92 protein-coding genes (2 of these 92 only partly in view) are annotated in these 113,547 nt (G+C 71.3%); 47 read left to right on the top strand and 45 right to left on the bottom strand.

Annotation, left to right across the window (positions count from 1 at the left end; translation table 11 throughout):
- From KRR26_RS01305 to KRR26_RS01290, 4 genes are all read right to left on the bottom strand, one after another.
- On the bottom strand, nt 1-601 hold the 5' portion of the coding sequence (locus KRR26_RS01305; protein ID WP_120205165.1) for a pyridoxal phosphate-dependent aminotransferase. Its footprint begins 680 nt before the window's first position; 601 of the gene's 1,281 nt are visible here — the first part of the coding sequence; the start codon lies at nt 599-601; its stop codon lies off the left edge, out of view.
- A gap of 120 nt (nt 602-721) precedes the next feature.
- On the bottom strand, nt 722-1,204 hold the full coding sequence (dps, locus tag KRR26_RS01300; protein ID WP_120205166.1) for a DNA starvation/stationary phase protection protein Dps: 483 nt from the start codon (nt 1,202-1,204) through the stop codon (nt 722-724).
- Nucleotides 1,205-1,329: 125 nt separating this feature from the next.
- A complete protein-coding gene (locus KRR26_RS01295) occupies nt 1,330-1,854 on the bottom strand; it encodes a carboxymuconolactone decarboxylase family protein (protein ID WP_120205168.1) in 525 nt (174 codons plus the stop codon).
- Nucleotides 1,855-1,860: 6 nt separating this feature from the next.
- Nucleotides 1,861-2,412 (bottom strand): peroxiredoxin, encoded by a 552-nt coding sequence (locus tag KRR26_RS01290; protein WP_120205170.1) that lies wholly within the window; start codon nt 2,410-2,412, stop codon nt 1,861-1,863.
- A gap of 214 nt (nt 2,413-2,626) precedes the next feature.
- Here KRR26_RS01290 and KRR26_RS01285 point away from each other — a divergent pair, with 214 nt between their 5' ends.
- Complete coding sequence (locus tag KRR26_RS01285; protein WP_217078939.1) at nt 2,627-4,231, top strand: sigma 54-interacting transcriptional regulator; 1,605 nt, start codon at nt 2,627-2,629, stop codon at nt 4,229-4,231.
- Between the two features lie 6 nt (nt 4,232-4,237).
- On the opposite strand, the gene KRR26_RS01280 is transcribed toward KRR26_RS01285, so the two are convergent.
- Complete coding sequence (locus tag KRR26_RS01280; protein ID WP_120205173.1) at nt 4,238-4,840, bottom strand: hypothetical protein; 603 nt, start codon at nt 4,838-4,840, stop codon at nt 4,238-4,240.
- 105 nt (nt 4,841-4,945) lie between these two features.
- Nucleotides 4,946-6,184 carry a hypothetical protein gene (locus tag KRR26_RS01275; RefSeq protein WP_407931702.1) on the bottom strand — a complete coding sequence of 413 codons (1,239 nt, stop codon included), beginning with the start codon at nt 6,182-6,184 and terminating at the stop codon, nt 4,946-4,948.
- A 232-nt stretch (nt 6,185-6,416) separates the two neighbouring features.
- Between KRR26_RS01275 and KRR26_RS01270 the strand changes: the two genes are divergently transcribed.
- Nucleotides 6,417-7,883, top strand: a complete 1,467-nt coding sequence (locus KRR26_RS01270; protein WP_120205176.1) for an ABC transporter permease subunit — start codon at nt 6,417-6,419, stop codon at nt 7,881-7,883.
- An 8-nt stretch (nt 7,884-7,891) separates the two neighbouring features.
- Nucleotides 7,892-8,626 (top strand): amino acid ABC transporter ATP-binding protein, encoded by a 735-nt coding sequence (locus KRR26_RS01265; protein ID WP_120205177.1) that lies wholly within the window; start codon nt 7,892-7,894, stop codon nt 8,624-8,626.
- Between the two features lie 124 nt (nt 8,627-8,750).
- On the opposite strand, the gene KRR26_RS01260 is transcribed toward KRR26_RS01265, so the two are convergent.
- From KRR26_RS01260 to KRR26_RS01250, 3 genes are all read right to left on the bottom strand, one after another.
- Nucleotides 8,751-9,632: a 5-oxoprolinase subunit C family protein gene (locus tag KRR26_RS01260; RefSeq protein WP_120205179.1), complete on the bottom strand. Its 882-nt coding sequence runs from the start codon at nt 9,630-9,632 to the stop codon at nt 8,751-8,753.
- Nucleotides 9,629-10,918, bottom strand: a complete 1,290-nt coding sequence (locus KRR26_RS01255; protein ID WP_120205598.1) for a LamB/YcsF family protein — start codon at nt 10,916-10,918, stop codon at nt 9,629-9,631. The genes KRR26_RS01260 and KRR26_RS01255 overlap by 4 nt, the downstream gene beginning before the upstream one ends.
- A gap of 275 nt (nt 10,919-11,193) precedes the next feature.
- Entirely contained in the window at nt 11,194-12,618 is a 1,425-nt protein-coding gene (locus KRR26_RS01250) for a c-type cytochrome (RefSeq protein ID WP_236068171.1), read from the bottom strand.
- A 91-nt stretch (nt 12,619-12,709) separates the two neighbouring features.
- Here KRR26_RS01250 and KRR26_RS01245 point away from each other — a divergent pair, with 91 nt between their 5' ends.
- Nucleotides 12,710-13,849: an aminotransferase class V-fold PLP-dependent enzyme gene (locus KRR26_RS01245; protein ID WP_120205601.1), complete on the top strand. Its 1,140-nt coding sequence runs from the start codon at nt 12,710-12,712 to the stop codon at nt 13,847-13,849.
- 10 nt (nt 13,850-13,859) lie between these two features.
- Here KRR26_RS01245 and cysK read toward each other — a convergent pair whose 3' ends face one another.
- Both cysK and epsC read right to left on the bottom strand, forming a co-directional pair.
- Entirely contained in the window at nt 13,860-14,780 is a 921-nt protein-coding gene (gene cysK / locus KRR26_RS01240; protein ID WP_120205181.1) for a cysteine synthase A, read from the bottom strand.
- Between the two features lie 40 nt (nt 14,781-14,820).
- Nucleotides 14,821-15,666, bottom strand: a complete 846-nt coding sequence (epsC, locus tag KRR26_RS01235) for a serine O-acetyltransferase EpsC (RefSeq protein ID WP_120205183.1) — start codon at nt 15,664-15,666, stop codon at nt 14,821-14,823.
- Between the two features lie 181 nt (nt 15,667-15,847).
- On the opposite strand from epsC, the gene KRR26_RS01230 reads away from it, so the two are divergent.
- The 3 genes from KRR26_RS01230 (at nt 15,848) to KRR26_RS01220 (ending at nt 18,575) form a co-directional block, all read left to right on the top strand.
- A complete protein-coding gene (locus KRR26_RS01230; protein ID WP_120205185.1) occupies nt 15,848-16,096 on the top strand; it encodes a hypothetical protein in 249 nt (82 codons plus the stop codon).
- Nucleotides 16,093-16,854: a biliverdin-producing heme oxygenase gene (locus tag KRR26_RS01225; RefSeq protein WP_217078938.1), complete on the top strand. Its 762-nt coding sequence runs from the start codon at nt 16,093-16,095 to the stop codon at nt 16,852-16,854. Before KRR26_RS01230 ends, KRR26_RS01225 begins: the two co-directional genes overlap by 4 nt.
- Before the next feature lie 77 nt (nt 16,855-16,931).
- Nucleotides 16,932-18,575: an AMP-binding protein gene (locus KRR26_RS01220; protein WP_217078937.1), complete on the top strand. Its 1,644-nt coding sequence runs from the start codon at nt 16,932-16,934 to the stop codon at nt 18,573-18,575.
- A 44-nt stretch (nt 18,576-18,619) separates the two neighbouring features.
- Here the strand turns inward: KRR26_RS01220 and KRR26_RS01215 are convergent, their stop codons facing one another.
- Together KRR26_RS01215 and KRR26_RS01210 are read right to left on the bottom strand one after the other, a co-directional pair.
- Nucleotides 18,620-19,117, bottom strand: coding sequence for a TfoX/Sxy family protein (locus tag KRR26_RS01215; RefSeq protein WP_217078936.1), 498 nt, complete (start codon nt 19,115-19,117; stop codon nt 18,620-18,622).
- A 26-nt stretch (nt 19,118-19,143) separates the two neighbouring features.
- On the bottom strand, nt 19,144-20,052 hold the full coding sequence (locus tag KRR26_RS01210) for a LysR family transcriptional regulator (protein WP_120205191.1): 909 nt from the start codon (nt 20,050-20,052) through the stop codon (nt 19,144-19,146).
- A gap of 70 nt (nt 20,053-20,122) precedes the next feature.
- Here KRR26_RS01210 and KRR26_RS01205 point away from each other — a divergent pair, with 70 nt between their 5' ends.
- A complete protein-coding gene (locus KRR26_RS01205) occupies nt 20,123-21,499 on the top strand; it encodes an MFS transporter (protein WP_120205603.1) in 1,377 nt (458 codons plus the stop codon).
- A 15-nt stretch (nt 21,500-21,514) separates the two neighbouring features.
- Here KRR26_RS01205 and KRR26_RS01200 read toward each other — a convergent pair whose 3' ends face one another.
- From KRR26_RS01200 to KRR26_RS01190, 3 genes are all read right to left on the bottom strand, one after another.
- Nucleotides 21,515-23,173, bottom strand: a complete 1,659-nt coding sequence (locus KRR26_RS01200) for a M14 family zinc carboxypeptidase (RefSeq protein ID WP_217078935.1) — start codon at nt 23,171-23,173, stop codon at nt 21,515-21,517.
- A gap of 111 nt (nt 23,174-23,284) precedes the next feature.
- Complete coding sequence (locus KRR26_RS01195) at nt 23,285-23,794, bottom strand: hypothetical protein (protein ID WP_217078934.1); 510 nt, start codon at nt 23,792-23,794, stop codon at nt 23,285-23,287.
- Nucleotides 23,795-23,993: 199 nt separating this feature from the next.
- Entirely contained in the window at nt 23,994-24,314 is a 321-nt protein-coding gene (locus KRR26_RS01190) for a hypothetical protein (protein WP_217078933.1), read from the bottom strand.
- Between the two features lie 420 nt (nt 24,315-24,734).
- Between KRR26_RS01190 and KRR26_RS01185 the strand changes: the two genes are divergently transcribed.
- Both KRR26_RS01185 and KRR26_RS01180 read left to right on the top strand, forming a co-directional pair.
- The gene (locus KRR26_RS01185) at nt 24,735-26,417 is read left to right on the top strand and encodes a lamin tail domain-containing protein (protein WP_236068170.1); all 1,683 of its coding nucleotides are present in this window, start codon (nt 24,735-24,737) and stop codon (nt 26,415-26,417) included.
- A 138-nt stretch (nt 26,418-26,555) separates the two neighbouring features.
- Nucleotides 26,556-27,614, top strand: a complete 1,059-nt coding sequence (locus tag KRR26_RS01180) for a HEAT repeat domain-containing protein (protein WP_217078931.1) — start codon at nt 26,556-26,558, stop codon at nt 27,612-27,614.
- Here KRR26_RS01180 and KRR26_RS01175 read toward each other — a convergent pair.
- Complete coding sequence (locus KRR26_RS01175) at nt 27,599-28,486, bottom strand: tetratricopeptide repeat protein (RefSeq protein ID WP_217078930.1); 888 nt, start codon at nt 28,484-28,486, stop codon at nt 27,599-27,601. The two genes, KRR26_RS01180 and KRR26_RS01175, sit on opposite strands and share 16 nt — an antisense overlap.
- A gap of 291 nt (nt 28,487-28,777) precedes the next feature.
- Here KRR26_RS01175 and KRR26_RS01170 point away from each other — a divergent pair, with 291 nt between their 5' ends.
- Nucleotides 28,778-30,076 carry an EGF domain-containing protein gene (locus tag KRR26_RS01170; protein WP_217078929.1) on the top strand — a complete coding sequence of 433 codons (1,299 nt, stop codon included), beginning with the start codon at nt 28,778-28,780 and terminating at the stop codon, nt 30,074-30,076.
- A 41-nt stretch (nt 30,077-30,117) separates the two neighbouring features.
- Here KRR26_RS01170 and KRR26_RS01165 read toward each other — a convergent pair whose 3' ends face one another.
- The gene (locus tag KRR26_RS01165) at nt 30,118-31,515 is read right to left on the bottom strand and encodes a S28 family serine protease (RefSeq protein ID WP_328707038.1); all 1,398 of its coding nucleotides are present in this window, start codon (nt 31,513-31,515) and stop codon (nt 30,118-30,120) included.
- Nucleotides 31,516-31,942: 427 nt separating this feature from the next.
- Here KRR26_RS01165 and KRR26_RS01160 point away from each other — a divergent pair, with 427 nt between their 5' ends.
- Nucleotides 31,943-34,024, top strand: a complete 2,082-nt coding sequence (locus tag KRR26_RS01160) for a dipeptidyl peptidase 3 (protein WP_233576820.1) — start codon at nt 31,943-31,945, stop codon at nt 34,022-34,024.
- On the opposite strand, the gene KRR26_RS01155 is transcribed toward KRR26_RS01160, so the two are convergent.
- Nucleotides 34,010-35,095 carry an AI-2E family transporter gene (locus tag KRR26_RS01155; protein ID WP_120205207.1) on the bottom strand — a complete coding sequence of 362 codons (1,086 nt, stop codon included), beginning with the start codon at nt 35,093-35,095 and terminating at the stop codon, nt 34,010-34,012. The genes KRR26_RS01160 and KRR26_RS01155 overlap by 15 nt on opposite strands.
- 106 nt (nt 35,096-35,201) lie before the next feature.
- Between KRR26_RS01155 and KRR26_RS01150 the strand changes: the two genes are divergently transcribed.
- On the top strand, nt 35,202-35,615 hold the full coding sequence (locus KRR26_RS01150; RefSeq protein ID WP_120205208.1) for a DoxX family protein: 414 nt from the start codon (nt 35,202-35,204) through the stop codon (nt 35,613-35,615).
- 9 nt (nt 35,616-35,624) lie between these two features.
- Here the strand turns inward: KRR26_RS01150 and KRR26_RS01145 are convergent, their stop codons facing one another.
- The gene (locus tag KRR26_RS01145; protein ID WP_120205210.1) at nt 35,625-36,911 is read right to left on the bottom strand and encodes a threonine/serine exporter family protein; all 1,287 of its coding nucleotides are present in this window, start codon (nt 36,909-36,911) and stop codon (nt 35,625-35,627) included.
- A gap of 147 nt (nt 36,912-37,058) precedes the next feature.
- On the opposite strand from KRR26_RS01145, the gene KRR26_RS01140 reads away from it, so the two are divergent.
- The 4 genes from KRR26_RS01140 (at nt 37,059) to KRR26_RS01125 (ending at nt 41,095) form a co-directional block, all read left to right on the top strand.
- Nucleotides 37,059-37,859: a pseudouridine synthase gene (locus tag KRR26_RS01140; protein WP_217078927.1), complete on the top strand. Its 801-nt coding sequence runs from the start codon at nt 37,059-37,061 to the stop codon at nt 37,857-37,859.
- A 67-nt stretch (nt 37,860-37,926) separates the two neighbouring features.
- Nucleotides 37,927-39,387 (top strand): DNA-3-methyladenine glycosylase 2, encoded by a 1,461-nt coding sequence (locus KRR26_RS01135; protein ID WP_233576859.1) that lies wholly within the window; start codon nt 37,927-37,929, stop codon nt 39,385-39,387.
- The gene (locus KRR26_RS01130) at nt 39,384-39,863 is read left to right on the top strand and encodes a methylated-DNA--[protein]-cysteine S-methyltransferase (RefSeq protein WP_217078926.1); all 480 of its coding nucleotides are present in this window, start codon (nt 39,384-39,386) and stop codon (nt 39,861-39,863) included. Before KRR26_RS01135 ends, KRR26_RS01130 begins: the two co-directional genes overlap by 4 nt.
- A 62-nt stretch (nt 39,864-39,925) precedes the next feature.
- Complete coding sequence (locus tag KRR26_RS01125) at nt 39,926-41,095, top strand: low temperature requirement protein A (RefSeq protein ID WP_217078925.1); 1,170 nt, start codon at nt 39,926-39,928, stop codon at nt 41,093-41,095.
- A gap of 6 nt (nt 41,096-41,101) precedes the next feature.
- Here the strand turns inward: KRR26_RS01125 and KRR26_RS01120 are convergent, their stop codons facing one another.
- The 3 genes from KRR26_RS01120 to KRR26_RS01110 all read right to left on the bottom strand — a co-directional run bounded on the left by KRR26_RS01120 (nt 41,102) and on the right by KRR26_RS01110 (nt 43,337).
- A complete protein-coding gene (locus tag KRR26_RS01120) occupies nt 41,102-41,500 on the bottom strand; it encodes a cupin domain-containing protein (RefSeq protein ID WP_217078924.1) in 399 nt (132 codons plus the stop codon).
- Between the two features lie 86 nt (nt 41,501-41,586).
- A complete protein-coding gene (locus KRR26_RS01115; protein ID WP_217078923.1) occupies nt 41,587-42,417 on the bottom strand; it encodes a class I SAM-dependent methyltransferase in 831 nt (276 codons plus the stop codon).
- 8 nt (nt 42,418-42,425) lie between these two features.
- Nucleotides 42,426-43,337, bottom strand: coding sequence for a glutaminase (locus tag KRR26_RS01110; protein ID WP_120205221.1), 912 nt, complete (start codon nt 43,335-43,337; stop codon nt 42,426-42,428).
- A 229-nt stretch (nt 43,338-43,566) separates the two neighbouring features.
- On the opposite strand from KRR26_RS01110, the gene KRR26_RS01105 reads away from it, so the two are divergent.
- The 11 genes from KRR26_RS01105 (at nt 43,567) to KRR26_RS01055 (ending at nt 58,267) form a co-directional block, all read left to right on the top strand.
- Nucleotides 43,567-46,029, top strand: coding sequence for an efflux RND transporter permease subunit (locus KRR26_RS01105; protein ID WP_158611435.1), 2,463 nt, complete (start codon nt 43,567-43,569; stop codon nt 46,027-46,029).
- A gap of 120 nt (nt 46,030-46,149) precedes the next feature.
- A complete protein-coding gene (locus KRR26_RS01100) occupies nt 46,150-47,439 on the top strand; it encodes a GNAT family N-acetyltransferase (protein ID WP_217078922.1) in 1,290 nt (429 codons plus the stop codon).
- Entirely contained in the window at nt 47,421-47,933 is a 513-nt protein-coding gene (locus tag KRR26_RS01095) for a serine O-acetyltransferase (protein ID WP_120205226.1), read from the top strand. The genes KRR26_RS01100 and KRR26_RS01095 overlap by 19 nt, the downstream gene beginning before the upstream one ends.
- 118 nt (nt 47,934-48,051) lie before the next feature.
- A complete protein-coding gene (locus tag KRR26_RS01090) occupies nt 48,052-49,575 on the top strand; it encodes an oligosaccharide flippase family protein (RefSeq protein WP_217078921.1) in 1,524 nt (507 codons plus the stop codon).
- A complete protein-coding gene (locus KRR26_RS01085) occupies nt 49,572-50,567 on the top strand; it encodes a GNAT family N-acetyltransferase (protein WP_147422933.1) in 996 nt (331 codons plus the stop codon). Before KRR26_RS01090 ends, KRR26_RS01085 begins: the two co-directional genes overlap by 4 nt.
- Nucleotides 50,564-51,727 (top strand): acyltransferase family protein, encoded by a 1,164-nt coding sequence (locus KRR26_RS01080; protein ID WP_217078920.1) that lies wholly within the window; start codon nt 50,564-50,566, stop codon nt 51,725-51,727. The genes KRR26_RS01085 and KRR26_RS01080 overlap by 4 nt, the downstream gene beginning before the upstream one ends.
- Nucleotides 51,728-51,763: 36 nt before the next feature.
- On the top strand, nt 51,764-52,951 hold the full coding sequence (locus KRR26_RS01075) for a glycosyltransferase (protein ID WP_321202761.1): 1,188 nt from the start codon (nt 51,764-51,766) through the stop codon (nt 52,949-52,951).
- A gap of 44 nt (nt 52,952-52,995) precedes the next feature.
- Nucleotides 52,996-54,198: a hypothetical protein gene (locus KRR26_RS01070; protein WP_120205235.1), complete on the top strand. Its 1,203-nt coding sequence runs from the start codon at nt 52,996-52,998 to the stop codon at nt 54,196-54,198.
- Between the two features lie 37 nt (nt 54,199-54,235).
- Entirely contained in the window at nt 54,236-55,783 is a 1,548-nt protein-coding gene (locus tag KRR26_RS01065) for a hypothetical protein (RefSeq protein WP_217078919.1), read from the top strand.
- 93 nt (nt 55,784-55,876) lie between these two features.
- On the top strand, nt 55,877-56,788 hold the full coding sequence (locus KRR26_RS01060; protein ID WP_217078918.1) for a carboxylesterase family protein: 912 nt from the start codon (nt 55,877-55,879) through the stop codon (nt 56,786-56,788).
- A gap of 165 nt (nt 56,789-56,953) precedes the next feature.
- Nucleotides 56,954-58,267 carry an MFS transporter gene (locus KRR26_RS01055; protein ID WP_158611438.1) on the top strand — a complete coding sequence of 438 codons (1,314 nt, stop codon included), beginning with the start codon at nt 56,954-56,956 and terminating at the stop codon, nt 58,265-58,267.
- A 10-nt stretch (nt 58,268-58,277) separates the two neighbouring features.
- On the opposite strand, the gene KRR26_RS01050 is transcribed toward KRR26_RS01055, so the two are convergent.
- The 3 genes from KRR26_RS01050 to KRR26_RS01040 all read right to left on the bottom strand — a co-directional run bounded on the left by KRR26_RS01050 (nt 58,278) and on the right by KRR26_RS01040 (nt 61,696).
- On the bottom strand, nt 58,278-59,177 hold the full coding sequence (locus tag KRR26_RS01050) for an aspartyl/asparaginyl beta-hydroxylase domain-containing protein (protein ID WP_120205242.1): 900 nt from the start codon (nt 59,175-59,177) through the stop codon (nt 58,278-58,280).
- Nucleotides 59,174-60,853 (bottom strand): carboxypeptidase-like regulatory domain-containing protein, encoded by a 1,680-nt coding sequence (locus tag KRR26_RS01045; RefSeq protein WP_217078917.1) that lies wholly within the window; start codon nt 60,851-60,853, stop codon nt 59,174-59,176. The genes KRR26_RS01050 and KRR26_RS01045 overlap by 4 nt, the downstream gene beginning before the upstream one ends.
- 198 nt (nt 60,854-61,051) lie before the next feature.
- On the bottom strand, nt 61,052-61,696 hold the full coding sequence (locus KRR26_RS01040; RefSeq protein WP_120205245.1) for a TetR/AcrR family transcriptional regulator: 645 nt from the start codon (nt 61,694-61,696) through the stop codon (nt 61,052-61,054).
- 105 nt (nt 61,697-61,801) lie between these two features.
- Here KRR26_RS01040 and KRR26_RS01035 point away from each other — a divergent pair, with 105 nt between their 5' ends.
- The 6 genes from KRR26_RS01035 to KRR26_RS01010 all read left to right on the top strand — a co-directional run bounded on the left by KRR26_RS01035 (nt 61,802) and on the right by KRR26_RS01010 (nt 66,115).
- Nucleotides 61,802-62,596 (top strand): alpha/beta fold hydrolase, encoded by a 795-nt coding sequence (locus KRR26_RS01035; RefSeq protein WP_217078916.1) that lies wholly within the window; start codon nt 61,802-61,804, stop codon nt 62,594-62,596.
- A gap of 48 nt (nt 62,597-62,644) precedes the next feature.
- Entirely contained in the window at nt 62,645-63,646 is a 1,002-nt protein-coding gene (locus KRR26_RS01030; protein WP_217078915.1) for an extracellular catalytic domain type 1 short-chain-length polyhydroxyalkanoate depolymerase, read from the top strand.
- Between the two features lie 207 nt (nt 63,647-63,853).
- Nucleotides 63,854-64,423: a hypothetical protein gene (locus KRR26_RS01025; protein ID WP_120205250.1), complete on the top strand. Its 570-nt coding sequence runs from the start codon at nt 63,854-63,856 to the stop codon at nt 64,421-64,423.
- The gene (locus tag KRR26_RS01020) at nt 64,420-64,881 is read left to right on the top strand and encodes a BTAD domain-containing putative transcriptional regulator (RefSeq protein ID WP_233576821.1); all 462 of its coding nucleotides are present in this window, start codon (nt 64,420-64,422) and stop codon (nt 64,879-64,881) included. The genes KRR26_RS01025 and KRR26_RS01020 overlap by 4 nt, the downstream gene beginning before the upstream one ends.
- Nucleotide 64,882: 1 nt before the next feature.
- Nucleotides 64,883-65,704 (top strand): helix-turn-helix transcriptional regulator, encoded by an 822-nt coding sequence (locus tag KRR26_RS01015; RefSeq protein ID WP_328707037.1) that lies wholly within the window; start codon nt 64,883-64,885, stop codon nt 65,702-65,704.
- Nucleotides 65,705-65,767: 63 nt separating this feature from the next.
- Complete coding sequence (locus KRR26_RS01010) at nt 65,768-66,115, top strand: DUF3703 domain-containing protein (protein ID WP_120205254.1); 348 nt, start codon at nt 65,768-65,770, stop codon at nt 66,113-66,115.
- Between the two features lie 24 nt (nt 66,116-66,139).
- Here the strand turns inward: KRR26_RS01010 and KRR26_RS01005 are convergent, their stop codons facing one another.
- The 5 genes from KRR26_RS01005 to KRR26_RS00985 all read right to left on the bottom strand — a co-directional run bounded on the left by KRR26_RS01005 (nt 66,140) and on the right by KRR26_RS00985 (nt 70,717).
- The gene (locus KRR26_RS01005; RefSeq protein ID WP_217078914.1) at nt 66,140-67,561 is read right to left on the bottom strand and encodes a hypothetical protein; all 1,422 of its coding nucleotides are present in this window, start codon (nt 67,559-67,561) and stop codon (nt 66,140-66,142) included.
- A gap of 259 nt (nt 67,562-67,820) precedes the next feature.
- The gene (locus KRR26_RS01000) at nt 67,821-68,060 is read right to left on the bottom strand and encodes a hypothetical protein (RefSeq protein ID WP_217078913.1); all 240 of its coding nucleotides are present in this window, start codon (nt 68,058-68,060) and stop codon (nt 67,821-67,823) included.
- Between the two features lie 165 nt (nt 68,061-68,225).
- Nucleotides 68,226-69,155: a DODA-type extradiol aromatic ring-opening family dioxygenase gene (locus KRR26_RS00995; RefSeq protein ID WP_217078912.1), complete on the bottom strand. Its 930-nt coding sequence runs from the start codon at nt 69,153-69,155 to the stop codon at nt 68,226-68,228.
- Nucleotides 69,156-69,346: 191 nt separating this feature from the next.
- Nucleotides 69,347-69,814, bottom strand: coding sequence for a DoxX family protein (locus KRR26_RS00990; RefSeq protein WP_217078911.1), 468 nt, complete (start codon nt 69,812-69,814; stop codon nt 69,347-69,349).
- Nucleotides 69,815-69,877: 63 nt separating this feature from the next.
- Nucleotides 69,878-70,717, bottom strand: coding sequence for a peptidoglycan recognition protein family protein (locus KRR26_RS00985; RefSeq protein WP_217078910.1), 840 nt, complete (start codon nt 70,715-70,717; stop codon nt 69,878-69,880).
- Between the two features lie 421 nt (nt 70,718-71,138).
- Between KRR26_RS00985 and KRR26_RS00980 the strand changes: the two genes are divergently transcribed.
- Genes KRR26_RS00980 through KRR26_RS00970 form a run of 3 tightly spaced genes read left to right on the top strand, consistent with a single transcriptional unit; the run spans nt 71,139 to nt 75,935 of the window.
- Entirely contained in the window at nt 71,139-72,482 is a 1,344-nt protein-coding gene (locus KRR26_RS00980; protein ID WP_120205265.1) for a hydroxymethylglutaryl-CoA reductase, degradative, read from the top strand.
- The gene (locus KRR26_RS00975) at nt 72,479-74,731 is read left to right on the top strand and encodes an MMPL family transporter (RefSeq protein ID WP_233576823.1); all 2,253 of its coding nucleotides are present in this window, start codon (nt 72,479-72,481) and stop codon (nt 74,729-74,731) included. Before KRR26_RS00980 ends, KRR26_RS00975 begins: the two co-directional genes overlap by 4 nt.
- 1 nt (nt 74,732) lies before the next feature.
- On the top strand, nt 74,733-75,935 hold the full coding sequence (locus tag KRR26_RS00970; RefSeq protein WP_217078909.1) for a glycosyltransferase: 1,203 nt from the start codon (nt 74,733-74,735) through the stop codon (nt 75,933-75,935).
- Here KRR26_RS00970 and KRR26_RS00965 read toward each other — a convergent pair.
- A complete protein-coding gene (locus KRR26_RS00965) occupies nt 75,875-77,284 on the bottom strand; it encodes an FAD-dependent monooxygenase (protein WP_120205268.1) in 1,410 nt (469 codons plus the stop codon). The two genes, KRR26_RS00970 and KRR26_RS00965, sit on opposite strands and share 61 nt — an antisense overlap.
- A 71-nt stretch (nt 77,285-77,355) precedes the next feature.
- Between KRR26_RS00965 and KRR26_RS00960 the strand changes: the two genes are divergently transcribed.
- Nucleotides 77,356-78,399 carry a phytoene/squalene synthase family protein gene (locus KRR26_RS00960; RefSeq protein WP_217078908.1) on the top strand — a complete coding sequence of 348 codons (1,044 nt, stop codon included), beginning with the start codon at nt 77,356-77,358 and terminating at the stop codon, nt 78,397-78,399.
- Nucleotides 78,396-80,315: a 2,3-oxidosqualene cyclase gene (locus tag KRR26_RS00955; protein WP_328707036.1), complete on the top strand. Its 1,920-nt coding sequence runs from the start codon at nt 78,396-78,398 to the stop codon at nt 80,313-80,315. The genes KRR26_RS00960 and KRR26_RS00955 overlap by 4 nt, the downstream gene beginning before the upstream one ends.
- On the opposite strand, the gene KRR26_RS00950 is transcribed toward KRR26_RS00955, so the two are convergent.
- Together KRR26_RS00950 and KRR26_RS00945 are read right to left on the bottom strand one after the other, a co-directional pair.
- A complete protein-coding gene (locus tag KRR26_RS00950) occupies nt 80,294-83,098 on the bottom strand; it encodes a GAF domain-containing protein (RefSeq protein ID WP_217078906.1) in 2,805 nt (934 codons plus the stop codon). The genes KRR26_RS00955 and KRR26_RS00950 overlap by 22 nt on opposite strands.
- 187 nt (nt 83,099-83,285) lie before the next feature.
- Nucleotides 83,286-83,696: a hypothetical protein gene (locus KRR26_RS00945; protein ID WP_217078905.1), complete on the bottom strand. Its 411-nt coding sequence runs from the start codon at nt 83,694-83,696 to the stop codon at nt 83,286-83,288.
- A 239-nt stretch (nt 83,697-83,935) separates the two neighbouring features.
- On the opposite strand from KRR26_RS00945, the gene KRR26_RS00940 reads away from it, so the two are divergent.
- Nucleotides 83,936-84,481, top strand: a complete 546-nt coding sequence (locus KRR26_RS00940) for a hypothetical protein (RefSeq protein ID WP_120205277.1) — start codon at nt 83,936-83,938, stop codon at nt 84,479-84,481.
- A 6-nt stretch (nt 84,482-84,487) separates the two neighbouring features.
- Here the strand turns inward: KRR26_RS00940 and KRR26_RS00935 are convergent, their stop codons facing one another.
- The 8 genes from KRR26_RS00935 to KRR26_RS00900 all read right to left on the bottom strand — a co-directional run bounded on the left by KRR26_RS00935 (nt 84,488) and on the right by KRR26_RS00900 (nt 94,924).
- A complete protein-coding gene (locus KRR26_RS00935) occupies nt 84,488-85,312 on the bottom strand; it encodes an aminotransferase class IV (RefSeq protein ID WP_217078904.1) in 825 nt (274 codons plus the stop codon).
- An 8-nt stretch (nt 85,313-85,320) separates the two neighbouring features.
- Nucleotides 85,321-85,905, bottom strand: coding sequence for an anthranilate synthase component II (locus KRR26_RS00930; RefSeq protein ID WP_120205280.1), 585 nt, complete (start codon nt 85,903-85,905; stop codon nt 85,321-85,323).
- Complete coding sequence (locus tag KRR26_RS00925) at nt 85,902-87,356, bottom strand: anthranilate synthase component I family protein (protein WP_217078903.1); 1,455 nt, start codon at nt 87,354-87,356, stop codon at nt 85,902-85,904. Before KRR26_RS00925 ends, KRR26_RS00930 begins: the two co-directional genes overlap by 4 nt.
- A 38-nt stretch (nt 87,357-87,394) precedes the next feature.
- Complete coding sequence (locus KRR26_RS00920) at nt 87,395-90,757, bottom strand: ATP-binding protein (protein WP_217078902.1); 3,363 nt, start codon at nt 90,755-90,757, stop codon at nt 87,395-87,397.
- 20 nt (nt 90,758-90,777) lie between these two features.
- Nucleotides 90,778-91,788: a hypothetical protein gene (locus KRR26_RS00915; RefSeq protein WP_217078901.1), complete on the bottom strand. Its 1,011-nt coding sequence runs from the start codon at nt 91,786-91,788 to the stop codon at nt 90,778-90,780.
- Nucleotides 91,775-93,001, bottom strand: a complete 1,227-nt coding sequence (locus tag KRR26_RS00910; protein ID WP_217078900.1) for an endonuclease domain-containing protein — start codon at nt 92,999-93,001, stop codon at nt 91,775-91,777. The genes KRR26_RS00915 and KRR26_RS00910 overlap by 14 nt, the downstream gene beginning before the upstream one ends.
- 172 nt (nt 93,002-93,173) lie before the next feature.
- Nucleotides 93,174-94,109 (bottom strand): SDR family oxidoreductase, encoded by a 936-nt coding sequence (locus KRR26_RS00905; protein WP_120205289.1) that lies wholly within the window; start codon nt 94,107-94,109, stop codon nt 93,174-93,176.
- A complete protein-coding gene (locus KRR26_RS00900; RefSeq protein WP_328707035.1) occupies nt 94,106-94,924 on the bottom strand; it encodes a lysophospholipid acyltransferase family protein in 819 nt (272 codons plus the stop codon). Before KRR26_RS00900 ends, KRR26_RS00905 begins: the two co-directional genes overlap by 4 nt.
- Nucleotides 94,925-95,027: 103 nt before the next feature.
- Between KRR26_RS00900 and KRR26_RS00895 the strand changes: the two genes are divergently transcribed.
- From KRR26_RS00895 to KRR26_RS37560, 3 genes are read left to right on the top strand one after another with little or no spacing between them, the layout of a single operon-like run.
- Nucleotides 95,028-95,966, top strand: coding sequence for an ABC transporter ATP-binding protein (locus tag KRR26_RS00895; protein ID WP_217078898.1), 939 nt, complete (start codon nt 95,028-95,030; stop codon nt 95,964-95,966).
- On the top strand, nt 95,963-96,988 hold the full coding sequence (locus tag KRR26_RS00890) for an ABC transporter permease (protein ID WP_233576825.1): 1,026 nt from the start codon (nt 95,963-95,965) through the stop codon (nt 96,986-96,988). The genes KRR26_RS00895 and KRR26_RS00890 overlap by 4 nt, the downstream gene beginning before the upstream one ends.
- 58 nt (nt 96,989-97,046) lie before the next feature.
- Nucleotides 97,047-98,510: a methyltransferase family protein gene (locus tag KRR26_RS37560; RefSeq protein WP_217078897.1), complete on the top strand. Its 1,464-nt coding sequence runs from the start codon at nt 97,047-97,049 to the stop codon at nt 98,508-98,510.
- A 13-nt stretch (nt 98,511-98,523) separates the two neighbouring features.
- Here the strand turns inward: KRR26_RS37560 and KRR26_RS00880 are convergent, their stop codons facing one another.
- Nucleotides 98,524-99,501, bottom strand: a complete 978-nt coding sequence (locus KRR26_RS00880; protein WP_217078896.1) for a fatty acid desaturase — start codon at nt 99,499-99,501, stop codon at nt 98,524-98,526.
- Nucleotides 99,502-99,622: 121 nt separating this feature from the next.
- Nucleotides 99,623-101,140: a class I SAM-dependent methyltransferase gene (locus KRR26_RS00875; protein ID WP_217078895.1), complete on the bottom strand. Its 1,518-nt coding sequence runs from the start codon at nt 101,138-101,140 to the stop codon at nt 99,623-99,625.
- 73 nt (nt 101,141-101,213) lie between these two features.
- Here KRR26_RS00875 and KRR26_RS00870 point away from each other — a divergent pair, with 73 nt between their 5' ends.
- The 4 genes from KRR26_RS00870 to KRR26_RS00855 all read left to right on the top strand — a co-directional run bounded on the left by KRR26_RS00870 (nt 101,214) and on the right by KRR26_RS00855 (nt 109,480).
- Nucleotides 101,214-105,227: an SDR family NAD(P)-dependent oxidoreductase gene (locus KRR26_RS00870; protein ID WP_268905727.1), complete on the top strand. Its 4,014-nt coding sequence runs from the start codon at nt 101,214-101,216 to the stop codon at nt 105,225-105,227.
- A 112-nt stretch (nt 105,228-105,339) separates the two neighbouring features.
- A complete protein-coding gene (locus KRR26_RS00865; protein ID WP_328707034.1) occupies nt 105,340-107,388 on the top strand; it encodes an FtsX-like permease family protein in 2,049 nt (682 codons plus the stop codon).
- Between the two features lie 5 nt (nt 107,389-107,393).
- Nucleotides 107,394-108,692, top strand: a complete 1,299-nt coding sequence (locus tag KRR26_RS00860) for an ABC transporter permease (protein ID WP_217078894.1) — start codon at nt 107,394-107,396, stop codon at nt 108,690-108,692.
- Nucleotides 108,692-109,480, top strand: a complete 789-nt coding sequence (locus KRR26_RS00855; protein ID WP_233576828.1) for an outer membrane lipoprotein-sorting protein — start codon at nt 108,692-108,694, stop codon at nt 109,478-109,480. The genes KRR26_RS00860 and KRR26_RS00855 overlap by 1 nt, the downstream gene beginning before the upstream one ends.
- A 3-nt stretch (nt 109,481-109,483) precedes the next feature.
- Here the strand turns inward: KRR26_RS00855 and KRR26_RS00850 are convergent, their stop codons facing one another.
- Nucleotides 109,484-113,547: the 3' portion of a non-ribosomal peptide synthetase gene (locus tag KRR26_RS00850; RefSeq protein ID WP_217078893.1), read on the bottom strand. It continues 12,778 nt past the right edge of the window; 4,064 of the gene's 16,842 nt are visible here — the last part of the coding sequence; its start codon lies beyond the right edge, outside the window; the stop codon is at nt 109,484-109,486.

Below are 113,547 nucleotides of genomic sequence, written 5' to 3'. Positions count from 1 at the left end.
CGCCGACCCAGCGCGCCATCTCCTCGCCCTGCACCAGCTTGCCGGTGGGGTTGCACGGGTTGGAGAAGAGCAGGGCGGACAGGCCGCGCCCCTGCACCTCGCGCCGCAGGTCCTCGTGGGTGAACGCGTAGCCGCGCTCGCCCTCCAACAGGATGGGGATGGCGGTGAAGGCCTTGAAGACATCCAGCAGCTCTTCATAGGCCGTGTAGTCGGGGAGGAAGTGCCCCAGGTTCACCGAGCCCAGGCTCGCCGCGGCGCGGGTGAGGGCCGCGCGACCACCGCCGGACAGGCACACGTTCTCCGCGCTGTACTGGCTGGGCAAGCCCCGGCGATAGAGCCGGTTGTAGAGCGACGCGATGGCCTCGCGAATCTCCCAGAGGCCCGCCACGGGGGCGTACTCCTGGTCCGCCACGTCCACGGTGACGGTGTGGAGGCGGGGCGGGGCACCAGGCAGGTCGCCGGTCTCAGGCTGTCCCTGCCCCAGGTTGCACCACTCCGGGTCTCCGGACTTGTAGCCGCGGCGGCTGGCCTCGGCGGTGACATAGATGACGCCCGTGCGTGGCACGGAGCGGAAGGCATGAAGGGTCCCGTCGTCGCTCACGGCCGCGCACGCTAGCGGACTTGGGGGCCGGGCGCTGTGACTTCCGCTGGGCCTTCCCCGAGGGGAGGGCGGCCCGCCAACCTGTGGGCCACCCCCTCGCTCAACCTCGGAGCCTGGGACTCAGGTCTCCAGCGAGGCGCGCAGGAACCAGGCGTGCTTCTCGAACTCGGTGATGATGCCGGTGAACAGGTCCACCGTGTCCGTGTCCAGGTGGCCCTCGGCCAGCTTGCGGCTCTCTCTCAGGCCGGAGAGGTATACCTCGATGCGCTCGGCCAGGAGCTTCACGTGCTCCAGGTCTCGCGAGGTCTCCTGCGGGTACTCGGCCAGCCGGCTCGCCTTGGCCACGTGGCGGCTGGTGCCGTAGGCGCGCCCGCCCAGCGTGACGGCGCGCTCCGCGATGGAGTCATTGTGGTTGGCCAGGCTCACCGCGAACGTCTCGAACAGCGGGTGGAGCGCGGCGAACTGCGGGCCCTTGATGTTCCAGTGGGCGACCTTGATTTGCGAGTGCAGGTCCAGTCCGTCCGCGAGCCGCTCGTTGAGGGTCTGCGACAGCGCGGTGCGGGCCTGCTCGGGAAGGGGGCTCGGGCTCTTGTAGAGAGACATGGCGGGGTTTCCTTTGGCTTTCGTGAATGTGCCCGATTGGATGCACGGGGCCGGAAAAGGAAGCGCCCTTCGGTGCGAACACCGAAGGGCGCCAGGGACAGCGCACCAGGAGGTGAGGCCTGGCGTTACGACTCCAGACCCACCGCCGCGGCGTGGACGACGGACGCGATGCGGACCGCGTCGTGCACATGGTCCTCGGTCAGGCCGCCATCCAGCACGACCTTCTCGTGAGCGCGCATGCACATCTCGCAGCCGTTGATGGCGCTGACCGCGAGGCAGACCAGCTCGAAGTCCACCTTGTTCGTCAGCACCTGCGCGAGCCGGTTCATCCGCAGTCCCGCACGCTTGCTCGAGTAGGACTCCTTCCCGATCATGTGGCGGAACCGGTAGTAGACGTTGTTCATCGCCATCAGCGAGGCCGCGGCGCGCGCATCCTCGATGACGGGCTCCGGGTTCGTGAGGGCCTTCTTCGCCTCTTCGAGCATGGCCTCCTTCAGCCGCTCATTCCGAGCGGCGAAGGCGCATGCGACGGCCACGCCCCAGCGCTGCTCGGGCGTCAGGCTGCCCCCCTCCAGGACCGCGGAGAGGTTGAGGCGGGTGTCCTTGTGGGCGTCCGCGAGCTCCCCGCGGACGACTTCGAGCGAAGCCATGATGGATTACCCCGCCTTCATCTTCTGGGTCAGGGTCTCCTGGCCCTTCTCCCAGTTGCACGGGCACAGCTCGTCCGTCTGCAGCGCGTCCAGCGTGCGGACGGTCTCCTTGACGTTGCGGCCCACGGACAGGTCATTCACCGTCACGTGACGGATGATGCCCTGGGGATCCGCGATGAACGTGGCGCGCAGGGCCACGCCCTCCTCCTTGTGGAGGATGCCCAGCGCGGCGCTCAGCTCGCGCTTCACGTCCGCCAGCATGGGGAACGGCAGGTTCTTCAGGTCCGGGTGGTGCGTGCGCCACGCGTGGTGCACGAACTCGCTGTCGGTGCTCAGGCCGAGCACCTGCGCGTCGCGGTCCTGGAAGTCCTTGTTGTGCTTGCCGAACTCCGCGATCTCCGTCGGGCAGATGAACGTGAAGTCCTTGGGCCACGCGAAGAGCACCGTCCACTTGCCCTTGTACGTGTCGTTCGAGATCTCCTTGAACTCCTTGCCCTTCTCCAGGCTCACGGTGGCCTTGACCTTGAACTCGGGAAGCTTGTCGCCAACGGTCAGCATTACGACTCCTTGAGTGGGGGCCGGCCAGGAGGGACGGCCCAGCAGGTGTGATTGCGCTTTCTCTACAGCAGACACCGTGCCAACGCCCCTGCTTCAGTGATTCCAGGGACTTGACTCCAGACCCCAAAAGGTCAGTGTCGCTGGGGCGGTGAATAACGAAATACCGGTGCCTTCCGCCACTGCAATTTCGGTGGCCCGCTATTATCCGAGGGACATGTCGGATGAACGGATGGCGGGCCGCGCCGAGGTGGCGAAGGATGCTCGGGAGCTGGTGGAGCTGGCAACCACGGAAGAAGGCGTGGGGGAACTGCTCCGTCGAGGACTGGACTGGTTGACCCGGGTGGTGCCGTTCGACCTGGCGACGCTCTTCTTGCTGAAGGGGGGCCGGTTGGAGGCGGTGGCGGCGCGCGGCCCCCTGGCGAACACGCGGGTGCGGCAGCACGTGCTGGAGCTGGCGGACTTCCCGTCCCTGAAGCACGCGCTGGAGTCGCGGCGCGCGCGGGCCTTCACGGAGGAGGACCACGCGCATGGAGACGGCGACCCGTTCGACGGCGTGTTGGATTTGCCCGCGGGCCATTCGTGCATGGTGGTGCCTCTGTGCGCGGGGGAGCGCGCCTATGGCGTGCTGACCTTGGATCGCGCCGAGTGCGTGGCGTACCCGCCGCCGGTGGTGGACCTGGTGGAGGTGTACGGTCAGATGCTGGCCACCGCCATCCAGAGCGCCGAGCAGCGCGCCAACTTCGAGCGACTGCACCGGCAGGACCACGAGCACGCGAAGCTCCTCGAGTCGCAGCTCGGTGGGGACTCGGAAGGCATCCTGGAGACGTCGCTGAGTCAGGCCATGCGCGATTTGGCCATGCGCGCGCGGCAGGTGGCGGAGACGGACACGCCGGTGTTGATTCTCGGGGAGACGGGCACGGGCAAGGAGCGGCTCGCGCGTGCCATCCACCGTTGGAGTGCGCGAGCGGACCAGCCCTTCGTCACCATCAACTGCGCGGCCATTCCCGCGGGCCTGTTGGAGAGCGAGCTGTTCGGCCATGTGAAGGGCGCCTTCACCGGCGCGACGCGCGACCGCGCGGGGCGCTTCCAGATGGCGAACGGCGGCACGCTGCTGTTGGACGAGGTGGGCGAGCTGCCGGTGGAGTTGCAGGCCAAGCTGTTGCGCGCGCTCCAGGAGAAGGCCTTCGAGCCGGTGGGCAGCGACAAGACGGTGCGCGCGGACGTGCGCATCCTGGCGGCCACGCATGTGGAGTTGCAGCAGGCCATCGCGAACAAGCGCTTCCGCGAGGACTTGTACTACCGCTTGAGCGTCTTCCCACTGAGGCTGCCTCCGCTGCGAGAGCGGCGCGAGGACCTCCCGCAGTTGTGCGCCTTCTTGCTGGAGGAGCAGGCGCGTCGCACGGGGCGGCGAGGCATGCGGGTGACGCCGGACGGCTTGGAGCGTCTGGCGGCCTATGACTGGCCGGGCAACCTGCGCGAGCTGGCGAACGCGCTGGAGCGCGCCACCATCCTCACGAAGCGGCCCGAACTGGGGCGCGAGTCGTTCGACCTGCCCACGCGCGGAAGCGCTCCGGCTCCCGCGGAGGTCGCGGCGCCCGCGGCGGGGGCAGGCGAGCCCGCGCCGAAGACAGGTTCAGTGGCCACGCTGGCGGCGGTGCAGCGCGAGCACATCCTGCGAGTGCTCGGCCTCACGCGGGGGCGCGTGTACGGGCCAGGTGGGGCCGCCGCGCTGCTGGGGCTGAAGCCGTCCACGCTCCAGAGCCGGATGAAGAAGCTCGGCATCGCGCGGCTGGAGCAGTTCGTGGTCGATGAGGTGTGAGTCGCGTCAGTGCCGGTGGGCGCCGTCCTCGCGCAGCTCGCGGCGATCCTCGCGAAGCTCGGCGTGGTTCTGCGCTTGTTCGGCGCGCGCGAGCTGGAGCAGGTCGCCCATCAGGGCGCGCTTGCGCTGGAGACTGCCTGGGTCCGTGCGGCCGTAGAGCCCATCCAGCTCCCGGGCGATGGAGCGCGTCTGCTCCAGCGCGGCCCGCTCGGCTCGTGCGTCGCGCACGTCGTCTCGGCGGTCCCTGCGGTCGTCCGCGCGCGCGCCGGGGGAGCTCCAGCCGTTGCGGTCATCGCGCAGCTCGCGGTTGTCGCGTCGCACCTCGCGGACGTCCTTGGCCAACTCATGGTGGCTCTCGTCCAACTCGGAGGCGACGTAGGCGCGCAGCTCCGACTCCACGCGGTTCAAGTCGTTGCGGTCACGACGCGTGCGCGCGGCGTCGTAGCGACTGACCAGCGACTCCAGTTGGTGCAGGTCCCGCCGGTCATCACGGAGTTCCCGGCGGTCCTCGCGCAGCTCTCGGCGATCCTGCGCGCGCTCGAGTGGACCGCCTGCCTGCGCCATCATGGGGAGGGAGAGGGTCAGCGTTGCCAGCAGCCACTTCGACATGGGGGAACTCCTGGGGGCATGTTCTGTCCCGCTCAAACGCCCCCCGAGCCCCAGAATTCAACCCCGCCACGCGCACCGCCGCGGCGGGGTGGGTACAACTCCGACTCAGGCGACGCGGGGCGCCTCGGCACGCACCGGGTACTGGCCGCGCTTGCCGAACGGCGGGTCGAACAGGTGCGGATCCGACTGGCGCGAGCGGAACAGGTCGATGATGTAGTTCATCCGCTGGTCCAGGCGGCTCCAGTCCTTGGCGGCGGTGCCATGCAGGCTGTCCGGCGTGCGGTCGAGCTTGCCCATCAGCTCCCGCAGCTCCGGGTTCTCGAGCGTGCGCAGGTTCGCCGGGAACAGGTCCTTCTCCATGCCCGCGGGCGGCGGCAGGTCATTGCCGAGCTTCAGCGCGCCGCCGGGCACCGCCAGCTTCATCATGTGGTCCGTGGCGAAGCGGCGGAACGTGCTCGCCAGCCCGTCCACCACGGGCGACAAGGCCGCGTCCACCACGCCACTCTTGATGGCGGCCTTGGCGGCGAGGTTGGCGGGGAAGGGCAGGGCGTTGGCCGCCCCCTGGATGGACTGCTTGAGCAGGTCCCGGAACGTCTCCTTCACCGGCGTGTTCAGCGCCTTCTCCACGTAGGGCTGAAGCCGCGTCTGCTCGTGCAGGCCGATTTGATCATTGGCCAGCAACATCAGCTCGGCCTTCTTGTTCGGGTCCTTCTCGAACATGGCCTCGGCGTAGTGCCCGAAGGCCTGCTTCAGCAGCGGCTTGTCCGCGGGGAAGCTCTCCAGGTACTTCTGCGTCTTGGCCGCGTCGAAGGCCGTGTCGCCCTGGAAGGTCTCGATGAAGCGGGCGAACTCGGTGCCCACCTCGTGGAACACCAACTGGTTGCCATCGGCGATCGCCTGGCTGACGCTGTCGAGCGCCTTCGCGCCGGCCTGCGCGATGTCCGACAGGCCCGGCAGCGCGGGCAGCCCCACCTTGCGGAGGATGTCATCCACCTTGGCGAGCGGCCCCGTGACATCGCCCGCGCCGTGGAGCGCATCCACCAGCAGCTTGGGCATGTCCTCCTGGCGGATGCTCACCCCCGCTTGCTTGGACGCCCACGTGCCGAAGGTGGCCCAGCTCGCGTTCTCCGTGCCGAGCATCTGCCCCACCGCGCTGGACAGGTCTGAGTAGCCCTGGGTGATGGCCACGTTGCGGGCCACCGGATCCTTCATCGCGGAGATGGCCTCCACATCCCGGCTGTTCGGGTAGGTCCCGGGCGTGACGCCGGTCCCTCGCGACGTGGGCGCCGAGGCCGCGAGGGCCACGGGGCCGGCCGAGCGGGGCTTCGCGTCGAACCCGGACACGCCACGCTCATCGCGGAGGGGCGTGGCGCGCGCCTTCACGTCGGGACGTGGGGGCGGGGTCTCGGAAATGGGACGAGGCTGCGGGGCGACGCGGGAGCCAATGCGCGGGGGAGACATGTCCGGGATTCTCGGTGGGCGGCCGACCAGAGTTGCTAGCGGTGCGTCCGAGGACGGACGGGTACGAAAGCGCTTGCTCCGGGGGACGAAGCCACCGATGTAACACGGGGTCTCCATGCACCCGCGCTTCCTCCGTTTCCGACCCTCCGTCGCCGGGCTGGCCTTCCTCGGACTCCTTTGGGGGCTCGTGCTCGCTCCGGGTTGCGGGCGCAAGGAGGCCCCCTCCGCAACGGGGGACTTCCGTGGCCGCACGCTGCGCATCGGCACGGATGCCACCTACCCGCCCTTCGAGTCAGTGCACGACGGTGAGCTGGTCGGCTTCGACGTGGAGCTGGGCAACCTGGTGGGCGAGGAGCTGGGCGCCAGGGTCGAGTGGACGAACACTTCGTTCGATGGCGTCTTCCCCGCGCTGCTCGCCGGCAAGTTCGACCTGGTGATGTCCGCTGTCACCATCACGCCAGAGCGGCAGGAGCGTCTGGCCTTCTCGGATCCCTACTACACGGCCGGTCAGCGGGTGGCCGCGCGCCAGGATGACCTGAGCATCACGGGCATCGAGAGCCTGCGCGGCAAGGTCGCGGGCATTCAAATCAACACCACCGCCGCGCTCGTGCTCCAGAAGCTCCCGGACGTGCAGGTGCGCCAGTATCCGAGCATCGACCTGGCGTTGCAGGACCTGCTCAACGGCAACCTCGCGGGCGTCGTGGGGGACTCGCCGACGCTGCGCTACTTCATCCACCACGGCTTCCAAGGGCTGCGCACCACAGGGGACCTGCTCACCGAGGAGCACTACGGCATCGTGATGCGCCCGGATGACGTGGCGCTGCGCACGGCGGTGAACGGGGCGCTGAAGCGGCTGCGCGACAGCGGTCGGTTCGCCGCGCTGGAGGAGAAGTACTTCGGGGCCGCGGCGCAGCAGGCCAGGCCGGCGCTGTCGGGCGTGCCCTGGGGCAGCGTGGCGCGGCGGCTCCTGCGCGGCATGGCGTTGACGCTGGGGCTCACCGTGTTGGCGCTCCTGGCCGGTCTGCCCTTGGGGTTGGGGGTGGCGCTGGGGCGGCGCGCGAAGCCGAAGGTGGTCTCGTGGCTGTGTGGTGCCTATGTGGAAGTCCTGCGTGGGACGCCGCTGCTCGTGCAGATCATCTTCATCTACTACGCGCTGCCGCAGTTGCTCGGGGTGGACCTGGCGCCGTTCCTCGCGGCGGTGCTGGCGCTGACGCTCAACAGCGCGGCCTATGTGGCGGAGATCTTCCGCGCGGGCATCGCGTCGGTGGATCCCGGGCAGGCCGAGGCCGCGCGCGCCCTGGGCATGAGCTCCGCGCAGGCCATGCGGTTCGTCATTCTCCCCCAGGCGGTGCGCAACGTGCTGCCGCCGCTGACGAATGAGGGCATCGCGTTGCTGAAGGACTCGTCGCTCGTGTCCATCATTGGCATGGCGGAGCTGACGCGCTCGGGGCAAGAGCTGGCCAGCCAGCTCGCGGCGCCGTTGGCCATCTGGCCCTTGGTGGCGGTGTTCTACCTCTTGGCCACGTTGCCGCTGACGCGCTTGGCCGCGGCGCTCGAGCGGCGTCTTCAAAATCAACGCTGAGGAACGACATGGCGCTCGTCGAAGTCCGCAACCTGCACAAGCGCTTCGGGGCGGTGGACGTCCTGCGTGGCGTGGACCTCACCGTTCAACCGGGCGAGGTGGTGGTGTTCGTCGGCCCGTCCGGCTGTGGAAAGTCCACGCTGCTGCGGTGCCTGTGTGGCCTGGAGCTGCCGTCCGAAGGCGAGGTGATGGTGGGCGGAGTTCCCGTGCGCGATGACGCCGTGGCGCTCCAGGCGCTGCATCGCCGAGTCGGCATGGTGTTCCAGCGCTTCCATCTGTTCCCGCACCTGAGCGCGCTGCAGAACGTGACGCTGGCGCCGCGCAAGGTGCTGGGCATGCCCGACGCGGAGGCCGAGGCGCTGGGCCGGCGCATGTTGTCGATGGTGCACCTGGGCGATCGCGCGGACGCCTTCCCAGCGCAGCTGTCAGGTGGACAGCAGCAGCGCGTGGCCATTGCGCGTGCGCTGGCCATGAAGCCGGAGCTGATGCTCTTCGACGAACCCACGAGCGCGCTCGACCCTGAGCTGGTGGGCGAGGTGTTGGAGGTCATGCGCGAGCTGGCGCGCGAAGGCATGACCATGTGCGTGGTGACGCACGAGATGGGCTTCGCCGCGGATGTGGCTCACCGCGTGCTCTTCCTCGACGGAGGTCGCGTGGTGGAGGAAGGCACACCGCAGCAGGTGCTGCGCGAGCCGAAGCAACCGCGCACCCGCGAGTTCCTCTCACGCCTGCTTCAGCGCTGAGTGGTGCTCTGGCTTGCATCCGCGCCGAGGCGCGAGGTCCGTTGGCGCCTGCTTCTGCGCTGAGCCCCGCTCGCGGCCGCGCATGGACTGCGGCGCGTGGATTCACTGACCGCCGTGGTGGCGATCAGCGCTCCATGGAGAGGCCCAGCTCGGCGGCCCGGTGGCTCCAGGCTTCTCTTGCCTCCTCGACCGAGACGGAGGCGAAGCGGACGTGGGCTCCGGGGCGGCGCGCGGCGAGTCGTCCCCAGTCCGCGCGGATGACGACGGCGATGAGCGGATAGCCTCCCGTCGTGGGGTGATCCGGCCCGAGCACGATGGGCTCTCCGGACAACGTCACTTGGATGGCTCCTCGTGCCATGGGCCTCGAGGTGCCAGTGCCTTCGTCCCCGTGGGGAATGGCCGCGCCTCGAAGCCGCATGCCCACCCGGTCACTCACGGTGGACACGGTGAAGTCCGAGCCCACCAACAACGGCAGCGCCGTGGAGTCAAAGCGCTCCAGGTCTGGCCCCGGGGTCACTCGCACTGGAGCTTGTGCGTCCAGCCTCACTTCCGGGGACTGCGCGTCGGGCGGGCCCAGGGATGCGCCGAGCGGGAGAGAGTCTCCCGGGCGCAGCGCGCGGCCCTGGTGTCCACCCAGGTTCGCCACGAGCAGCGTGCCCCGTCCTCCCAACACCTCGGGCACCGCGATGCCCCCGTCCACCGCGATGTAGCGCACGGCGAGGGACTCGGGGGCGGGGACCGTGAAGGTCTCACCATCCGCCACGGTGAAGGAGCGGCCGTCCACGGAGATGCGCGCCGTGCGTCCGCGCACTCGCAGCGCCAGGCGCCCGTAGGATTCGAGCGCCGCCGCGCCTCGGGGATTGCCCACCGCGCGGTTGGCCGCCACGAGCAACTCCGGGACCAGGGGGCCGCCAGCGGGGACGCCGTGGTGCATCTGCCCGGGGCGCCCGCCATCCTGCACCGTGACCGGCGCGCCCATTCCGGTGATGTCCAGCCAGCCGTTCATTCATCCACCTGCTCGAAGCGCACCCGGTCTCCGGGCCGCAGCACCGCGCCCCGCTCCGAGTCGAAGGCCGTGAAGTCCAGCGCGGTCCCCACCAGATTCCATCCCCCCGGGGACGTGAAGGGATAGACGCCCGTGCGCGCTCCCGCGATGCCCACCGAGAGCGCCGGCACACGCGCGCGAGGCGAGGCGAGGCGAGGGCAAGCGATGCGTGGATCCACTTCGCCCAGGTACGCAAAGCCCGGCAGGAAGCCCACGCATCGGACGGTGTACTCGCGCGCCGCGTGCCGTCGCGCGACCTCGTCCACCGTCAGCCCACCATGCTCCGCCACCTTCGCCAGGTCGGGGCCGTCGTAGCGCACGCGCAAGGTGACGCGCGGATGCGGACGCTCCACCACCGGCAGCAACCGCAGGCGCGCGAGGACGAGCCGAGGCTCCTCCGGTCGCGCATCCGGAGCGAAGTACACGCTGACGTGGTCCTCGGTGAGGACGCAATCCACCACGTGAGGCAGGGCGCGCAGTGCTTCCTGGGCGTGTCCCCCATCCAGTCCCGCGGGGAGCGTGAGCCGCAGCGCGCCCTCGCCCAGCGGTGCCTCGTGAATCTCGAGCGCATCCAGCCCGGCGCGCACCTCGGTGGCCAGCGCGACCGCGCCCGGTGTGTCTCCGTGAACGCACAGCGTTTCGAGCCCACCACTTCCCGCCAGCCGCGCGGCGTTCTCCCGCACGCGAGCGATCTCCGTCAGCACGGCCCCGGGCTGACCCCTGGGGATGAGTGAGCCGTCTGGCCGTGTCCCTCGGTCCGCGAAGCCCTCGCGCAGATAGGCGAGGTCCGCCTCTTGCGCCGCGTCCCAGAGCGCTCCCTGTGGAGGTCCGATGAGGGTGAGGCTCGGGCCGAGCGCGCGAACGAGGCCCGCGACGACCGCGCGAGCGAGCGCCGGCGTGGCTTGCGCGGCGTGGTAGAGCGCGCCATGGGGTTTGGCGAACGCGACGCGCTGGCCTCGCGCGGAGGCGAGCCTCGCGAGTCGGCGGCACTGCGCCGCCACCTGCTCCGCGAGGACTTCCGGGGCGACGTCGAGCGCGCGTCGGCCGAAGCCTTCTCGGTCCTCGAACGAAGGGTGCGCACCCACGTGAGTGCCGTGCCGTTCACATTGCGCCAGCGCGTGGCGCATGGAGGCGTCATCGCCCGCGTGGCCGCCGCACGCGATGTTGGCCACGTGCGCCAGGGCGTAGAGCCGAGGGTCCTCGTCGGGCAGCTCGCCCAGGTCGATGTTGAGGAGGCACCCCGTCATGGGCGCCACGCTACACAAAAAAATCCAGCACTGGTCCGTGCCCTCCCGGTGGCCAGGGTCTCTGGTCGCGGCGAAGACACGGATGCCAGTGCTGGAACCGCGCCCCCGGAATAAGGGGCCGGCCTGATTCCGGAAGACGCGGGTGCCCCCCCGCCACCATGGAGGGGAAGGCGAACTGAACTACGAGGTGATTTGGAGGACTCCCCCCTCGTGCACCACCTCTCCCGGGATACGTGGCGAGGGGCTTTTCCTGGCAATTTCGTGTGAATCTTTTGTCAGCGCGGCGTCGCGAGGGTCGAGGGCCCACCCGCCTTCACCCACCGCACCAGGGCCAGCGCGGTGCGCTCGTCAATCAGCTCGGCGTAGGTGGGCATGGGCGTGCCCGGCAGGTACTTCTCTGGGTTGCGCACCCACTTCACCAGCTCCAGGTCCGGGCGGTGCGCCGCATGGGCGAGCCGGTCGTGGTAGCGCGCGCCGGGGGCATGGCAGCTCGAACACCCGTACTGAACGAAGAGCTTCGCCGCGTCCACCTTCGCGGGCGTCAGGACGGGCCTCGGCTTGCGCACCACGGGGCTCACCTGCCCGCTGGCCAACGTGCTCGAGGGCGTCGGTGTTGAGCCAACCGCGGGCGTCGCCGTGGGCGTGGCGGCGGGCGGAGGCGTGGCCGCGGGCGGAAGCGCCTCGGCGACAGCGGCCTCGGCGGCGGTGTCGAGCTGGGTCTCCGCGGTCTGCTCGCCCGCGCCCGTGTCGGGATTCACCCAGGCCGCACGGGCACTGGTGGCGGTGAGGCGGGGACGCGCGCCGTCCACCGCGTTCTTCCGTGGAGCCAAGGTGCGCAGGTAGTCATAGAGCGCGCGGGCCTCGGCTTCGTCGAGGGCGCGGAAGCGCGGCATGGGCGAGCGCAGCGCCGAGCCGTCCGGCGCGAGTCCATCGCGCAGCGCGCGGGTGAAGTCCGCGAGCGTCCAGTTCGCCAGGCCCGTGGCATCGAAGGTGAGGTTGCTGGAGTAGACCTTGCGTCCCTCGGGGTCCACGAAGGCCATGCCACCCGAGAAGGCCTCGTCGCCCTTCGTCTTGTCCGGGCTGAAGCCGTCCGTGTGGCACGAGGCGCAGTCGTAGACCTCGTGGGCCATGTAGCGGCCGTACTCCAGCGTAGGCCCCTTGGGCGGCACGGGGATGCCAGACGCGGGGCGCTCCGCGGGCGTGTTGCCGGTGACGAAGCGGAAGCCGATGCCTCCCACGAAGCTGAACTCGCACGCGGGCGCGGGCTTGGGATCCGCTCGGAACAGCGGGTCCTCCGAGCGCAGGAAGCCCAACACCGCCGCGAGGTCCGCGTCGCCCATGCCGTAGCTGGGCATCACCATGAGCCGCCCTTCGCGACTCACCGCGTAGCGGATGGCGCGCGCCAGCTCTTCATCCTTCGCCGCGCCGATGCCGCCCACTGGATCCGACGTCAGGTTCGCGGAGTGGAAGCGGCCCATGTACGAGGGCAGCTCGCGCAGCGGCGCGCCCGAGGCGGTGTCGCGGTCACCGCCGCGGTGACAGGCCTCGCAGCTCGCGTGGAAGATGGCGGCGCCGCGCGTGAGCGCTTGGGGGGAGCTGTCCGCGCGGATGGGCGGGTAGGGCGCATGGACGGTGCCCGCGCAGCCCGCGAGCAGCACGATGGTCGACATCACGGCAGCCAGCACGTCGCGGCGCATCATGGACTCCTCATCTCGGGGCGCAGGACGGATAGCGCACTTCGGGCCCTTCGTGGAGACCCCCTCGTGCGCCCTCGCGGCTACAGTGCCTCGAATGACCCGCCCCCTCGAGTCCTACCGCGCCGAGTTCCCTGTCCTGCAGGAGCAGCTCTATCTGAACCACGCGGGCGTGGCGCCCACGAGCCTGCGCGCCGCGAGCGCCGTGCGTGGCTGGATGGAGGACCTGGTGCACCACGGCATCCAGCACGAGCGCGGCTGGGAGGCCCACTGCGAGAAGGTGCGAGGCCTGGCCGCGCGGCTCATCGGCGCCGCGCCGGATGAAGTGGCCTTCGTGCGCAACACCAGCCACGGCCTGGGTCTAGTGGCCGAGGGACTCGACTGGCGCGCCGGTGACGAGGTCGTGGTGGCCACCAGCCTCGAGTATCCGTCCAATGTCTATCCCTGGCTCCACCTGCGCGACCGCGGCGTGGTCGTGCGGGACATCGAGACGCCCACGGGCGGCGTCACGCCGGAGGCGGTGGCCGCCGCGCTCACCTCCCGCACGCGCCTGGTGGCGGTGTCGTCCGTGCAATTCGCTACGGGCTGCCGCACGGACCTCGATGCGCTCGGCGCGGTGTGCGAGCGCGCGGGCGTGTTGCTGTGCGTGGACGGCATCCAGAGCGTGGGCTGCTTGCCCGTGGACGTGAAGAAGTCGCGCGCGCACTTCCTCAGCGCGGACAGTCACAAGTGGATGCTGGGCATCGCGGGCATCGGCATCCTGTACGTGGCGCGTGACGTGTTGCCGCGGGTGCGCCCGGTGCTGGTGGGCTGGCGCAGCACCACGGATGCGTGGAACTTCAATCGCAGCCACTTCGAGCTGCGCCCGGACGCGCTGAAGTTCGAGGAGGGCAGCGCGGCCTACACCGGCATCTACGCGCTGGGCGCGGCGCTGGAGATGTTGCTGGAGGTGGGGATGGACCGCATCTCCGAGCGCATTGGCCAGCTCGTCGCGCGGCTGGACGCCGGCCTTCGCGACCTGGGCTGTGACGTGGGGCCCGCGCCCGAACATCGCGCGGGCATCCTCACGTTCCTGCCTCCCGGCGCGGACGCGCGCGCGCTCAGCGCCTGGTTGTCCGAGCGCAAGGTGGCGCATTCCGTGCGGCGAGGGCGCATCCGCCTGTCGCCACACTTCTACAACACGCCGGAGGAGGTGGACCGGCTGGTGGCCTGGGTGCGCGAGTTCTCGCGCACCTGAGCCCCGAGCGCTACTGCGCGGGGAACAGCGAGTCGATGGAGAGGTAGCGCTCGCCCGTGTCGTAGCTGAAGCACAGCACGCGGCTGCCGTCCGGCATCTCGCCCAGCTTCTGATTCACCGCGGACAGCGAGGCGCCCGAGGAGATGCCCACGAAGATGCCCTCTTCGCGCGCGGAGCGACGCGTGAAGTTGAACGCGTCCTCCTCCGCCACCTGGATGGTGCCGTCGAGCACGTCCGTGTGCAGGTTCTTGGGGATGAAGCCCGCGCCGATGCCCTGGATGGGGTGCGGGCCCGGAGCGCCACCACTGATGACGGGGGACTTCACGGGCTCCACCGCGAACACCTTGAGCTTGGGCCAGCGCTGCTTGAGCACCTCGGCGACGCCGGTGATGTGGCCGCCCGTGCCCACGCCGGTGATGAGGTAGTCCAACCCGTCCGGGAAGTCGTTGAGGATCTCCTGCGCGGTGGTGCGCCGGTGCACCTCGATGTTCGCCGGGTTCTCGAACTGCTGCGGCATCCACGCGTTGGGCACCTGGGCCACGAGCTCGTTGGCGCGCGCGATGGCGCCCTTCATGCCCTGCGCGCGTGGGGTCAGCTCGAAGGTGGCGCCGTAGGCGGCCATGAGGCGGCGGCGCTCGATGCTCATCGACTCTGGCATGACGAGCACCAGCTTGTAGCCCTTCACCGCGGCCACCATGGCCAGGCCGATGCCGGTGTTGCCGCTGGTGGGCTCGATGATGACGCTGTCCTTGTGGAGGATGCCGCGCTTCTCCGCGTCTTCAATCATCGCCAGCGCGATGCGGTCCTTGATGCTGCCGCCCGGGTTGGCGCGCTCCAGCTTCATGTGGACGGTGACGCGAGAAGGGAACAGCCGCTGGATGCGCACATGCGGCGTGTTGCCGATGGTCTGCAGGATGGAGTCGGCTTTCATGGGTCCGTGGCGGGGCTGCGGGTGAGGGCTGTGCTGCGCTTCAAATGTGGTAGTCCAGCTCGTCGAGGCCGCCGTCGCCATTGCGCGGGCGGACCTCGCTGCGTCGGGTGACGATGGAGTTGCGCGGCACGCTCTGCGTGAGCCACGCGTTGCCGGCGATGATGCTGCCCTGGCCGACCACCGTCTCGCCTCCGAGGATGGTGGCGTTGGCGTACACCACCACGTCGTCCTCGATGGTCGGGTGGCGCTTCTTGTCCGCCAGGGCCTTCTCCACCATCAGCGCGCCCAGGGTGACGCCCTGGTAGAGCTTCACGTTGCTTCCAATCAGCGTCGTCTCGCCGATGACCACGCCCGTGCCGTGGTCGATGACGAAGCGCCGCCCGATGACGGCGCCCGGATGGATGTCCACGCCGGTGCGCTGGTGCGCGTGCTCGGTGAGCAGCCGCGGCAGCAGCGGGAAGCCCAAGCCGTGGAGCGCGTGCGCCACGCGGTAGATGGCGATGGCGAGGAAGCCCGGATACGTGAGGATGACTTCGTCCACGCTGCGCGCGGCGGGGTCCGCGTCGAAGATGGCCTGCGCGTCCTGCTGGAGCCACGCATACGTGTCCGGCAGTCCCGCCATGAAGCGCGCCGGGAGCGACGGCTCGGTGCGCGGGTAGTGCGGCTCCAGCAGCTCCAGCAGCCGGTGCAGGCTCGCCTCTACCGTGGTGACGTCGCGCCGCACCGCCGCGGCGCTGCACTCCAGCCGGTCCGCGAAGTGCGGGAACAACAAGCCCAGCACCTGTCCGACGAACTCCGGCGCCGCTTTGCGCACGTCCGGGGGAAAGCAGTGGCGCTGCCTCGCATCCAACAGGGCCGCTACCAGTCTTGCGTGAGGGTCTTCCATGGGGCGTTGCGTCAGATTAGCCGAAGAGGGGGGGCCTCTCCTTAACGCCGGCCCGCGTCATCTCGCACGCTGGAACGCGGGACCTTGGAACCCCCGCCGCTTGACCGCGGCCGGAGTCTTGGGTCATCATGAGTTTGATTTTGAGAATCAAACTCAAAATTTGAGCCCAGGCGAGGACGCGATGTCTGCTCAGGAATGCGGAAAGACAGTGCTGGCGCGGGGGCCGTGCGCCGAAGTCACCCGATGCGCCTGCGGGCACATCCACCTGGCAGTGGGGCCGGTGACGCTGCGGCTGGACGAGGACATCCTGCGGGCGCTGGGGCTCACGCTGGCCGAGGCGGTGCGGCGGCTGGCGGGGCCCGCGGAAACCGAGACGCCGGCGATGGCGGGCGCGCCCCACGGGGTCACCACGGGCGGGTGGAAGCAGTGACGGTCACGGGCGTGTGGAGGGGCCCGCGTCCGGAGACCTCGGCGCGTGAGCGGCGACTGTCCGTCGCGTCGCAGGCTACGGGGCTGGCCACGCGGCTGGAGGAGGAGACCGTGGAGGCGCGCCTGCGGGTGGAGCGCTCGCTGTTCCTTCAGTCGCTGTTCTGCGAGCCCTGGGAGGGCGGCGTGCTGGGCGAGTACGTCCGCGCGGCGCACTACACGGCGTATCTGCGCCAGCTCCATGTCCTGTACTCGACGTTCGAGTCCTTGCTGCCGCGGCTGAGGGACGTGCCCCTGGCGCAGGTGTTGTGGCTGCCGGAGCTGCGGCGCGCGTCCGCGCTGGAGGCGGACCTCGCGTGGTTCTGCGGCGATACACGCAGCGAGCCGTTCGCGTGCGAGGAGACGCTGCTGCACGTGGAGCGGATGCGGGAGGTGCTCGAAGCGGCGCCGCACCTGCTGCTCGCCCATGCGTACACGCGCTGCGTGCTGGACCTCTACCCGGGGCCGCTCAAGGCGCAGCTGGTGGCGGAGTCGTTCGAGTTGGAGGACGGCTCCGGCACGGCGTTCTACAATGCGCTGACGCTGGGCGAGGTGCCGGCCTTCCGCGCGCGGCTGCATGAGCGTCTGGAGGCGCTGCGTCTCAGCGAGGACGCGGTGGAGGAGATTGTTCAGGAGGCGCGCCTGGCCTTCCGGCTCCATGCGCGGCTGTGCGAGTCCCTGGCGCGGGGAGGACCCGCGGTGGTGCTTGCCGCGCCGCGATAGTGAATGGCGGACGGACCGGCGAGCCCCTCGGTCGTCGGTCGCTTGTGGAGCACGCGGTGTCCTGGGGACGATGGGGCATGACCGCTCCCTCTTATGCCCATGGCACGCGCCCGACCTCGCTGCTCGGGGAGACCCTCGGGAGGAACCTCCAGCGCACGGTGGAGGCCCATGGCGAGCGGGAGGCGTTGGTGGTGGTGTCGCAGGGCTACCGCGCGACGTACCGCCAGTTCTGGGACGCGACCACCGAGGCGGCCAGGGGACTGTTGGGGTTGGGCGTGGGCAAGGGAGACCGGGTGGGGTTGTGGTCGCCCAATCGCTTCGAGTGGGTGGTGAGCCAGTACGCGGCGGCGCGCGTGGGCGCCATCCTCGTCAACCTCAACCCGGCCTACCGCACGGCGGAGCTGGAGTACGCGCTCAATCAGGCGGGCGTCAGCGTGTTGCTCTTGGCCAAGGGCTTCCGACAGACGGACTACCGGAAGATGCTCGAAGAGGTGCGGCCTCGGTGCCCGGCGCTGCGCGTGGCGCTGGTGCTGGATGAGGACTGGGCGCTGCTGGCGCGCACCGGGGCGCACGTGAGCGAGCGGACGCTGGCGGACCGCGAGGCCTCGCTCCAGTTCGATGACCCCATCAACATCCAGTACACGTCTGGGACGACGGGCTTCCCGAAGGGCGCCACGCTGTCGCATCACAACGTGCTCAACAACGGCTTCTTCGTGGGGGAGTTGCTGGGCTACGGGCCCGAGGAGCGCGTGTGCATCCCGGTGCCCTTCTACCATTGCTTCGGCATGGTGATGGGCAACCTGGCGTGCACGTCCCATGGGGCGTGCATGGTGATTCCCGGCGAGGCCTTCGAGCCGCTCGCGGTGTTGCAGGCGGTGCAGGTCGAGCGCTGCACGTCGCTCTACGGCGTGCCGACGATGTTCATCGCGGAGTTGGATCATCCGCGCTTCAGCGAGTTCGATTTGAGCTCGCTGCGCACGGGCATCATGGCGGGTTCACCGTGTCCCGTGGAGGTGATGAAGGCGGTGCAGTCGCGGATGCACATGCGCGAGGTGTCCATCTGCTACGGCATGACGGAGACCTCGCCGGTGTCGACGCAGACGCTGCTGGAGGACACGCTCGAACGGCGCGTGGCCACCGTGGGGCAGGTGCATCCGCACCTCGAGGTGAAGGTCGTGGACCCGGACTCGGGGGGCGTGGTGCCTCGGGGACAGCCCGGGGAGCTGTGCACGCGGGGCTACAGCGTGATGCTGGGGTATTGGGACAACGCCGAGGCCACCGCGACAGCGGTGGATGCCGCGGGCTGGATGCACACCGGCGACCTGGCCACGATGGACGCGGAGGGTTACGTGCGGATCGTCGGTCGCATCAAGGACATGATCATCCGAGGCGGCGAGAACGTGTACCCGCGCGAGGTGGAGGAGTTCCTGCACACGCACCCCGAGGTCAGCGAGGCGCAGGTCATTGGAGTTCCGAGCGCGAAGTACGGCGAGGAGGTGATGGCGTGGGTGCGCCCGCGCCCGGGGGTGAGTCTCACCGAGGCGTCCTTGCGGGAGTACTGCACGGGGCGCATCGCGACGTTCAAGATTCCCCGCTACTGGAAGTTCGTGGAGTCGTTCCCCATGACGGTGACGGGCAAGGTCCAGAAGTTCCGCATGCGCGAGCTGTCCGCGAGCGAGCTGGGACTCCAGCCGCTCGGCCTGGGGACGCCACCGCGCTGACGCCTCGGCGGAGCGGGGGGAGGCGAGACGCTGGAGCCTGTTGTCTAGGCGCGAGCGCGGGGCTTCCTCGCGGCGGCCTTCTTCGAGGTGGCCTTCCTGGCCGCGGTCTTCTTCGCGGCAGGCTTCGTCTCAGCGGCTTTCTTCTTGGCGGTCTTCTTCGCGGCCGCCGCGGCTCTTCGCTCCGCGGTGGCTTGCTGTGCCTGGGACTTCTTCACCGCGGCCCGCTGCGCGGCTTCCACGGCTCTTCGTGCCCAGGGCAGCAGCTCGCGCGCGTCGTCGGCCGCGTCCGAGGGCGGTGTCCAGAAGCGCAGCGATACCGGATGCGTTCCTCCGCCGTAGACGAAGGGCTGACCTCCGGCGCGCTCGAAGGCGTCACGCGTGAGCTCGTCGACCTTCAGGTAGAGCTGCCCCTCTGCGATGAGACCGAACATCCGACCGCCGTAATAGACGCCCCAACCCCCGAACATGTGCCGCACCTGCACCGCACCCAGTGGCTCGAGCAGCTCCACCACGTACGTCACGTACCCGTCCTGCCGCGCCATGATGATTCCTCTCCTGTGCGCCGAGCCTACTTCGCCTTGCCGCGCGTGGACGGTCGCTTCGCGTGCTCGACGATGAATGCCTTCAGCGCTCGCGCCGCCGCCGTCAGGTAACCCTCGCCTCGGTGCACGAGCGCCACTTGCCGCTTGGGCGCGCCCTTCGCCACGGGAATCAGCTCGACGTGGTGCGTGGTGTGGCTGCTCGCCGCCAGCTCGGGCACCAGGGACACGCCCAGGCCTCGCTCCACCATGCGCAGCACCGCCTCCGAGTTGTCCGTCTCCAGCGCCACGCGAGGCGTCACCCCGCGCGCCTCACATGCGGCCTCCAGGGCTCGCGCGCCCGCCATCCCGGGGATGAGCACCCACGTCTCTTCCACCACCTCCGCGAGCGCCACGGGCCTCCCGAGCCGCGTCAGCCGATGCCCCTTGGGCACCGCGAGCAAGAGCGACTCCTCCCACAACTTCTGCGTCACCAGGTCTACTCGCCGCACGGGCAACGTCAGGATGGCCAGGTCCAACGTTCCTCGCGCGACGCCTTCCTCCAGCACCGCCGCCCGGTCCTCGCTCAAGCGGGGCCGCACCTCCGGATGCAGCCGCGAGAACGCAGGAATCAACTCCGGCAGCAAGTACGCCCCCACCGTGGTCAGCGTCCCCAGCGCCACCGGGCCGCTCGGCGTGCCTGACAGTCGCTCCAACTCGGTGACGCCCGCGGCCAGCGCATCCAAGGCGCGACGCGCATGGGGAAGGAAGCGCGCTCCTGGGTCCGTGAGCACCGCGCCCGTGGGCGTGCGGACGAGCAGCCGTGTGCTCAGCTCGGCCTCCAGTGACTGGAGCTGCCGCGACAGTCCGGACTGTGACAGGCCCAGTGCCTTGGCGGCCGTGGAGACCCGGCCGTCGCGCGCCACTTGGAGGAAGGCTCGAAGCTGTTCCGAGGTCATGCGATTTCCGCAATGAGCCTATGCGAAAGATGCGATTTCCGCATGCCTGCCTTCCGCATACATGGGGGCCATGGATGGAAGCGAGCTGACGTCGCAGTCGGTGTCCGCGATGCGTCCGGGCGCGGCCCGTCGAGTGGCCACTGGCGCGGTGTTGCTGGCCCTGGTGGTCAGCGCCTTCGAGGGCACGGTGGTGACCAGCGCCATGCCCACCATCACCCGCGAGTTGGGAGGACCCCAGCTCTACTCGTGGGTCTTCTCCGCCTTCCTCTTCGCCTCCACCGTGGGCGTGCTCGTGTCCGGCAAGCTCGCCGACCGACTGGGACGCAAGCCCGTCTTCTTCTTCGGAATGGGCCTGTTCCTCGGGGGCTCGGCGCTGTGCGGCCTGGCCACGTCCATGCCCGCGCTCATCGCGTTCCGCGTCATGCAGGGACTGGGCGCCGGCGCGCTCCAGCCCACCACGCTCACCATCAGCGCCGACCTCTACACGCTGCGCGAGCGCGCGGCCATCCAAGGCCTGTTCACCGGCGCGTGGGGTGGCGCCAACGCGCTGGGGCCGCTCATTGGAGGCTGGCTGGTGATGCACGCCTCGTGGCGCTGGGTGTTCCTGGTCAACCTGCCGGTGGGCCTGCTCGCCGCGACGCTGCTGCACCTCTCCTATCGGGATCCACCTCGCCGCGTGGGCGAGCCGCTGGACCGTTGGGGGCCGCTGCTCGCGGGCGCTTCCGCCGCGCTGCTGCTGTTCGCCTTGGAGCCCGGTGGGGTGGGAACTCGCCTGTCCTGCGCGCTCGGGGCGGTGCTGGTGGGCGGGATGCTCGCGCGGCAGCAGCGCGAGGTCTCCATGCCCTTGCTGCCGCGTGAGCTGGCCACGGACCGCACCGTGCTGAGTGGTGTCGCGGGCGGCCTGTTCGCGGGCGCGCTGCTGTACACGATGTCCGCGTGGGTGCCGCTGTGGATGACGGAGCAGGGCGGGCATACGCCGCTCGGCGCGGGGCTCGCGCTCGTGCCCATGCTGGTGGGGTGGTCCGTGGGCTCCACCTTCGGCGTGAAGGTGCTGGTGCGTGGCGGCATGCGCGCCAGCGTGGGCCTCAGCTTCGCCGTGGCGGCCCTGGGCGCGGGCCTGCTCTCGCTCGCGGCCTCGCGAGGCTGGGGCGTGGTGGCCACCTTCGCGTGCCTCACCGTCGTGGGGTTGGGGCTGGGGCCCGCGGCGAGCACATCGCTCTTGGGGCCTCAGTCGCGCGCGCCGTGGCACCACCGCGGCATCATCACGAGCACCCTCTACGCGATGCGCCTGCTGGGCGGCTCGCTGGCCGTGGCGGCCATGTCACTGGCCCGAGGGCACTTCGCGCTGCAGTTCGCGATCGCCTCGGGCCTCACCGCCACCGCCGCACTGGGCATCACGCTGGCCGCTCCGGGACGCGCGGGCGACGTGGCCCCCGCGTCCTCCTGAGCGGCCGGGCGTGGACTACTCCACCTTCTTCGGCGCGCTCGTCGCGTTCACCACGCGGTGGATGGGGTAGTACTCGTTCGTTCCGAGCAGCGCGTCCACGAACTGCCACCGGCAGAAGCCGTCATCCGAGTGCGGCTCCAGCAGGTACACGGCCAACGTGCCGCCACGCTGCGCGGTGGGGACGTACAGCGCGCCGGCGGGGAACTCGCGGGTGAGGCGCTCCGGGGTCACCGTCAGCACCGTCTCGAAGCGCACGGGCTTGGGCTTCTGGCTCTGCGGCAGCTCGGCCTCTCCGGGCGGCGGCATGTTGGCGGCCACGTCCGGGCTGAAGGTCTCCTCGCGGCGCGTGACGCGGTAGCTGTCCACCATGAAGGACTTCGCGGCGGACAGGCGCTCGAAGCGGATGCCGTGCCCCTCCAGGCGCGCGGCCAGCTCGGCCGGGACGAGGTACGCCTCCGGCGTGCTCACCGCGTGCGTCGGAACGAAGGTGCGGTAGTGCGGCATCGTGTACTCGCGCTTCCGCTTCCCGGGGAAGCGCCGCGCCGCGATGCTCGCCTCGTCGAATGACTGGATGTGCGCGGTGTCCCCGGCCTTCGCATAGGCGGGGTAGTCGAACGTCAGCGCGCCCTCCGCGTCTCGCGTCGCGATGCCGTAGTTGATGCCGACCATCTCGCTCACGTCGGGCGTGGTGCCTCGGGCGATGATGCGCTGCTCCTCGGCGGCGGTGGCGGCGCGGTACGTCTTGGCGTGCCTGGCGGCGTCGCGGATCAACTCCAGCAACCACGCGCGCATCACCGCGCAGCGGCGCGGGAAGTCGATGTAGCTGTACGTCTCCAGCAGCACGTCGAGCCGACCCAGCAGGCCGCGGTAGTGGCTGCCGAAGCGGGGGAGGGCCGGGTATGTGTGCCAGCCGGAGCGCGGGTCTCCCTCCTGCTTGTAGTTGCCGTACCAGAAGCTGTCGAAGCCGTGGCGCGTCTTCACCGCCTTGGCCACGCGCTCCAGGAGCACGCGGTTGAGGGCGCGCAGTTCGTTGAAGAGCGGCTCGTTCGAGTGCGACGTGTCGTACGTGAGGTCGAAGCCGTGGATGCTGCCGTCGGTGGTGTGGCAGTCGATGAACAGGTCCGGGTACCACGTCTGGTAGAAGGCGGCGAGCGCGCGCGTCTCGGGCGCCTCCTGCTTCATGCTGTCGCGGTTGAGGTTCCAACCCTCGCCCGTGTAGCGCGTGCCCACGCCCCCTTCGGGATTCACCTGCCCCTCCAGGTTCTTCAGGTCGAGCTTGCGGTTGTTGGGGCTGATGCGGTCGTTGCCGTCCGGGTTGAAGTTCGGAATCAGCACGAGGCAGAGCGAGTCGAGCACCTTCTTGCCCAGCGAGGTCAGCGTCAGGTCGCGTGCGAGCGCGAGCACCGCCTCCTTGCCCTCCACTTCGCCCGCGTGGATGTTGGCCTCCACCATCACGACCATCTTCTTCTGCTTGCGGGCTTGCTCGGGCGTGAAGCAGCCCCGGTCGCTCAGGATGAGCGCCACCAGGGGCTGGCCTTCTCCACTCCGGCCAAAGTCCACGCGGCGCGCGAGCTTCGTCTGAAGGCAGAGCCCATCGACGAAGGCGAGCACATCGGCGTGGCGGGAGGTTTCCTTGTACTTCGAAGCTTCAGCGCGGGTTCGCAGCTGGGTCATGGGCGCGCATCCGAGCGCTCCCCTCCCGCGCCGTCAATCTCCTTCGCGCGCGGCGAGGTGCGGCGTCGAGTGAGGAGCGCCTCGCGCCGCGGCGAGCCAACGCACTGCGCGTCACGGCGTTGCAACCCCTACGACCGTGACGTTCGCCAGCACGGCGCCGCCCGTCTTCGTCGTGCGGATGCTGAAGACGTAGGAGCTGCCCGCTTGAATCCAGGTGGCGTTCTCACAGTCCCGACCCGCGTCGCTCTCCTTGGTGAAGAGCTGCTCGGGCGCGCCGTTGGCGCTGACCTTGATCCACACCGGATAGTGGAGCCCCGAGGTGTTCCAGCAGATGCGCGTCGTGCCCAGCGTCCCGGGCCGCACGGGGACGGATTGCGGCGTCGCGGTGATGGCGGCGCCCTGTGGGGTAGGGACGCAGGACACCGCGTTCGGGCATCCCCCGGGGCAGGCCGTGCTGCACGCGAACCCCACCGAAGTGTAGCCGGGTGGACAGAACGGGCCGCAGGCGATGAGCTCCTGTTTGACGGACTCGGTCTCCAGGGGCGCATCACCCGCGTCCTCGCCCGCGCAGGCCGCGAGCAGGCCCCAGGACACGAGCGCCCCCACGCGACCGAGCTTCAAGACATGACGGTTCATCCGCGGCGAGGTATCAGCGCGTGCTCGCGGACAGGGCCTCGTGGTGGGGCGTCCATCCGCTCACGGACATGCGGCGCGGCCCGTGTTCGCAGGCGCCCAGTCCGGACGTCGCGTGCGCCACAGGCGCCTCCTCGCGCTACTCCTCGCGCTACTCCTCGCGCTACTCCTCGCGCTACTCCTCGCGCTACTCCTCGATGGGGGGCTGGAGCGCGCCGTACCGTTCGAGCCCCTCGCCCATCGCCGCGCGCACGGCGCTCACCACCGCCGCGTCCGTCATGCGCTTGACGAGCAGCACGCCCGACGCGACGAACGCGGGTGCTTCATCGAGCCGTCGCGCGAGCGCTTCCAACGTGTGCAACGTGACGATGAAGCGGCGCCCATCGCGCAGGCGCACCTGCACGTCGGTGCTGCCATCTCGGGGCAGGTCCCGGTCGTCCGCGACCAGCAACGTGGCGATCCGCTCGTCCTGGGTGTCGATGGCACGCATGCCTTCGACGATGGACACCCCGGCCGGGCTCCACAACGGCGCGCCGCCGCTTCCTGGCGCTGGCGGGGTGCAGGCCGCGAGGCGTGGGGCGAGGGCTCGGATGCTCCCTTGGATGGGACACGGGAGACATCTCGCGAGCCCGCACGGGAGCGCACGCCTCCCGTGTCGTGCGGCGACGGGGGATGCGTCGCCTGCGAACACTGGGAACAAGGGCGGCGATACCTGTTCGTGGCGCTGTCTACAGCCGCCGCGACACCCAAACGATATTTCAGACATATTCGTTCACACAATCTCTTCTCGAATCGCGCGATAAACACGATGGTCGTTGTGTGCGCGTTCTCGCGTGCATCACGCCGCCGTGGTTCTCGAGAAACCTCCACGCTCCCGATGGGAGCAGGACCGGACATCGTGCTGACTGAGACTGTGATTTCGAGACGGATGAAGACTCCCTGGCGCTGGGTGGGCGCGCTGTCGTTGTGGTTGGCTGCGGCGTGCGGTGGAAGCACCGCGCCGGAGGCGACGACGTCGGAGCCGTTGGCCACGGCCGAGGCGCCGCTGACGAGCGTGCGCCTGCGCCTGATGGCGGCGAACCTCTCCAGCGGGACCGGGCAGAACTACGACCCGGGACACGGCATCCGCATCTTCCAGGGGACGCAGCCGGACGTCGTGATGATTCAGGAGTTCAACTACCTGTCCAACTCGGCGGCGGACCTGCGCTCGTTCGTGGACACGGCGTTTGGGACGGGCTTCTCGTACTACCGCGAAGGGGGCGCGCAGATCCCCAACGGCATCATCAGCCGCTGGCCCATCATCGCCTCGGGTGAGTGGGACGACACCAGCGTGAGCAACCGCGACTTCGCGTGGGCGCGCATCGACGTGCCGGGTCCCAAGGACCTGTGGGTGGTGAGCGTGCACCTGCTGACCACCAGCTCCAGCATCCGCAACACGGAGGCCACCAACCTGCTGAGCTTCATCCAGGCGAACGTCCCCGCGGGCGACTACCTCGCCATTGGTGGAGACTTCAACACCGGCAGCCGCACGGAGGGCTGCTTGAACACGCTGTCCGCCGTGGTGAACACCGCGTCGCCGTATCCGGCGGACCGCAATGGCAACTCGAACACCAACGCCGGACGCAACAGCCCGTATGACCACGTGCTGGTGGACAGCGACCTGCGTCCGTATCAGACGGCCGTCGTCATCGGTGGCAGCTCGTTCGCCAACGGGCTGGTGGCGGACACGCGCGTGTACTCGCCCATCTCGGAGATCTCCCCGGCGCTGGCGGCGGACAGCGGCGCCAGCGGCATGCAGCACATGGGCATCATCAAGGACTTCCTCATCCCCGGCGACTCGGTTCCGTCCGGGAGCGTGACGGTGGGCTCGCCCAATGGTGGAGAGAGCTGGGCGGCGAGCAGCGCGCAGACCATCACCTGGACCTCCACCAGCGTGACGAACGTGAAGGTGGAGTACACGCTGGATGGCTCCACGTGGACCACGCTGGTGGCGAGCACGCCGGCCTCGGCGGGCAGCTACGCGTGGACGGTGCCCGCCACCGCGAGCACCTCCGCGCTGGTGCGCGTGAGCGATGCCTCGGACGCCACGGTGACGGACACGAGCAACGCGGCCTTCACCATCACCACGTCCTCGGGTGGCACCGGCAAGGTGTTCATCAACGAGGTGCTGCTCAACGAGGCGGGCTCGGACGTCAACGGCGAGTTCGTGGAGTTGGTCAACACGGGCTCGGCCGCGGTGGACCTGAGCGGTTGGACCGTGTCCGACGCGACCAACGTGCGGCACACGTTCGTGAGCGGTACGTCGCTGGCGGCGGGCAAGGCCGTGGTCGTGTTTGGTGGCGCGTCGGGCATCCCGGCCGGCACGGTGGGCGCGGTGGCCGCGTCCTCGGGCGCGCTCGGCTTGTCGAACAGCGGTGACACCGTGACGGTGAAGAACGCGTCTGGCACGGTCGTGGACTCGGCCACGTTCGCCTCGGGGCTCGCCGGCACGGATGGCGTGTCCGCCAACCGCAGCCCGGATGTGAGCGCCACCGGTACGTTCGTGCTGCACACGAGCCTGTCCAGCCTGTCGTCCTCGCCCGGTCTGCGCGCGAGCGGCGCGGCCTTCTAGGTCGCTCAGGGGGGGGCATGCCGGTGGGAGCGCGGGTGGCTCCCGCCGGCCGCTGCGCGCGGGTGGACGTTGCGTCAGGAGGAGCGGCCCAGGTGGCCGTGACTCCCCTCCGCGCCGTGGCCAGGGGATACTCCCTGCATGCCGCGACACTCCTGGCTGTCCCTGTGGATGTTCGTCCTGGGCGTGCATGCCCATGCCATGGCGGCGCCGCCGGCTGGAGCGGATGAGGTCTTGCTCGCGTGGGCCCGCGCACCCGCGAAGTCCTCGCGTCGCGCGGTGGCGCTGCCGCAGAGCTTCGAGTTGCTGGCGCGCTGCTTCCGCAGCCGCGAGGAGCTGGGTTCCGAGCGCTTCGGTGCGCTCGTGCATCAGCTCCTGGAGGACCAGGAGCGAGCCGACCTGTCCACCGAGTCCAAGCGCCGGGGATTGTTCCTCCTCGGCCGACTCCAGGACAGCGCCGCGCTTCCCTTGCTCATCCAACGCGCGCGCGAGCCCAGCTCCATGGAGCTGCGCAACGAAGCGGTGAATGCGCTCGCCTACTTTGGCTCTCGTCCCAAGCGCGACACCTTCCTGGACGCGTTGCCTGCGCTGCATCCGCGCTCGGATCTCCGCGCTCAGATGCGAGAGGTCGTCTTCCGTCCCGCTCCGGAGCCGCGCGCCACCGAGGCGCTGCTCGCCGTGCTCGGCCCTGGCTCCGACCCCATCGGCTGTCGCCCCGGGGATGAGGATCCGGACCCTCGCTGTGGCGCGCTGCGGGCGCTGACCTTCCATCCCGGGCCCGCGTTGGAGCCCTTCGGCCTGGAGGCGACGTCGTTGCACGGACGGCCTCGCATGCTCCTGCTCTTGGCGGCTGGTACGCCCAAGGCCATCGCGGCCATCGTCGAGTACCTCCATGCGGAGATGCAGGGCGCGCGGCGATTCGCGGTGGAGTCGCTGAGCACGCTGGCGCGTCCCGAGGCGGCGCGCGCGCTGCTCGACGCGCTCGATGATTCAGATGGCGAGGTGCGGCGGCTCGCGGCGCGGGGGCTCTTCCTGCTCGCGGGCGTGGACGTGCCGCTGGAGCGGATTGTCCTGGAGGACGCCGCGCTCATGCGCGCGGGCTTCCTGGAGCGCTGGGGGCCCCACCTGGAGCGCTTCGACCCGTCGCGGGCCCTTCCCTCCGAGCCCACGCCCGCGCCCGGCGTCTACGGCGCGCGCTGAGCCCGTGGCGCCAGGCGGTCGCAGCGATTGCTGAACCGGCCGAAGGTGTCGCACACGGAGGACTCGGGCTCCTGCGCGCGTCGCGCCGCTTCGAGGGCTCGGGCGAAGTGCTCTCGGGCGGTGCGCTGGGCGGCAGAGTCCGCTGGCACCGGTGGGGGTGGCTCACCGTCGTCCCAGTCCGCGTGGTGCTCGGCCTCCAGCGTCCAGAGCAGCGCGAGGTTGGCGTGGACCTGTCGCTCCGCGCTCGCGTCGTGGAGGGCCTCGGCGGCGGCGAGCGCTTGCAGGTAGGCGCGGTGGCCCTCCTCGGTCATGCGGAGGTTGAAGTACGCGGCGCCGAGGTTGTTGGCGCTGACCCGGAGGCCCGGCAGGTCACCCGCGGCGCGCCGGTGCTCCATGGCCAGGGTGAACCAGGGGATGGCCTGGGTCTCGAGGCTGCCGCAGCGGTGGCTCCACAAGCCCAGGTCGTTCGCCGCGAGTCCGGCCATGGCGAGGTCTCCGCGCGCCTCGTAGAGCGCGAGGGCGCGTTGATACAAGCGGCCCGCCTCCTCACAGCGCTGGAGGTCGAGCAGGAGGTCTCCTTGCCGATGGAGCGCCCTGGCCGCGGTGGCCACGTCCCCGGCCTCGCTGGCGTGCACGAAGACGCGCTCCAGGACGCGCAAGCCCTCGTCGTGTTGGCCGTGCGCGCGGAGCTGAAGCGCGGCGTCGAGCGTGGCGGGAGGGAGCGTGCTCGGGGGCGGGGCGGGCTGCTCGGCCGGGACGGTGGCCCGTGCGATGGGGGGCTCGGGGGGAGCCGGAGCCAGGTTCCTCGCGCAGCTCGCGGAGGTGCCGAGCGCGAGCAACACGAGCCACGGAGAAGGGCGCCACGTTGGCATGACGACGATTCTGGGGGGACCTGGGCCGCGCGCACAACTCGATGCGCGTCAGGCGCACGACCCCGAGGGGAGGGTCGCCCGTCGATGGTGAATGCTTGCGTGCGGGGCGCTGTTCGCATCGCGGCATTCGTCGCCCTCGGCGCCGCGCTGAATGTCGAGCCCTCCACGGGGAGGTCCGCGCGACCCGTGGCGCGCTGAGGAAATGGGAAAGACTTGTGCGGGCAGGACATCCCAACCGGGACGGCCCGTGCCCGGAATCCCTCTCGTTCCTCGGGCGAAAGCGAGTTCACCATGGGCAGGCATCGACGCATGGCTTCGGGGCGCGTCCTGGCGCCGTTGCTGGCGGGGCTCCTGAGCGTCGCGTGTGGAGAGCCGCCCGTGAGCGAGGCGGTCCTGGCCGCCCGTCCCGCTCCGCTCGGTCGCGCGTCCGAGGGCGTGAAGCTGGGCGGAGACCTGTACGCGGACGCCGTGGCACCGGGGACCACGGCCACGGTGCTCAACGCGAACAACGCGGTGGGCGCGCCGGATGGCGAGGCGGCCACGGTGCTCGGGTTGCTCAACGCGTCGCTCCTCCTGGACATGGGCGCGGGCGAGGAGGGCACGGGGAACCTGAAGGTGTATTACCAGGGCGTCGCGCTGTCGGTGGCGACGCAGGTGGACTTCCTCCGGGCGGATGGCACGGTGCTGACCACCGGGACGTTGCGCCTGGTGAACGTGAGCGTGGGGACGCACATCGCGATGGTGCCGTTCCGGGGCGGCAGCGCGTCCTACCGCTACGTTCGCCTGCGCGGGTCGGTCATCGAGTTGTACATGGTGGATGCCATTGAAGCGGAGGGCCGGGTCGTCTGTGGCGACGCGCAGACCAACGGCGTCGAGACCTGCGACGACGGCAACATCCAGTCCGGCGATGGCTGCAACAGCATCTGCCAGGTGGAGCATGGCTACACCTGCCACGGACAACCCAGCGTCTGCACGGACGTGGACGAGTGCTATCAGGGGACGGCCCAGTGCGCGCCGGGCGAGCTGTGTGTGAACACGCCGGGTGGTTACACCTGCCAGCCGGATTGCCTCGCGCCACGCACGGTCTGTGGTGGCGCCTGTGTCGATACCCGGACCGACGTGCTTCACTGCGGCGCGTGCGGACAGGCCTGCGCGTATGGCGGGTCGTGCGCGCTCGGGGTCTGCGTGGGCGGTGGCGCGCTCCAGTTCACCGCGACGTGGAATCGCGATGGAGACGCGGACCTCCTGGTGCGCACGCCCACCGGCAAGCTCATCTCGTTCTGGAACCCGGGCCCCAGCGACACCACGGACCGAGGCATCCTGGACGTGGACGCGCGCAAGGGGCTGGGGCCCGAGAACATCTACTGGCCGCTGGGTACGACTCCGCCCTCGGGCACCTACGACATCTGTCTGTCATTGACCACCTTCACGCCGGACGTGGACGTCAGCGCGCCGGTGCAGGCGCACGTGGTGGTGCGCCGGCCGGGGCAGTTGGAGCGGGTGTTCGACACGCCGCGAATCCAACCGTCGCTCAACTTCGAGTGCGCCCCCTCGGAGGCCAACTACGTGGGGTCCATCACCTATCCCTGAGGTGATGGACCTCGCAGGCGAGGGGGCGCCTCGTGGCGCGCTCAATGGCGCGTGGGCACGGGGGGCACGCGCAGCCGGGTGGGCAGGTGCGGCTCGAACTCGTTGTAGGCGGGGGCCTCCGGCTCTTCGGTGACGTGCCGGAGCTGGAGGTCCGGGGCTCCCGCCCACCGGCGCACGATCCGCGTGGCGGCCGCGTTGTCGGCGGCGTTGAGGAATCGGATCAGGCTCCCATGGTTGGCGCCGGGGGCTTGGAACAGATACGAGTCCCGCGCCTGGCCCAGCGGGAACGCGGCCGCGGACCAGGGGTCCAGCTCGCCATAGATGAACATCAGCCGCTCGCCCTGGGTCGTCACCCAGCTCTCGACGTCCTGCATGGATTCGGGGTGGAAGGACAAGAGGACGCCGGGGGGCGCGTAGGGGGGCGCGATGTCCGTGTCTGGGAAATGGACGAGCGCTCCCAGATGGTCGTCGTAGGGCTTGGGCCAGCCCAGCTCGACGGAGGCCTGATAGTAATAGGCCTGATACGCGATGATGCCGCCGATGCCTTCATCCATGAACGTCTCCAGCGGCGAGTAGTCCTGGAGGACCGTCATCAGCTCCGCGTCGGACGCGCTGTCGTCGAGGAACGCGGAGCAGTCGCTGGGCGAGTAGTACTGCCAGAAGGCGAAGTAGGACTCGATGACGCAGTGCTCGAAGGCCTTCTCGATGCCCAGCCGCGTGAAGGTCATGCCCTGGGACGTGGCGTAGTTCTGGAACAGCGCGAGCATCCGGTCCCGGCGTCCCAGCACGACGCGCTGGAAGTTGTGCATGCGCTCGCGGCACGCCGCCTGGGTGTCTCCACCCACGGCCGCCTGGAACGCGGGGAAGCGCTCATCGTCCGCGCGGGCCAGCGGTGCCACGTAGGCCACGGTGCCGTCCACATCGTTCGGATAGAAGCGGCGATGGAAGACCGCGGTCTCGCCACCCTTGCTCGCGCCCGTGGAGATCCACTTGCCCGTGTAGATGGCCTTCATCGCCTGGATGACGCGGTGGAAGTCCGCCGCGGACTGGCGGATGGTGAGCAGGCTCCAGTCCGTGGGCGTGGGGATGCTGGGCGGGAAGTAGCGGTGCTCGATGGAGAGCTGGTTGCCGCTGAGGAGGGTGGTCAGCTCCCGGCGTCCCGCGCTGGGGCCGACGTAATACCCGGAGTTGTAGAAGACGACGGGCGCGTCATCCACCTTGTGGAGCAGCGTCAAGCGCTGGGTGAAGCGCTGGCAGCCGGGACGGTTGTGGTCCGCGGGTTGGTCATACGTGAGCGCGAAGAAGCGGTGGCCCGCGGGGACCGAGACGTGGTCGGGGTTCTCGCGCGCGGTGAGGCCGGGGATGGCATTGAGCCGCGTGAGGATGTCCACGCTCGTGTCCCGGACGACCGGCGGGGGCGGCAGCGGCTCGTCTGGCACCGCGGCACAGTCCTCCGTCGGGCCTCCGTCCGAGGGCCCGGCGTCTGTGGGACCTGCGTCGTGTGGATCCGGACCTGCGTCGCGTGGCTCGGGGCCCGCGTCGACGACGGGGCCCGGGCCCTGCGGCTCCGTGGGGTCGTCCCCGCATGCGGGTTGAAGGGCGAGCGCGAGGAGCGGAGCGAATAACAAGGCAAGTCGTACGCGACGCGGGTGTGGGGACATGGGAGCCTTTCATGCGTGGGGGATGCACGCGGTCGCGAATGCTAATGCATGGTCATGGCGTGAAGGGATGGTGAATGACGTGGTTTCCTCGGGATTCGTGACCCGCGTCCGGGATGTCTGTCCATGTTCTCCCAGACACGAGGGCGCTTGAGTCCGCCCGAGGAGCGCGCTAGCCACGCACCCGACCTCTCATTCTCGGAGCCGCATGATGACGCCCCTGTTCCTGGCCGCCCTGCTCGCCGCCGCGCCTCCCGCCCCGAGCGCGGCGCCCGCCTCGTCGAGTGATTTCCTCAAGCAGCGGCTGGGGACCACCGCCGTCGCCCAGGTCTTCGCACCCGGCGTCCCAGCGCTGTCGCTGGCCGACAAGCGCGTGGCGTGGTCCCTCACGCTGGCGGCGCACGCGGGGGAAGACATCGCCTACGCGCAGCTCGGGTGGAAGCTGGTCCCCGCCAAGCGCCTGTTGGAGAGCGTGTATCTGTTTGGCCGCGAAGGGCAGGGCGCCGCGTTCGATGCCCAGCTCGCGAACTATCTGGTCCGCTTCTATGGGCACACGGGCAATCATGATCAGGTGACCGGGCAGAAGTTCGTCCCCGAGTTCACGCCCGAGCAGCTCGAAGCCGCCGCGGTGCGCGCGCTGAAGGCGGGAGCGCCGCTGGGCGTGAAGGACGAGGCGGCCCTGAAGGCGTGGCTCGCCGACCTGCGTCCCACCCTCTTCGACGCCGCCTTCGAGCCGCAGCTCACCTCCAAGGCTCCGCCGCCGGGGCAGGACCTGCTCACCGCGTCCGCCAACACGGCCTACGGTCTGGGCGTCACGATGAAGGACCTGGAGGGCTTCTCGGAGAAGTACCCGCTGGACTCGCGCGTGGTGAAGCAGGACGGGAAGCTCGTCGAGCAGGTGTTCCGCGCGGGCACGCCGGACGGGAAGGTGGCCCCGGGGCTGTTCGCGGGGGAGCTGGCGCGCGTCAACGGGCACCTGGGGGAGGCGATGCGCTCGGCGGCTCCGGCGCAGCGCGCGGCGCTGGGGAAGCTGGTGCGCTTCTTCCAGACCGGCGACCTGAAGGACTGGGACGCGTACAACATCGCGTGGCTGAAGGTGGACCCCGCGGTGGACGCGAACCTCGGCTTCATCGAGACGTACGTGGATCCGCGCGGCCACAAGGGCCAGTGGGAGGCGCTCGTCAATTACCGGGATGCGAAGGAGAACCGCATCATGGAGTTGATGGGTCGGCGCGCGCAGTACTTCGAGGACCGGCTGCCCTGGCCCCAGAAGTACAAGCGCAAGAAGGTGGCGCCGCCGGTGGCCAAGGCCATCAACCTCATCACCACGTACCCGCAGCCGCCCGCGGGCATCAACCTGCCCAACGAGCAGCACATCCGCGAGCGCTACGGCAGCAAGAGCGTCATGGTGACCAACGTCATGGAGGCCGCGTCCGCGCTGGTGCGCCTGCCCATGGCCATGGAGCTGTCTCCCACCCAGGAGGAGCGCGCCCAGGCCGCGCGGTTCTCCGTCACCGCGCGCAAGTGGCTGGTGGCCTTCCACGAGGTGCTGGGCCACGCCTCCGGACAGGTGGATCCAAAGCTCAAGGGACAGTCGCCCTCCGCGTTCCTGCGCGAGTACGACAACACGCTGGAGGAGGCGCGCGCGGACCTGGTCGCGCTGTGGCACGCCTTCGACCCGGCGCTCGCGGAGCTGTCTCCGGACCATGAGGCCATCGCGCGGCAGATGTACCGGGACTTCCTGGCGGAGGGGCTCACCAACCTGCGCAGCGTGGAGACGGGGGACAGCTTCGAGGAGGACCACCAGCGCGGCCACCAGATGACGGTGACGTACCTGCGCGAGAAGGGCGCGGTGGCCCAGAAGGTGGTGGACGGCCGCACCTACTGGACGGTGACGGACCATGCCCGCATGCGTGAGGCGGTGGGCGAGCTGCTCTCCAAGCTCATGGTCATCAAGGCCACGGGCGACTACGAGGGCATCCGCGCGCTGGTGCAGGAGAAGGGCATCCACTTCGAGCCGGCGCTGCGCGATGAAATCACCGCGCGCGTGAAGCGGCTGGACGTGCCCTCCATGCTGCTCATCTCCTCGCCGCGCCTGGTGCCCGTGCTGGACGCGAAGGGGCAGGTGGTGGACGTGAAGGTGGATGAGTCCCAGGACTTCATCGCGCAGCACCTGGAGCGCAGCCTGCTGGGCCGGCTGCCCGCCGCCGAGGCCACTCGGGTCGCCGCGAGCGTGGCCGCTTCGCCCGAGGCGCTGCGCGAGGCGTACCGCGCGCTACCCGCGCCCTGACGCGGCCGGTGGAGGTGGAGAGGCCCGAGGCGGGGCCCGCTCGTCGCGCTGGGCGATTCTCACCAGCGTCAGGAAGAACGCCACGATGAGCGGGCCGAGCAAGAGCCCCACCGCGCCGAACGCCGCCAGTCCGCCCAGCAGCGCGAAGAAGACGATGGCCCCGTGCTGGTTCATGCCTTTGCGAGCCAGCAGCGGCTTGACGATGTTGTCCACCACGCCCACCACCGCGACGCCCCAGATGGTGAGGAAGAGGGCCGTCCAGGCGTGGCCGCTCAGGAGCATCAGCAGGGCGGCGGCGAGCACCACCACCGCCGCGCCCACCGCGGGGATGAGCGCGAAGAAGAACGTCAGCCCCGCGAAGAACAGCGGGGCCGGGACGCCGCCGATGAGGTAGCCCACGAGGGCCGCTCCCGCCTGCACGCCCGCGGTGGCCACCGACGACACCAGCACCGACACCGAGGTGGCGCGGAACTCGCGCAGCAGCTCCTGCGTCTGGCCGGGGCGCAGCGGCGAGACGCTCTCCAGCCAGCGCACGAGCCGGTCTCCGTCCGTCAGGAAGAAGAAGAAGGCGATGAGCATCATCGCTGTCTGGAGCGCGAGGGTGCCCGTGGCCGCCACGGCCCCCGTCACCGCCTTGGCCGCCGCCGCGCCCTGCTGCTGCAAGGTGCGGTTGAGGCTCTGCTGCTCCACCGGCAGTTGCTCCAGCATCTTCTCCAGGGGCGCGCGCAGGATGGCCGGCAGCCGGTCGACGAGTCCTTGAAGCCCCTCGTGCTGCACCGTCTGCCCGATGAAGCGCGCGCCCTCGGAGATTTCCGAGACGAGGAAGGCGGTGAGCCCGCCCAGCGGAATCAGGAGCGCGAGCACGAAGGCCGCGCAGATGAGCCCCGCGGACACGTGGTCATGCCCGCGCAGCTTGCGGGTCAGCCATCGGTGCAGTCCCGAGAACGTCCCGGCCAGCACCGCCGCCAGGAAGAACGCCTCGGCGAACGGACGGATGACCAGGCACAGCAGGAACAGGGACAGCAGGATGAGGCCGGTGAAGACGCGTTGGGCGACCCGGTCGGATGCCATGACCCCTGGAAGCTAGGCAGCCCCGTCCAGGGATACCCAGGGGCGCCCGGTGGGCCGCCCGCTCGCCGGGCTTGGGGACGGGCGCGGGGCGGTTAGAGTGCGCGCCATGCCGCCTTTCGACTCGTCCGCGTTCACCCAGTGGCTGCCCCAGGTGCTGTGCGCCGCCTTCCTCGCCATCCTGTTCCTCCAGTCCGGGGTGGACAAGGTGGTGGACTGGAAGGGGAACCTGGGCTGGCTCACCGGCCACTTCTCCAAGTCCCCCCTGCGCGGCGTGGTGGCGCCGATGCTCGCGGTCCTCACGCTGATGGAGCTGGCGTCTGGCGCGGTGAGCGCGGCGGGCGTGGTGTCGCTCGTGGTCTCCGGCGCCACGCGGCTGGCGTGGATGGGCGCGGCGCTTTCGGCCAGCTCGCTCGTGTGCCTCTTCTTCGGCCAGCGCATGGCCAAGGAGTACGGCGGCGCGGCGGCGCTGGTGCCGTACTTCCTGCTGGCCATCGCGACGCTCGTCCTCACGCGCGGCTGAGCCCTCGCGTCAGAGGACCTTGCGGGGCGGCAGGACCGCGTTGGCGGCCAGCAGCCCCGACGCGAGCGCCACGGCCACCATCAGCATGGAGAAGGCCGTGTCCACGCCGGCCACCACGTCTCGCTCCATCAGCGACGCGAGGCTGCGGAAGCCCACGCTTCCAGGCACGAGCAGCATGAGGCCCGGCAGCACGGTCGTCATGGAGGGGCGGTTGCGCAGCTTCGCCAGCGCGTTGCTGCCAATGCCCAACAAGAGCGCGCCCACGAACGCGCCGAGCTGCGGCCCCAGGAACAGCGCGCCCAGGCGTGAGCCCGCGAACGCGCACGTGCCGCCCAGGGCAATCCATCCCCAGTCTCGCGGGTGGGCGCGGAAGAGCACCGCGATGGCGAAGCCCGCGACGAGCAGCGACACCACGGCTGTCCACGGGGGCAACGCCGCGGGCGTCAGCCCCACCGGCGCGGGAGGGAGCAACACCGCGACCTTGCCGCCCAGCGCCACGCCGAACCCGAGCTGAAGGAAGACGAGCGCCGCGCCCGTGAGGCGCGAGGTGCCGGAGATGAGGTTGCGCGTGGCCACCTCGTTGATGGCCACGGTCAGCGCCAGGCCGGGCAACAGCACGATGAGCCCCGCCAGCGTGGCCACCTCCACGGAGAGGGGCCCGAGGAAGCGCGCGGCGACGGCCGCGGTGGCCGAGGCGATGATGGCCGCGGCGAACTCGAGCACGCGCGCGGTGGAGGGCTGCTTCACCGTGGCGAGGTCGAACGCGCCGATGGCGAAGCTGCTGAGCGCCGCCACCAGCATCTCCCGCAGGCCCCCGCCGAAGAGTCGGCCCGCGGCCGCGCCGGCCAGCGTCCAGCACAGAATCTGGAGCAGCGGCCCGTAGCGCGGCGGGCGCGCGAGGATGGCCTCCACGCGCAGGGCGCCCTCGCTGGGGGACATCCGCCCGTGGATGACGTCGTCGGCGAGCACGTCCAGCAGCGTGAGGCGCTCCAGGTCCGTGTCCCCGGGCTCGGTGCGGATGAGGCAGGTTTGCAGCGCCTCGGGTGGACCGAAGGACGCGAAGATGGCGGTGGGCGTGGAGAAGAAGCGCGTATCCAACCCCAGTCGCTCACACACCCGCTGCATCAGCCCCTCCAGGCGATGGGCGGGCGTGCCATACCGGTGGAGCGCCTGGCCCAGCCGCAGGATGAACGTCACGGCGGGGGCAGGGGGTGGGAGCGAGGGCGTGGAGGCGAGGATTTCCGACGGAACCACGGGCGTACCTTCGAGCGCGGAGGACACGGTCGCGGCGCACATGGCAGAGCACCGGGAGGGAGTCAAACCACGGGCGCGTGACGCCCCTTCCCTTGGGGGCGTCCGAGTGAGAGGTAGGCACCGGATGCGCGGCCTTTCAGGTGTTTGCCGGGTCGCCCGCCCCAGGTGGGCGCCCGGGAAGGAGCAGACGTGACACGCAAACAGCGGACGCCTCGGTGGTTGGAGGCCGCGCGCCTGCGGGGCGCCGGGACGCCAGAGGGCGAGCGGGCGGACTGGCTGTCGCGGGCCCTGGGCCGAGCGGGGGTGATGCCCCGGGCCGAGGCGGAGCGCGCCATCCTGGAGGGGCGCGTGGAGCTGAACGGGCACATCACCCGCGAGCCCTTCGCCCCGGTGGGACCCGACGCGCGCGTGCGGGTGGATGGCGAGCCCCAGCGTCTGCAAGCCCCCACCCGGGCGGTCATGTTGCACAAGCCCGGGGGGCTGGTGGTGCACGGCTCGGACCCGGAGGGTGTGGGCACGGTGTTCGAGCACCTGACGGCCCGGCTGTCTCCGGCGCTGCGCGGCTTCGAGTGGCTCGCGGTGGGGCGCCTGGACCGGGACACCACCGGGCTGCTGTTGTTCACCAACGACGAGCGACTGGTGCGCCACGCCACCGCGCCCCAGACGCACCTGCCCAAGCGCTACGTGGCGCGCGTGGCGGGACGGCCCGGGGACGCGGCGATGGGGCGGCTGCGCGACGGCGTGGTGCTGGATGACGGACTGACCCGCCCCGCCCAGGCGCGGCTGCGCGAGCCGGACGTGGTGGAGCTGGTGCTCACCGAGGGCCGTCATCATCAGGTGAAGCGGATGCTCGCGGCGGTGGGGCATCCGGTGGTCTCGCTGCACCGGGAGGCCGTGGGCGACGTGGTGCTGGATGTGGCGGAGGGCGCGTGGCGCGCGCTGCGCGAGGACGAGGTCGCCCAGGGGCTCCGGTTCGCCGCGGCTCCGTGAGCGGTGTTGCTATCAGGTCCGAAAGTGACCAGACAGGACGCGGGCGGCGGGTTACGAGAGCGGCGTGATGCGGACGTTGGATCCACGAACCTGCTACCAGTCCCTGTGCGCACGCGCGCGCCGCTTCGATGGGCTCTTCTTCGTCGGGGTGTCGACGACCGGGGTCTATTGCCGCCCCATCTGTCCGGCGCGCACGCCGCGGATGGACCGGTGCCGCTTCTACCGGACGGCCGCCGAGGCGGAGCTCGCGGGCTTCCGAGCGTGCCTGCGCTGCCGGCCCGAGCTGGCGCCAGGGCAGGCGCCCGTCGACTCCGTCCCCCGGCTCGTCGCCGCCGCGGTGGCTCGCATCGACGAGGGGGTGCTCAACACGGCGTCGGTGGAGGCGCTCGCCGAGGAGCTGGGCGTGACGGCGCGCCACCTGCGCCGCGCGCTGGAGGCCGAGCTGGGCATCTCGCCGGTGGACCTCGCGCAGTCGCGACGCCTGGCCCTGGCCAAGCAACTGCTGCACGACACGTCCTTGCCGCTCACGGAGGTCGCCTTCGCCAGCGGCTTCCAGAGCGTGCGGCGGTTCAATTCGTTGTTTCGCGGGCGCTTCGGTCGGCCCCCGTCGGCGCTGCGGCGCGCGGGCGGCACGGCGACGCCGTCGCGCTCGCTGGTGCTGCGGTTGGACTATCGCCCGCCGCTCGATTGGGAGGCGCTCCTGGCCTTCCTGCACGCCCGCGCCATCCCCGGCGTGGAGCACGTGAGCGATGGCGCGTACTGGCGCACCGTGCGCTGGGGAGACGCGAGCGGCTGGGTCGTCGTGCGCCACGCGAAGGCTCGGCCCGCGCTCATCGCTGAGGTGTCGCTGTCGCTGTCGTCGGTGCTGATGGGCGTGGCCTCGCGACTGCGCGCCCTCTTCGACCTGGACGCGCAGCCCGTGCTCGTTCACGAGGCGCTGAAGCGCGATGCGTTCTTCGAGGCGTCGCTGCGCGCGCACCCTGGGCTGCGCGTGCCCGGCGCGTTCGACGCCTTCGAGCTGACGATGCGCGCGGTCCTGGGACAGCAGGTGTCCGTCCAGGCCGCGACCACGCTGAGCGGTCGGCTCGCCGCGCGTCTGGGCACGCCGCTGATGGACGCTCCTCGCCCGGAGCTGTCGCGCTTGTTCCCGACCGCGGAGGCCGTCGCCGCGTGCTCCCTGGATGACGTGGCGGCGCTGGGCATGCCCGCTTCGCGCGCGAACACCGTGCTCGGCGTGGCGCGGGCGCTGGCCCAAGGCACCGTGCGACTGGAGCGCGACACGGACGCGGAGGAGGCCATCGCGGCGCTGGACGCGCTGCCGGGCATTGGCCCGTGGACCGCGCACTACGTCGCCATGCGCGCGCTGCGTTGGCCGGATGCGTTTCCAGAGGGAGACCTGGCGCTGCGCAAGGCGCTGGGCGGCGTGACGACGAAGGAACTCTCTCAGCGCGCCGAGTCCTGGCGCCCGTGGCGGGCCTACGCCGCGATGCACCTGTGGGCCCGTCTTTCTCTTGGAGCCGGCGGATGACTCGACACTTCAGTTCCATCCTGGCCAGTCCGGTGGGGCCCCTGCGCCTGTTCGCCACCGAGCGCGGGCTGAGCGCCATCTACTTCCCGAACCACCGGCGCGCGCGGGACTTCGACGCGCGCGCCGATGACGAGCAGCCCGTGCTGCGGGAGACGCGGCGCCAGCTCCAGGAGTACTTCGCGCGCGAGCGCACGGCCTTCCAGCTCCCGCTGGACCCGGAGGGGACGCCCTTCCAGCTCGCGGTGTGGCGGGCGCTCCAGGAGATTCCGCCGGGCGCCACGTGGTCCTACGCGATGCTGGCTCGCCATGTGGGGCGCGAGGGGGCCGCCCGCGCCGTGGGTTCCGCCAACGCGCGCAACCCCCTGTCCATCGTCGTGCCGTGCCACCGCGTCGTGGGCGCGAGCGGCAAGCTGACGGGGTACGCGGGTGGGCTCGCCGCGAAGCAGTGGTTGCTGGAGCACGAGCGCGACCGCTGACGCGCGGAGTGTGCTTGGATTCGCGCGGGCGCTGGCGAGCGTCCGCGCGGAGGTGGTGGCACATGGCCCTCTGGGGCTCGGGTTCGTTGTTGCGCGTGCGGGATGGCCACGAGGCGCGGGTCTCGTATGCCGAGCTGTTCTTCGACCTTGTCTATGTCTTCGCCGTCACGCAGCTGTCGCACCACCTGCTGGAGCACCTCACGGTGCTCGGCGCGTTCCAGACGCTGGTGCTGTGGTTCGCCGTGTGGCTGGCGTGGCAGTACACCTGCTGGGTGACCAACTGGTTCAACCCGGAGGCCATACCCATCCGCCTGATGCTGCTGGGGATGATGCTGGCCAGCCTCGTGATGTCCGCGGCGATCCCCGAGGCGTTCGGCTCCCGGGGCTGGGTCTTCGCGGGCTGCTTCGCGGCGATGGAGGTGGGGCGAACCGTCTTCATCGTGTTGCACCTGGGGCCGCGTCACGCGCTCGCGCCCAACTTCCAGCGCATGCTCGCGTGGCTGAGCGTGGCGAGCGGCCTGTGGGTTCTCGGCAGCCTGCGCGAAGGCGCCGAGCGACTGGCCATCTGGGTCGCGGCGGTGGCCACCCAGTACCTCGCGCCCATGGTGGGCTTCTGGACGCCAGGCCTGGGCCGCTCGCGGACGTCCGAGTGGACCATCGAGGGCGGACACCTGGCCGAGCGCTGTCAGCTCTTCGTCATCGTCGCGCTGGGCGAGTCCATCCTGGAGACAGGCGCCACGCTCAGCGCGCGCGAGCACTGGGACACGCCCATCCTGCTCGCGTCCATCGTGGCCTTCCTGGGCAGCGTGGCCATGTGGTGGGTGTACTTCGATACGAGCAGCAAGGACGGCAGCGAGGCCATCGTCCATTCGAAGGACCCGGGCCGCATCGGGGCGTACTTCCACTATGTGCACGTGACCATCATCGCGGGCGTCATCGTCTCCGCGGTGGGCAACGAGCGCGCGATTGGCCATCCGGACGCGCGCACCGACGTGGTGTCCGCGGCGGTGTTGCTGTCCGGTCCCGTCATCTACTTGCTGGGGAACGCGGTCTACAAACGGGTGGTGTACGGCCGCTTCCCAGCCTCGCACTTCATGGGGCTGGGAGCGCTCGCCGTCCTGACGCCGCTGTGCTTCTTCACCAACCTGCTCACGGTCAATGGCTGGACGTCGCTGGTGATGGTCGCGGTGGCCGTGTGGGACGGCTGCGCGCGACGGCGCGTGGCTCATTGATGGGGCTCACTGAATGGACGGGCGAGCCTCCTCCGCTCGGCCGGCGCGTGCGCGCGCGTAGTCCTCGGCTCCCGTGAAGTCCACCACCTGGCAGGGCTCGTTGCCCACCACCCAGCCGTCATGGCCCGGTGGAATGAAGGCCACGTCTCCCGCGCCGAGGTCGAACTCCTGCCCGTCGCGCATCTTGACGTGCAACTTCCCGGAGAGGATGCACAGCGTGTGGACGACCTCGCAGTCGTTGGTCCCGACCAGCGGCTTCACGTCCTGGGACCAGCGCCAGCCGGGCTCGAAGACCGCGCGGCCCACGGTGAGCTCCCCCAACTTCAAGACGTCCGAACCTCCATGCGCCACGAACGGGCGGTGCTCGTCCGAGTCGCTGGCCCTCTTGATGATCGCGCGTGCCATGGTGCTCCCCCCTCGGGAATGGAGGCCGCGCTCGCGCGACCTCGAGTCCAAGGGAAAGATGAGGATGCTCGCCGTGGCTCGCCAGCTCAGGGCTCGCGCGTGGCGGTGAGCTGACGCAGGCCCCAGCGATACGGCAGGACACCGTCGGAGCGGAGCAGCGGCGCGACGGCGGTGAGGAAGGCCGTGCGCAGCGCGGCGCGGCTCTCCTCGGACATCCGGTCCACGTCGTAGGTGGTCGCCAGCGACTCCCAGACACGCTCCGGTGGCCCGTCGCCGATGACCTCCAGCTCCACGTCCGACTGGAGGCGGAACCCCGCGCCGAAGAGCCCGCGCAGCCCCTCGCCCGAGCGCACGCGCGCGTCGCCCAGGGGCAGGGAGGGGACCGCGTGCGAGGCCCGGACCGCCTGGACGAAGGTGGCCACCGCCTCGGTCGGGGGACGCGTGCCGGGCACCACGACGGAGACCCGGCCGCCGGGCCTGAGCACGCGCCGCACCTCCGCGAGGACCGTCTCCACGTCGTCCATGAGCATGAGCGCCAGGTGGCTGAGCACGCGGTCGATGCTCGCGTCCGCGAAGGGCAGGGCCTGGGCTCTGCCCTGGTGGAGCGTGGCCGCGCGGCCCAATCGCGCGCGGGCGGACGCCAGTTCGTGCTCGCTGAGGTCCAGGCCGAGCAGCGTGAGCCCCGGTGTCCGCTGCTGGGCGAGCAGGGCGAGCAGGGCGCCATCGCCGCATCCCAGGTCCAGCACCGTGCGGGGCCGGCCGTCGTCCGGAACCTCTGTGACGAGGCAGGCGTACGAGGAGGGCAGGGTGTCCGCGCCGCGCCGCGCCGGGAGGCTCGCGAACGCTCGCGTCGTGGCTCCCGCATGCCGGCGGTGGTAGTCGAGGAGGTACGTCTCCGCGGGGGACGAGGAGGGCATGGGCAGGCTCAGAAGATGGAGAGGCCGGTGCGGGTGGTGAAGCGATCCAACGCCTCGACGCCGGCCACGGAGTTGCCGCGTGCGTCGAGCGCGGGACTCCAGACGCACAGGCCGCAGCGGTTGGGGATGATGGCGATGATGCCGCCCCCGACGCCGCTCTTGCCGGGCAGGCCCACGCGGTAGGCGAACTCGCCGGCCGCGTCGTAGGTGCCGCAGGTGAGCATCACCGCGTTGACCTGCTTGGCCTGACTGCGGGTGAGCAGCCGCTCCCCGCCCGCGCGTTGGCCGTGGCGCGCGAGGAAGCCACAGGCGCGCGCGAGGTCCGCGCAGCTCATGCGCAGCGAGCATTGCCAGAAGTAGTGCTCTAGCACCTCGGGGACGGGGCGCTCGACGTTGCCGTAGCTGGCCATGAAGTGGGCCAGCGCCGCGTTGCGATGGCCGTGCTCCGCCTCCGACGCGGCGACGACCGGGTCGAAGTCCACGGCCGGGTTGCCGCTCTCCGCGCGCAGGAAGTCGCGCAGCGTGCCCCTCGCGTCACCCGTGAGGCCGAGCAGCCGGTCGGTGATGACGAGCGCCCCCGCGTTGATGAAGGGGTTGCGAGGGATGCCCTGCTCGTACTCGAGCTGGACCAGGGAGTTGAACGGGTTGCCCGAGGGCTCCTTGCCCACGCGGCGCCACAGCGCATCCCCGTCCTGGGCCAGCGTCAGCGCCAGCGTGAAGACCTTGGAGATGCTCTGGATGGAGAAGGGCACGCGCCAGTCGCCCACGCCGTACAGCGCGCCGTCCACGGTGGCCAGCGCCATGCCGAAGTGGTTGGGGTCCACCGCGGCCAGCGCGGGGATGTAGCGCGCCACGCGCCCCTGCCCGAGCACGGGCCGGGTCGCCTCCATCACCTCGTCGAGTATCGCCTGGTAGTCCATGGCCGTCCGGTCCGCCGCGCGGCGGTGGGGCGGGCATGCTCCGCCGCGCCGGGGAGCCGGTCAATTCCCGCGCGGTGGGCCTCTTCGGGCGAACTAGCGAACACCTGGCTTGCGCGGGATGTCGCGCAGTGAGCGGGACGCGCGCGTGCGCACGGCGTCCTTCCGCCGGGGGGCTATAGCGCGAGGAGCCCTCGCCTCGGCGCGACGTCGCGGGCGCGGGGGCGTCACCATGGTGGATTGGATCGACAGGCTCTCGCGGAGGCTGGTCACGGCGCTCCTCCAGCGCCGCCGGCAGGTCCTCCTGGTGGCGGCGGTGCTCACGCTGGTGGGCACGGCCCTGTCCATCCAGCTCTACGGCGACCTGCGCAGTGAAGTGGAGGAGCTGCTCCCCTCGGACGCGCCGAGCGTGGTGGCGGCCCGCGTCCTCACGCCTCGCTTGTATGACGTGAACCACCTGTCGGTCGTGCTGGAGGGGGATGATCCGCAGGCGCTGCGGCGCTTCGCGGACGCGCTCGCGGAGCGACTGCGCACGCTGCCGCCCACGCTGGTCCGGTCGGTGGAGTACCGCGTGGACACGGAGCGCGCCTTCTTCCAGCGGTTCGGCCTGCTCTACCTGTCCGTCGAGGACCTGCGCACGCTCGTCGCGCGCGTGCGGGCGCGCATGCAGTGGGAGCGCATGCACCTCAACCCGTTCATGGTGGATTTGATCGACGCGGACGCCAAGCCGCCCTCGCTCGACTTCCGTGACCTGTTGGGACGCTCGGGCGCGGGGCTCTCCTCCGTGGACCGCTTTCGCTCGGGCTACTACCAGTCGCAGGACGGCAAGCGGCTGGTGCTGCTCGTGCGCCCGCCGCAGCTGACCACCGGCTACGCGTTCAACCACACGATGCTGGAGGAAGTGCGGCGGCAGGTGGAGGCGCTCCAGCCCGAGCACTTCGACCCCTCGATGCGCGTGGGCTACGACGGCGAGGTCGCGACCATGACGGAGGAGCAGGCCGCGCTCCAGTCGGACCTGGTGACCTCTGGCGGGGTGGTGCTCGCGGGCGTCACGGGCGTGCTGTGGCTCTACTTCCGTCGCTGGCGCGCGCTCGCGGCCATCATCGGCTCGCTCGCCGTGGGGTGCGCCGTCACCTTCGGGTTGGCGGACGTGCTCATTGGCCACCTCAACGCGAACACCGCGTTCCTGGGCTCCATCGTGGTGGGCAATGGCATCAACGCCGCCATCATCTACATGGGCCGCTACCTGGAGGAGCGCCACGCGAAGGTGCCCGTCCCCGAGGCCATCCGCCTCGCGTGGGCGGGCACCGTGGCGCCCACCTTCGTGGCCTCGTTCGCGGCGGGTCTCGCGTACCTGTCGCTGGCGGTGACCCGCTTCCGTGGCTTCAACCAGTTCGGCGTGATGGGCGGGATGGGCATGGCGCTGTGCTGGCTGTCCGCCTACCTGGTCCTTCCCCCGCTGCTGTGCGTGCTCGAGTCGCCGCGGCCCATGGACCTCACCCACGTCGTGGGCGCACGTCCGCTCACGTCCCGGTTGGCGCGCTGGGTGGTGTCGCGGCGCGGGCTCATCCAGGTCGTGTCCCTGGCGCTGCTGGCCACGAGCGTGGCGGCCGTCACGTCCTATCAAGGCCCGCTGGTGGAGGCGGACTTCAACAAGCTGCGCGCGCGCGACAGCCAGAAGCATGGCTCCATCTACTGGGGACATCGCGTGGACGAGGTGTTCCAGTCGTACCTCACGCCGGTCGTCATCGTGGGTGACACCTCGGAGGACCTCCAGCGCGTGGTGGACTTGCTCAACGCGCGCCAGCGGGCGCTGGGCGACCAGGCGCTCCTGGGCGAGGTGCGGACCGCGCGCACGCTGGTGCCCTCGGACGTCGAGGCGAAGGTCCCGCTGCTGCATGAGCTGCGCGCGCTGCTGCCGGACTCTCGGCTGTCGATGCTGCCGCCAGCGCTAAGACACGAGGCTCGGATGTACCGCCCTCCCGAGAGCGTGCGAGCTCCGAGCTGGGACGAGGTGCCGCTCACCCTGCGTCAGCCGCTCACGGAGCGCGACGGCACCGTGGGGCGCGTCGCGTTCGCCTATCCCAAGCGGGTGGGCTCCATCGACGCGCGCTACGGCTTGCAGCTCACCGACGCCATCCGCGGCGCCATCCACGATGCCGGGGGGCGGGCGCTCTCCATGGGGAGGCCCCTGCTCATCGCGGACATCACCCACGCCATCCTGCGAGACGGCCCGCGCGCCACGCTGCTCGCGCTGGCGGCGGTGTCCGCGCTGGTGTTCGCGGTGACGCGCCACGCGCGCCTGGCGCTGACGGTGTTGGCCGGGCTGCTGCTGGGCGTGGCGTGGCTGGTGGGGTTGGCGGCCCTGCTGCGGCTGCGGCTCAACTTCCTCAACTTCGTGGTGCTGCCCATCACCTTCGGCATCGGCGTCGACTACGCGGCCAACCTCATCCTGCGCTACCGAGAGGAGGGGCCGGGCTCGTTGTCGCGCGTCATCGAGGGGACGGGCGGGGCGGTGGCCCTGTGCTCCTCCACCACCATCATCGGCTACGCGTCGCTGCTGCTGTCGCGCAACCAGGCCCTGGCGAACTTTGGCCTGCTGGCGGCCATGGGCGAGGTGGCGTGTCTGTCCGCGGCGCTGCTGGCGCTGCCGGCGCTGCTCTTGCCGAAGCAGGCATCGAACCCGGAGTCGTAGGGCCGCGACTGTCGCGCGAAGGACGGCGTCTGCGACCGCGGGGCAGTGGTGTGGCGCAACAGGGCAGCCCAGGTTGCCGCACGCCCCCGGGGAGGGGCCGGCGGAGGGAGGGGGCGGGGCATGGACACCCTAGACGACCAGCAGGCCCAGGAGCCGGTGACGCAAGTCACCCCGTCGGGTTCCGTCCCCGTGGCGGAGCCCCCCGTTGCGCGCGACGTGCCGCTGGCGCCCTCGCACAACGAGGTGCGCCCCTCCCACAGTCGCTCCGAGTTCTTCGACACGACGCCCGGTTCGCGCACCGCGCCCCCGAGCCTGTCGGTGACGGAGGCGCGCACGTACTCGGCCTTCGCGGGCCTGCGCGCGGAGTGGACGGCGCTGGTGCGGCGCACGGATGATCAGCTCTTCTACCGGCACGAGTTCATCGACGCGTGGCTGACCCACTTCGCGTCGGACTCGCGCTTCCGCGTGCTGACCGCGCGCGACGCGGGGGGCCGGCTGCGCGCGGTGCTGCCCCTGTTGGAGCGGCGCACCTGGTGCGCGGGCGCGCCCGTGCGTCAGCTCATCAGCCCCACCAACTCGCACTCCTGCCGCTTTGACATGCTGGCGGAGGACGCGCCGGCGGCGGGCACCGCGTTCCTGCGGCACCTGGAGTCGGACCGCGAGTGGGACTTGTTGCAGCTCCAGGACGTGCCCCACGGCGGCCGCGCGTGGAGCCTGTACCGGGCGGCGGAGGAGCGGGGCCTGCCGGTGGGGACGTGGAAGTCCATGGACTCGCCCTACCTGTTGCTGCCGGGCTCGCTGCCGGAGCTGCACGCGCGCTGGAGCAAGAACCTGCGCGCGGGGCTGCGGCGCCGGCGCAAGCGGCTGGACGAACTGGGGCCGGTGACGGTGGAGCGGGTGAGTGGCGGAGCGCAGCTCGACGCAGTCCTGTCCGAGGGCTTCGCCATCGAGCGCAGCGGTTGGAAGGGCGAGCGCGGCACGGCCATCTCTCAGGACCCGGCGACGCTGGGGTTCTACACCCGGCTGGCGCGCGACGCGGCGGACGCGGGCCACTTGTCGCTCTACATGCTGCGCTCGGCGGGGCGGGCCATCGCGTTCGACTTCGCGTTCGCCTACCAGGGGCGCTACCTCACCCTGAAGCCCGCCTACGACGAGGCGTTTCAGCAGTACAGCCCGGGCCAACTGCTCACCGCGGCGGCGCTGGAGGACGGCGTGTCGTCCGGGCTCACCGAGTGCGACCTGCTGGGCGAGAACATGCCGTGCAAAGCGGTGTGGGCGGACCGCCTGCGGCCGCACAGTTGGCTCTTCGTCTTTCGCGACACGCGCTTCGGCCGCGCGCTGTGCTCGGCCAAGTTTCGCTGGTTGCCCGCTGCCCGACGGATGGTGACTCGATGGGTCCCGATGCGCTGACCTTCCACCGAGCCGCGCGCTGGCTTCACGCGCGCCGAGTTCCAGTGCTGCCTCAATTGCTCGGCACGCTCACGCATGTGCTGTTCCGCGCCCAGCTCCCACCAGACGCGGACCTGGGCGAGCACTGTGCCCTGGGCTACGGCGGCATGGGCGTGGTGGTGGCCCCTGGCGTGCGCGTGGGGCCCTACGGCTTCCTGTCGCACCAGGTGACGCTCTGTGAGCGGCCGGGCGCCCAGGGTGTGCCGGTGCTGGGCGCCTACGTCTATGTGGGCGCGGGCGCGCAGATTCGCGGGCCGGTGCGGGTGGCGGACTTCGCCGTCATTGGCGCCAACGCCGTGGTGGAGACGGATGTGGCGCGGGGGGCCATCGTCACCGGCATCCCCGCGCGAGAGGTGCGGCGCGAGCCGGATCCTCCCGCGGCCTACAAGCGGGACACCGGACAGTGCGTGGACCCCGCCGTGTTGGTTCCCGCGCCGCGCTCGCGTCGCGGTTGAGGGGTGGACGGGGCGCTGCCCGTCAGGGGCGCTGGCCACCTCGCGAGCGGCTCCCCACCCTCCGCGCGCCACTCGCCGGACCTCCCAGGTCCGGTTCTTCCTTCTTCTTGGAGCGGACGTGGACGCGTTGGCACAGGCGGTGCCCGTGAGGGCGCCGCGGCGCTCGCTGCTCGCCAGCGCGCGACCGCTCATCCTCGCTCGGTTGCTCACCGCGGGGCTCACCTTCTGCATCCCGCTGGCGCTCGCGCGCATCCTCGACCTGAGCGGCTACGGCACCTACAAGCAGGCGCTGCTCATCGCCCAGACGCTCTACTACGTGCTGCCCTTCGGGGTGGCCCAGGGCCTCTACTTCTTCCTGCCGCGCACGGAGCGACCGCGTCCCTATCTGGGCCAGACGCTCCTCTACCTCGCCTGCGCGGGGGGCGTGGCGGCGCTGCTGCTCGCGCTCTTCCTGGCGCCGCTCGCCTCGGCCTTCTCCAACCCGGACCTGCTCGCGCACCGGGTCCCGTTGAGCTTGTACGTGCTCGGCGTGCTCGGGGCCTTCCCGCTGGAGGCGTCCCTCACGGCGCGGGGACGCACGGGCGCCGCGGCCATCGCGTACCTCGTCTCGGACGCGGTGAGGACCGCGGCCATGCTGGTGCCCATCGCGCTGGGGCTGGGCCTGAACGGACTGTTGTGGGGCCTGGCGGGGTTCGCGCTCGCGCGCATGGCGGTGGCCTGGGCGCTGTTCGCGGCGCGGGGCGGTGCAGGGCCGCTGCTGGATGGCGCCGCCTTCCGCGCGCAGGTGCGCTACGCGCTCCCTTTCGGGCTGTCGGTGCTGCTGACGATGGTGGCGCAGTATGGCCACCAGTTCGCGGTGAGCGCGGCGGTGACGCCCGAGGCCTTCGCCTTCTACGCGGTGGCGTGCTTCCAGCTCCCGCTCGTGGACCTGCTCTACACGCCGGTGAGCGAGGTGCTCATGGTGCGGCTCGGAGAGCTGGAGCGCACCGGGCACGTGGACGAGGCGGTGGCGGCCTTCCGCGACACCGTGGCGCGGCTGGCCACGTGGTTCTTCCCGCTCGCGATGCTGCTGTTCGCGTGCGCGCCCGAGTTCATCACCGTGCTGTTCGGCGCGCGCTTCCTGCCCGCCGTGCCGCTCTTCCGCCTCACGGTGCTGGGCACCGCGCTGTCGTGCCTTCCCGTGGACGCGGTGCTGCGCGGGCTCAATCACAACCCGGCGCTCTTGCGTGCCGCGCTGCTCAAGGCGCTGGTGGCGATGGCGCTGCTCGTCCCCGGGTTGTGGGTATTGGGGGTGACGGGGGCGCTCGCGTCGGTGGCGCTGACCGAGCTGTTCGGCGCGTCATGGCTTCTGTGGCAGGTGCGCCGCGCGCTGCGGGTCTCCGCGTGGGGCGCGCTCCTGCCCGGGGACGCGCTGGTGCGTCGCGCGGTGGCGAGCGTGGGCGCCGCGCTGCCGTGCCTGGGCGCGCACGTGGCGCTGGCGCCTCGACTGGCCGCGCTTCCCTCGGGCTGGCTCTGGCGGGTGCTCCCGCTCGGAGCGGGCGGCCTGCTCTTCACGGCCGCGTATCTCGCGCTGCTCGGTCGGTTGGGCGTCTCGGTGCGCGAGGTGCTGGGCGGGGCAAGTCCCGCGGGAGGTGGAACATGACGATGCAGGGACAGACGCGCGCGCTCCAGGACGCGGTGACGGGTGAGACGGTGTGGCTGGAGGGCCTGGGCTATCCCATGGCGCCGCTCTCCCAGCTCGCGCGCGACGCCCAGGTGGAGCGGTGCGAGCCCACGGCGCTGCGCGCGGGAGACTTCGCGGTGGTGCAGCATCCCAACGGCACCCTCGCCGCGTACCTGGTGCTGGCCGCGGGCGTGAAGCCTCAGACCGCGCCCTTCTGGGGCGAGCCCGGAGAAGAGATTCCCAAGCTGCTGGGGCGCGTGACCGCGCTGCGCGTGGGCGCGGGGCGCCGGGAGCTCAAGCTGGGCACCTGGGCTCGGCTGGGCGCGCGCGCGGCGCGCGAGGCGCTGCGGTTGGTGCGGCGCTCGGGCGCCCCTCGACTGCTGGGCTCGGCGCGAGCGCTGTGGGAGGGCCTGCCGCCGGTGCTCGCGATGAAGCGCCACCGCATGCTGCCGCTCACCGCGCGGCCCTTGCTGCCCTCGGACCGGGAGGCCCTGGCCGCGTTCGCGCGCGCCGAGGTCTCCGCGCGCGTGGAGCACCTGGACGCGCAGCTCCTGGGGCGCTGGCAGGAGGGCGGCATCGCGGTGGGCGCGTTCGACCGACACGGGCGCCTGTGCGGCCTCATCTACCTGGATGAGTACCGGCGCGAGGGCCTCGATGTGGAGGGCGTGTGGGTCCGCTCGCTGGTGGTCTCCAGTCGCGCGCGGCGGGTGGGCGTCGCACGCGAGATGAGCCTGGTGGCCGAGGCCCGGGCGCGGGCCATGGGCATCTCGGTGTTGCACGCGGACCTCCGGCCGGACAACACGCCGGTGCTCAAGCTGTTGGCCTACTGGGGCTTTCGCCCGGCGTCGGCCGCGGACGCGGAGGCGTTCAACGCCACCTGCAAGCGCGCGGGCCTGGAGGACGGCTGGGCGGTATGGAACTACGACGTGCCGGCGACACCGCGCGCACGGGCTCGGAGCGCGCGTCGATGAGCGTCTCTGGAAGCCCTCCCACCGAGCGGCTCGCGGGCCTGGATGCGCTGCGGGGCGCGCTGTCGCTGTGCGTCGTCTACGTGCACGCGGTGGTGCCCTTCACGCTGGGCGCCACGGGCTTCTATTACGCCGAGGCGGTGAAGCACCCGCTCGCGGACCTCACCTTCGACGTCGTGCACTACTGCTCGATGGAGGTCTTCTTCTTCATCTCCGGCTTCATCGCCGCGCGGCAGCTGGCGCGCGGCGGAGTGCCGGGGTTGGTGCGTCAGCGCCTGCGTCGCATCGGCGTGCCGCTGCTCGTCGCGGGCGCGCTGCTGGTGCCCATCGACCAGGGCCTGTTGGCGTTGGGCGAGGCGCTGGGCTTCCCGCGCACGCAGGTGTTCCCCACGGGCGTCCGGCCTCTGCACCTGTGGTTCCTCTACTACCTCGTGATGCTCACGGTGGGGACGGTGGCCGCCGCGTGGATGGCGCGCTGGCTGCCGGCGAGGCTGCTCGCCCGAGGGGAGCGGCTGGGGCTCAGGCTGCTCACGCGGCCTTGGGGCGCGCTCGTGTTGGCGCTGCCGGCCCTGGCGGTCCGCGTGGTGGGCCCTCGCGCGCAGTACTTCGACTATCGCCCCTCGGTGGGCTGGCTCCTGTACTTCGGCTTGTTCTTCGCGTGCGGTGCGGTGTTCGCGCGCCGCCCCGAGGGCTTCACCGCGTGGCGCTCCGACTGGCCCGGTTACCTGCTGACGGCCGCGAGCCTCTATGTGCTGTGGCATGTGGCGCTGCCCGCGGCGGGCTTGTCCTACCGCGCGGCGCGGGCCGTGGAGGCCGGGCTGATGTCCGGCTATGGCGGGTGCATGGTGCGCGGGCTGGTGGGGCTGTGCCTCGCGCGGCTCGCATCGCCTCCCGCCTGGCTGCGCGCGGTGACGCTCGCGTCCTACTGGACCTATCTGGTGCACTGGCCCGTGGTGTGCGCGACGCAGGTGGTGCTCGCGTGGGCCCATGCGCCCGCGCTCGCGCGGCTCGCCGTGGCCGCGGTGCTGGGCGTGACGGTGCCGGTGCTCACCTACCATCGCTTCATCCATCGCGGCTCACTCGGCCCATGGCTCGCGGGTGGGCGAGAGCCCCCGGCCGCCTCGTTGATTCCCCATGTCGCGAGCCTCGCCCGCGGCGGGTGAGCCACGCCCATTCCTCACACCCTCCTGGAGACCCCCGTGCGTCACCCCGCATCCATGCCCGACACCCGCCCCATCCGGCTCGTGCAGTTCACCAAGTCCTTCTGGCTCGGAGGCACCGAGGTCCAGGTGGTGGAGCTGCTGCGAGGGCTGCCTCGCCACTACCCCGTGCAGGTCGCGGTGCTGGAGAAGGATGGCCCGCTGCTGGAGGGCGTGCGCGCGCTGGGCATCGAGCCCGTCGCCTTCCCCCTGGGCCCGAGCGCGCGGCATCCCGTCACGCTCCGGAGGGTGGTGGCCGCCGCGAGCTGGCTGCGTCGGATGAAGGTGGAGTTGGTGCACGCGCAGGACCTCTATTCGGCGCTCATCGCGGTGCCGGCCGCGCGCCTGGCGGGGTGCAAGGTGGTGGTGAGCCGGCTGGACCTGGGGCACTGGCACACGTCGCTTCAGGCGCGCGTGCTGCGCTGGCTCACGGCCCACGCGCACCACGTGGTGGCCAACGCCGAGGCCATCCGCTCGCAGTTGCTCGCCAAGGAGGGGCTGCCCCCGGAGCGCGTGAGCGTCATCCGCAATGGCCTGGACGTGGCGGCCTTCGACGCGCGCGCGCGCGAGGGGCTGTTCCTGGACGTCCCGGACATTGGTGACGCGCCGCTGGTGGTGCACGTGGCCAACATGAGCCACCCGGTGAAGCGCCAGGAGGACCTCATCGCGGCGGTGGCGCGGGCGCGGCGTCGCGTGCCCACCCTGCAGGCCTTCCTGGTGGGGGATGGCGCGCGGAGGCCGGAGCTGGAGTCGTTCGCCTCGGCGCAGGGCGTGGCGGACGCGGTGCACTTCCTGAGCTGGCGGGCGGACGTGCCCGCCCTCTACGCGCGCGCCACCGTGGGGGTGAACTGCTCGGCGGCGGAGGGGCTGTCCAACGCGGTGATGGAGGGCATGGCGGCGGGGCTCCCCATGGTGGTGACCGACGTGGGCGGCAATCCGGAGTTGGTCGCGAATGGACGCCGGGGACGCGTGGTCCCCGCGCGCGCGCCGGACGCGCTGGCCTCGGCGTTGGTGGAGTTGGTGGGCGCGCCGGACACCGCGAAGGCCATGGGGCGCGCGGCGCGCTCGTTCGTGGTGTCCGAGCTGGGCTTGGGGCGGATGGTGGCGGAGCATGACGCGCTCTACCGTCGGCTCGTGCACGGGCCACTCACCCCCGCGCGCGATGCCGGGCCCGTGCCGCATCCCTAGCCTCTGCGGGCGCTCGGCGCACCCGGGCGGCACAGGAGGGCGGCATGCAACTGGAGGCGAGCCTCGACGGCGCGCACGTAGTCCGGCCCGCGGAGGCCGAGGCCGCCACCGCGCTGGCCGTGGCGGTGGTGCCCCTGTGCGCGCTCGCCGTCACGTCCACCGCGGTGGGCATGCACTGGGACATCTGCTGGCACCAGTCGATTGGCCGGGACACGTTCTGGTCTCCGCCCCACCTGGCCATTCAGTTCGGCGCGGTGCTCACCGGGCTGTGCTGCCTGCACGTGCTGTGGCGAGCCACCTTCGGCGCGGCGCAGGTGCGAGTGGCCGCGCGCGGCGCCTCGGTGCGCGTGTGGGGGCTGCGCGGTCCGCTGGGCGTGTTCGTCGCGGGCTGGGGCGGGGTGGCGATGCTCACCTCCGCGCCCTTCGACGACTGGTGGCACAACACCTACGGGCTCGACGTCAAGGTGCTGAGCCCGCCGCACGCGGTGCTCGTGGGTGGCATCCTGGTGATGCAGTCGGGCGTGCTCCTGCTCGTGCTGGGCGAGCGCAACCGCACCGCGCCGGACACGCTCGCGCACGCGCGCCATGACTCGCTGCTCCTGCACGTGTGCGGCATGGCGCTCACGTGCTACCTGGTGCTCACGCTGGAGCTGCTCTTGCCCAGCTACATGCACTCCGGGCTGTTCTTCCGGACAGTGGCGTTGGGCGTGCCGCTGCTGCTCGCCGTCACGCATCGGGCGAGCGGTCAGCGCTGGGCCTGCACGCAGGCGGTGGGGACCTATACCGCGCTGATGTTGTTGCTCGTCTGGGTGTTCCCGCTGTTCCCCGCCACGCCGCGCCTGGGGCCGGTGTACCTGCCGGTGTCGCACCTGGTGCCGCCGCCGTTCCCATTGCTGCTCATCGCGCCCGCGGCCCTGCTCGACGTGCTGCTGTCCCGCGTGCCCGGGTGGAGCGATGGGCGGCGAGCGTTCTGGGGCGGCACGCTGTTCCTCGTGAGCTTCGCGTTGGTGCAGTGGCCGTTCGCGGACTTTCTCATGTCGCCGTGGGCGCGCAATCCCATCTTCGCCGCGGACATGTTTGGCTACAGCACGCAGCCGAGCTCGTATGCCTATCGCCACCTCTTCCACGACGTAGAGGGCACGAGCGAGCGCTTCGTCTTGAACCTCGCGCTCGCTTGGGGGCTCAGCGTGGGGATGTTCCGGCTGGGGCTCGCGTCGGGTGCGTGGCTGCTGCGGCTGCGGCGCTGACGTGACGCCTCCCTTCCACCTCCCAAGGAGTTGTCTCATGCGCGTGTGGTGTGCGTCGGGCAGCGCGCTGCTGTCCCTGCTCTTGATGGGCCTGTCCGGCGTCGCGCTCGCGCACTCCGAGATCCAGGACCTCTTTCACGAAGGACAGGCCGGGCCGTACCGCCTGTTCGTCACGGTGCGTCCGCCCGCGGTGATTCCTGGCATCGCCGAGGTGCGCGTGCGCACCGAGCACGACGACGTGGACATGGTGGAGGTGGTGCCGCTGCCCCTGGAGGGCGCGGGCAGCCACCTGTCGCCCGCGGCGGACGTGGCGACGCGCTCGGAGGTGGATTCTCAGTCCTTCCGCGCGAGCCTGTGGCTGATGACGCCCGGGGCCTGGCAGGTGCGCATCACCGCGCATGGCAAGCGGGGCTCGCACACGCTGGCGGTGCCCGTCCGCGCGCTGCCCACGCGCACCGAGGACATGAGCACGCCGTTCTCGGCGCTGATGTTGGGGCTGTTGGTGTTGCTGTGGGTGGGCGCGGCGAGCGTGGCGCGGGCCGCGGCGCGCGAGGCCCGACTGGCCCCCGGAGAGAAGCTCTCCCGGCGCGATCGCCGCCGAGGCAACTGGGCCTTCGCGGCCACCGCGCTCTGCATGGGGCTGCTCGTCTGGGTGGGCGGGCGGTGGTGGCGCGAGGAGGCGCGCGGCTACGAGGCCCTCCTGTATCAGCCGCTGAAGCTCGCGGCGGACTACTTGCCGAAGGTGGGGGAGGGGACGCTCGCGCTGCGGCTGGAGGATCCAGGCTGGCTGCCCTCGCGGCGGCTGGATGACCTGGTCCCCGACCACGAGCACCTGATGCATGTCTTCATCGTCCGTGTGCCGGAGATGGATCGCGTCTATCACCTGCACCCGGAGAAGGTGGGCCCCGCGCGCTTCGAGCGCCCGCTGCCGCCCATGCCCGCCGGGCGCTATCAGGTCTGGGCGGAGGTGGTGCACGCCACGGGCATGACGGAGACCCTGCGCACGGAGCTGCTCCTGCCCGACGTCCCGGGCAGACCCGCGCAGGGGGATGACGCGCTGGGCACCGCCTCACCCCTGACGCAATCCTCGACGGACAGCCGCACCTTCACGCTGGAAGACGGCGCGCGCGTGGTGTGGCTGCGCGACGAGGGCCCGCTGTCGTTGGATGCTCCGGGGCACCTGCGCTTCCGCGTGGAGACCGCGGAGGGGCAGCCCGCCGGAGACCTGGAGCCCTACATGGGGATGCTCGGCCACGCGGCCATCGTGCGCACCGACCGCGAGGTCTTCGCGCACGTGCACCCCTCGGGCTCGGTGTCCATGGCGGCGCTGGACATCGCGCGCGCGGCGCTGAGCCCCCCTCCCGCGGAGGGCGCGGCGAAGGGGGAGATGCAGCACGCCGGGTGTCACGGCGCGGTGACGGGACCCATGCCCTCCGAGGTGGCCTTCCCCTTCGGCTTCTCGCTCCCGGGGCGCTACCGCCTGTTCATCCAGGTGAAGCGCCACGGCACGGTGCAGACCGCTGTCTTCGATGCGCGCGCAGGCGGCCGAGGTCTCACGCCGGTGTCGCAAGGCAAGGTGCCGTAACGCGGTAATACAAGGTTCATTCTGGAATAAGTGTTTACTCCTGTTATTCATGCTTAATCTGACAGGTGCGACACCTCACCCAGGAGGCCTTTCATGTCCATGCGTGTTGCCGTGCTGTCGTTGTGTCTGGCTGCTGTCGTCGGCTGTGGTGGTGCGGAGGCGGTTGACGAATCTCCGCTGGGGACGAACAAGTCGCAGTTGGTGGTGCCCACGGTCGAGAACCAGGTGGTGGCCCGCCTGGCGTCGAGCACGGGGGCCCCGTATGGGTATGCCGAGTACCTGCCGCCCGGCTATCTCACGTCGACGTCGAGCTATCCCGTCGTCATCCACCTGAACGGCAAGGATGAGTTCGGCACGTCCACGACGGAGGCGGACCTCTTGAGCGTGCTGACGCGGAATGGGGCCCTGAACCTCATTCAGACCTCGTCGACGTGGAAGACGTACTTCGGCACGCATCAGGTGATGGTGTTCTCGCCGCGCGCGCCGGCGGAGTGGTCGCCTGCGGTGCTGGATTCCTTCGTCGACTTCCTCGTGGCGAACTACCGCGTGGACCCCACGCGCATCTACCTCACCGGCCTGAGCCTTGGTGGCTACGGCGCGTGGAAGTATGCGTATGACCACGGCAGCCGTCTGGCGGCGCTGGCGCCCATGGCCACCAACATCGGTGGACCGGGCCCGAGCATCACGCAGCTCCAGAACGTGCCGGTCTGGGCCGTGCACACGTACGCGGATGGCACGTCGCTGTCGGCCGAGGTGTCGTGGCTGATCGGCCTGACCAAGCTCTATGGCCAGTACTCGCCGGTGAGCGTGGCGTCGCCGTCCACCACTGTGACGTACCCGTTCGATGCCGCGACGCACGCGTGGGGTGCCCCAGTGCCGGGCCTCGTGGGCACGGGCTCCTCCATCGCGCGGCTCACGGTGTATCCCGGCATTAGCCACAACTGCTGGGAGGCGACGTACGGCGACACCGTGTTCTGGGACTGGATGTTCGCGCAGCACCGCTGACGCTGGCTCGGTTGTTACCGCCTCGAGCCCACCGCGCCCGAGGCGGCCTGCCTGCCCAGCGTGCGCGGGGTGGAGCACGAGGGAAATCCCGAGGGAAAAGAGCGCGCATGGGTCGTGTTGCGCTCAGAAGGCCTGGACGCGATGCGCCATGGCCGCCCATCTCCTATGACCCTCGCACACACCACGAATGCGCCCCTGCATGCGCGCCGGGGCACCTTGCGCCGCAGCCTTCGACTCTCCACGCTGGAGGGGGTGCTGGCCGAGCTTGTGACGGCCTTCGCGGGAAGCGGTGTGCTCACTGCCTGGGCCCTGCACTTGCGCTGCAGCCCCATCCTCGTCGCCCTGCTCGCCGCGCTGCCGGCGCTGCTCCAACTGGTGCACCTGCCGTCGGCGTGGCTGACGCAGGCGCGCGGCAGCCGTCCCGTGGCCATCCTCGCGGTGGGAGCCTCCCGCCTGGCCCTGCTGCCCCTGCTCGCGTTCCCGTTCCTGGGGCTGACGCTGGAGAGCAAGCGGCTGCTCTTCCTGGGCATCACCGTCCTCTACGCGCTGCTGGGCATCATCGCGAACAACGCCTGGACCGCGTGGATGGGGGACCTGGTCCCCGCGCCCGTGCGGGGCCGTTACTTCGGCCAGCGCACCTCGTTGGGCGTGCTGGCGGGTGGCGTGGCCGGGCTGGCGGTGGGGCTGGCGCTCGACTCCGCTCGCAAGCATGGGCAGGAGCCGCAGGTGCTCGCGCTGCTCGCGCTGGTGGGCACCCTCGTCGGCGTGGCCTCGCTCGTGTTGATGGCGCGTCAGGCGCCTCCCGCGGGCGTGTCGCGCCGAGCGGTGTGCGCGGTGTGCGCGGTGTCTCCCTTTCGCGATCGCCGGCTGCGTCCGCTGCTCACGTACCAGGTGGTGTGGGGCGCGGCGGTGGGTGTCTCCGCGAGCTTCGGGGTCGTCTACATGCTTCAGGACCTGCGCATGGGCTTCGGCCTCATCGCGGGCTACGGCGCGGCCGTGGCGCTGGTGCGCGTGCTCGCCATGCGTCGCTGGGGCAAGGTCATCCAGCGCGTCGGCGCGCGGTCGGTGCTGGTCGTCTGCTCGTTCGGGCTCATCTTCCTGCCGCTGCTGTGGCTGGTGCCGCCCAGTGACTTCACGCTGTGGCTGCTGGGCATCGACGTGCTGATGGCCGGCATCCTGTGGGGCGGCCACGGTCTCGCGTCGTTCGAGCTGCCGCTCTCGCTGGCCCCCGCGAAGCGCCGTCCGTTCTACGTCGCGGCGTTCCACAAGGCGGGCGGGCTGGCGTTCGCGCTCGCGTCGCTCGCCGGCGGTTGGCTGGCGACGCAGGTGCCCTCTCGCCTGTTCATCCACGGCGAGGCGTTCCACGGCCTCCAGCTCCTGTTCCTGCTGTCCGCGCTGGGGCGGCTGTTCGCGGCGCCCCTGGCCCTTCGAGGTCGGCGCTGCCAGGAGGGCGCGGTGCCCGCCGCGTGCTTCGCGTGAGCGCTCGGAATCAGCGTCGCCAGTAGCGCCACACCCAACGGTCCGCGCGCTCGACCTCCTCGAAGCGGGCGAGCAGTGGGGGCAAGAGGCTCTCGGGAAGCCGGAGCTGGGCGAGCAGCGCGCGGACCTCCAGCTTGCGCGTCAGGGCGAGCAGCGCCTCTCGCTCCGGCTCCGTCAGGTCTGGATGCCAGCAGTCCGCGATGAGCACCACGCGGCGCTCGTTGCTCGGGTTCGTCGTCTCGTGCTCGAACGAGTCGTGGAAGGCGAGCACGCGGTCCGTGCGCCACGCGCGGGCTTCGGTGCCTACCCGGATGGCGGACCCTTCAGGGACGCGCAGCCCCAGGTGCAGGCGCATGCGGAACCCATCCCAAGCGAAGCCCGGCACCGCGCGCGTGGCCGGCGCGTGCGCGGAGAACATCACGTCGCCCAGGGGCAGATCGGTGCACTCGCCCGCCAGCGAGCGCACCACGCGCGCGGTGGAGTCCATGGCCAGCTCGGGCCAGAAGAGGCGATCCACGCGCTCGCCCGCGAAGTAGATGGGGTGCACCGTCCAGCGGCCCGTCCCCACGATGTCGGTGTGGTAGTGGAGCAGGGGAGAGCTCTCCAGCCGCGCCAGGTCGTTGCGCACGGCATTGACCTGTTGCTCCAGCGCGCTCGCCGCCTCCGGGGGTGGGTCTCTCCAGGGGCGCTCCTCCAGGCCGGGGAAGGGCGGGAACACCACGGGCGCTTGTCCTGGAGGCGCGGGGGGCGGCGCGATGTCTCCGAGCAGGATGCGCAGGTAGTGCTTCATCCGCTCCAGCTCGGGGCCCGCGGCCAGGACCGCATCCACGAAGCCGCCCGTCACGGCCAGCCGGATGAGCTCCTCGCGCACCTGGATGGGGAGGTCCTCCTGCTCGGGGGCTTCGTTCATGGCGTGCCTCGGGCCTCGGCTGCGGGCTGCGTCAAGGCGCCCAGCTCCGTTCGTTGGCCGGCCTTGACGGTGAATCGGCGGGAGACGTCCTTCACGTACAGCACGTGCTCTCCCGGTGAGAGCCCCGCCACCAGGAAGCTCCCATCGAGATGGGTGAACTGCCACGCGCCATGCCACCGGTCATCGATGACGATGCTGGGAGGACCCTCTCCTCGCGCCTCGGGTCCCAGCGCGATGTGGCCGGCCACCGCGCCGGTCTCCTCCAACTGGATGTTCGCCGTCAGGTGTTCGCCGGGCTCCCCCGAGAAGGTGACGCTGCCCGCGCGACCATCGGGGAGCCACGCGTAGATGGTTTGGGGGCTTCCGGAGCGCGGTTGCACCACGAATCCACCTCCCTCGAATCGGTGCGCGGTGTAGTGCCGGGGGTTATTGCCGCACGCCCCGGAGAAGGGCTGCTCCACCGCCACGCTGACTCCGCTCGCGAGGGTGCCATCCGGAAGCACGACATGGCCGGCCAGCTCGAACGGCTCGCGGGGAGTGGGGTCGGGCCGAATGAACATCCTGCGATAGTCCGGATCCGGAGTGACCGCCACGCGCGTGGAGAACAGCACGCCGGGCTTGAGCGTGACCTGTTGGCGGCCGCCCAGGACTCCGCCACCGTTGCTGCCCTGGAACCGGAGCTGCCAACTGCCGGACTCGACGGGACCGCGCCACGTCCCATCGGGCTGGAGGCTCAAGTCGACGTCGCCGACGGTGACGGATTGAATGACGTCTGCCTTTCCGACCTTGCCCGCGCGTCGCCCGAGTCGCACCGTGACGGGCGTGAAGCCCGCGAGCTGGAGGTCCGCGTGTCCCTCCGCACCCTCGGCGATCGCGTCGAGAACGCGGTACATGCCGCGTCCCTCCGCGGCAACGGGCGAGACGGAGACCCTGCCGGGCGTGAGCCCCTCGATTCGGAACGCGCCTTGCGCATCCGAGACCGCCTCCATGGGCATGCGCCACGCGGACATCTCGTCGCCCCAGGCGACCACGCGAACGCCGGGCGCGGGCGCACCGTCCAGCCCCGTGATGCGGCCCGAGAGCGAGGCGCCCGGAGGAAGCCGCAGCTCGACGGAGAGCGCCCCGTTCGCGACCACGCCGACGTGGCTCTCACAGGACTCGGCATGGCCAGGGCCGCGCGCGCATACGTCGAACAGGCCCGCGTGCGCCGAGGCGAACAGTGCCTGTCCGTCCGCGTCCGTCTGCACGGACTCGAGGACCGAGGCCGGAGTGATGGGGCCGCGCAGGAGCACCACCTTCGCGTTCGCGACGGGCGTCCCCTGTTGAGCGGACAACACACGCACGCGCACCGTGGCGGTGCCCTCCAGCGTCGGAGGCTCCGCGGGAACAGGGCTCGGCGCGGACGTCCCCGCGCCCCGCGCCGTCGCGGAAGTGCCCGAGCCCGACGTGGCCGAACCCTTCGCGGGCTCCGCCGGGCCCACCGCCGCGGCGGACGCGGCTGACGGAGCGCGCGCCCCGGGCGCGGGAGTGGGGGGCGTGCCTCGCGCGGTAGGCGCTTCCTGAATGGCGGAGGGAGCCGGCGGTGACGGCGCGGCGGTGACGCGCAGAACCCCTACGGTTCCGAGTACCAACGCGGCTCCCGCCGAGAGGCCCGCCCATGTCAGCGTGTTCTTCATCGCGTGCTCCCGCTTGCAAGTGCCCGGGGCGCTGCTTCCCGGAAGATCGCGTGTGCATCAGGACTCCGAGGGCCGCGCGGAATGCCTGTGGGGGACTCCGAGGCGTGTGCTTCGCGCGGCGCGCCCCCCGCCACCGCCCCTGCCCGGGGCCGCAGCATGTCATCTCCACCCGTGCTCGCGCATCCCCCCGCGCGGCGCTCAGGCCCCCGCATGAACGCCCAGCATTCGCAGCGCGAGCTCCGCATGGACATCCGCCAGCGTTTCCGCGTCGAGTCCCTCGGTGGGCTCGTACCAGTAGGGCAGGCGCAGGCCCATGGTGGCGATCGCCGCGCCCGTCACGAGCGGATGCGAGGCGGAGAAGACCCCCTGGGTCCTGCCTTGCTCGATGACCTCGCGCAGCAACGCGGATGAACGCTCCCGCAGCAGGAGCGAGGGCGCCGCCAACTCGGGCGGCAGCGCGTGGATCTCCTCGTTCACCACCACGGCGAGCTGCGGATGGTGCGCGTGCAGGAGCGTGTGCGCGCGCACGAGCGCCCGCAGCCGCGCGACAGGTGCGTCCCCCGCGCTCGCCAGCGCCGCGCGAAGTCCCTCGTGATGGACCTCGTGCCCCAGCCTCACCAGCTCCGCGAGCACATGCTCCTTGGAGGGGAAGTGCGCATAGAGCGCGCTGGGCCGCAGCGCCAGCGCCTTGGCCAGATCCCGGATGGAGGCGTCGTGAAAGCCCCGGCACGCGAAGAGCTGGAGCGCCACCTCCAGGATGCGGCGCCGCGTTCCCTCGGGCGTCGCCGAGCTGGGAAGGACCGCCGGGCGCGCGCGCAGTCGGGAACGAGGAGGCGTGGACATGATTGAAATCCTTGAAAAACGAACGTTCGTTCAGATAGGGTGAGAACCCAGAAAACAACGACGACTCACTCTAACCCGACATCTGAACGGTCGTTCATTCCAACCATGGCCTCGTTCCATCTCCCGGAGGGCGTGTCGCTGCAGGTCGAGGACTCGGGCGCGGGCGAGGCGGTGCTGCTGCTGCACGGGCTGGGGTCTTCGGGCGGGGATTGGGAGTTCGTGGCGCCTCGGCTGGCCGTGCATCACCGGGTGGTCGTCCCGGACGCCCGGGGCCATGGGCGCAGCGACAAGCCCTCGGGGGCCTACGGGGTGGCGCTGTTCGCCCGAGACATCGCCGCGCTGTGTGACGGCCTGGGGCTGACCCGGGTGCACGTGGTGGGACTGTCCATGGGCGGGATGATGGGGTTCCAGCTCGCGGTGGACCGCCCCGACCTGGTGCGCAGCCTGGTGGTCATCAACAGCGGGCCGGACATGGTGCCGCGCACGGTGCGCCAGCGTCTGGCGGTCCTGGTGCGCCTGGGGGTTCTGCGGTGGCTCGGGCCCCAAGGGTTGGCGAAGCGGATCGCGCCCAAGCTGTTCCCCAAGCCGGAGCAGGAGGCGCTGCGCGAGCGGGTGCGCCAGACGCTGGGCGCCAATGCCCCGGATGTCTATCTGCGCGCGACCCGTGGATTGGTGGGCTGGAGCGTCCTCGCGCGGCTGGCGGAGGTGACGTGCCCGGTGCTCGTGCTGCATTCCGAGCGGGATTACACGTCGCTTTCCACGAAGCAGGCCTATGTCGCTCGACTCGCTCGGGCGCGGCTCCAGGTGCTGACGGACTCCGGCCACGCGGCGCCCGTGGATCAACCTGGGCAGGTCGTCGAGGCGGTGGAGGCCTTCCTCCGCGAGGTCGAGGCGCCGTGACTTCCCGTGGGTGCATCTCGCGCCCCGGCTGAAGCAGGAGGCAGTCCGATGTCGATGACTCGGCGTGGGCACGCGCTCGTTCGCGTGGCCCTGGGTGCGCTCGTGCTGTTCGCTGTGCTGGTGGCGCTCCCGGCCCAGGCAGGTGGCTGGGTCTACGGCAGCTATTCCAACCTCTGGGGGACGCGCGGCTTCCAGCTGTGGGTCCCCAATGGCTATCAGCCCTCGGAGGCGCTCCCGCTCGTGGTCGGGCTGCACGGCTGCTTGGAGAATCCAGACCAGTTCGCGGGCCTCTCGCGCCTCAACGAGAAGGCAGACGCGGAGCGGTTCCTGGTGCTGTATCCCAACCAATCCACGGTGGCCAATCCCACGCAGTGTTGGAACTTCATGCTGGCGAGCAACCAGGAGCGGGGCCTGGGTGAGCCCTCGTTGATTGTCGGCATGGTGAAGTGGGTGCAGGCGCACTACGCGGTGGATTCGCGGCGCGTCTACGTGGGCGGTGTGTCCGCGGGCGCGGTGATGACGAGCATCCTGATGGCCTGCTACTCGGATGTGTTCACCGCCGGGATGGTGGGCGCGGGCGCGATGTACAAGGCCGCGACCACCGCCTCGGGCAGCGCGTATGCGATGGCGTTCGGCAGCATCTACTCGCCGGATGACCGGGGCGATGACGCGTGGGCCTGCTCGGGGCGGTCTCGCCGTCGGGTGCCGGTGCTCGTGGTGCACGGGACCGAGGACGCGGTGGTCAACCCCATCAACGGCGAGCAGACGGTGCGCCAGTTCCTCCAGACGAATGACGACGCGGATGACGGCGTGGACAACGACAGCGTGTCGAATGCGCCCGCGCGCGTCTGGTCCGCCACGTCGCCCGGCGGGCGGAGCTACACCGTGCGCGAGTATGTGTCCGGCGGGGCGCTGCTCGTCGAGCACGTCGTCATCGACGGGATGGGGCATGCCTGGCCGGGAGGAGACCCCGCCTTCCCCTTCGCGGACCCCGCGGGGCCGGACGGCACCGCCCTCATGTGGGACTTCTTCCAGCGGCAGGCGCGCTGACGCGCGAGCCTCGGCCCTTCTCCGGCCCTTCTCCAGAGTCGGACGTTGCGTCTGGGGCGTGGACGGTCGTGCCCACGCATGGGGGCGCAACACCTGGGAATCCCTGGGGCTGCCGGTGCGCTCGCGCGGCCTCGGGGCTGCAAGTCGGCCGCCCCGCGTCGCGGCGTCACGCGCAGCCCAACCCAACGCCGCTGTGGAGAAGCGAAGATGATCGACAAGCTCCTGGGAGGCCTGACCGCCTCCTTCTCGGGCGGCAGCCCGCTCGACCTCATTGGCACCGGCAGCGTGGGCCACGCGCTGGGGTTGGATCCGGTGGGCAGCGCGCTCAAGGGCCTGGGCGGAGGTCACAACTCGGTCGAGGCGGCTCCGGCCCACGCGGCGTCCCACCCCGCGTCGGCGGCGCACACGGAGCTGGCGGACGCGCCGGAGGGCCCCGAGGGCTACGCGAAGCCCTCGGCGGACAGCGCCCCGGGAGGCGCCGCGGCGGGAGGCACGGGGGGCCTGATGGGCTTCCTCTCCAAGCTGGCGGATCCGCTGGGCCTCTTTGGTGGCATCAACATGGCGGACCCGCTGGGGCTCCTGGGTGGAGGGGGCGGCGGTGGGCTGCTGGGCGGCCTGCTCGGGGGTGGGGGTGGCGGGCTGTCGGGGCTGGTCGGCGCCGAGGATGGCCAGAAGGCCGAGTCGATGTTGGGCGCCCAGTCTCAGATGGGCGGACTGCTCTCCATGCTGGGGTCGAGCGGCGGCGGCGCGTCGTCGCTGCTGGGGTTCCTCAAGTGAGCGGGGCATCGGTGGCGATGGAGGAGCTCCAGGCCCGGATCCGGGCCGTCGCGCGGGGCGAGGTGACGCTCGCGCAGCTCCAGGGCATCACCGCGGAACAGGCGCGGGCCGTGGCGCGCGTGGGCTGCGAGCTGTCCGAGGCGGGACGACTGGAAGAGGCGCGCATCGTCTTCCAGGGGCTGGTGGCCACGAACCCGAGGGACGCTTCGGCTCACGCCGCGCTGGGGACCGTCCTTCAGCGGATGGGGCGGGGGGATGACGCGCTCGCGGCCTACAACGCGGCCCTGCGGTTGAGGTTGGAAGACCCCGTGGCGCTCGCGAACCGGGGGGAGCTGCGGCTGCGCTCGGGAGACCCGGGGGGACGGGCGGACCTCGAGCACGCGGTGGGGGCGGATCCGTGTGGCACGACGCGCGCGGGGCGCCGTGCCCGAGAGCTGCTGGAGGCGCTCGCGCGCTGACGTGTCCCTCGCCAGCGTGGAGGGAGGGCGCTACAAGCGGTTCGTGGACGCGACGGACCGTTGGCATGGACGGCTCTTCTTCGGCCCTGGCCGGCTGCAATACGCCGGGGCCGTGGCGGCGACGTCGCTGCATTCGCACCACACCTTCCAACTCGTCCTGGCGTCGGGAGCACCCCTGCGCCTGCGCGATGAACGGGGCGACGAGTCCTCTGGGCACGTCGCCCTCATCCCCCCGGGCGCGGAGCACGCGGTCGTAGGGAGTGCTCCCTCGGTCATCCTGCTGCACGTGGCCGCCGAGGTGGCCGCGGGTCGTCGCCTGCGAACCTTGGACATTCCTTCGGACTCGGCGCGGGCGTGGACGCGTGCCGGGGCGCGGCTGAAGCCTTGGGTGCCGGAGCGGCTGCCTCGGCGCTGGTCCGAGGCGGAGGCCCTGGCGCGCACCGTGTTGGGCGCACTCGAGGCGGACATCCCGCTGCCCCCGCCCACGCATCCGGCGATTCAGCGGCTGTTGCGCGTGCTGCCCGAGTCGCTGGAGGAGGACGTGCGGCTGGCCACGCTGGCGCGGCGCGTGGGCCTGTCCCCGGGACGGCTGTCCCATCTGTTCGCCGCGCAGGTGGGCACGCCGCTGCGCCCCTATGTGCTGTGGTTGCGCATGGCGCGCGTGGCCGAGCACCTGAGTCGCGGTGTCTCGCTCACCGAGGCCGCCCATGCCGCGGGCTTCAGTGACAGCGCGCACCTGAGCCATGTGTTCCGCCGCATGTTCGGAATGGCGCCGTCATCGCTCGCGGGACTCGTCGAGTGGGTGGTGCCCTCGCGCCCGTAGCGCGTTCTTACAAGCGCGGTGGCTCGCTCTGGCGCGAAGGTGTCTCTCCAAGGGAGCCACACGATGTCGATGACGCCGAAGCTGCGAGGACATTTCGAGGCGGAGCTGCGCCAGGGGAACGACGCCGAGCGAGCAGGAGACCTGGCCCGCGCGTGGCGTCACCTGGAGCGAGCCCATGTGCTGAGTCAGGCCCACGCGGGGCCGCATGTGCGAGTGCACGTGCGGATGTTTGCCTTCGGGTGGCGGCGCCGAGACCTGCGGGAACTGGTGGGCCAGTGGGTGCGCATCCTGGTGGCGGCCCCGGGCTCGTGGTTCGGGCGCGCGCCGCTCGGAAACACCGGCGGCGCGAACGTGGGAATCCTCACGCCCCTGCCCATCCCCGAGGACCTGCGGGCGATGCTGGAGGCGTGAGGTCGTGCCTGTTCGACGCCCGGCCTACTGGAACAGGATGGTGCCGTTGGCCGGGTAGCAGACGTGCGCCGTCTGCGTCGTGGGGCGCACCGCCACGCTCATGCTGGCGGCGCCAACGTAGAGGTCGGGAAGGGTCGGGATGGTGCTCAGCTCGGTATAGGCCCAGGAGCCCGAGGCCCCCACGGTGACCAACTCCACGTGGCCGGCGTGGGAATGGACGATGTAAGGCTTTCCCTGGGCATACGTGAGGTCGCCTGCGGTCAGGCTCGGGGCGGCTTCAATCCATGAGGCGGTCGCCACCGAGGACACGAACTCCGGCGCGAGCGCGATGTCGACGTAGACCGCCTCGGCGCGCAGGAGCAGGTGATTGGGCTCACCCCACGCCATGGCCAGGTGCAGCGCGGGGTCGCCATAGCCGGAGAGGTAGGGGACCTGCGTGTCGAGCCGGACGGACTGCACGCTCGTCCCCTTGAGCGACAGGACGCCCGTGGTGGGCGGGCTGCTGGCGGTCCACTGCCAGGGGATGTAGAGCCGGCCGGTGTTGTCGAACAGCATCTCGCCCGCGAGCCGCTGGTTCGATGTCGCGCTCAGCGTGATGTTCGAGGTCGTCCAGGTGTTGGCGGCCGTGCGGGTGGCGATGGCGATGCGGCTGTACTGCACTCCGCTGACGGTGACGGTCACCTGGCCCGCGACGGTGGGGCGGTAGCCCTGGCTCGGGTCCAGGGCGATGACCGCGAACTCGCGCGGCGAGCCCAGGTCCGGAATGCGCTCACGCACCCAGCTGCCGTTGACCAGGGTGGCGTACATGAAGATGCCGGGTCCCATCGCGTAGAGCAGGTGCGGCGTGCCATCCGGAGCCACCGCGAGCCCCAGGTCATGGGTGACGAACTCGAGCTTTCCCGAGGGACCCATGGACTGCACCACTTGCCGGGTCCAAGTGGTGCCATCCCAGGTCGCGTACCAGAGCGTGGGGTGGGTCTGCTCGACGTAGGCGATGTGGCCAGTGCCCGAGGCATCGAAGGCCAGCTCGCAGTGCGGGGACAGGGTGGCCCCGCTCGAGTCGAGCGCCACGGCGGTGGGCGCGACGGCCTGGGGATGATTCGGAGCGGTCTCCGGGAACTCGGGCGCGGAGACCTGGAAGTTCCACGTCCCCGTGACCTCCTCTCCCCCGGTGGTCACCACGGTGGCCGTCAGCGACGCGTTGCCCGCGGTGGGCAGGGTCCAGGCCACGCGCTCCCCCAGCATCTCCAGCGTCCCGCCCGAGGCGCTCCAGCGCACGGTGGCCATCTGCGCCTCGGGCCAGTCCGCGCGGAAGCGCTCGGTGGTGCCCGCGTAGTAGGGGCCTGTCGCCTCTCGCTCCAGCGTCAGCGCGGAGGCCCGCGGCCCGTGCTGAGCGAGCGGCTCGGTGGCAGGTTCGGACTGACATGCGGTCAGCCCCCAACCCATTGAAAGACAAGCCCCCAGGACGTGAATCACTCCCACGCGTGTCTGCTTCAACGGAAACCCCCTCACGGCAAAGAAAGGATTCCGATTAGTCCTGAATTTGTCTGGGGTCAAGACAGGCGCCGGGTGTGAAAGGCAGACGCTCGGCGCGGGGCACCGGGGCGCGTGTCAGGGATTGCCCGACCCGCGCCCCGGTGGGGTGCTTCAGTACAGCATCAGCCGCTGGTCTCGGAAGAAGCAGGCGCGTGGACATGCTCACCGCCTACTGGAACATGATGTTGTCGTTGTTCGGATAGCAGACATGCCGCTGGCCCGTGGTGGGCCGCACGGCCATGCTGATGGGGGGCCGGTTCATGCTCAGCAACGAGGCCCTGATGCCGTTCTTCGTCGTGAGGGCGGTATAGGTCCAGGAGTTGTTCGCGTCGGGCGTGATGAGTTCCACGCTGCCATGGTGGTTGAACGCGATGGTGGGCTTGCCATCCGTGAAGACGAGATCTCCCACGGGGACGTCATAGGCGTCGTCCGGGCTCTCGAAGGGCCACTGCTGCCAGGTGGAGGCGCTGAGCGTCGTGTTGATGGCGACGTCGAACAGGCGGTAGTCGGCGCGGATCAGCAGTCGCTTGGCGCCCGCCCAGGCCAGCGAGACGCGGCGGTTGGCCGCAAGATATCACCCGAAATGGTACGCCGAGAGGCGCAGCCCGAGGATGGATCCGTTGTACGCGACAGTGCCTCGGTCTTGTCCCGCCGCGCCGGCGATGACCATCAACGGCAGGAGGTGCTCCTCGCGCGGGTGAGCCAGTCGCGCGGCGGGAGCGCTGGCCCACTGTTTCAGGTGTTCGTCTCGCGCAGTGGGCTCGCGCGTCGCGGCGTCGCGCAGCCACGCGTCGAAGGCCTCCGCTACGGGACTGGCCTGCGGACCAAAGGCGCGGAGGTTGTGGAAGGTCATCCCGCTGCCCACGATGAAGACACCCTCGTCTCGCAGCGGCGCGAGCGCGCGGCCCATGGCGAGGTGCTCGGCGGGATCCAGGCCGCGCTTCAAAGACAACTGCACGGTGGGCATCGCCGCGTCAGGGTATGCGAGCTTGAGCGGCACGAACGTGCCGTGGTCGAAGCCGCGCTCCGCGTTCGCCGCGGTCTGGAACCCCGCCTTGCCGAGCAACTCCCGCACGCGCGCCGCGAGCGTCGGGTCGCCGGGCGCGGGCCAGGTAATCTCATACGACTCGGGCGGGAAGCCGTAATAGTCATACAGCATGGGCGGGTGCGCCCCCGACATCACCGTGGGAACGGACTCCTCCCAATGCGCGGAGATGATGAGCACCGCGCGCGGCGGCGTCTTCGGCAGCGCGCGCACGGAGCGCAGGTAGCCGGCCAGCTCGGACAGCTCCGCGGGGTCTCCGAAGCCGAGGTCCACGAAGGGCCATGGGCCTCCGCCATGCGGGAGGAAGGCGACAGGGAGTCGCTCGCGGTGGTTCGCGGTGGGGCCGTCTCCGGAGGGAGCGTGTCCCTCGGTGGGAAGGGCCGCGAGCGTGGCGGCGCCAGCGAGGCCGGCGACCAGGGTGGTGCGGCGGGTGATGCGCTCATCGTGCTCGGTGCTCATGGATTCCTCTCCCTGGGCGGCGGGCGCCCCGGCTCGTGCCTGTCGGATGCTGGAGCGTGGGCCCCGTTGCGACGGGGTCCCATGGGAGGGCTCGTATCAGGGAGCGGTCCGCGCGTCGCCGCCCGGGCGAGCAGCCAGCCGACACGGCGGGTTCCGGAGCAGCGGGGCTCCCAGCGCTCGCCGCGATGGGCTCACCCGGTGGCGAGGCTCGGGCGCAGGCCGGCCAGGGACACGGCCCCCGTGGCGGCGATGAAGCCCAGTTGCAACAGCAACCGAGGCCACAACGGCATCACCGGCGTCCCCGCGATGCTCAGGTGCTCACGGGCGGCGCGGACATTCGCGGGGAACATCGCGACCATGAGGAGCGACAACCCGAGCGCGGCCCACGACGCCAGGGGCTGGAGCATCAAGCCCAGCGCTCCGGCCACTTCGAGGACGCCCGTGAGCGTCACCCACAGCTCGGGACGGGGCAGGGTGTCCGGCACCATGCGCACCAGGTCCGGACGCCTACGGCCCCAGTGCGCGGACGCGGTGAGGAGGAACATTCCCGCCAGGGCGAAGCGCAGCGGTGGGTACCACCCCGCGAGCGCTGGGACACCGAGGCGCCCCAGTCCGGAGAGCAGGGCGAACAACGCGACGAGGACGATGAGCGGAGCCATGCCTGAAAAGTACAAACCCGCCAACGGGCGGGCTTGAACGAACTGGCTGGCTCGGGCGTGGACTCAGGACGGCTTGGTGATGCCGCTGCGCACGCGCTTCCAGTCGAAGTTGGAGGCGGGGTCGTCCTTGCGGCCCTTGGGGACGGCGACGTCCTTGTGGCCCAGGATGTTCTCCATGGGGACCTTGTACTCCTGCTTCAGGTAGCCCACGAGCTGGGTGATGGACTTGTACTGCGCCTCGGTGAAGGCCGTCTTGCCGCTGCCGTCGTTGACGATCTCGATGCCGATGGAGCGCGCGTTCATGTCCGTGGGGACGCCGCGCAGCTCGGAGACGCCCGCGTGCCACGCGCGCTTCTCGTCCGAGACGAGCTGGTACACCTTGCCGTCACGGTCGATCATGTAGTTCGCCGAGACCTTGCTCTGCGGATTGCGCAGCCACGACAGGTCCGCCTTGCCGTCGTTGGACGCCGTGTGGTGCAGGATGATGGCGTCAATGGCCGTGCCGTTGCGCTCGTCGTAGTTGGGCGAGGGCGCGCTGATGACCGCCGGCTTGGTGAACTTGGTGGGCGGCGTGGTGGGCGTGGTGCCGGAGAGCGCCTTGGCCAGCGCCGCCTGCGTCTTGGCGCCGTACGCGCCATCCACCGACAGCTTCTTGTCCGTCTGGAACTTCTTCACGGCGGCTTCCGTCTTCACGCCGTACGTGCCCGGGCCCGAGGCCGCCGCCTCCTTCGTCAGGTAGCCCAGCTTCACCAAGGCGTCCTGCAACTGCTTCACCTTGGGACCCGCGTCGCCCTTCTTCAGGGGCGCGGCGGGCGCCGTCACAGGGGGGCTCGTCGTCGCGGCGGTGCGGGTCAGCGCGGCCGTGGTGACGCGGGGAGTCGAAGCCGAGGAGCGGACGGTCATGGCAGGTCCCGAAAGGAATGGAGAAGTTCGCAGCCCATTGTCGTTCGTGGGATGCCCGAGTTGCGTAGGGATGATCCGATTTCTCCGGGTTTGTCACAGCGCGGTGTCCTCGCGATGGATTCACTTCTGACTGCCATGAATGGCGCCTCACGAACGGAGGCGAATGTCAGGTGCTTGCCCACCTCATCGCGGGGCGTGAAGCACGCATGCAGGGATGGCGCCTGAGCAGCTCGGGGACCCGGAAGGTTGCCCGGGAGGGCTGGCGGGCGAGCACGGCAAAGGCCCACGTGTCCACATGCGAGGGGGGGCCGCGTTGACTTGCGAACCCCTGGCGTGACGAACCCCCACGCGGCCCCTGCACAACCCCGCGCGCCGTCACCAGTTCCCAGGTGCGTCACGGACCCAGCGATGGGGGACATGTATGTCGGAAGTGTTGGACGATGGATTGCCGGAGTCCCCTCCGGACACTCCGTCCTCTCGTCTGCCGGGCTTCCATCGCCGCGGCGTGGACGAGCGATGGCGGGAGCTGGCGCGGCGGGGACATGTCTCACCGGAGGAGCTGCGCGTGTTGCGCGGGTGGGAGGCTTCCTCTTTCGATGTGGTGAACCAGATGATTGAGAACGCGGTGGGGGTGTTCTCCCTGCCGCTGGGGTTGGGGCTGAACCTCACCGTCAACGGGCGCGACCACCTGGTGCCCATGGCGGTGGAGGAGCCCTCGGTGGTCGCGGCGGTGTCGTTCGCGGCCAAGGTGGTGCGCCAGGCGGGCGGCTTCACCGCCGAGGCGGATGATTCCACCATGATTGCGCAGGTGCAGCTCACCCGGTACGGCTCGGCCGAGGTGGCGCGCGCTCGGGTGCTGGCGGCGCGTGAGCCCTTGCTCGCGCTGGCCAACAGCTTCCACCCCTCGCTGCAGCGGCGGGGCGGCGGCGCGCGCGACGTGCAGGTGCGCATCCTGCCCGCGCCCGAGGGGCCGCAGGGCGAGCCGCTCTTCATCGTGCACCTGCTGGTGGATACGCAGGAGGCCATGGGCGCCAACCTCATCAACACCATGGCCGAGGGCGTGGCGCCGTTCATCGAGCAGCTCACGGGCGGGCGCGTCTTCGTGCGCATCCTGTCGAACCTGGCGGATCAACGGCTGGCGCGCGCCTCGTGTCGGATTCCGTTGGATGCGCTGGCGGACTTCGACCTGCCGGGCGAGGCCATCGCCGAGGGCATCCTCCAAGCGAGCCGCTTCGCCGAGGCGGACCCCTATCGCGCGGCCACGCACAACAAGGGCGTGATGAACGGCATCGACGCGGTGGCCATCGCCACGGGCCAGGACTGGCGGGCCATCGAGGCGGGGGCGCACGCGTATGCCTGCCGGATGGGGCGCTACGGGCCGCTGTCGCGTTGGACGCTGGAGCAGGGCCACCTGGTGGGGCGCATCGAGCTGCCGCTGGCGCTGGGGCTGGTGGGCGGCCCCATCCGCATCCATCCGGGCGCGCAGCTCGGACTCAAGCTGCTGCGGGTGTCGTCGGTGCGTGAGCTGGCCATGGTGTTCGCGTCGGTGGGGTTGGCGCAGAACTTCGCGGCGGTGCGCGCGCTGGGCTCGGTGGGCATCCAGAAGGGCCACATGGCGCTGCACGCGCGCTGCGTCGCCGTCACGGCGGGCGCTCGCGGCCAGGACGTGGAGAAGGTGGCGCGCCTGCTCGTGGAGCGCGGCAGCGTGAAGGTGGACACCGCGCGCGAGATTCTCGCCTCGTTCCCGGAGCTCGCCGCGCCATGATGGAGCCGGCGGGAGACGCGCCGTCCCTCTTCACCCGGTTGGCCGAGGCCGTTCATCGGCATGGCCGCTGGGTGCTCGTGGGCAGCGGCGTGCTCCTCGCCCTGGCCGTCTGGGTGCTGAGCCTGGGAGGTCACCTCACCACCGGCACCATCGACGGCGTCGAGTCCGCGCGGGCCGAGGCGCTCGCACGGGGGGCCGCCGCGGGCTCGAATGATCAGACGCTGGCGGTCATCTTCCACCGCGATGACTGGCGCGCGGACGCAGCGCCGTTCCAGGGCGCGGTGTCGCAAGTGCTCGCGCGCGTGGAGAAGCTGCCGGAGGTGGAGTCCGTGGTGTCGCCCGTGGGGGCGCCCGAGGCCTATCGCGCGCGCTTCGTGGCGCGCACGGGGCATGACGTGCTCGCGTTGGTGCGCTTGAAGGGCGGTGAGCGTGAGGCCACCGCCGCGTTCCCCGCGGTGAGCGCCGCGCTCCAGGACCCGCGCCTTCGCACCACCATCACCGGCAAGGTTGCGTTCCTCGACGCGCTCAACGCGCTGCTGGCCCATGACCTGCTGCGCGCCGAGCTCATCTCCTTCCCGCTGGCGCTGGTGGTGCTGCTCTGGGTGTTCCGCTCCGTGGTGGCCGCCGCGTTGCCCCTGGTGGTGGGCGGGCTGGCGGTGCTGTGCGGCGTGGCGGGCGTGTTGCTTCTGTCACGCGTGACGAACATGGCGCAGTACACGCTCAACGTCGTGTCGCTCATCGGCCTGGGCGTGGCCATCGACTACTCGCTGTTCATCGTCAGCCGCTTCCGCGCGGAGCTGGGCGCGGGCCATTCAACGGAGCGGGCCCTGGCGCGCACCCTGGACACGGCGGGCCGCGCGGTGGCGTTCTCCGGGCTGGCCGTCACGGTGGGGCTGGGCGGTCTCTTGTTCTTCCGAGGCTCGTACCTGAGCGCCATGGGGTTGGGCGGCGCGTTGGTGGTGGCCTTCGCGGTGCTGTTCGCGCTCACCGCGCTGCCCGCGCTGCTGTCGTGGCTGGGGCCGCGGGTGGACCTGGGCCGGCTGCCCTTCGTGAACCGCGTGGGGCGAGGCGGGGGCTGGCACGCCCTGGCCACCTGGGTGATGCGTCATCCCTGGTGGGTGCTCCTGCCCACGCTGGTGTTGCTGCTCGCCATGGGCCTGCCGTTCCGGCGCTTGCAGCTGGCGGCCACGGACATCACCGCGCTGCCCGAGGACACGCCCGCGCGTCAGGGCGCGGCGACGCTGGCCCGGCTGTTTCCTCGCGAGGCCGCGACCCGGGTGCTGGTGGTGGTGGAGTTCCCCTCCGGGAATCCGTTCACGCCCGCGCGAGCCAGCGCGCTGTACGACGCGAGCCGACGCATCGCCGCGCTGCCGGGGGTGTTGGGCGTGGAGAGCGCGGTGGACCTCGCGCCGGGGATGGATCGCTCGCGGCTGGAGCAGCTGGCCGCCGCGCCGCCGGAGTCCCTGCCGCCGGAGTTGCGCGCCGCGCGCGATGCCTATTTGAGCGGCCACGCGGCGGTGATGCAGGTGCTGACGTCCGCTCCGCCCACCAGCCCCGAGGCCCGCGCGTTGGTGCGCATGCTGCGCGAGGAGCGCACCGTGGGCGATGGGCGCTTGCGGGTGGGCGGCCAGACGGCCACGGACGTGGACGCGACGGCGTTCGTGCGGCACCACACGCCTGCGGCCGTGGCCTTCGTGATGGGGATGACGTGCGTGGTCCTCTTCATCCTCCTGCGCTCGGTGGTGCTGCCCCTGAAGGCGCTGCTGATGAACCTGCTGTCGCTGTGCGGTTCCTTCGGCGCGCTGGTGTGGATATTCCAAGAGGGACACCTGCAGCGGCTCTTGCGCTTCGAGCCCGGCCCCATCGAGCCCTCGCTGCCCATCCTGTTGTTCTGCGCGCTGTTCGGCCTGTCGATGGACTACGAGGTGCTGCTCCTCAGCCGCATCCGCGAGGAGTGGCTGCGCACGGGCGACAACACCCACGCGGTGGCCGAGGGCCTGGAGCGCACGGGCGGGCTCATCACCAGCGCGGCGGCCATCATGGTCGCGGTGTTCGCGGCCTTCTCGCTGGCGACGGTGGTGGTGGTGAAGGCGATGGGCGTGGGCATGGCCATCGCGGTGGCGCTGGATGCCACGCTGGTGCGAGTGCTCATCGTCCCCTCGATGATGCGGCTGATGGGCGACTTCAACTGGTGGGGGCCCGGCCATTCGGGGCGGCCGGGGGCGCGGGACTCGGGGAGCAGGGGGTGAGGTGGTGAGAGCGCGCGACATCGTGTGGGGGCTGGCGGGGGCGGCGGCGCTGGGCGTGCTGCTGCAGGGACACCGGGGATTGATGGCGGGGCTGCGCAGGCGCCCGGCCCTCTCCGCGAAGCCGTTCGAGCCGCCGTCCGTCACCCTCATCCGCCCTATCCGGGGCCTGGACGTGGAGGCGCCCGAGAACGTGCGGGCGCTGCTCGACCTGGACTATCCCGGTGAGTGGGAGGTGCTCTTCGTCTTCGACAGCGAGGATGACCCGGCGTTCGCGCCGACGCGCGAGGCCCTGCGCTCGCACCCCACGCGGGCAAGGCGCGTGGAGCTCATCGTCGCGGGCGAGCCCCCCGAGGGCCTGACGGGCAAGCTCAACGCGATGCAGGTGGGCATGGCTCGGGCGCGCGGCACGCTCGTGGCGTTCAGTGACTCGGACACGCGGCCAGCGCCCCATGTGCTCACCGCGTTGGTGGGCGCGCTCCTGGAGGATGAGCGCACCGGCGCCACGTTCGCGCCCGTGTACGCCGCGTCCGAGGAGCCGCTGGCGGGAGACGTGGGCTACGGGCTGCTGGTGAACGCGTGGTACGGCGCCTCCGTCGCGTGCGCGTCGGGGCCGGATGGCTCGCTGCCCTTCATCATGGGCCAGATGATGGTGTTCCGCCGTGAGGCGCTGGACGCCATTGGGGGCGTGGGCTGCGCCGCGGGTCAGTTCGTGGACGACATGTACCTGGGGCGCCGCCTGCACGAGGCCGGTTGGAAGAACCGCGTGGTGCATGCGCCGCTGCGCATCGTCACGGGACGCCTGGGCCTGCGCGCGTTCCTGCGCATCTTCCGTCGGTGGATTCTCTTCTCGCAGAGCGGCCTGCCCTGGTCCTTCGCCCGTCCCAACTGGGCGCGGGGTGTCTCGGTGTGGCTCGCCTGGGGGAGCCTGGCGGTGGCGATGTCCCGGCGCGCGTGGAGCATGGCGGCGCTGGCGACGCTGCCCATCGGCTTCTCCGTGTGGAGCCAGGTGCGGTTGCAGCGCGCGTGTCACGGGCCGCCGGTGGCGCCGCGCCACCTGTGGGTGCCCGCGGTGCTGCCGCTCCTGGGCGCGGGGGTGGCGCTGTCCGCGCGGCTGTCGCGCGAAGTGGACTGGCGCGGACGCGGTTATCGACTGGACGCGAACGCGCGATTGGGCACCGCGCGCCCCGCCTTGGCCAGCCAGTAGACAGGACGTTGGACGCAGCGATGCCACCACGCTCCCATCTGCTCCACCGCGCTCTCCATGGCGGTCTTCAACGGCGGTCCGGCCGAGCGCAGCAGCGGCGCGGCCGAGCGCAGCGGCATGCTCCGCTGTCGGGGCGAGGCCAGGCTCGTGAGGGCATGGCCGACCACGCGGAGGTACTCGCGCGCCATGACGCGCATGCGGGGCTCCTCGGCGGCCAGCAAGGACATGGATGTCCGCGCGCCGCCAGGGCTGTGCTCCCAATAGCGCACGAGCCCGCGCCGCAACGCGCGCATGCCCTCGTCCTGACCGGAGAAGGCGTCATAGAGCGCGGACGCGAGCGCCACGCGGGTGCGCTGCGCGGGGCGGCGCGCGCGGGCGTAGGCCTCCAGCGCGAGCGGGATGTCCGTCCCATGGCATCGCAGGGCGTCTTGCAGCGCGCGGGCGTCGCGGAAACACGAGGCCATGCCGCTGGCGGTGAGGGGATGGCAGCACGCGGCGGCGTCTCCCACGAGCACGGCGCTGCCCACCCGGACGGTGCCCGACAGCCGGTCATCATTCGAGGCCAGCCGGGGCGCGGGTGTCGCCTCCAGCGCGCGCAGGACCTCGGCGCGCAGCTCCAAGGGGAGGGCGCCGAGCAGCTCGGGCCGGGCCTGGAGGGTGCTCACGTTGCCGCCCAGGGGCAGGTCCACCATCACGCGCGCCACGCCGGGCTGGATGGCGTAGGCCAGCGCATGCATGGGGCCGCCCACGAAGAGGTGCCCATAGCCGGGGTGGGGCAGGCTGTCGCTGTCCACGGTGACGCCCAGCATGGTGGAGATGCGGTGCAGCCGCTCGGGGATGCCGAGCATGCGCCGCACGGGCGAGGCTCGGCCGTCCGCGGCGACCAACAGCCGCGCGCGGACCGTGTGCTCGGTGCCCTGGTGGATGAAGCGCACGTGGACGCCCGTGGCGTCATTGTGCTCCACCGCCGTGACGCGGGCCTTGGGGATGAGCGTGACGCCGGGGCGCGAGGCCACCGACTCCAGCAGGGGCACGGTGAGCGAGGCGTGTTCGAGCGACAGGCCCGTGACGCCGCGTCCGTAGGGCAGGAGGACGGTATGGCGCGGTGCGTGGAAGCGGACGGCGAAGCCTCGGACGGGCTGCGACACCCAGTGATCCACCACCGCGTCGAAGCGCAGCGCGCGGAGATCCTCCACGCCGGAGGGGTGCAAGAGCTCCCCCGCAAGTTGTTTGTGGCGGTCCACGCCCGCGTCCACCAACATGACGGACAGCCCCAGCCCCGCCATTGCCGCAGCCGCCGCGCAGCCCGCGGGTCCGCCACCGGCAATCACCGCATCGACGTCCCGCATGAAGCCCCCACCTTTTTGTCCACACAACACTTAGTCACTGACGCGGAGCGCCGCACGGCGTGGAGGAAGCCATGACTGTTCCCGGAGAGTCGTTCTGCCGCACGCAACTGCCCCGGGTGTCCCGCACCTTCGCGCTCAACATCCCCTTGCTCCCCGAGCCGCTCGACCTGGCCGTAACGGTGGCCTACTTGCTGTGCCGCATCGCGGACACGCTGGAGGACGAGGCCCCTGGGGCGCTCCAGGGGGAGCTGCTCACCGCGCTGGCGGAGCTGGTGACCCTGCGGCCGGGCTGGGAAGGCCGTGCCCGCTCCTTCGTCCAGCGGGCGGGGCCCTCGTTGCGAGGCGAGACGCCGAGCGCGGAGGCGGAGCTGGTCGCCGGCACGCCCACGGTGCTGGAGGCCCTGGCCTCGCTTCCCACGTGGGTCCAACCGCATATCGCGCGCTGCGTGCGCACCATGACCGACGGCATGGTGCGGATGCAGCGCGAGCACGGGAGCGCGGGGCGCATCCGCGGGCTGCCTGACCTCGAGGCGACGTTCACGTACTGCTACTACGTGGCGGGGGTGGTGGGGGAGATGTTGACGGAGCTCTTCATCGACTACTCGCCCCGCGTCGCGCCGCACGCGTCCACGCTCATTCCCCGCGCCCCCGCGTTCGGTCGCGCGCTGCAGCTCACCAACATCCTCAAGGACGTGCGCGAGGACCTGGACCGGGGCTACTGCTGGTTGCCGCGGGACCGCATGGCCGCGCACGGCCTGGAGCCCGCCACGCTCGCGCAGCCCGGCCAGCGCGCGCGGGCGGTGGCGATGATGGAGGAGCTGGTGGCGGTGGCGCGGCGCGAACTGGACGCGGCGATGGAGTACTCGCTGGCGCTGCCGGTGGAGGAGCCGGGCCTTCGGCTGTTCTGTCTCTACCCGCTCTTCTTCGCGGCGCTGACGCTCAACGCGCTGGAGGGCAATCCCGCCGTGTTCGACCCCGCGCCGGTGAAGATCAGCCGGGACGCGGTGCGCACGGTGATGCTGCTCACGCAGGAGCGAGTGGGTTCGGATGGCGCGCTGCGAGCGCTGTACGCGGATTGCTCACGGACGCCCCGAGGGGAGGAGGCGGTGCGGTGACGCGGCGGGCGCGCGACGTGCTCGCTCGGACCCAGGAGGGGGATGGCTCCTGGAAGGGCGACTACGGCGGCCCGCTGTTCCTGGGGCCGGTGTACGTGGCGGCGCTGTATTTGATGGGCCGTGCGCCGGAGCCGGACATTCGTGAGGGGATGCTCACGCATGCGCGGCTCCATCAGAACGCGGACGGTGGCTGGGGCCTCGATGTGGAATCGCCCAGCCTCGTCTTCACCACGGCGCTGAACTACGTGGCGGCGCGGCTGTCGGGCGTGCCCGCGGAGGACCCCGCGCTGGTGCGAGCCCGCGCGTGGCTGCACGCCCAGGGCGGGCCGCTGGGCAGTGGCTCGTGGGGGAAGTTCGTCCTCGCGTTGCTGGGGCTCTATGAGTACGAGGGCCTGGCACCCGTTCCGCCCGAGCTGTGGCTCCTGCCGCGCGCGCTCCCGTTCCATCCCTCGCGGCTGTGGTGCCACTGCCGCATGGTGTACCTGCCCATGGGATGGCTGTACGGGCGTCGGGCGCGGGCACCCGAGACGCCGCTGCTCGCCGAGCTGCGGCGCGAGCTGTACCCCGAGCCCTACGAGGCCGTGGATTGGAAAGCGGCGCGGGAGCGGGTGGCGCCTTCGGACGCGTACACGCCGCGCACCTTCTGGCTGCGCGCGGTGAATCGCGTGCTGGGCGTCTATGAGCGCGTGCACTCGAAGCGGCTGCGCGCGCGGGCGTTGGAGGAGTCGCTCGCGCAGATGCGCGGCGAAGACGAGGCCACGCACTTCATCTGCATCGGGCCCATCAACAAGGTGCTCCATGCGGCGGTGTGGCACCTGGCGCGGCCCGAGGGCCCAGAGGTCCAAGCGCATCTGGCGCGACTGCCGGATTACCTCCAGCGCTCCGACGACGGGGTGAAGGTCAACGGCTACAACTCCTCGCAGCTCTGGGACACCGCCTTCGCCGTGCAAGCGCTGGTGGCGTCTGGGCAGGCGGAGGCCGCGCGCGAGACGCTGGCGCGCGCGGCCGACTTCCTGGAGGCGCAGCAGGTGTTGGAGGACTCGCCTCGCGCGGCGCGCTTCCATCGCCACCCCAGCCGAGGCGGCTGGCCCTTCAGCACGCGCGCGCATGGCTGGCCCATCAGCGACTGCACGGCGGAGGGCGTGAAGGCGTGCCTCCTGCTGGAGCCCCTGGGGCTCAACCGCGTGTCACGTGAGCGGTTGGGGCACGCGGTGGAGTTCATCCTCTCGCTGCAGAACCGGGACGGCGGCTGGGCCACGTACGAGCCGCAGCGCGGGCCGCGGTGGCTGGAGCGCCTCAATCCCTCGGACGTGTTCGCCGGGATCATGGTGGACACCAGCTATGTCGAGTGCACCTCGGCCTGCGTGCAGGCGCTGGTGGCGTGGCGCCAGGTCGCGCCCAGCGCCGCGGTGGACCGTGCCATCGCGCGGGGCGTGGACTTCCTGCGGCGCACCCAGCGCGCCGATGGGAGCTGGGAAGGCGCGTGGGGCGTGTGCTTCAGCTACGGCACGTGGTTCGGAGTCACGGGGCTGGTGGCCGCGGGAGCTCCCCAGGATGACCCCGCGCTGCGGCGCGCCTCGGCCTTCCTGTGCGCGCGTCAGCGGGCAGACGGCGCCTGGAGCGAGACCATCCAGAGCTGCCGGGAGCGGAGGTGGGTGGAGGGCGCCACGGGCCACGCGGTGACGACGTCGTGGGCGCTGCTGTCCCTGGTGGCCACGGGGGATGGCGCATCCGAGTCCGCGCGGCGAGGCGTGGCGTGGCTGCGAGGCTGGCAGGGCGCTGATGGCCGGTGGCCGAGCGAGCCGCTCGCGGGCGTGTTCAACCGCACCTGTGCCATCCACTACGACGCCTATCTGCGCATCTTCCCGCTGTGGGCGCTGGGGCTCGCGGACCCTCACGGGGGAGAGGCTTCCTGAGCCGAGGACACGGCGCCGTCCAACGCGCGCGCGGTCTCGGGTCGACGTGGCAGGCAGACGGTGAAGCGCGAGCCTTCTCCGGGGCGGCTCGTGACGTGGATGGTGCCGCCGTGGGCCTGCACGATGCTTTGGGTGATGAAGAGGCCCAGGCCCAAGCCGCCATAGTGACGAGGCGAGACGGCTCGCTCGAAGCGACTGAAGATGCGCGTCGCGTCCGCCTCCGAGATGCCGATGCCCTGGTCCTCGACGGTGAGCAGGGCGAGGTCGCCGGGCGCGGACCGCACCGTCACCTGCACGGGCTTGCCTCGCGCGTACTTGAAGGCGTTGGACAGCAGGTTGGCCAGGACCTGCTCCAGCCGCAGGCGGTCATACAGGCCCGTCACCGGCTCGTCGGCGTGGAGGCGCAGCTCGCAGCCCGCGCGGTGGGCCTCGACTTGGAACTGCTCCACCACCTCGGCCGCGAGCTCGGAGAGGTCCAACGGCTCCAGGTCGAAGTGGAGCTTGCCGGCGGTGATGCGCGACACGTCGAGCAATCCATCAATCAGCTTGTCGAGCCGGTGCATCTGCTTCACCGCCACATCCACCCGGCGCGTCAGCTCCAGGTCCTGTCTTGCCCGACCCATGCGTTGAATCGTCTGGAGCTGGAGATGCAGCGTGGTGACGGGCGTGCGCAGCTCATGCGAGGCGATGGAGAGGAACTCATCCCGCGAGTCGATGGCGACGCGGGCGCGCTGATACAGGCGTGCATTGTCGATGGCCATCGAGGTGCGATGGGCGAGCTGCTCCGCGAGCTGGAGGTCGGCGGGGCCGTAGACGCGCCCTGCGCCCGAGGCGAACGTGATGGCGCCGAGGATCCGGCCCCGCGCACGCAGCGGCACGGCGATGGCGGTGCGGGTCCCCAGCTCCCGGAGGAGGTGCTCGTGGTGCGCATCCGACGCGACGGCCTTCAGCCGCTCGTCGGTGATGGTGGGGAAGATCTCCGAGACGCCCGTGCGGAGCACGCGGGCCGCGGGCGGATGGGAGTCCCGCCGCGCGGGATACCGGTCCTGGAGTTCCTGGAGCATCGCCAGCTTGGAGGGGTCCGCGTGCGCGAGCGCGATGCGCCGCGGTGTGCCGGACTCCTCCAGCACGTCCACCACGCACCAGTCCGCCATCTGCGGGATGCCCAGGTGCGCGACGCGCGACAGCGTCGTCTCGTAGTCGAGTGACTCCGCCAAGGTCTTGCTCGCCTCGTCGAGCAGTCGCTGTGACTGCTCGGCGCGGCGCAGCTCCTCGTAGAGCCGCCCGTTGTCCACGGCGTAGGCGGATCGACGCGCCAGTTCCTCGGCCAGCAGCAGCTCCGCGCGCGAGTACGGATACGCGGGCGCGTTCCTCAGCAAGGTGAGCGTCCCCAGCACGCGTCCGCGGGCGAGCAGGGGCGCCATCATCACCGAGAACGGCTCCAGGGACGCGAGCGTGGACCCGGGCCTGGCGATGCGCGGTCCAAGCCGATGCATGAGCCGCCCCAGGTGACGGATGCGACGCGCCTTGCCGGTGCGCAGCACCTGGAGCAACGCGGGAGGTGGTTCGAGCGCTGGGGTGGGGCCGCTCAAGAGGCGGCACACGTCGACCTCCATCGCGCCGAAGCCCTGCTCACACGCGGCGAGCTTCAGCCCGCCCTCATGTTCCAGGTGGAGGATGCACGCGTCCGCCAGGAGCGGCACCACGCGATGCGCGAGCGCCGCGAGCGCCGCGGAGACATCCAACGAGGACACGAGCGCCGAGCTCACCTCCGACAACAGGCGCTGGCGTTGCTCGGAGGCGCTCGCCTCCACGAGCAGGCCGCGCTGATGCTCGGCCCATTTCTGCTCGGTCAGGTCGCGGCTCACCTCGGCGAAGCCGCGCAGCCGTCCGTCGGGCGCGCGCAGCGAGGTGAGCACGACGTTCGCCCAGAAGCGCGAGCCGTCCTTGCGAACGCGCCAGCCTTCGACTTCCACCCGGCCCGCCTCGGACGCGCCCAGGAGCTGGAGCTGGGGCCAACCGCGCTCCACGCTCTCCTTCGTCTGGAAGTCCGTGTAGTGCTTCGTCAGCGCTTCTTGCGCGCCATAGCCGGTGATGCGCTCGGCTCCCGCGTTCCAGCTCACCACCTGCCCGTCCGGATCCAACATCACGAGCGCGTAGTCCTTCACGCCGTCGACGAGCAGGCGGAAGTGCTCCTCGCTCTGCCTCAAGGAGTCCTCGGCCCGGTGCCGCTCGGTGGACTCCAGGGCCATGGACACCAGGTGCCCGATGGAACGCGCGAGGGACTGCTCCTCCAAGGTCCAGATGCGCTGGGTGCCCTGGTGCTCGTGACAGACGACGCCTCCCAGCCGGCCCTGGACCCAGACTGGGACATCCATCATGGCCCTGATGCCGAGGGGCCGCAGGTAGCTGGCGCTGAACTCCCGCGTGCGCGGATCCACCTGCGCGTCCGAGGACGCGATGAAGGGGGCCTGCGCGAGCGCCTCGAAGTAGTGGGGGTATTCGCTCGCCAGCAGTCGGATGCCGGGCTCGGACGCGCCCTGGCCGCGCACGTACAGGAGACGGCAGAGGAGCGCGCGGGAGTCCTGCTCGAAGGTCCAGTAGCTCACCCGGTCGACGCCCAGCAGCTCCGCGTCGCTCTGGAGAATCTGGCGCAGGCTGGCCTCGAAGTCCGAGGTCCGCGCGGCGGCCAGCTCGAGCAGGATGGATTGCTCCAAGAGGACGGCCTGGCGGTGGAGCATTCGCTCCCGCTCGTTGGGGAGGGCCTGGCTTTCCTCGTCCATTCCACCTCCGCGCGAGCCCTCACCGGAGACTGCGGAGGGCTCCTGCCCACAATGTAGGGGCTGTGCGCGGAGGCGCGCTCGGGGCCGCACGGAACTCGGGCAGGGGAAACGGCGCGGGGCCCGCTCGCTCGCGCGCCTGGGCGCGGAGTTCGAGCGAGCCCCGGAGGCTCACGACCTGCTCAATCGCTTAGTGGTGACCGTGGTGGTTGCGCTCCCACCGCTCGCGCTCCAACTGGGCCAGGCGCTCCCGCTCGCGGCGCTCTCGCTCGGCCCGTTCGCGGCGCTCCTGCTCGCGGCGCTCCTGCTCCCGGCGCTCGCGCTCCCGGCGCTCGTACTCCCGGCGGGCGAGGCGCTCGCGCTCCCGATCGGCCCGCTCCCGCTCCATCCGCTCGCGGCGGTCGCGCTCGGCGCGCTCCCGGGCGACGCGCTCGCGCTCGGCGCGCTCGTGGTTCTCGCGGGCGATGCGCTCGCGCTCCCGCTGGGAGTTCGTGTCACGGGTGCCGATGGCGGAGGCATCATGGACGCCCGGCTGCGCGAAGACCGGGGTGCTGGCTGCGAGGGCGAAGACCACCGAGACCCGCTTCATCCATCCGTTCATGACTGCCTCCTGATGAACCGCATCGTGTTGCGTCTTGGGCATTCTGACGCGGCGGGGCGGCGGAGATTCAATCCCCACGCGCGCGCACTCCCGGTCGGGGGTTTCAGGGCGCGGGCCCGGGTGCCCGCTCGGGCCACCTGCGACGGCGCGGGCGCCGCTCGGTGGGACGCCCGACGGTTGTCCCCGAGGCGGCCGGCTCTCCACCTTGATGGGAAGAAAACACTTCAGGAGCCGCACTCATGAAGCCTTCCCTGCTGCCCGCGCTCGCTGTGCTCGCCTTGTCCGCCTGTGCCCATCAGTCCCCATCGGAGCGGGCGAGAAGCCATGCGGACGCCGAGGCGGAAGCCAAGGCTGGCCAGGGCATTCCGCCCCCGGACACCGCGTCCGCCGAGGCCGTGGCGAACGGCGAGGGCTCCAGCGAGGAGAAGTCCTGGGACCCCGTGGAGGAGCCGCGCACGCAGTCCATGCTGCGCGCCCACGGCCTCAACTTCTACGAGGGCTACGGCGAGTACTACGACACGGGCGGCGCCACGCAGCGCGAGGGCAACGCGCGCCTGAGTTCGCGCGGCGCGGTGATTCAAGAGGGCTGCGTGGAGGTCGGCACCGGGGGCGCCGGAGCCGTGCAGGGCGCGGCCAGTGGGCTGCCCTCCCCGCGCAACTATGGCGCGCGCTTCGACCCGTCGCCCCAGGTGTGGAAGGCGAACAAGGGAATCGGGACCAGCCCCGCGGTGCCGAGCACCGGCACGCCGCCCGAGGAGGGCAGCGGCGGTGCCTCCGGCCACTAGCGTGCGTCAGGGCTCGCGGCTCGCCTGGGCGGAGAGCAAGGCCCGGGCGTGCGCGGCCAGCGAGGCGCTCTCCGGCAGCGCGCGGTCCAGCAGGTGGGAGATGCCCACGGCCAGCGCCACGGCGTTGGTAGAGAAGGCCGCGCGCGCCCGCGCGAGCCGCGCGAGCGGAACCTCCTCCTCTCGCACGGGCAGCCCCGCCACGTGGCCCGCGTCGAGCAGCACCGCTCGGGCGATGCCGGGCAGGCACGGTGCGTCGACCGGGGGCGTGACGAGCGCGCCGTCCAGGTGGAAGAAGAGGTTCGCGGTGGGCAGCTCGCAGACCTGGGCCGCCTCGTTGCACAGCAGCGGCTGCCGGGGCAGGTGCGCGTACTGTCGGAAGTACGAGAGGCCCTTGTGGTTCACGGACACCTCCCCGTGTCGGTATGCACCGGGCTCGACTGCGTCCACGGCGCGCCCTTCCCGCTGGAGTGTCGCGAAGTCCGCCGCGTGAGGGCGAAAGGTGAGCAGCGCGTGGCCGTCGCTCACCGCCAACTTGGCCACGCCATCGAAGCCCGTGCCGAGCGCGGCGTCCGTGGCCAGGCAGCGCCGCAAGACGTCGCGCACGGTGCTGGGGTCGAGCTGCTCGGAGGGAGGGGCGCGCACGGCGCGGGGATGGGCCGCGAGGCTCGCCTTCAAGCGGTCCAGGTGGCGCGTGAGGAACAGCGGCGCGCCCGCCTCGATGCGGAGGGTGGTGAAGAAGCCCGCGCCGAAGAAGTAGCCCTGCGAGAAGTCCTGGAGGCGCAGGTCCTCCCAGCGTCGAAGCTCGCCGTTGACGGCGACGGTGGAAAGCATGGCGCGTGTCACGCGGGGCGGCGTCCGCGCCCCGGCTCCAGGAAGTTGGCCAGGAGCCGAGGGCCCTCGGGCGTGAGGAAGGACTCGGGATGGAACTGCACGCCCTCCACGCGCGGCAGCTCGCGGTGTCGCAGACCCATGATGAGGTCGCCGTGCCACGCGGTGACCTCCAGGCCCTCGGGCAGCGAGGCTCGCTCGACGACCAGCGAGTGATAACGGGCGGCGCGGAAGGGGACGGGGAGCCCCTCGAAGACGCCCTGGCCCGCGTGCTCGACCGCGGCCGTCTTTCCATGCACGGGCACGGGAGCACGCACCACCTTCGCGCCGAACACCTGTCCCAGGCACTGATGACCCAGGCAGACACCGAGCAACGGGATGCGTCCGGCGAACGCTCGGATGAGCGCGAGCGACACCCCCGCTTCATTCGGTGTGCATGGCCCGGGTGAGATGACGAGGTGACTCGGGCGCAGCGCCTCCACGTCCGCGACCGTGAGCGCGTCGTTGCGCCTCACGAGCAGCTCCGCGCCCAGCGCACCGAAGGCCTGCACGAGGTTGAAGGTGAACGAGTCGAAGTTGTCGACGAGGAGAATCACCGCGCCCCTCCACACGCCGCCAGGGCGAGGAGCTGTGAGCGCGCCTTGTTGAGCGTCTCCTTGTATTCCTGGCGGGGCTCCGAGTCGTGGACGATGCCGCCGCCCACCTGCGTGTAGGCGCGCCCGTCCTTCACCCACAGGGTGCGGATGACGATGTTCAGGTCCAGGCCCCCAGCGAAGCTGAAGTAGCCCAGCGAGCCCGTGTAGAGGCCGCGGGGCGCGGGCTCCAGCTCGGTGATGATCTGCATGGTGCGAATCTTCGGGACGCCCGTGATGGTGCCGCCCGGGAACAGCGCGCCCACCACGTCGAGCGGCTCCACGCCTGGGGCGAGCTGGCCCTTCACCTCGGATTCGATGTGCAGGACGTGGGCGTACTCGATGATCTCCATCAGCCGCGTCACCGCCACCGTGCCATGCGCGCACACGCGGCCCAGGTCATTGCGCTCCAGGTCCACGAGCATGGCGTGCTCGGCCTGTTCCTTCTCGCTGGTGCGCAGTTCGTGGACGAAGCGCGCTTCTTCTTCAGGCGTGCCTCGGCGCCGTGTGCCGGCGATGGGGCGGGTGGTGGCCCAGCCGCCTTCCACTCGCACCAGCCGCTCGGGGGACGCGCTCACCACTTGGAAGCCATCGAACTCGAAGTAGCTGGCGAAGTGGACGGGGCTGGTGGCGCAGAGGCAGTCGTAGAGCGCGAGCGGCTCGCCCGTGAAGTCCACCTCCAGTCGCTGCGAGAGGTTCACCTGATACGTGTCCCCCGCGAGGATGTACTCACGCACACGCTCCACCGCGCGCAGGTAGTCCGGCTGCGTGAAGTTGGAGCGCCACGCCACGGGCGGCGTATCCGCGGGCGGTGCGGGTGGCGCGGCCGTGGGCACGGCCTGTCGGGCGCTTCGCTCCAGTTCATCCAGCCGTCGCGCGCAGTCGTCGTGGTCGTTGCCCGTGGCCACGGCCAGCACCGCGCCCTCGACATGGTCCACCACGAGGAACGTGTCCACGAAGTGCAGGGCGATGTCGGGGATCCCCAGGTCATCGCCCGGGTGTCGAGGCAGGCGCTCGAAGTAGTGGTTCGCCTCGTAGGCGAAGACGCCCACCGCGCCGCCACAGAAGAGCGGCATGCCCAGCAGGCGTGGGGCGCTCCATCGCCGCAGCAGCGCCCCGAGGACGTCGAGCGGTGAGCCCGATTGCTCGGCGCCGTCGATGTGGCACCGCGCGCCCTTCGCGGTGAAGCGAAGGAACGGTCTTGCGCCGAGGAACGAATAGCGTCCCTCTTCGCTGACGCGGGTGCTCTCCAGGAGGAATCGCCCCTCGGTGGGCAGGGCGCGCAAGAGGTCCACGGGGCGCGCGACGACGGACTCGAGCCGGCGAACGAGGGGAACCTGCGAGTAGCCCTGACGCACGAGCGCCTCGAAGCGCTCGCGGTCCAGCGTGGGCACGGGGTGAGGCAGGGCATCCATGCGGGGGCGTGTCCTAGCAGGAAGACGCGCCCGCCGCGCTACTTGCCCTGTCGCTCCTGGGTCCGCCGAGCAAGCCGGAGGATTTCATCCTCGGGGAGCTGCTCGGTGCGCATGACGCTGCGGTCCGCCTTGAGCTTGCGCACCTGCCCGTCGCGCAGCAGGTGGAACTGCCCCTGCCGCTGCGGCGGGAGGGTCTGGGATGCATCCACCTTGGCCTCGGAGAACATGGGCCGCAGCTTCCCGATGGCGCGCTCCTCTCGCACGCAGCCGACGAACCAGGTGCGCACGTTCTCGCGGCACTTGTAGTCGAAGTCGCCAGGGCTCTGCGTCGCCAGGAGCACGCCCACGCCCGCCGAGCGCGCCCGCCGGAGCAGGTTCTCCATGGGCGGCTTCGTCGCGGGTACGCCCACGGCCGGCAGGTACAGGTCCGCCTCGTCGAAGAGGATCGTGGCCTGGAGGCGCGGCGAGGGATGCTGGCTCGCCCAGCGGTTCGCTTCCTGGAGCAACTGGGAGACCCAGAAGAGGACGTTGGGGGTGTCGCCCAGGAACTTGGTGCTGACGATGCTCAGCCGCGTGCGCCCCGAGTTGGCACCCGGGCCTCGGCCCAGCAGTTCCTCCAGGTCCAGCTTCTCGCCCGTGCTGGACAGCAGCGTGCGCTTGTTCATGCGCAGCGTGGCGATGTCCTGGCTGAGCTTGGGGAACAACTTGGGGTCCAGGCCCTTGGCCTCCTGGACGAGCGTGGGGTCCATCGACTCCACGAGCTCATGAATCATCCCCAGCGACAGTTCTCGCTGCGGCGCGCGATGGGTCAGCAGGCGGATGGCTTGCGACAGGAGCGCGCGGGAGGCTCGGTCTCGGGGATTGTTCTTGTACTCCAGCATGCTCGCGAGCGCGTCCGCCGCTTGTTGCAGTCCCTGCTCCTGTTCCTCGGGAGGGAGTTGCTCCAGGCCGCGTGGCACCAGGGGCATGGCCAGTGGACGTCCATCCGAGCGGCCCGGGGTGTAGAGCGCCACGTCCACGCGCTCACGCAGCAGCCGGCGCCGCTCCTCGAGGAAGGGGACGTCCAGCTTCTCCCGCCACGCTTCATCCTTCGCGTAGGAGGCGAGGTCGCCCTTGCGGTCCAGCAGCAGCGCGGGGATGCCTTGCAGCAGGAGCTGCTCCACCACGCTGAGCGCCAGCGTCGTCTTGCCGCTGCCCGTTCCGCCCAGGAAGGCGCAGTGCCGCGTCAGGTCTTCCACGTCCATCGTGAGGGGCTCGGAGAGGAGGCCCTCGGTGACGCCCAACTGGAGCGGACCCGTGACGAGGTCCGGCAGCGGGATTCTCGCGATGGGTTGATTGATGACCGGTGTGGAGTCGGAGTGTGGCTTGCGCGGCTCGGGGGGATGCGACGTCAGCATGTGCCCCATGGCTTCGAAGTCCCCCGAGAACGCGACCTCATCCAAATCCTGTGGCGAGCGAGGCGCGGCGTCGGGGCGCCTCGTGTTGGGGGTGAGGCCGGGGGGCTTGCCGAACGTGCCGCGTTGCTGCTCGAAAACCTGCACGTCCGCGCGCTTGGTGGTCGGGGCGGGGGCGCGCGCCGCGGCCTGGGCTCCGGACTGCCCCGCGAGCCTCTCCAGCCCGAGCATGTCGCTGATGGACTTCAACCGGGTGATGGGTTGTGACTGGCGGGTCCAGTCCAGGAAGGCTTGCTCGGGGTGTGCTTGCCGGAAGGCTTGCAGGGCCACGAGTTCGCGCATGTCGCTGTCGGCGATGACCGCGCGCCGGCCCCCTCGCTTCAGCAGGAGCGAGGTCTGCTCCGCCACTTGATTGCCCAGCGTCGAGGGGAAGTCCGTGGTGCGCACCAGGATGGGGACCTTGCCCGCGGCGGCGCGCAGCGCTTCGGCCATCTGCTTCGACAGGTGCCCGCCTCGTGAGGACTTGTTGCACAGCGCGACGAACAGCTCGCGGCCCGCGGGCTTCTCGAAGACCTCGAGTGACTCGCCATCCCGCGCGCGGACCGCGAAGCGTGGCGGGCCGCCCAGCTCATGGCCGCCCAACTCGATGGCCCACGCGAGCAGCGCGGCGATGTCCGCGCTCTGATCCGGGACCTGCGCCTTGAAGTTGGCCTTGAAGTCGATCCACACCTGCCCGAGCGGCGAGGGCGTCACGGGGGGCGTGAGCGGGTGCTCGGTTCCGGGGCGCGCAGGGCGGACCAGCGGGAAGGTCTCGGGCAGCTTGCCGTCCTGGATGGCGCGGTCCCGGTAGCGGCGGCACTCGTTCAGCACGTCGCGGGCGCGGAAGCCGGCGAGCTTCTCGAAGCCTTGCACGGGGAAGGGGTATGTCGGATCCGCTGCGTCTGGCTTCGCCTGGCGCTGCGCATACAGCGCGCTCAGCCGCCGCGCGGCGATGTCCCGCGCCGTGGCGGCGCTCACCAGCCGGTCCAGCTCCACGGGCTCTGGGTCGTTCTCGATCCGGTCGATCATCGCCTGATTGAGCTGGGCGCGCATCTTGGTCCAGAAGTCGGTGAGGCAGCAGACGACCACCACCGCCGTGGGCACGCGCCCGGCCAGCGCGGCCAGCGAGCTCATCGCTCGGCGGCAGGAGGGCTCCATCCGAGGGTTCTGCTCGAAGTCGCTGATGTCCTCCATCTGGTCCACGCAGATGACGAGCGCCTGACCCAGCACACCCATCAACAGGCCCAGGTGCTCCATCATGCGGCCCGGGTCATCGTCCGCCGTGCGGGGCACCAGCTCCCCCAGCACCTTGCGGTCCGCGGGGGACAGGTCCTCGCAGCGCAGCCACTGGAGCACGCGGTGATGGAAGCGCGCGTCTCGGCGCTGCAAGTAGAGCAGCGCGCGCAGGAGGCTCACGTCCACCGCGCTGAAGTTCGGGTCGGCGTGCAGCTCATCCGCGACGGAGTGGATGACGCCGTGCAGCTCCTCCTCGTCGAGGATCTGCTCCGCGGGGATGAGGGGCGCGAAGGCGCTGGAGCAGCGCTTCATCATCGCGTCGGACAGCCGCGTGAGCCCGGAGTCCTCCCCTTGGTCGCTGGCATAGCTGTGGTCCAGCGACGTGATGAGATTGGACAGCACATGCCGGTCGTAGTGGGCCGCGTCCACCGTCATGGGCACGTAGCCGACATAGCCCTGCTGCTTGCCGTGCACGCCGTTCCGGAACGCCCGGACCAGGTGTGTCTTCCCGCTGCCGGACTCGCCCAGGACGAGCAGGAGCTTGCCGGAGTCCGGGGGCGGGGCGCGGCGCGTGGCGCGTTGGACGAGTCGCTCGAAGGCGCGGCGGGCCTGCGCGTTCATCGACTCGACGTCGAAGGGGTCGGGCTGCCAGAGGGCTTGTCCCTGCTGGACGCTGCTGAAGACCTCGCAGCCGTCAGTGAGGAAGGCAGTCAGTCGAGCATCGGTGGCCATGGGGATTCGCGGACCTCGGGCTAGATGACGACGAAGTGAAAGCTGGCGCCGAGCGCGCGCACTTCGGACTCGGACACGTCCGTGGGGTCCATCGCGGACACGAGGTCCGCGCGGCTCAGGGAGAGCTGTCTTGCGCGGTTGGCTTCCAGCAGGGCCTCATCGAAGGCCTCGCGGTTGGGCCACTCGGGCTGGAGGGCTCGCCAGACGTGGGAGATGAACACCTTGTTGTCTCCGTAGCGTCCGGTGGGCAGCGCGCGCGCGACCGCCAGCAGGTGCTCCGCGAACGAGGTTCTCGCCGAGGTGGGCTCGGGGGCCGTGGGCCTGGGTTCCTCGGGCGGCGGCGCGGTGGGGCGGGGCGCGGCCTCGGTGGCGTCCGCCATCAGCCAACCGCGCAGCAGCGCGAGTCGCAGCGCTTCGGCGTCCGCGCGCGCCGCGCCCGCGGCTCGGGCCGCGAGCTGCTCCAAGGCTCGGCGCGGTTGAGCGACCTCCAGCTCCAGGAGCGAACTCAGGAGGTGCGCCTGCACCGCGGCCAGGGTGAAGGGCCTGTCGGTCTCCACGCCCAGGCTGCGCCACAGCAGCCGGTCTCGCACCTGCGCGAGCGTGGGCGCGTCCGGTCCTTCCACGGCGTGCTCTCGCTTGAGGAGCGCGGCGCGCATTCCATCCGCGTTCGCCAGCTTCGTCAGCACGGCCTTGGACGCGGGCAGCTCCAGGCTCCGCGCCATCAGGTGCTGTTGCTTGAGTCTCTTCCACGTGAGGCCCCGGGGTGAATCCACGCCGAGGAACTGGAGGGCCCGCTTGCGCCCGTCGGGCGTCAGGGTGAGTCCCTGGCGCGAGCGCGGCTGCACCAGCGCGTCCGCGAGCATCGTGTCCACGAGGGTCTCGTAGCGCCGCGCCCACTCCGCGCGACTCCAGCGGTGCTCGACGAAGGGGTGCAACGCGTCCGCCAGCTCCTTGCGCGTGCCGGGACGGCTGCTTCGGGTGGCGAGCCAGGCGAGGGCGAGTCCCTCCAGTCGGGTGTCAGCGGCGTCCATGAGCGGCCTCCTGCCCGACGGCGTCACGCTGGCGGGCGGCGATGAGGGATTCCAAGGTGTCGAGGATGTCCTCGGCGCGAGACACCACGTCCTCGGCGAGCACGCGGACCACCCAGTAACCCGCGCGCTGGAGCGCGAGGTCCTTGCGGCGATCCCGACGGAAGCGCTCCGCGTCGAGGAAGTGGAAGTAGCCGTCAATCTCCACGGCGAGCCGCCACTCGCGGCACAGCAGGTCCACCTCCCACGCGCGCTCCTCCCCCGCGAGCTGGAGGCGCTGGTTGAGCTGGAACAGCCCCGCGGTGGCGGGGCGGCCACGAAGGCACTCGGCGAGGAATTGCTCGGCCTTGCTTCGCGCGAACTCCTCGGGCGTTCCGGGGGCTCCGGACAGGACGGCCCGCGCTGCCTCCGCGTGGAGCACGCGCTTCGCGTCGGGGGCTTGCTCGCGCGCGAGTCGGCCGTGGAGCGCCATGGCCGCGTCGGCCGCGGCGGCGACGGGGGTGGGCACGGGGGCCCCCAGGTCCAGCCGCCCTTCGCGCGCGACGGCGAGCACCTGGGACTCCCGCCCCCGCAGGAAGGCGTCGAGCGCGTCAGGCTCCACCGTGCACGCCAGCGGCAGCATCGGCGCCGCGAGGCACAGGGCGGCGGCGGACTGCAGGCCCCAGAGGGTGGGGGATGCTCCGGCGCGGCAGCGGAGCGCGGGCAGATGCCTCGCGGGCACGAGGGCCTCCAGGGCCTGCAGCGCCGCGTGGGGCTCTCGGCGGAGTGCCTCTCGCACGGGAGGCGGCAGCGTGCCGGGGTCGAACGAGGGGCGCTGCTCGATGAGCTGGCGACACAGCGCCCAGGTGAACTCGGGCAGTGCCGGAGGGGGCAGCGCGTCCAGAAGGACGCGGCGCTCATGCGGCGTCTTGCCCGCGAAGGAGGGGGCGTGGCGCGGGTGCGCGGCCGTGAGCGCGAAGGTCGCGAGCGCTTCGGCGTCCGCGCCCAGGTCTCGCTCCGCCGAGAGCGCTCGGGCCCAATCGAGCGCGGCCGAGCGCGGATCCTCGGCGTCGGTGACGACGACGCGCCGACCTTGTCGCTCCGCCCAGCGAGACCACAGCGCCGCGCCGGACCCGAGCGGGCCCGCGAGGACGCTCAGCGTGGCGACTCCCTCCGCGCGTCGGCGTGCCTGGCGATCCAAGGCATCGAGCAGCGCGGCTTCCACCGGCGGCGACAAGCGAACTCCCCCACGGGTCGGGCGGCGGAGGCCCGCCGCGCGATGCCGAGCCTGCTCCCAGGAATCCATGGGAATCAAGCGAGGGGGAGACCCGGTGGCTTGGGTCGTTTCCAGAAGTGGACCCCTGGCAGGGGGTCGTCACGAACCGGGGGCGGGTGTCCGCCGTGCCAGGTCAGCGCCCGGTGCGGTCCACCGGCAGGGCATCCGCGTAGGCGCGGAGGATGCGGCCCTCGTCGTACGAGTACTGGAAGCCCGTGGCGTCCAGGAAGCGGCGGTTGTCGAGGACGATGGGGTGGCGCAGGTGGTCCACCGCGCCCACGCTCAGTCGAGGCAGCCCCGCGCGGCCCAGAATGAGCGAGAGCACCGGCGCGGGCAGCGGCACCGGCGTGCGGCCCGTGCCCTTGATGATGACGGACAGCGGGATGGGCGGCGGCCCCGCGACGTTGAAGATGCCGCGCAGCTGCTTCTCCAGCGCGAGGTGCAGCGCCGTCACCACGTCCTCTTCCTGGAGGACATGGAACAGCGGGTCGTACCCCAGCACCATGGGCACGCGACGGCCGCGCAGGAACGTGGCCAGCGTGCCCGTGCCCGGTGTGCCCAGCGTGTAGACGAGCCGCAGCACCGCGGTGGTCATCTGCGGCAGCCGCCACAGCGCCGTCGCCGCGTACAGGTCCGCGGCCACCAGGTCCGCCAGCTCGGGGATGGACTCCAGCGCGCGGGGAGGCTCGTCCTCGGAGTGGTACAGGGGCGAGTCCGCCGCCGCGCCGTAGAAGGTGTGGCGGCCGACGAAGACGACCTGCTTCACGCCGTGGGTGGCGCAGTGGTCGAACACCGCCTTGGTGCCATCCAGGTTGATGCGCCCGCGCTCGCCGCCGCGCACGGTGAAGGCCGTCACGGTGGCCATGTGCACCACGGCCTCGGGGCGGCGGCGGCGGAAGACGTCCTCGGCGGCGCGCTTGCGCACGTCCACCCGGTGCACCTCGATGCCCTCGGGCGCGTCGTGCCAGGGGCGCACGTCGATGCCCACCACTTCGTGCCCGGCCGCGTGCAGGCGCAGCGCCAGCTTGCGCGCGATGCCGCCCGCGATGCCCAGGATGAGCACCCTCATGGCAGCAGCCCCTGCTCGCGGCGGTGCTGCCGCTCCTGGCGGCCCGTCTCGATGAGCCGGGTGATGGCTTGTTTCACCTGCTGCACGTAGCCCTCGATGACATGGTCTTCCTCGTCGCCGGTGCCCTGGAAATGGAGCGGCTCGCCATAGTGGATTTCCAGTCGGACGGGGAGGGGGACGGGCAGCAGGTAGGGCGTGAGCGGCACATATGGAACGCCGAGCAGCCGACCCAGTGCGTAGGCGTTGAAGATGGTGGGGATGGCCGAGCCGCCGCCCAGGAACGCGAACGGGACGATGGGCGAGCGCGTCTGCAGCGCCATCCGCATGAAGCCCGTGCCGAAGTCCACGAGCGAGTAGCGGTCGCGGAACAGCTTGGCGGTGCCGCGCGCGCCCTCGGGGAAGATCATCAGGAGCCGGTCATCCTCGAGCAGCCGCCGGGCGTGCTCGGGCAGGCCGGTGAACTGGCCGGTGCGGCTGGCCCAGAGCGAGGCCACGGGGAACTTGTGGATGAAGCGCTCGACCATGCCCTGGGAGAGCCGGGGCGGGTTCATCTCCAGCAGGGTGGAGGTGAGCACCATGGCCCCATCCACGGCGACGCCGCCGGAGTGGTTGCCCACCAGCATGGCCCGCCCGCGCGGGGGGATGTGTTGCGCGCCCACGCAGCGCACGCGGAAGTAGTGGCGGTACAGGAGGCCGAAGGCCTCCAGCGCCAGCTTCAGGTGCTTCTTGGAGATGCCGTACGGGTCCACGCCGTACTCGTTGAACGGCAGCTCCAGCCGTTCCACCCGCGCCGCGAGAGAGTCGTCCAGGGACACCCGCGCACCGTACCACTGCCCGCGCGTTTGCACGCACAGGGCGGTGGGCGCCCGTCGCGGGCTGGGCCATACTCGGGGCCTCTCCCCACCTGGTTCTCTCCCCATGGACCTGCTGGCCATCGACGTGAAGGGCCTGTTCAAGCGCTTTGGCGACCTGGTCGCGCTGGACGGCATTGACCTGTCCATCCGCCGAGGCGAGTGCGTGGGGCTGCTCGGCCCCAACGGCGCGGGCAAGACGACGACGCTCGAAATCCTGGAGGGACTGCAAGTTCCCACGGCTGGCGAGGTGCGGGTGCTGGGCCGCGCGTGGGCGACGGACGCGGACGCGCTGCGGCAACGCGTGGGGTTGGCGCTCCAGGAGACGCGGTTGGTGGACCTGCTCACCGTGCGCGAGACGGTGGAGCTGTTCGCGTCCTTCTACGCGCGGCCGCTTCCCGTGGACGAGGCCATCGCGCGGGTCCACCTGGAGGAGAAGGCCCGCGCGCGGGTGGGCACGCTGTCGGGCGGGCAGCGCCAGCGGCTCGCGGTGGCGGTGGCGCTGGTGGGGGACCCGGAGCTGCTCTTCCTGGACGAGCCCACCACGGGGTTGGACCCGCAGTCGCGCCGGGCGCTGTGGGACGTGGTGGCGGGGCTCAAGGCGCGCGGCTGCACGGTGGTGCTGACGACCCACTACATGGAAGAGGCCGAGGTGCTCTGCGACCGGTTGATCATCATCGACCGAGGCCGCGTCATCGCGCGCGGGACGCCCCAGGAGATGATCGCGTCGCTGGGCGCGGGGCAGGTCATCGAGCTGGAGGCGGAGCCCGCGCCGTCGGACGCGCGGCTGAGCGAGGTGCCCTCGGTGGTGGCGGTGCAGCGGCAGGACGGGCGGCTGCTGTTGCGCGTGGGGGAACTGCACCGAGCGCTGCCCGCGGTGCTGCGCGAGGTGGAGGGCGTGGGCGGCACGCTGCGGCACCTGTCCACGCGGCGCCCCACGCTGGATGACGTCTTCCTGGGGCTCACCGGTCGCTCGCTGCGCGACGAGAAGGAGAAGGCGGCGTGAGGACGAATCCCCTCGTGCAGTTGCTGCTCATGCGCCTGCGCTTGCTGTGGCGCAACCCGGGCGTGCTCTTCTGGACGTTCGTCTTCCCCGTGGTGGTGTCCATGGTGCTGGGCACCGCCTTCGAGCGCGACGTGCTGGGGCCGGTGAAGGTCGCCATCGTGGACGGAGCGGGCGCGCAGGCGCTGGCCGAGCGATTGGCCACGGAGCCCGAGCTGGCCGTGCTGCGCCTGACGGCCGAGGAGGCGCACCGACAGCTCAGCCAGGGCAAGGTGGCGATGGTGCTCGTGCCGGGCCCCGCGCTGGAGCTGCGCGTGGATCCGAGTCGCCCGGAGGGCCGGTCCGCGCGGCTGCTGGTGGAGTCCGCGTTGTCTCCTCCCTCTGCGGACCGCAAGCGGCTGCGCGCCACGCCCGTGTCCGAGCCGGGCAGCCGCTACGTGGACTTCCTCATCCCGGGGCTCCTGGGCCTGTCGTTGATGTCGACCAGCGTGTGGACCATGGCGCTGCCGCTGGTCATCATGCGGGGCGGCAAGCTGCTCAAGCGGTTGGGCGCCACGCCCATGCGGAGGGGGCACTTCTTCGCCGCCTTCGCGCTCGCGCGGGGTGTGTTCGCGTTGCTGGAGATGGTCTTCTTCTGCGCCTTCGCCCGGCTCGCGTATGGCGTGCCCATGGTGGGCAGCTACCTGGCCTTCGCGGGCGTCGTGCTGCTCGGTGCCACGTGCTTTGGCGGGTTGGGGCTCTTCGCCGCCAGCCGCATCGACAGCGATGAGTCCGCCAACGGCGTCTTCAACGTCGTCACGCTCCCCATGGTGTTCCTCTCGGGCGTCTTCTTCCCGCTGGAGCGGCTGCCGGGTTGGGCCCGGCCGCTCATCGAGGCGCTGCCGCTTACGCCTCTCAACGCAGCCCTGCGCGGCATCATGTTGGAAGGCGCGGGGCTGACCACGCTGGCGGTGCCGCTGGCCGTGCTGCTCGCATGGTCCGTGGTCTTCTACGCGGGCGCCCTTCGCTTCTTCCGGTGGGTATGAGCCCGCCGCTTCGTCTCTCCCCTCGACGCTCTCCCCATCGCACCGACAGGAGTCTCTCGTGAGCGAGCCCGCTGCCTCCGCACCTCCCCCCGACTTCGTCCGGCGCCTCAACTTCTGGGCCCGCGACGCGAGCAACGAGTCCGCCGCGCTGCTCGCCGCGCCCGCGCTCGGCCTCTTCGCGCACCTGCCGGACGAGGGCTCCGCGCCCGTGTCCTTGGAGACGCTCGCGGCGCGCTCGGGCTCGAAGCCTCGGGGCGTGCGCGCGGTGGTGGAGCCGATGGTCGCGCTGGGCTTCGTGTGCTTCACGCCGGGCCAGGGCTATGCGCTGGCAGCTCGGGCCGCGTTCCTGCGCGCGCCGGACTTCCTGGCGCGGTTGGAGCGGGCACGCCGTTTCTGGACGCAGACGCCTCGCCTGGCGGACGCGCTGCGGACCGGGACGGAGTCGGAGCTGGTGGCGTGGTTTCGCGAGGCCTTCGCGTCCGTGGGGCCCGCGACCGAAGGGAGCTCGGAGGACTACGAGGACCGCGCCGTGCGCAACAGCCTGCGGACACAGGCGCTGATGGCGGCGTCTCGGCTGGGGTTGCTGGGGCGGCTGTCGACCGGGCCCGGGACGCTGGAGGCCCTCGCGCACGTCACGGAGGCTCGGCCCGAGTCGCTGCGCGTGTTGCTGGACGTGCTCGCGACCATGGGCATCGTGGCGACGTCGGGTGCGGAGTTCCGCTTCACGCCGGATGCCGCGCGGATGTTGGACGCGGAGGGCCTGCCGTACTTCGAGCGAGCGCTGCCGGCCACGCAGGCCTATTGGGAGGCGCTGGGCCATCTGGACGAGGCGGTCCGCGAGGCGCGCTTCCGCCTGGACCTTCGCGACCCCGAGGTGGCGCGGCGCATCTACCAGGAGAACGCCTCGCGCATCTCCGGCATCTTCAAGTCGCACCTGCGACTGAGCCGGCAGGCCGCCGCGTTGGCGCTGCGCATGCGTTCGCTCGAAGGGGCGACGGTGTTGGACGTGGGCACGGGCTCGGGCGTGTGGGGCGCGGCCTTCGGGTTGGTGGACCCGTCCACGCAGGTGACGTACCTCGACTCGCCGCACGTGCTGGACGCGGTGAAGCCGCACCTCGCGCGGTTCAAACTGGAGGCGCGCTCGCGGCTGTGGGCGGGGGACTGCCTCACGGTGGAGTTGGAGCCGAGCGCCTACGACGTCATCCTCCTGCCGCAGATCATCCCCGCGCTCCCAGCCCCGGAGTTGCCGCACTTCTTCGCGCGGATGGCGCGCGCGCTCAAACCCCGCGGCCTGCTGCTCATCTCCGGCTACCTGCTGACGGACCGGCGCGATGGCCCGCTCGACGCGCTGTACTTCGCGCTGCGCCGGTACGTATCGAACGAGGGCGACGTGCTGTCCCTGCCCGAGTTCCGCGCGCACCTGGAGCCCGTGGGGCTGGGGGCGTGCCGCGCCTTCGACATGCCCATCCAGCAGGTCGTCATCGCGCACCGGGGCGACGTGCCCTGGCCCGACGCAGGCTGAGCGGGAGGACGTCTCAGGACAGCAGCGCGGCCACCGAGTGGTCGCGCGCCGCGTAGTCCGCGTCGAGCAGCAGCAACTGGTGCACGCGTCCCTGGTGCGCCGTGGGCACCGCGGGGAAGAGGTGGTGCGTCAGGTGGTACTGGTCCTCGCGGGGGAAGAGCAGGCGGTTGAGCCAGCCCCACGCGAAGATGTGATTGCGCGCGCGGTGGAACTCATCCGGAGCGCCGATGATGCCGGCGTGGTCCATGGCGTCGGACCAGTAGCGCACGACCTGATACAGCACGCCCCACGGCAACAGGAAGAAGAGGCAGAAGGCCCGCCAGCCCACGCCCCAGTGCGCCAGCGCGAGGAGGCCCGCGACATAGGCGAGCCGGCCCACGCGCACCCAGCCGGAGTCCTGGCGGTGGAAGACGAGCGGCCGGACGAAGGACGGGAGCTGCACGAGCAGCAGCGGCCGCAGCAGGTGGTCGCGCACGAAGGGGCGCGTGGCGTCCGCGAAGCCGAAGCGCTGGCGCGGCACGAAGTCCAGGTCCTTCTCCGGGTGGCCCAGGTGCAGGTGGTGTGTGAAGTGCTCGCGCGCGTAGGTCTCCAGCGAGGTGAAGTCCAGCACCGCCAGCAGTTGTCCCAGGCGCCGGTTGTTGCGCTTGCCGCGCACGAGGATGCCGTGGGACGCCTCGTGGAGCATGTTGCCCACCGCGCGAAACCGCGTGGCGATGAAGAGGGCCACCAGCGGGTAGAGCGCCCAGCCCGCCACGGGGGCCGCTGCCATCAGCGCGTGACACGCGAGCGCTGCGCCCACACCCAACGCGACATGCCCTCCCAGGTCCACGAGCGCGCCGGGCACCGACTGCGCGGGCTGCGGGAGGGCGGCCACTTCGCGTGCGTACTCGGCTCTCAGGCGCGCGCTGACGGAGCCCGCGCGTGGGCTGACGTCGGGCGTGGCGCCTGCGCCGGGCAGGCCGAGTGTGTCCACCTTCGGCACGGCGTACATGGGGAGACCTGGCAAAGACGGGAGAAGGCCGGGAGCAGCAGACGCTAGCGGGCGGGAGAAGCCGGGGGCAAGCCGGTGCGGCACGTTCGCGCCGACGTCACCGTCGCGGCGCGCTGCGTTGTCATGCGGCGGTGGGCGGTGGCGCGAGCTGGGTGGGCAACGTCACCCCAGGCCGCGCCGCGAGGATGAGCTCCTGGGTGGGCAGCGGAATGCAGACCGAGCGGGTGAGCCCCACGTCCGACAGCAGCGCCGCGTACTCGGACGCGGTCAGGAGGTCGCCCTCGTTGGTGAGGAAGCGGCGCAGGCCGAAGTAGAGATGGTCCAGGGGACCGTCGCGGCGCTCGTTCAACACGTACTCGGCGATGACGAGCAGGCCATCGGGCCTGAGCGCGCGCGCCACGCGGGAGAAGATGTCGGGCAGGCCCTCGGGGCGGAGGACGTTCAGCACCTGGGGCAGGATGATGACGTCGAACTCCGCTTCGCCGAAGTCCTGCTCGAAGAGGTTGCCGGGCCAGAAGCGCGCCCGGCTCGACACCTTGAGGATGTTCGTCACGTTGCGGCGCACCTGCTCCAGCACCACCTCCTGGTCGAAGTACGTCACGTGCGTGGTGGGCGTGGCGCGGGCGAACGCTCCACCCCACACGCCCGAGCCCGTGCCGATGTCCAGCACGCGCGCTCCCTCCAGCGGACGAGCCTGGGCCACCGTCTGCGCCGCGCGGAGGCTCAGCTTGAGGTGCGAGACGAACACCTCGGTGATTTGAGTGGAGTTGTCCGCGTAGAAGCGCCGGCTCACCTCCGGGTCCTTCAGGTCGAGGATGAAGCGCTCGGTGCGCACCGTTTCATCCAAGGCGCCCAGCGCCTCGGTGTACTGCGCGGACACGGACATCGAGCGCACCAGGTAGGGCAGCGCCTTGCCCGCCACGAGCTGGCTGGCCTCGGGGGACAGGCCCCAGGTGCCGCCGTTGCCCGGCGCGCTGAGGCCCAGGTGCTCCAGGACCTCGAGCAACATCCTCAGGCCCGTGCTGCTCATGTACGTGGCGGCGCCCAGCTCGGGCACCGTGCGGGCGGACGCGGCGAGCGCCTCCAGCACGCCGAGCCGCGCGGCGCTGATGAGCACCTGGGTGCGCGCGGCGCTCCGGGCGAAGCGGTCGAAGAAGTCCTCCGCCCCGGGCAGGGCGGAGATTGGGGCGGGGGAGAGGAACAGCTCGCGCAGGTGGTCGAGCACGTCCCAGCGCTGGCCGCCGTGCTCCACGGGCTCGCCGCGCTTCACGGCCTCGTCCAGCATCCCGAGGGGGCGCCACCAGGGCAGCTCCGCTTGGAGGCGCGCGCGGAAGGGGGGATCCACCAGCAGCGCGGCGACGGCGGGCTCCAGGGCGAAGGTGCGCACGGGCTCCTGACGCACGAAGCCAAGACCCACCAGCAGTTCGAGCAACGAGCGCAGGCCGCGGGGGGAGGTGCCGAGGCGCTCCACCAGTCGGGACAGCTCGATGGGGGCGCCTTGGCCGGTGACGGGCAGGGCGTCCAGGAGGCCCAGTTGGAGAGCGGCGCGCAGGAGCGCGGATTCGTTGGCGGCGTTGCGCGCCCAGAAGTGGAGAGAGGACGCGAGGGAGGAGGGCTCGGCGCGGGAGGGGGCCGTCATGGCGTGGGAATCCTCGTCGGGGAGAAACGGGACGTCACGTGCGGAGCGCGCAGCTTGAGGCCTTCGGGCCCACATGCGCAACCTCGTGGATGCTCCGAGCCGCGGCGCACGCTGCTACCATGGGCGCATGGACTCGTGCGCGCTGGTCTCTCCCCCCGAGGCGCTCCTCCTGATGGATCCCCGTGTCCGGGATGCTTTCGCCGTGGGCGAAGGTCCCGATGCGGTGGTCTGGGTGGTGCCCACTGGCGCGGTCCGCGCCGAGGCTCTCACCGCGCTGCTGCGCGAGCACCTGGGCCCGGCGGCCCCCGAGGTGGCGCTGGTGGACGCGCTCCCGCGGTACCCCTCCGGTGACGTCGACCGCGAGGCGCTGGCCCGCCTGCCGGCGCCGGTGTCCTCGCAGCTCGCGCGGCTGGAGGCGTCGCTGCGCCAGCGCGGCGTGGAGGCCGTGGGCGTCGCGGGACCGTGGGCGCCGCGTGAGACCTTCACGCCGCTCGACACGCTGTTGCCCGCGGAGCTGTTGCCTCGGGCCCGCGCGGCCGCGGGTGTCGCGGCGCCTCGGGCTGTTTCGGCCGGCGACTCCAGCGGCCCCCTCAGCCTCATCGATGGTGGACCTCGGCGCGCGCCGCCCGGTTCGCCCACCACGCTCGTGGAGCTCCTGAGTCAGGCCATTGCTCGGACGCCCGAGCAGGTCTTCACCTTCATCGACGTGGACGGGCGGCGCGAGACGCTGTCCCTCGCCGCCCTGTGGGACGACGCGCTGCGCTTGTGGGGCGGCTTGCTCGCGCGAGGCGTTCGGCCCGGCGACCGGGTGGTGCTCGTCCTGGAGCATCCGGGCGACTTCGTGCGCGCCTTCTGGGCCTGCATCTTGGGTGGGGGCGTGCCCGCGCCCATGGCGCCGCCGCCTCGCCGCGACACCTCACACCCGACCTTCGCCCGATTGCTCGCGGTGGTGGAGCGGCTCGAGCGCCCGTGGGTGGTGACGACGGAGTCGCTGGCGGAGCTGTTGGCGCAGCAGGGGCTGCGGGCCGTGGCGGTGTCGTCGCTGTCGGGCGCGGACCTCGCCACACCCGTCAATGCGACGCCCCAGTCACCGGCGGTGCTGTCCTTCACGTCGGGCAGCACGGGGCGGCCCAAGGGCATCGTGCTGACGCACCACAACCTCCTGGTCATGGGCGAGGGCATGGTGGCGGGGGGGTGGATCCTGCCTGGAGACCGGGTCGTGGGGTGGATGCCGCTGGACCACGTGGCGAGCATCTGCAATCCCCACCTGACGGCGCTGAGGGTGGACGTCCCCCAGGTGCTGGTGGCGCGCGACCACATCCTCGCGGATCCGCTGCGATGGTTGGATGTGTTGACGGAGTTCGGCGGGACGATGAGCTGGGCGCCCAACTTCGCGTACGGGCTGGTGGCGGACCGCATCGAGAGAGGCGAGCGGCGCGCGTGGGACCTGTCGCGTGTGCGCACGCTCATGTGTGGCGGTGAGCCGGTGTTGCCGGTGACGATGCAGCGCTTCGTGGAGCCGTTGCGCGCGGTGGGCCTGACGCCCGAGGTGTTGAGCCCGGCATGGGGCATGGCGGAGACGTCCTCGTACTTCACCATCGCGCGCGGGGTGCGCTCCCAGGCGACCGAGCACGCCACGGCGCTGGGGCCGCCGTTCCCCGGCGGGGCGCTTCGGGTGGTGGATGACGCGGACGCGGTGGTTCCCGTGGGCACGGTGGGGCACCTCCAGGTTCGCGGTGAGCAAGTGCTCTCGGGCTACCTGGAGGACGGGGACCTCAACGCGCGCTCGTTCACGCGCGATGGCTGGTTCCGCACCGGTGACCTGGCGGTGCTCGACGGCGACCAGATGTGCATCGCGGGGCGGCAGAAGGAGATCCTCATCATCCACGGCCAGAACGTCTACCCCCAGGACATCGAGGTCGTCGTCGAGTCGGTCCCGGGGGTGTTGGCCTCGTACACCGTGGCCTGCCCCACGCGCGGCGAGGACGCGGGGACGGACGAGATTGTCCTCTTCTTCGTGCCGACTCCGGACGCGCCGCCCCTGCCCGAGCTGTTGCGAGCGCTGCGGGAGCGCGTGGCCCGCGAGCTGTCGTTCCAGGTCGCGCACTGGGTTCCGGTGGAGAAGCACCAGGTGCCGCGCACGGAGCTGGGCAAGCGCGGGCGCACCGAGATGCGCCGCCAGTTCGAGACGGGGGGGCTGACCCAGGAGCGCCGCCGCGCGGTGGAGGCGTTGGGGGGGCCTGACGCGTTGCCCGCGTGCCTCGCGGTGGCGCGCTGGCTGCCTCGGCCACAGCAGGAGCTGTCGGGCGCGACACGCGGCCCGGTGGTCGTCGTCGCGCCGGGGTCGCTCGTCCACGCGCTTCGCTCCGAGATGCCATCGCGCGAACTCGTGAGCGTGGCGCCGGGGGAGGTCGCGAACCTGGGGAACGCGCTGGAGTTCTTGCGAGCGCGCGGCCTGCGGTGCGAGGACGTGGTGGTCGCCGTGAGCGCGTCGTCGCGTGCCGCGTCGGAGGCCTCGACGGTCGAGCAGGGAGCTGCGTCGCGGCTGTCGGCGGAGGCGTTGTCGGAGGTCGTCGCGCCCGTGCTTCGCGCCATGCAGACGCTGGCGCCCTGGGCGGAGCGCGCGCCTGTTCGCCTCTGGGCGGTGGCGACGCACGCCCAGAAGGCGTCCTCGCCCGAGGCCGCCGCGATGCTGGTGCCGGGGCTGCTGTGGTCTGGCGCTGCCGAAATCGCAGGGCTCGTGCCGCGGATGCTGTGGACGCCGAGCGATGCACGCGAGGCCGCTCGGTGCGTGGCTCGGGAGCTCACGCAGCCGGACGCGGCGCGCGAAGTGTCCTGGCGCGACGGCCTCCGGTGGGAGCGGGCGTTCTCTCCCTGGCAGCCCCCGGCGTTGACGGCGCCTCGGAAGCTGAAGCGCGGTGGGCTCTACCTGGTGACAGGGGCGCAGGGCGGCCTGGGGCGCGCTTGGGCTCGGCTGCTGCGTCGCGGGCTGGAGGCGCGGCTGGTGCTGGTGGGACGGCGTCCGGCCGGGGAGGGCGCGGAGGACTCGGAGCCGGGAGCCGCGCTGTCCCTCCAGGCGGACGTGACGGACGCCGCCGCGGTCCGCGAGGCGGTGCGGAAGGCCGAGGCGCACTTTGGTCAACCCTGTGACGGAGCCTTCCATCTGGCGGGGACGCTCGGCTCCTCGCCGTTGGCTGACGAGTCCGCGGAGGGATTGGTGCGCGGGGGCGCGGCGCACGTGCTCGGCGCGCTGGCGGTCGCGGAGGCCCTGCGTGAGCGCCCGGACGCTGTGCTCGTCTTCACCGCGTCGCTGATGGGGACGCTGGGCGCGGGCCTGCACGCGGGCTACTGCGCGGCGTCGGGCTTCATCGAGCGGTTGGCCGAGCAGCTCGTGGCGGACGGACGCGCCGCCGTGGCGGTGTCGCTCAGTCAGGTGCGCGATACGGGAATGGCGCGCAGCGTGGGCGCGGCGCCGCCGGGCTATCGCGTGCTGGAGCCGAAGCAGGCCCTCGCCGTGTTGTCGCTCGCCGCGGAGCATGGGCCCGCGCACCTGTTGGCGGGAGTGGAGGCCCGCGCCTGGCCCTGGCGCAAGGCGGGGTTGGGCGCGGGGGATGCGCTCGACGCGGCCCATGTCTTCCTCACGGCCTCGGGAGTCGCCCCGGACGCGCTCGGGTTGCCTCCCTCGGTGGTGCCACATGTCGTGTCCACCCTGCCTCGGGGGAGCGACGGCGCGGTGAACCGCGAGACGCTCGTCGCCCGAGCGCGCGGCGAGGAGTCCGAGCGACCGTTGGGGCTGTTCGAGACGGTGGTGTCGGAAGCCTTCCGCGAGGTGCTCGGCGCGCCGGGCGTGGGGGCCGCCTCGGACTTCTTCTCGTTGGGCGGCAGCTCGCTGATGGCCAACCGGGTGGTGGCGCGCATCAACGACCGCACGGGCCTGCGACTGCGCCCGGCGGCGCTGTTCGAACATCCCACGGCGTCATCGCTGGCGGCACACGTGCGCCAGGTGGTGGATCCGGCCGAGTTGGACGTGTCCTCGCTCACCGATGCGCAGGTGGATCTGCTGCTGCGAGCGCTGGCCTCCGCGTAAGGCGGAGCGCGGTGGCTCGTGTCTCTGGGGTCGGTGTACCGTCCGCCGCGGGTGAGCGGACGCTCTCGATGGTGGATGTCGCACGGCGGTGGCCGCCGGTTCAGGAGTCCTCGTGACGCTGTGGTGGCTCACTCTTCAAGGCGTGGTGTCTCGACCCCGGAGCTGGGTGGTGGGGTTCCTGGCGGCCGGCGCCGCCGCGCTGCTGACGCCGGGCGCCTCGCTCATGCGCAGCATCCATGACGGCACGCGGCGCAGCCTCATCGAGAGCGGGGCGGGGGACCTCCAGGTCTATGTCGCGTCCTCGCCCGAGTCGCCTTCGGTGGTGCCGGGACCCGGAGGCGTTCCGGAGCTGGTGCCCATGCCGGACTACGCCGTCGCGGAGTCCTCGCTGCGCGCGCTGCCGGGCGTGCGCGACGTGGTGCCGTTGGAGCTGGGGATGGGCTCCACCTTCCGGGGCAACTCGCTGGACGACAAGCTGGCGGTGCTGCGTGCCGCGTCGCGCGCGCCGGCTTCCGCGGAGCGCGACGCGCGGCTCAGGCGCCTGGGGGAAGACCTGCGGCGCACCCTGGAGGGTGTGGCGCGCGACTCGCGTCGTCGCACCGAGGCCTTCGTGGATGACCCGGTGGACGCCGATGACCTGAGCGCGCTCCGGGCCGCGTCCATGCCCGCCTTCTGGGCGCACTTCACCGAGTCCCCGCAGGACGTGTTGGAGGTGCTGGAGAACAAGGTGGCCCGTCAGGCGGGCGAGGGCGAAGAGCTGTCGGTGGACTACCTGGGCACGGACCTGCCTCGCTTCGCGCGTGCGTTCCCTCGCTTCGAATTGGTCACCGGGCAGCTGCCTCCCGCGGGCGCGCGTGGGCTCCTGATGGGACAGGCGACCTACGAGCAGAGCTTCAAGCTGCCCATCGCGGCACGGCTGGACGAACTGAACCGCGAGCGGGAGCGCGGCGCCACCTTCGCGGAAGACGAGCGGCTGCGCACCCTGGTGACGCGCAACACGGAGGAGATTCCGGACCTGCTCGCGCGCCTGGACGTGGAGCGCGCCACCGCGCTTCAGGCCGCGCTGGCCCGCGTGCTGGGCGGCGACGGGGAGCTGCCCGCGCTGCTGGCGCGCTTCCTGGCCTTGGACGATGCGAACTTCGACGCGCGCTACGGCCAGTTCTATGCCGAGCTGGCGCCCCACCTGCCGCTCTACCGACTGCGGCCGGGCGACACGCTCGTCCTGCGCAATCCGCTGGAGCAGGGCCCGGCGATTCCGATGCGGCTGTGGGGGACGTTCCGCTTCCAGGGCCTCGGGGGCGATGACGGGCGAGCCAACGCGGTGAGCCTGGTGGACCTCGTGTCGGCGCGCCAGCTCTCGGGCCGACTCACGCGGGCGCAGAACGCGGAGACCCAGCAGTTGCTGGAGACCTTCGGCATGCAGAAGGACGAAGCCTTGGGGCGACAGTCCCTGGACGCCTTTCAGCCTCCCGAGGTGGTGGAGGGGGAAGCGCGCACCACGTCCTCGGGGACCCAGCTCTCCTTCCGAGGCGCGCGCGCGCCACCCGACACCTTCACCGAGGACGAGCTGAATCACGGCAGCGCCATGCACGCCGCGGTGCTGCTGGCGCCGGGGGCCTCGGCGGAGGAGCTGGCGCCCCGCATCGCGGCGCTGCCGGGCGAGGTGGAGCTGGCCAGCGTGGGGTGGCAGGAGGCGGGCGGAATCCTCGCGGGGCTGGTGGGGATGACGCAGGTGGTGCTGAGCCTGTTCGCGCTCTTGCTCGCGCTGTTCGTGGCGCTGGTGTCCGCGGGCACGCTCCTGCTGCTCGCGAGGCAGCGCGTGGGCGAGGTGGGCACCCTGCGGGCGCTGGGCATGCAGCGCAGCGAGGTCTTCGCGTCGCTGCTCCTGGAGGGGCTCCTGTTGGGCGGCGCGGGCAGCGTGGTGGGCGCGTTGGTGGGTGCGGGGCTGCTTCGGGTCTGGACCGGGCAGGGCATCGCCATCCAGAACAGCGCGCTCCAGTTCTTCCTGGGCGGCCCCGTGCTGAGGCCCGAGCTGATGCCGAGCGCCACGGCGGTGGTGGTGCTCGGGGTGACGGCGGTGGTGGTGCTGTCCGCGCTGGTGCCCGCGTGGCGGGGCAGCTCGGTGGCGCCCGGTGTGGCCATGCGGCGGAGCGAGGACTAGACGCCATGCGAGCGCTTCTTCAAATCGTCTGGCGCAGCGTGCTGGCCCATCGCGAGCGAGGCCTGCTGCTCGTGGCCGTGCTGGCCGGAGCCAGCGCGGTGCTGGTGGGCGTGATGGCGCTGAAGGCGGGCGTCGCGGCGGCGCAGCGCGAGGCCGTGCGCACGTGGATCAGCGGCGATCTCAACGTGGGAGGCTACTTCAAGGAGAACCCCGACTCCCTCTTCCCGGTGATGGGGGATACGCGCCCGGTGCGCAGCGCGCTGACGTCGCGCTTGCCCGCGGGCTGTGTCGTGCGCGAGCGAGGCCGAGGCGTGGCGACCGCCGGAGCCGGGGCGCGCCGCGTGCGCTCCTTCTTGATGAGCCTGGACGCCGAGCAGGAGCGCGCGTCCCTGGCACACTTCCGACTGCGGGCCGGCAGCATGGAGAGCCTGTCCCGCCGGCGCACGGTGGCGCTGTCCGCGCCGCTGGCGGACAAGCTGCACGTGAAGATTGGAGACCTGGCGACGTTGTACGTGCAGATGCCGGGCAGCCGGCGCAACGCCGTGGACCTGGAGGTGGTGGCCGTGCTGGAGCGCGCCGGTGCGCTGGGCGAGTCGGCGGGCCTGCTCGTCTCCAACGCGACGCTGCGCGAGCTGTACGGCTATCGCGCCGAGGCCGCCAGCGTGGTGCAGCTCATGTGCGGCGAGGGCACGGACCTGGACGCGCTGGCCACGCGCGTTCGCGATGGGCTGCGCGAGTCGGGCCTCCACGTGCTGCCCGCGTCGCACGAGGCCTACGGCGACAAGCTGGCGCCGCTCCTGCGCGAGGGCTGGGTGGGCCAGAAGGTGGACGTCAGCTCGTGGGAGGACGAGGCCTCGTTCCTGGAGTTCGTGGACCAGGGGCTCGGCGTGCTGCTGGTGTTGGTGGGCGCGGTGGTGTTCGCCGTGGTGGGCGTGGGCCTCTTCGTCTCGCTGAGCGTGGCGGTGCGCGAGCGGCAGCGCGAGATTGGCACGCTGCGCGCCATGGGCATGCAGCGCGGCGCGGTGGTGACGGCCTTCGTGCTGGAGGGGCTGGTGCTGGGGCTGCTCGCCTCGTCGCTGGGCGCGGGCGCCGCGGCGGGCCTGGGCGTGCTGCTGCGTGACGTGTTGCCCCTGCCCGATGCGCTCGCCACCGTGTTCTTCAGTGGTACCCTTCCGCTCGCCCCGGCCCTGGCGCACGCGCTCGTCGCGGTGCTCGTCGTGACGCTGGGCGCGGGGCTGGCTTCCATCCTCCCCGCGCTGAAGGCGGCTTCTCTTTCTCCCCGTTCCGCCATGGAGTCCCTGTGATGCACGCACGTCCCCGGGTGTCCGCTGTCCTGCTTGGAATCGCGCTGCTGCTGCCCGCCGTGGGCGCCGCGGCGGAGGCCGAGGCGAAGCTCGCGCCCGAGGCGCTCCTGCGCCACATCGACGAGAAGATGTCCTTCGCCAGCGACTACAAGGGCGTCGTCCGCATGTTCGAGACGAAGAAGGACGGCACCAAGCGGGCGCTGGAGGTGAACGTCTACCGCCGCGAGAAGACGCGCGAGCTGCTCTTCGTGTCCACGCAGCCGGCGCACCTGGCGGGCCAGGGCTACCTGCGCATCGGGCGCAACCTCTGGGAGTACGACCCGGGGACGGGGGCGTGGCGTCGAACCACCCAGCGCACCAACGTGCTCACCACGTTCGCGTGCGAGACGGACTTTGATCGCTCGCGGCTGGCGGAGGACTACACCGCCGCGGAGGAGGGGCAGGAGAGCGTCAGCGGGGTGGCCTACCGCAAGCTCTTGCTGACCGCGAAGGATCCGAACGGCACCGTGCCCTTCGCCCTCTTGCGCCTGTGGGTGGATCCTCAGAACAACATCGTCAAGCGCGTGGGGTACGCGCCCTCGGGCAAGCCGCTGCGCACCGACATCGTGCGCAGCTACCAGCGCTTCAAGGACCCGGTGTCGCAGCAGCAGGTGCTGCACTACCGCGAGGTGCTGGAGACGGACGAGCAGCAGGGCTCGCAGATGCTCGTCCGCTACGAAGAGGTGGAGTTGGCGCCGCTGGACGCCAACATCTTCACCAAGGCGTGGCTCGAGTCGCGGATGCGGTAGCGCTCACGTCGCCTCCCCCGCGCCCACCCGGGCCAGCACCCGCCGCGCCAGGGCGTCCACATTGGGCGACTGGAGCGTGCCGAAGTGAGAACCCGGCAGCGCCACGCACTCCAGGCGCGCCGGCTCCAGGTGGCGCTCCCAGCCGAGCCGCTCTCCCTGCTCGGCGCGGGACGCGGCGCTGGCGAACAGCACCACGCGCGCGCGCAAGGTGGGCACCTTCCAGCCCATCACCTGCGGCACCAAGACCTCGCCCAGCACGCGCCAGATGCGCCGCAGGTCTCGCCCCTCGAAGTGGGGGGCCAACATGCCGCGCTCTCGCCCGAGTTCGGCCACGCGCTCCCATCGCCTGGCCTCGTTCAGCGTGGCCAGCTCCGCCTCCAATGCGGCGTCCAGCACGTTGAACTCGTCCGCCATGGCGCGCACCGGATCCTCCGGCTTGCTTGCGCCGTCGAGCGCGGGCAGCGAGTCCACCATCGCGAGCACCTCCACGCTCTCTCCCGCGGCCTCCAGCAGCGCGGCGACGCCGAGGGCCGGGTATCCGCCATACGAGTAGCCCAGGAGTCGATACGGTCCGTGGGGCTGCACCTCGCGGATGTCTCGCGCGTAGGCGGCCAGCCGCTCGTCGAAGGTGGCGTGGCCGTGCTTCGTCACCGTCTCCGGCGCCTGGATGCCGTAGCAGCGCAGGCGCGGCTCCAGCAGCGGGGTGAGGTGACGGTAGTAGTGCAGCTCGCCGTCGGCCGGGTGGAAGAGGAAGACGGGCGGCGCGTCCGCGGGCGTGCTCGGACCGGACAGGGACACCACGCTGGTGCGCGGCGGGCCCTCTTCCAGCAGCTCACGCACCGCGTCCGTGGTCTCCTTCAGCATCGGGTACTGGAAGAGGGTGGCCAGCGGCACGGGCATGCCCAGCTCCTCTTCCATGCGCCCCAACAGACGCATGGCGAGGATGGAGTCGCCGCCCAGCAGGAAGAAGTCGTCGTCCGCGCGCACCTCCGGGCGGCCGAGCACCTCGCGCCACAGCCGGCCCAGCGCCATCTCCAGCGTGGAGCGGAAGGGCGTCTCGTGTCGCTCGGCCGGCGCGCTCTCGACGGGAATGGCCGGCGGGGGCGGCGCCAGTGACTCGGGCGCGGGCAGCGCGTGGCGATCCACCTTGCCGTTCGCGTTGACGGGCAGGGCCTCCAGCACCACGAAGTCCGCCGGCACCATGTAGGCCGGGAGCTGCGCGCCCACGTGCTGCCGCAGGGCCTCCGCGCGCACGGTGGCGGGCGAGGCCTGGAGGTATGCGCACAACTGCGTCTGCCCCGCGGTGCCGGTGCGCGCCACCACGACGGCCTCCTCCACGCCCGCGAAGCGGCGCAAGCAGGCTTCGATTTCGGCCAGCTCGATGCGGAAGCCGCGAATCTTCACCTGGTGGTCCGCGCGGCCGAGGAAGCGCAGGCGCCCATCCGGCTGCTGACGGGCGAGATCGCCCGTGTGGTACAGGCGCGCGCCGGGCTCGGACGCGAATGGATCCGGCAGGAAGCGCTCGGCCGTGAGGTCCGGTGCGCCCAGGTAGCCGCGCGACAGCGCCGCGCCGCCAATGAACACGCGGCCCGGCAGGCCCGGCAGCACCGGCTCGCCCTGCTCATCCAGCAGATAGAAGCGGACGCGAGGGATGGGGCGCCCGATGGGGAACGTCGCGTCGGCGCCCACGCCCTCGGGGCCCGGGATGTCGCAGGTGGCCGAGGTGATGGTGCACTCGGTGGGGCCGTAGACGTTCAGCCACGGGGCGTGGTCGCCGCCCACGCGATTCCAGGCCTCGAAGGCCTCGCGCTTGAGGACATCGCCGCCGGGCGCGAGCAGCCGCAGCCGCGCGGGCACGCGTTGGCCGTGCGCTTCCATCTGGCGGATCCACTCCTCGATGTACGTGGGGGGCAGGCTGATGATCGTGATGCCCATCTCCTCCAGGTACGGCGTCATGGTATGCGCCGGCACCAGTCCGCTGCGCATGACCACCGTGGCGCCCACGACGAGCGGTGGGTACAGGTCCTCCGCCGCGGCGTCGAAGCTGAGTGGCGCGAACTGGAGCATCCGGTCCCCCGGGCGCAGGCCGAAGCGCCGCGCGAGGGCCACGTTGTGGTTCACCACCGAGCGGTGCTCCACCATGACGCCCTTGGGCTCGCCGGTGGAGCCGGAGGTGAACACGATGTACGCGAGCTGCGAGTTCGCCACGGGGCGCGGCCCGGGGGCCAGGTCCTCGGCGACGGTGTCCGGCTGCGGTGGAACCTCCACGTGCGCCACCCACTCCGCATGCGACGCGAGCACCTCCGCGTCCACCCACATGCGGCGCACGCCCGAGCGCGACAGCACCGAGCGCTTGCGCGGCTCCGGCCATCCCGCGTCGAGCGGTACGTAAGCGCCCCCCGCCTTGAGGATGCCGAGCAGCGCGGCCATGCCCTGGTTGGAGGGCTCCATCACCACGCCCACGCGCTCCTCGGGTTGGAGTCCCTGCGCGAGCAGGCGCGCGGCCAGGAGGTTCGCGCGGGCGTTGAGCTCCGCGTAGCTCCACGTGCTGTCGCCATGCGCCACGGCGGGCGCGTGGGGCGAGCGCCGCACCTGGGCCTCGAAGAGGGTGTGCACGCATGCACCGGGAGGCACGTCCTGCGGCCCGCCGTCCAGGGACGTGAGGGCATGGGCGCGCTGCTCCGGAGACAGGAGCGACAGCCGCGGGAGGGAGACGTCCGGAGCGCGGATGACCTCGGACAGCAACTGCTCCAGGGCCCGCGCCATGCGGCGTGCCGTGCCAGGGGCGAAGAGGGCGCTGTCCGTGGCGAGCACGCCGACGGTGCCACCCTCCGGTCGCTCGATGAGCTGCACCACGACGTCATAGGCGGGGATGACGCTGTCGCCCTCCAGATACGTGGCGCCCAGGCCCGCGAAGTCGAGCGCGCCAGGGCTGTCGAGCAAGAGCAGCGCCTGCGCCAGCGGTGGGGCGCTGCGCTGGGGGTCCGGCTGCACGGCGTCCGCGATGCGCTTGAAGGGGACTTCCTGGTGCTCGGTCGCGTGGCCCACCACGCTCCACACGCGGCGCAGGAGCGCGCGGAAGGACGGCGCTCCGGCCACCTCGGTGCACAGCGGCAGCACGTTGGCGAAGAAGCCCACTTGCTGCTCCGTGCCGGGCAGCACACGGCCGGAGAACGGCGAGGCCACCACCACGTTCGGTTGCGCGCTGAGGCGGTGCAGCCACAGCTGCACGAGGGCGAGCACGGCGGTGAAGGCGGACACGCCCTCACTCCGGGCCAGCGCTTGGAGCGCGGTCCAGTGCTCGGAGGCGAGCGTCAGCGGCTCGGGCCGCATGTTGGCGTTGAGGGCTGGCGCGCGGCGCGCGAAGTCCAGCGGCAGGTCCAGCACGGGCGGCGCGTTCGCCAGGGCCTGCTTCCAGGACTCCAGCGCCGCGTCCACGTCGTGCAAGTGCTTGGGCTCACGCTGCCAGCGCGCGAAGTCCGCGTACGGGTGCGGCGCGGGCGCGAGCAGGGGCAGGTGTCCCGCGTTCGCCTCGCGATAGGCCGCGGCCAGCTCCTGGAAGAAGCCACCCAGGCCGATGCCGTCGTTGACGAGGTGGCTCATGGCCACGATGAGCGCGTGCCCGGTGCCGTCGCTCGCGAGCCGGGCCAGCTCGAAGCGATACAGCGGCCCGTGCTCCACGTCGAAGTGCGCGCGGTCATGCCGGACGGCCAGGGCGCGCGCGGCCTCCATTGCCTCGGCGGGAGACAGGTGCGCCAGCTCCGTGCGGACGAGCACGGGCCGCGCGATGGGGTGCTCCCGCGTGAGCAGCGCGTTGCCCTCCAGGTGGAAGGTGGACCGCAGCGTGGCGTTGCGCTCCAGGACCGCCTCCAGCGCGGCCTCCAGGCGCGAAGCGTCGAGAGGGCCCTCCAGCACCAGCACGGCGATGACGACGAAGGGCGGCGCCTCGGGGAGCTGGAGCGCGTACCAGAGCCGCTCCTGCACGAGCGAGGCGGGCACGGGCCCGGATGTCTCACGGGCGCGGTGGGTCATCGCCGCGAGGGTGCGAGGCAGCGCGTCGATGCGTG

Source organism: Citreicoccus inhibens (assembly GCF_019039035.1).
Lineage (GTDB): Bacteria > Myxococcota > Myxococcia > Myxococcales > Myxococcaceae > Citreicoccus > Citreicoccus inhibens.
Note: the sequence above shows the minus strand (reverse complement) of the source record. Positions and strands in the feature narration are given on the sequence as shown.

Bases quoted from the DNA above. Each gene is read 5' to 3' on its own strand.
- KRR26_RS00990 (WP_217078911.1), bottom strand. From the start codon at position 69,814: ATGGCTCCGCTCATCGTCCTCGTCGCGTTGTTCGCCCTGCTCTCCGGA.
- KRR26_RS01200 (WP_217078935.1), bottom strand. From the start codon at position 23,173: ATGACCCAGCTGCGAACCCGCGCTGAAGCTTCGAAGTACAAGGAAACC.
- KRR26_RS00855 (WP_233576828.1), top strand. From the start codon at position 108,692: ATGCACGCACGTCCCCGGGTGTCCGCTGTCCTGCTTGGAATCGCGCTG.
- KRR26_RS01100 (WP_217078922.1), top strand. From the start codon at position 46,150: ATGGACACCCTAGACGACCAGCAGGCCCAGGAGCCGGTGACGCAAGTC.
- KRR26_RS01110 (WP_120205221.1), bottom strand. From the start codon at position 43,337: ATGGACTACCAGGCGATACTCGACGAGGTGATGGAGGCGACCCGGCCC.
- KRR26_RS00880 (WP_217078896.1), bottom strand. From the start codon at position 99,501: ATGTACGCCGTGCCGAAGGTGGACACACTCGGCCTGCCCGGCGCAGGC.
- KRR26_RS01070 (WP_120205235.1), top strand. From the start codon at position 52,996: ATGCAACTGGAGGCGAGCCTCGACGGCGCGCACGTAGTCCGGCCCGCG.
- KRR26_RS01040 (WP_120205245.1), bottom strand. From the start codon at position 61,696: ATGTCCACGCCTCCTCGTTCCCGACTGCGCGCGCGCCCGGCGGTCCTT.
- KRR26_RS00945 (WP_217078905.1), bottom strand. From the start codon at position 83,696: ATGAACGGATGGATGAAGCGGGTCTCGGTGGTCTTCGCCCTCGCAGCC.
- KRR26_RS01135 (WP_233576859.1), top strand. From the start codon at position 37,927: ATGCGGACGTTGGATCCACGAACCTGCTACCAGTCCCTGTGCGCACGC.
- KRR26_RS01255 (WP_120205598.1), bottom strand. From the start codon at position 10,918: ATGACGGGGTGCCTCCTCAACATCGACCTGGGCGAGCTGCCCGACGAG.
- KRR26_RS01290 (WP_120205170.1), bottom strand. From the start codon at position 2,412: ATGCTGACCGTTGGCGACAAGCTTCCCGAGTTCAAGGTCAAGGCCACC.
- KRR26_RS01035 (WP_217078916.1), top strand. From the start codon at position 61,802: ATGGCCTCGTTCCATCTCCCGGAGGGCGTGTCGCTGCAGGTCGAGGAC.
- KRR26_RS01220 (WP_217078937.1), top strand. From the start codon at position 16,932: ATGACCGCTCCCTCTTATGCCCATGGCACGCGCCCGACCTCGCTGCTC.
- KRR26_RS01160 (WP_233576820.1), top strand. From the start codon at position 31,943: ATGATGACGCCCCTGTTCCTGGCCGCCCTGCTCGCCGCCGCGCCTCCC.
- KRR26_RS00925 (WP_217078903.1), bottom strand. From the start codon at position 87,356: ATGGATGCCCTGCCTCACCCCGTGCCCACGCTGGACCGCGAGCGCTTC.
- KRR26_RS01180 (WP_217078931.1), top strand. From the start codon at position 26,556: ATGCCGCGACACTCCTGGCTGTCCCTGTGGATGTTCGTCCTGGGCGTG.
- KRR26_RS01005 (WP_217078914.1), bottom strand. From the start codon at position 67,561: ATGGGTTGGGGGCTGACCGCATGTCAGTCCGAACCTGCCACCGAGCCG.
- KRR26_RS00875 (WP_217078895.1), bottom strand. From the start codon at position 101,140: ATGACGGCCCCCTCCCGCGCCGAGCCCTCCTCCCTCGCGTCCTCTCTC.
- KRR26_RS01085 (WP_147422933.1), top strand. From the start codon at position 49,572: ATGACGATGCAGGGACAGACGCGCGCGCTCCAGGACGCGGTGACGGGT.
- KRR26_RS01130 (WP_217078926.1), top strand. From the start codon at position 39,384: ATGACTCGACACTTCAGTTCCATCCTGGCCAGTCCGGTGGGGCCCCTG.
- KRR26_RS00965 (WP_120205268.1), bottom strand. From the start codon at position 77,284: ATGCGGGACGTCGATGCGGTGATTGCCGGTGGCGGACCCGCGGGCTGC.
- KRR26_RS01285 (WP_217078939.1), top strand. From the start codon at position 2,627: ATGTCGGATGAACGGATGGCGGGCCGCGCCGAGGTGGCGAAGGATGCT.
- KRR26_RS00985 (WP_217078910.1), bottom strand. From the start codon at position 70,717: ATGACCGTCCGCTCCTCGGCTTCGACTCCCCGCGTCACCACGGCCGCG.
- KRR26_RS01145 (WP_120205210.1), bottom strand. From the start codon at position 36,911: ATGTGCGCCGCGACCGTGTCCTCCGCGCTCGAAGGTACGCCCGTGGTT.
- KRR26_RS00905 (WP_120205289.1), bottom strand. From the start codon at position 94,109: ATGAGGGTGCTCATCCTGGGCATCGCGGGCGGCATCGCGCGCAAGCTG.
- KRR26_RS00995 (WP_217078912.1), bottom strand. From the start codon at position 69,155: ATGAGCACCGAGCACGATGAGCGCATCACCCGCCGCACCACCCTGGTC.
- KRR26_RS00940 (WP_120205277.1), top strand. From the start codon at position 83,936: ATGAAGCCTTCCCTGCTGCCCGCGCTCGCTGTGCTCGCCTTGTCCGCC.
- KRR26_RS01185 (WP_236068170.1), top strand. From the start codon at position 24,735: ATGAAGACTCCCTGGCGCTGGGTGGGCGCGCTGTCGTTGTGGTTGGCT.
- dps (WP_120205166.1), bottom strand. From the start codon at position 1,204: ATGTCTCTCTACAAGAGCCCGAGCCCCCTTCCCGAGCAGGCCCGCACC.
- KRR26_RS01055 (WP_158611438.1), top strand. From the start codon at position 56,954: ATGACCCTCGCACACACCACGAATGCGCCCCTGCATGCGCGCCGGGGC.
- KRR26_RS01010 (WP_120205254.1), top strand. From the start codon at position 65,768: ATGTCGATGACGCCGAAGCTGCGAGGACATTTCGAGGCGGAGCTGCGC.
- KRR26_RS01155 (WP_120205207.1), bottom strand. From the start codon at position 35,095: ATGGCATCCGACCGGGTCGCCCAACGCGTCTTCACCGGCCTCATCCTG.
- KRR26_RS01065 (WP_217078919.1), top strand. From the start codon at position 54,236: ATGCGCGTGTGGTGTGCGTCGGGCAGCGCGCTGCTGTCCCTGCTCTTG.
- KRR26_RS01230 (WP_120205185.1), top strand. From the start codon at position 15,848: ATGTCTGCTCAGGAATGCGGAAAGACAGTGCTGGCGCGGGGGCCGTGC.
- KRR26_RS01025 (WP_120205250.1), top strand. From the start codon at position 63,854: ATGATCGACAAGCTCCTGGGAGGCCTGACCGCCTCCTTCTCGGGCGGC.
- KRR26_RS00870 (WP_268905727.1), top strand. From the start codon at position 101,214: ATGCGCAACCTCGTGGATGCTCCGAGCCGCGGCGCACGCTGCTACCAT.
- KRR26_RS00975 (WP_233576823.1), top strand. From the start codon at position 72,479: ATGATGGAGCCGGCGGGAGACGCGCCGTCCCTCTTCACCCGGTTGGCC.
- KRR26_RS00860 (WP_217078894.1), top strand. From the start codon at position 107,394: ATGCGAGCGCTTCTTCAAATCGTCTGGCGCAGCGTGCTGGCCCATCGC.
- KRR26_RS00895 (WP_217078898.1), top strand. From the start codon at position 95,028: ATGGACCTGCTGGCCATCGACGTGAAGGGCCTGTTCAAGCGCTTTGGC.
- KRR26_RS01030 (WP_217078915.1), top strand. From the start codon at position 62,645: ATGTCGATGACTCGGCGTGGGCACGCGCTCGTTCGCGTGGCCCTGGGT.
- KRR26_RS01215 (WP_217078936.1), bottom strand. From the start codon at position 19,117: ATGGCGCGGCAGGACGGGTACGTGACGTACGTGGTGGAGCTGCTCGAG.
- KRR26_RS01205 (WP_120205603.1), top strand. From the start codon at position 20,123: ATGGATGGAAGCGAGCTGACGTCGCAGTCGGTGTCCGCGATGCGTCCG.
- KRR26_RS01120 (WP_217078924.1), bottom strand. From the start codon at position 41,500: ATGGCACGCGCGATCATCAAGAGGGCCAGCGACTCGGACGAGCACCGC.
- KRR26_RS00915 (WP_217078901.1), bottom strand. From the start codon at position 91,788: ATGGACGCCGCTGACACCCGACTGGAGGGACTCGCCCTCGCCTGGCTC.
- KRR26_RS01045 (WP_217078917.1), bottom strand. From the start codon at position 60,853: ATGAAGAACACGCTGACATGGGCGGGCCTCTCGGCGGGAGCCGCGTTG.
- KRR26_RS01265 (WP_120205177.1), top strand. From the start codon at position 7,892: ATGGCGCTCGTCGAAGTCCGCAACCTGCACAAGCGCTTCGGGGCGGTG.
- KRR26_RS01050 (WP_120205242.1), bottom strand. From the start codon at position 59,177: ATGAACGAAGCCCCCGAGCAGGAGGACCTCCCCATCCAGGTGCGCGAG.
- epsC (WP_120205183.1), bottom strand. From the start codon at position 15,666: ATGGAAGACCCTCACGCAAGACTGGTAGCGGCCCTGTTGGATGCGAGG.
- KRR26_RS01170 (WP_217078929.1), top strand. From the start codon at position 28,778: ATGGGCAGGCATCGACGCATGGCTTCGGGGCGCGTCCTGGCGCCGTTG.
- KRR26_RS00920 (WP_217078902.1), bottom strand. From the start codon at position 90,757: ATGGCCACCGATGCTCGACTGACTGCCTTCCTCACTGACGGCTGCGAG.
- KRR26_RS01260 (WP_120205179.1), bottom strand. From the start codon at position 9,632: ATGAACGGCTGGCTGGACATCACCGGAATGGGCGCGCCGGTCACGGTG.
- KRR26_RS00950 (WP_217078906.1), bottom strand. From the start codon at position 83,098: ATGGACGAGGAAAGCCAGGCCCTCCCCAACGAGCGGGAGCGAATGCTC.
- KRR26_RS00935 (WP_217078904.1), bottom strand. From the start codon at position 85,312: ATGCTTTCCACCGTCGCCGTCAACGGCGAGCTTCGACGCTGGGAGGAC.
- KRR26_RS00980 (WP_120205265.1), top strand. From the start codon at position 71,139: ATGTCGGAAGTGTTGGACGATGGATTGCCGGAGTCCCCTCCGGACACT.
- cysK (WP_120205181.1), bottom strand. From the start codon at position 14,780: ATGAAAGCCGACTCCATCCTGCAGACCATCGGCAACACGCCGCATGTG.
- KRR26_RS01115 (WP_217078923.1), bottom strand. From the start codon at position 42,417: ATGCCCTCCTCGTCCCCCGCGGAGACGTACCTCCTCGACTACCACCGC.
- KRR26_RS01150 (WP_120205208.1), top strand. From the start codon at position 35,202: ATGCCGCCTTTCGACTCGTCCGCGTTCACCCAGTGGCTGCCCCAGGTG.
- KRR26_RS01095 (WP_120205226.1), top strand. From the start codon at position 47,421: ATGGGTCCCGATGCGCTGACCTTCCACCGAGCCGCGCGCTGGCTTCAC.
- KRR26_RS01080 (WP_217078920.1), top strand. From the start codon at position 50,564: ATGAGCGTCTCTGGAAGCCCTCCCACCGAGCGGCTCGCGGGCCTGGAT.
- KRR26_RS01125 (WP_217078925.1), top strand. From the start codon at position 39,926: ATGGCCCTCTGGGGCTCGGGTTCGTTGTTGCGCGTGCGGGATGGCCAC.
- KRR26_RS01295 (WP_120205168.1), bottom strand. From the start codon at position 1,854: ATGGCTTCGCTCGAAGTCGTCCGCGGGGAGCTCGCGGACGCCCACAAG.
- KRR26_RS01280 (WP_120205173.1), bottom strand. From the start codon at position 4,840: ATGTCGAAGTGGCTGCTGGCAACGCTGACCCTCTCCCTCCCCATGATG.
- KRR26_RS00960 (WP_217078908.1), top strand. From the start codon at position 77,356: ATGACTGTTCCCGGAGAGTCGTTCTGCCGCACGCAACTGCCCCGGGTG.
- KRR26_RS01060 (WP_217078918.1), top strand. From the start codon at position 55,877: ATGTCCATGCGTGTTGCCGTGCTGTCGTTGTGTCTGGCTGCTGTCGTC.
- KRR26_RS01245 (WP_120205601.1), top strand. From the start codon at position 12,710: ATGACCCGCCCCCTCGAGTCCTACCGCGCCGAGTTCCCTGTCCTGCAG.
- KRR26_RS01250 (WP_236068171.1), bottom strand. From the start codon at position 12,618: ATGATGCGCCGCGACGTGCTGGCTGCCGTGATGTCGACCATCGTGCTG.
- KRR26_RS01175 (WP_217078930.1), bottom strand. From the start codon at position 28,486: ATGCCAACGTGGCGCCCTTCTCCGTGGCTCGTGTTGCTCGCGCTCGGC.
- KRR26_RS01270 (WP_120205176.1), top strand. From the start codon at position 6,417: ATGCACCCGCGCTTCCTCCGTTTCCGACCCTCCGTCGCCGGGCTGGCC.
- KRR26_RS01105 (WP_158611435.1), top strand. From the start codon at position 43,567: ATGGTGGATTGGATCGACAGGCTCTCGCGGAGGCTGGTCACGGCGCTC.
- KRR26_RS01210 (WP_120205191.1), bottom strand. From the start codon at position 20,052: ATGACCTCGGAACAGCTTCGAGCCTTCCTCCAAGTGGCGCGCGACGGC.